The following is a 115343-nucleotide window of genomic DNA, read 5'->3' as shown; positions in this document are numbered from 1 at the left end:
TACATCCTCATTTTCTAAAGCAAAATAGCTATACAACAACGGGAAGTAAACAAGCCCAATAAGATCTATCTCTGATTGTTGAAAGTGCTGAACAATCCTTTTACCAATATCACTAAAAATAAGTTTTTCTTGTGTGCCTGGCAGCATTTTGCTTAATGCCCAAGCTAAATTTTTCCAATCTCTTCGTGTGAGGTGTTCAAAACCAGAGCTTTCTAATTTAGAAATTGACCTAAAAATTTTTTCATCTAAAGGAAGGCTATTCTCTAAATCATCAAACCTCTGTTCAAGTACAGAAAGTGTTTTGAGCAGTCGTTGAGGCTTTACGAATTTAGTATTAGTAACATCTAAAATTGAATTACCACCTACTTTCTCTTCCAAACGACGTTTCAAATTCGCTATGGTCATTGATATCACCTCGTCAATTGGCATGTTTCAATGGGTGATGAAACAAAATGAGGTTGAGGATCAGCACTGTCTTTTTCTTTAAGGCCATAAAACTGCATTCTTAATTCAACACGGCGGGATGCTTCTTTACTATCTTTAGCCGAGTTAAAAGATACTCCTCCAGCCAAGAATAGCTGCTTAACCTGGTTTTTTTGCTGTTCAGTTAAAGAAAGACCAGAACTAAATTTGGGATCAAGTAAACTACACATGACCCATTCGGAACGGCGCAAACTTAAATTTAAGTTATACAAATATGAGCCATCTGTATCTGTAAAACCTTCAATCACTATTTGCTTAAACCATTTTTCGCCTTGCGGATTATTTGCCTCTTCAAGAATAATCGGGACAATGCTATTTAGTCGGTTTCGACCTACCTCATTCAATCGATAATCATTGTGTGAAAATCGCCCAGCTTCACCAAAGTTTATACGATTGTTTTTACAATCGACTTCAATACCTGCATCTTTTAACTTCGCACTATGCTTGATGCTTTGACAAATATTTAAAATTTCTGCACTTCTTTGATCTTCAGCCTGAGTCGCCTCATTAATCTTTTTTGTTACGATCATCAGTGATACTGCCATAACAACAAGAAATAAAGTCATTAACGCAGTCATTAAATCTGCAAAAGAAATCCAGAACGGCTTTTCACCTTCATCTTTAGGACGTGGCTTTTTAGAGTACCGATTACCCAACATTAGTCATGTACTCCAGACTTAGTTTTTCTTTTGTCTAACGATTTCTTCAAGATCTTCAACAAAGCTACCTAAGCCTTCTACACCACTTGAGAGACGTTTAACTGCTTGGTCAAGCGTATTATCATATATCCCCAATGAATGATTTAGGCTTGTTTCAACTGAAGCTCCGAAACTATCAAAACTTTTTACTAGCACATCACTCACTTGCTCAAGATAATCCTGCATCTCTTTCTTCACTTGATTCAATGCTGTGGTCATTTGCCCCATATCCTCAAGTATTTTAGTACTCATACCGGTTTCAGATTGCGCTTGCTTAATCAGTCCCTCAAGCGTGCTGATCGCCTTATTAACGCTATCCTGAGAGTTTTTATAATCACTCAACAACGAAATAAGATTACTGCTTGCACTAGTCAAATGAGTAGATGTAGTAGTTACTTCTGAAATCAATTGTGATGTTTTATCAGTGACGTTAATCAGCGATGTACCCGCCATATTAAATTGTTCTGAGGCTAGACGCATTTTTTCTGCGCCGTCGTTCATTCCGGTAATACTATCTGTTGTCACCTGACTGAGCTTTTGAATATTGTTTTTATAAGCTTCAACTGCATTTTGACTTTGAACAATTAACTCTTTGATTTCTCCCCCAAGGCTATCAATTAGGGTTGAAGATTGTTCATGTAATTTATGCTGATTATCTGCAATTTTACGATCTTGCTCTATACGCTGTTGAGCAATATCAGCCATCATGCCTGACATTGTTCCACTCATATGCTCAATCAGCTCAGAAACCTTTCCATTTAATTGTTCAATCGCATATTGTCCCTGCTCTCCAATTTTTTCTGCACCTTTTGACAAGTGCTCCACCATAGAGTTCATTTGATCGGACATCGCATTTTGCTTTTGATGGATATCTTCAATCATTTTAGACATTTGGATTTCTAAGCTCTTTGTCGAAGTTTCACTATTGACCTTCATATCAGTAATTAATTGGGTGAATCCTAATTGCATTTCTTTCATTGCAGAAACTGATTGAGTCATCATCTCACTCATACCATTCATTTGAGTACCAAACGTTGATTCTAATTTGGTCATAAATGCAGTAAGCACATCTGTCATTAACTCTTGGACAACAGAGCTTTGATCACCACTAACCTGCTGTACACTTGATGCAATTTTCTCTAGAGGAACCTGTAAAGTATCAGAGATAGACTGCCCTATTTGATCAGCCATATCTTTGCTTGTCTTGGCATAGCTATCGGTAAGCTGTGATGCAAAAGCAATTTGATTCTTTTTATTTTCATCAACTAAGTTAGTCATCATTGTCTTTAGATCATTGACTAAACTATCTTTTAATTGTCTTGCGTTTGTTTCATTTGCCTGTGATGATTTTAGTAATCTAGCTAAGTATTCCTCACCTGTATCATCAGGTTCAAAGAAGTCATCAATCTCTGTTGTTAACATTTCTAATTGTGCATAACACTGTCTTAACCATGACTTCTCACGCCATGTAATTAACATTGCTGTAGCAATAGCCAATGCAGACGCCATAAAGGCTTCACTCACACCGCCTAACAGCAATCCAAGACTATCTTGAACTTTTTCAGGATCCCCAGCCGGATCAAAAGCTAATAATCCGAATAGTAAACCTGCAAATGTAGCAATAATACCAACACCAGTAATAATACCAGGTAGATGCTTATAAAATTCAACTCTTAACGGTGTATCGACGATAACTGATTGCGAGAAAAAAACATCGCTAGATACAGTGGCACGAGATGAACTCAAGACATCTGTACCATCAATGACTTCATAGTGATCATGAAAAGAATGTTTATAATTCAGCCAAGCATGTTTTAGTGGAATACTGTTATCAAATACATGATCTAAAACATTTTTACTCCGATTTGATTCTTGTTTAACTTGTTTTAAAGCTTTAATCGCATCAGATAATTGAGTATCAAGCTGTTTTGCTGGCTTAATATATTTTATGTAAAATTTATAGCTAATCACTGCAACAAATATTCCCATAAGTACCGGAATAATAAAATAACTTTGCAAAAATGCTGCAATAGCTAAAAAACTCACAACTACACCCCTTCAACTATTCTAAAGTTGATTTTTATTAAATAATTATGTGCAATATATCACAAAATATAAATCTATCTAAAATCAAACAATAAATGCCTTGTTTTTCATAATCAAAGAAGATATTTAAAATTTTCTTGAAAAATTATCAGCTATTCACGTCACACTTTAAAATAAATTTTAAATCATTACCTGTTAAGTAATCAAAATTATACTTAATGGGTATATATGTTGAGTTCAGCACAAAATATTGCACCTAATCCCAAGCAAAGTAACTACAAAATTTTAAAATTTTCTGGCTCATCCAAATTAAAAGGCACTACCCTAAGCTTTGCACCATTTGTATCTCTAAAACTAAAATGATCTAATGGCTGATCAAACTTTCTTGCTCGATACGGATACACCAAAATCACTTCACTTTTATGTTTCAGATAGTAGTGGCTATAAGCGAACATCTGCTGAATATCACTATCCTTTAAGCCATAACGTCCACCACGATCATTTTGATCTATCAGTTTCCACTTGGTATCCAACACAATATTTTTTGCATTAGATTGAGAACGATCAATGAAAATATCAGGTTTTAGCTTAAATATCTTACTCTGACGGTGCTCACAAATATGCTCTGTCGCATGCTGTGTTTCAATCTGATATTCAGGTAAATTTCGGCGCAAATGATAAGTTACAAAGTGTTCGAACAGCTTTTCCATCGGGAAAAGCAAACTCATACCCCGCCATTCACCTTGTGTAGATACAGGCATGTACTCACCTAAGATCAGTTCCGTCCAAGGTTTGATCTCAGTATATGGCGCAAGTAATCGCCCAGATTGCCATTGCCTAAAATCCTGTTTAATCTTTTGACTTCGTGGTATTTCACTTGTCATCAAACGTAGCTCTTGAGCAAGCTTCCAATTGCTCGCATCTTTGGTCTTTTTACAGACGATTTCTAATGCTGTGCGAATCAGACGGTTCTCAGGTCGATTGACCTCGTAGACATCATGTTCAATCGGGAAAATATGCTTCTTTGTAGGTGGCTGACGCATGTATTTCACATGCTGTAATTGCCCACGTAAAAACTTTTGCTCTTCTTGTACACGGTTATAGTCAAAACGTAGTCCACGTTGCACTAAACGCTCAAATGATGCGAGAAACTGCGTCATGATCCATTCATGCAAAGGCTGTTTAAAGCGGTTTAGATTTGCATTCCCTGCCTCTCTATAGGGTAAGTGCAAAGATACACTCAGCATTTTTTGAAGAAGTTCCCGCTCGTCTTGGATCACTTTTTTATCATCTACGCCATTAAACTCTACATGCTTCGGTAATATTTCTATGCGTGTCCCACATGGCGTTTCAATCACACCCACATATTGATCCAGCTTTAGCTTTTTACGCCCAGCAAGTTCAAATACTTTTGCGCCGTGCTTGGAGAAAGAAGCTGAGAGCTCACAGAGATGCTCAAATGCTTTTTCAGGAATATAGGCATGGTCTAAGCTTGAGGTAGGACAACCTTCATAAGCAACGCTGATGAAGGCATATTCTCGGATGGGAAAATCAGCCATAAGAACTTAGCCCTGTGAACCAAGTATGGAAACAAAAGCATCTATGCTTTCAAACGCTTTATTATCGATTTTCCAGATTTTCTTTTCATCTGAATAACCAAGTTCTTGTTCAAAATTTGACGGGAATAAGCTATTTATTTTTAATGTATCATCTTCAATCAACATCCCATTATTAAAGAACACCAAACTAATCTTTGCCCAATCATCGAAGAAGTATTCTTGGAGTTGAGGGATAATTTTTTGTTTAAAAATCCTAGCTAAATGCTCAAGTGTTGGCAGTTTCTTTAAACTCATAAAGTTGGCATGACCAATACAATGATCACGGTCTAACAACACTTCAATACGCTGATTAATTACCTTTAATAGTTCACCAATATTTAGACCTTCTACCTCTACATCATTTAATAGTTCTGGCTTTGGTGGCATTTCGATAAAAATAAAACGACGGCGCAAAGCAACATCCAGACCAGTCAATGAACGGTCTGATGAATTCATTGTGCCAATGATGTAGACATTGTTTGGTACAGAGAATTCTTTTTTCGAATATGGTAATGTCACAGATAACTCTTCTTCAGCACCTTGACGTTTTGAATCTTCAATCAAAGTAATGAGCTCACCAAAGATACGGGAAATGTTGCCACGGTTGATTTCATCAATAATTAATACAAAGTTTTTTAATTTAGCATCAGTAATATCTGAATTTTTTTCATCTAATTTTGATTTAATGTAGCGAGCGACAGCCCAAGCATAGGCCTGATTACTACGTATATTTTCGCTAGGGTCTATTAAGTAATTTTTAATTGCTTTTTTTGAAAGCACAATTTCATTTTGTGTTGTAGTTCTAACAGAGATTCCTCCTTTCCCTGAGCTGTTAAACACTGTGAACTCCACACCTGTTTTGGTTTCCAAAACCTTTTCATTTTGTGAGATTTCTTTAACAAACTCATCTATTGTTCTATCTATATCAACTTCCGATGCTTGTTTAAAAACTGCTCTCTTACAAATTTCTTTAAATACGCCCGCTTGAACATCATATGTTAGCTTTCCTGTATCATCCGTTTCAGCACGAATCCCTTCTACAAAATCTTCATAGCTAAAACTTTGATGGAAAGTGACAAACTTAATTTGACCTTGTTCTTTGTACTGATCAAAACGCACTTTTAATGCCGTGCGATCTTCTTGCTCTAAAACTTCAAGAGTCTTATTTTCAATGATGGATAAGGCATGGTTAATACTGTGAAAGGTTTTACCTGTACCTGCTGCACCAAATAAAATACGGTTTAAAGGTTGTTGAGTCATGACATCATCCACTAATTCTTCGATTTGCTGTTTCTTTTGTTTGTTATCCAGGTAACCTTTTCTAATCATGGCAAAAAGCTTTTCAACGTATGGGAAAAACTCTTGATCCCCCTGATCTTCCAATAAAATAAGCAAAAACTCTGGTAATGGCATTTTTACATAGGATTCATAGCCAATCCTTTTTATGTTTGTTTCCCCTACTATGGGAATCACACAAGGATTACTAAAGTCTTGATATAAGAATGCAATCATCCATTTCAGTCCTTTAGTGAACTGAATCTGATCAATTGCATTTAAATCACGGCGCTGGACAGCATCTATGATATCGAGTATTTCCTGTTTGATTTTATGAAATGCCTGTTCAGGATTATCTCCAAGCCGTTTATTCCATGAATACGGTCTTTGATTATGATATTTATCATTGTCGCCTAAGCTGACTGGCTCCCAGATATCAAAATAGCAAGCAAAGGTGGGATCACCTTGGGTTGGATCAAAACTGTCAATTTGAGCGATAAAGCAATCTCTGTTTTTAGCTTGATGATATTCTTCAATAGTTAAATTCTTAAGGCGTTCAACAGGCCATAGTTCTAAAAATGCTTTGGCTTTTCGTTCAAGCACCGTGGTCTGATCAGCACTTTGTTCATACCAATCACACAATTTTTCTAACTCATCTAGATTACTAATAATTACAGAAAATGCTTTTTTTCCAACCTGTAATGTTTTGGCATGTGTTGATAGATGATGGTGACGTGTATCAGTTTCTGAGTATTCTTTTTTAACCGCTAGTTTAATTTCTTCTGGAGGTTGAGCATCGCAGAAAATAACTGGCGTTTTAGCTTTTGGATCTAAAGCTAATTCTCTTCCTAGAGGTGTTTTAAATGCCGCTATATGAACTGTTCCTGAATATGTATTAGGATACCTTTCTTTTAGATATTCTACAGCTTGGACTGCTGTCAAACTCTGATTTTTATAATCGACAGGCAACAAGCCTTGTCCATTCAAACTCATGCCAAATTCAAATGCGTATTTCTGCAACTCACATAACCAGTCCGTGAATTTATAATCAGCAGTATTCTTAGAAGAAAATTCCAAACAGAAATTTGGATCATTTTCATAGATAAAATCTGCCAGAGCTTGAATGACTCCCAATTTAAAAAAGAATTCACCATTCTCATTATTTCCTAAATGGCTCACTAATAGAAATTCTTTTACCCTACCTGTTAAAATAGGCTTAATACCAAAACCAAGATAGCCATATTTACCACTTCCCGCATGATAGATGTCTATATTAGGAAATATAGCCCGTATATCGTTGAGTGCTTGCCAAAACCACTCTATTTCAGCATCTTCTAATTTTTCTAAAAAAATTTGAATACGATCAACTTCAAATTTAGCCTTCAGTTCTTGCAAATCCACTATTAATACCTATTTTATAAAAATTTAATTTACTAAATCACTTTTATATCAATGAAAATATTAACCTTTCATTAACATTCCCTACTTTAACTCTTTCAACCAATTCAATTAATTCTACTTTTAAAATTTCTTCCCAAATCTATATTTAGTACCGTGTTTAACACTTAACTCCCCTCAATTTTTTGTATATACGACACAAATACACGTACAACTTTTCCATATTTCAACTTTAAATCATCAGCCTCTACACAAACTGACAAATGGATATCTGCATTAAATTATCCGCTATTTGAGCGGTATTAATCATTAAAATTGTTTTCTACATATACATAAAAATCATTACCCACACGATCATATTTAAAGGCCATGGTGTTACGCGCCATCCATCGCTTTAAAAGTTTTTCGTAGACATTGGCTTTTTTAGTTGAGGTCGCACTAAAGGACCAATAATGAATCCCATGCTTATAAATAAGTTCTTCAACTCTCTGACTAATCTCATGAAAAACTTTTAAGGCCGGTAACTTCAAGTTGAGATCTTCATATATGGGGTCATCTCTAAATAAGGCTAATTCGGGATGTTTACGGTAATTGATCTGGACTCTGGCACGTGGTGGTCTGTTTAAAGAGAAGGAAAAACTGTAATGATCAAATTTGAGTATGTAATGTAATCCATCAATCATTAAGTCTTCTTTCAAAATCATGCGAGGTCCTTCGTAAAATGATAACCAAGAACATTATTGTAGATCTCCATCAAGAGATCTTGATCTTCCAATGTTTGAAATGAGCTGCCGAAAAAATCACGATCAGTCGTATTAAATAATTGAATAAAATGTTTTGGATAAGGTATTAATTTTTTACGCTTACAATAGGCAAAATATTCACTAGCATCTTCGAATAAAATCCACCACTCCTGAGGACTACCAATTTGGTTTCCACCCATCGGATGTAATTTATCAAATAGAGCATTCAGTAAATATTGAAAATTAAACTGCATACAGCCGTATTCAAACTCTGGATATTCAGAATCCAGATCTAAAGTATTTATATGCTGATGAATTGCATAAGCCTCTTTTAGTATTTTCTGAACCTTTTGATATTGTTTATAGCGAATCAAATCTTTGGAAGATATTTTGAGAAGCCGCGATAAGTCCATATTGTCGCTCAAATCAGCGAGTTTAACTTCGCAAGCAATCGGATTTTTTACTGTTCTTTGCACTGCCTGAAAACGACTTTCACCATCTTGTTTTGTGACGGCTAAAACTGCATGAATAATTTTTTTATTAAACCCTAGTGATCTTAAATCAGTTACCGATGTTGCTGTATCTTCCAAAATATCATGCAAAACAGCTACAATTTTGGCATCAGGATGTTGTGTATTTTGCATGACACGCAAGGGGTGATGGATGTAGGGTTGCCCTGCTTTATCTATTTGACCCAAATGCCGTTCAGTTGCGAAGGAAATTGCTTTTTCTAAAGTAGCGATATGATATTTCCTCTATATTTAATCAAATTTTATTCAATTATATTAATCAATTACAGCAAATAAATAAAGTTCAATCATAGCTATAACGTCAACTCATGTCGTCTCATTAGGCAAACCTATTTGGGTTAAATCTAATTCTTTTACAAGCTGATCAGCTTTCAATTTCCTTACCATTCTGCCCATGTTGGTTTGTGGTCCAGCTACGGCTACATATTCATTTGCAGGAGTGATAATAAATGTTTCTAGAGATTCATTTTGAAATTTCTCCCAGAATAAAGTCATTAACCATTCTGCGGCATCTTTCACTTTAACGGTTGTTTGTGAAGGTTCTTCGTTGACGTAAAGTCTAATATTGGCGTCATCATCTTGAATGCTGACTAGACATTTCGATGTGATTTGAAAGTAGTGACAAATTTTTAGAATATTTTGATTAAAGACTGAATCCTCACACTCCCTGGGTTGTTTCACCCAAAAAAACAATTGCCCATTTTCTTTTTCATTAGCATTTGAATAATGCAGACTCAGCTGTTCAATCGTACATTTTAAGCCAAATAAAGCAGCTGCAATTTCGACTTTATGAGTGAAGACTGGAAGTATATAGATTCCTGCTTTTTCATTAGAGGTATCGTCCAATATCAGTTGATTGATAAGATCTAAATCTTGAACTGTTTTTTCAGTTTGATGTACACCCATATTTTCCTCACGATAAGCGAATTATAGTTATTTGGTTTATAAGGATTAATTTCATAACTTACTCTACGGTTTAGATATTGAATTAGCAAACCTATCGAGCATCTTTGCGACATTAATTGTCGTCTAACTATTGTTTATTGAACCGACTGCCCTTCAGTTGAAATTATTCTGTGTTAGCATTTAATAGAAAATTAAACAAATCTTTTAAAACTTTACTTCACTTATTAGTTAGATATTTATGTACTTTTCAGATCTCGATTGGATTTGACTCATACATAGATATGCATTCTTCAACGAAACGTTTTTCAAGTAGGCATTTTATGATTTATCAGTATTTTCAAGAAATTAAAGACTATAACTTTTCCGAAGATCAAATCTTAGTATTTGGCTGTCATGAGTTAGGTAAGCATTACTCCGGATATGCACAAACGGCTCTACATCATTTTGGTGCAAAACTAGGTCAAGGTGAAGGAAGACAAGGCCAGTCTTATGGCATTCCAACCATTGCTAAAAATGGGGAAGTATTGGATTTAAATCTTATTCAAAACTATATCAATAACTTTAAGCAATATGCCAAAAGCAATCCTCATCTTGAGTTCTATCTCACTGAGATTGGCTGTGGGTTTGCCAATTTCAGCGTAAATCAAATTGGCCCTTTATTTAAAAACTCACCGACCAATATTTATTTTCCACGCAGCTTTGTTCCATTCTTAGAAGATTTAACGGTATTTTCTGTAGAAGATATTGAACACGTGTGGAAAGCGGATGATACACATATTGAGTTGCCTTTAAACACTGGAACAACTGTACGTTTGAAGCTAGATCACCATCAGCGCTTAAACATGCAGCCAAATGTTTGGGAAAGAATTAATACCAATCAAAATATTCAATATCTCACACTCAATGAACAGCAGTTTAATCAACTCGATCAAGCGATTGAAAATTTTAGAAAGGAAGAAGCTTTATTATTTTCTGAACTGATGTGATCACCAGGATTTTTTTAAGCCTTATTTTCTTTTTATAGATCATCGTTATTTGTGAACGGTGATCTATAAGCTAATCAAATGGGTAAATTAATTACACATAATTAAGCAAGGGCAGTTCATCAGGATAATGGAATAGCTAATTGTTTTAATCGCTAGCTAAATCATATCGCCATCGGGTCACAATTTTGCCATACCTTTGCCAATGTTATCCATGCCTTACTTTCTTTTGTCCAAATGCGACGACATAACTCCGTCAGATCATGAAATTGCCGGTCTGCTGCTCTTGATCCACCATATTCCCAATGTCCTTCATAAACCCGAGCATTGGCCAACTCTAGCATTCGATCTGCCAAAGCAATATGTTCTTCAACAAATTGTTGTTCTGTGATGCCATTATGTGCAAAATCTCGCAAACAATCTCCGGACTTTTGAAGTAAATGTTTTGTTTCCCTTATCCATAGAGAAAAACAACGATCTCCACTTAAACAATCAATAAATTGCTTAAAGTTTTCAAGTTTTGTCTTAAATGCAAGATTCGCTTTTATTACTGCATGAAAAGCAGGTGGTAGTTCTTCTAAATCTTTAAAGATAAGCAATTCTTTATATACATAATCCAAATATGCTGGTTTATATGTTTTTTTTAGTGGTTGCATTATATTTTCCCCTTATTTTAATCCAATATACGACAAAAAAACGTGCTCACTCATGAGCACGTTTCAATTTTTAAGATTCTTTTTTTGCCCGTGTTTTTTTCACAGGCTTACTCGCTTCCCGTTCCGCCTGAATTTTAGCAAGCAAACTTTCTGCACTATTGATGCCTGTAATTAACTCTTGATGCTGTTCACGCCACTCGGCAGTCAGTTCACCGCTAAATGCTTTGGCTAAAATAGATTGAGTCAGTAAATTCACTCGTTTTTGGGCTGATTGAACTGTTTGCTCTATCCCATCAGCTAAATTTAAAAAGTCATTGACCTTTTCCACAATGATCTTTTGCTCTTCTATACTTGGATATAGAAATGGTAATGTTTTAATCCTAGTCAAAGCTAATTTACCTTGAGCAGCTGACTTAGTTTCTAATTTAATAAGTTGTTGCAAATAATATGAGCGTAACCAAAAACCTAAAAATTGAGAGATTAATGGTTTTTTATAGTTAGTCAATTTAGCTGCATTTTCAGTTAAATTCGCACCATCATATTTTTCAGGCGTAATACCTGCATCACCAATTGAAGCACCAACAATAGTAATGTAAGCATCATATTTATGAATGACGTAATTCTTTATCAATTTTTGAGTTTCTGGTCGTAAATACATTTGTGTACTACGAGCCTCTTCAGTTGCAATGATAGTTCCATTTTTAAGCTGACCTGCTCTGATATAGGGATATCCCGTATTTTCAGAAACAAGTTCCTCACCTTTTGGTAATCTCTTACCACCTTTAACATCAGCGATATCTTGTATCTGTTTTAATTCCCAAGTATTTGGAATTTCCAAACCTGATTCATCAATTGTGTAATCATCACAACCACGCCACTCCTCCGTCAACCTCCCACTCACAGCATCTGCCAAAACCGACTGACGGAATTTTTTAAGAATGGCAGGAATCGCATCTAAACGCGTTTTAATCTGCTCCACTTGAGCAAGCATCACATCAAGCTGACGAACGATTTCTTGTTGTTCGGCAATTGGTGGTAATGGAATATTCAGGTCTTTAAATTGATCATTTCTTAAATGAACCTGCGTTGCTCCAACTTTCTCATTTTTAACCTGCAAACGATACAAAGGGCTATTTGAATACCACATTAGATAACGTCGATCCAATGCGTTATTTAATAGTAATTTATACATTCCCTGTGTAATTACTGCCTTTTGTGAACCTTTATAAAGGGCTACTAAACCAAGAAAATCAGCTTTTTGAGATAAATCACGTAAAGTCACTAATACATCATTTTTTTGAACAATTTTATCTGTATTAGAGCCAATAAAGTTATCAGATAAATAATTAGCAGAATTCTTAATTTTGAGGGTACCTGACTGTTTGATATCCCCTTTATTTAATGCTAAAACCCCTGATACTTGATAATCTGTCGTTTTAGGACTCAATCCACCAAACATATCATCTACAAGTTGACCAATATCTGTAGTTTTCCACTCAACAGGCAAATTCTCTAAACTCATACCTGTTCCTCAGCATTTAAACCTAAAGCATCTGCAAGCAATTGCTTTTGCGTATTCGCTTCATCGGTTTGACCTAAGGCTTTCATTAACGCATCTAATTCAACCAGAGCCTGAGTTAGTTCTGACATCGCCTCACTTGCCAATACATGCGGTTCAGGCAAATTCGCAGCATCCACGGCGTCATTGTCTTTTAACCATGAAATATCTAAAGAATCACCCTTCTGCTCTTTAATCCATTCACGACTAAACTTACGCCAACGGCTGTTCTCAAGTGTTTGCTCTTGGCTTTCTTCCGTGAGCGACCATTCACCTTCAGTACGTGGTGATAAACCTTTAGGATCAGTGCCGTAGACAACTTCAAAACCTTTTAAATGTGCTTCGGTAAATGGCGTACGCTTGCCAAAACTTGGCATATTGGTACGCAGGTCATACACCCAAGTATCTACAGTGCAATGTTCATCTTGCAGCGGGTTGGCTTCTGTTCCTTTGATAAAGAACAACACATTGGTTTTTACGCCTTGTGCGTAGAAAATCCCTGTCGGCAAACGCAGAATCGTATGCACATTACATTTGTTCATCAGATCTTGACGAATTGCTGTACCTTGCCCAGCTTCAAACAGCACGTTATCTGGTAAGACCACGGCAGCACGACCACCTGGTTTTAAGTTCTTATAAATGTGCTGCAAGAATGCCAATTGCTTGTTTGAGGTATTAAATGGCAAATCATCACGGGTAATACTTGCTTCACCACCTTTAGACGTACCAAATGGAGGATTGGCTAAAATCACATCAGCTTTTGGCAAAGCCTGCCCTACAGGACCAAGCGAGTTCCCGAGTTTAATTGCTCCTTGCTCACCACCAATATCATGCAACAAACAGTTCATTTGTGCTAAACGGCGCGTATTCGGTACAAGCTCTACACCAACAAATGCATCTAAAGTATAGAACTGAGTTTCTTGTTCAGTCAGTGCATATAAATCATGGTGCTGTCGTATATACGCATCCGCAGCAATCAAGAAGCCTGCTGTACCACATGCAGGGTCTTGAATCACTTCACTTGGCTTGGGTTGCATACAACGCACGATACTATTGATGAGTGGGCGTGGGGTAAAGTACTGACCTGCGCCTGACTTGGTTTCAGTAGCGTTCTTTTCCAATAAACCTTCGTATAGATCACCTAGACCATCCGCTTTAATGCTAAACCAGTCCAGTTTGTCAAACTCATTGATCAACTGCTGTAAATGCCGTGGTTCACGTAAACGTGTTTGAGCATTGGCATAAATTGATGCAATCAGCTCATTCTGATTTTGCGATAAATCAAGCAACATCTGCTTATAAAAATTCAGTAACTCAATACCGTTATGATCTTTAAAATGCGACCATTTATATTTTTCAGGATAAATCTTGGCAAGTGTAGAAAACTCATCATCTAACTCATCGACCATTTTCACGAAGAGCAGCATGACCAGTTCAGATACATAGTCACTATAGTTAATTCCATCATCTTTTAATACGTCGCAAAGATTCCAGAGCTTTTGGACAATGTCATTTTGTGTCATGTGCTGTACTTCATCAAAAAAGTGAAAAATATAGAAATTTTATTGCGCGAGGATTGTAGCAGTTAAGAGGCGTGCCACAACCCGTCATGAATATCATCGACCAGTTTTTCAACGTCACTATCAAGCAACTTGCTCAGGCGTTTCACTCCGCCGTCTTTAGCAAATTGATGGTGAATCATATTCTTGTCAACCACCACCTCTTTGGCAATAAACAGGGTTAAACGTGCCAACCATTGCTTCTGATCTTCCGTCCATGCACGCTGCTGTAAAATCCTGTTTAGACCCCGCTGATAACGCTCTTCGACAGAAGAGATTTCTTCACCCAATGTTGAACGGCGAATCATAGAGATGATCTGTGATGCATAAGTCTGATTGGACTCATTGCCACCTAGTGCCTGGGTTAGCTTGCTTTGGGTAAAGCCTTTGCTAGTCAACAAGTTTTCCAGTTCTCGCAACTGCTCGCGAGTCAGATCAGATGGTCGTGTTACGACTGCTTTAATCGCAGCATTGTCATTCACAGCTGTTTTAACGAAGCTATCAAAATATTCCAGATAATCTTCAGGCTGTTGATGTGCCGTATCTACGACACGTTCGATCAATTCATCTTTCTCATCCGAGATAATCGGTAAATCCAGTGTACCGAGTGCACTACGAACCTCAGCCAAACGTGCTTCTAAAATTGCACTGTTCTGCTGTAGCCAGATACCAAGATCATCCACACCTTTAGCACGCAGAATTTGTGGTAGCTTAAAGGAGTCAACCTTAAAGTTTTCTTTGATTTTTCCAAGTGCTTCACGCAGCTTAACCTGATCAGGATGATGCTTGAACTTCTCAGCCTTACCTAAAATACGGGTCACTTTCTGAATAAATTCATCGAGAACGATATCCGCTTGCGTACGTTTTACTTCATCAATACAAGGAACATTGATTGCTTTAGCTTTCTGCATCAACTCCGGATTACTTAACTCACGAATCAGCTGATCAATACTGATATTTGGACGCACAACAATCGGCTGCATGGTATTAACCGTTTGCAAGGTCGCAAAAATATCTACGGCGTCGTATATACGGAATTCTGTTTTACCGATATCAGGACATAACCGGGTTGCACGACCGAGCATCTGTTCAAACAGCACACGTGAACGGACTTTACGTATGAATACCAGATTGCAGATCTTCGGTACATCAATACCTGTAGTCAACAAATCTACAGTAACAGCAATATTCGGGAACTTATTCTTTTTATAGCTCTCAATCAGTTTTTCAGGTTGGTCTGAATTGCCTGTGATTTTGGCAATAGCATCGGTATTCCAATCCTTACCATATTTCTCTCTAAATACATCGTTTAAGAGCAAGACAACCTGATCTGCATGGCGATCTGTCACGCAGAAAATCATGGTTTTCTCATCACCTAACGGATTTAAATCATCACCTAACGCTTGGCAGATAACCTTGTTAAATTCAGGTGCAATCACACGTCGGTTAAAATCAGCCACATCAAATGCCATGTCATCCTGTAACAGCGCCGTAGACTTTTGGCCTGTAGCATTCGTCATCACTTGGACAGATGTGCCTTGAGGAATATCTATACCAGCTTGGCTCAGCTTAGTGATGTAACGAATAGGTTTGTCATAATTGACCAGATAACCTTCCTCTACGGCGCGCGTAAAGCTATAAGTAAATACAGGCTTACCAAAAATCTCGGTAGTATGCAGTGCTGGAGTTGCAGTTAAACCAATCAGAGTCGCATCAAAGTATTCCAGTACCCGTTTATACGTAGATAAATATTGCGCTTCATCACGAATGCTTTCTTCACCTTCGGTCATTTCTTTATCTAAGTTATAACCACGATGTGCTTCATCAATGATAATGCAGTCATAGAAATCAATCGGCAGAGGCGAATCACTATTAAAGAGTCTGTGCACTAAACTTTGTACAGTTGCAACTTGCACATCTACGTTCGTATCACCATCCACACCTAAGTCAGCAATAGTGTAAATCTGTGCGAGGGTCTTACCTTGCTCAATCACTTCAGCTTCAAAGGCCTTAAATGCTTGTGTACCTAAAGAAGATCGGTCTACCAAAAATAGTACCCGATTAAACCGCTTACTTTTTAGTAGACGATACATCAGCCCAGTGGCAAGACGTGTTTTACCTGTACCAGTTGCCATGGCTAGCAATGTGCGTTCACAATACTTCGCAATCGCGCGCTCAACCGCTTTAATGCCTTCACGCTGATAGGGACGGTCATTAAATGGTAAAATATCTGTATTTTCCAGATATGCATCTGCGATTGAAATATTCTGTTCCAGCCTTTGTTTCAAGCCTTCTGGAGAATGGAAACCATGCAGCGCTTTACTTATATTGGATGGATGTCGCACATCACGGAACCAGATACCACTCTCATCTATCAAACGACTGGAATATTTCTTGCCATTGCATGAATACACGAATGGAATATGAAAAGTTTTTTCTTCAGATGTCCACGGCGCGCTGTCGTATGGCTTCTGCATATCTGCTTCAAATTGGAAACCTTGTGAATAACGTTCAGCCTGGCGAATGTAGTGACTGACCGCTTTGTTCTTTTTCTTTGCTTCAACAATTGCGACCGGAATTAAGCCATGAAACAAAACGTAGTCTGCAAAACCCTCTTCCCCATCCAATAATGTCGGATATTCTGCAATTGCAAGGTTTAAACCTTTTTGAGGACGAACGCCGTTACTATACTTTAAAAGCTGTGTATCTACCTGCCAGCCTGCGAGCTGAAGCTGATGGTCAATGAGCTCTCGTGTTTCAGCCTCGGACAATTCAAATGAAGCATTGGCTATATCCAATTGCCCATCTTCGATAGGTATCTCAATGCTAGATTGAGGCGCGTGCTGTTCCAGCTCTTTCACTTTTGCTTCATAGAAAGCGAGTTGAGCCTGTAGTAATTGTGCTTCAACTTGCTGCTGTTGCTTAAGCTGTAAATTCTCAGCTTCCAGTGCTGCCAATTTATGTTGAATATCTAAATGAACAGCCTGCTTGTCCTGTGCCGTACGCAACTCCTGCTGTAATTCCATCAACTCAAAACGCATGCGCCGCGCTTCAAGTGTTGGGTCGACAGGTGCTTTAAACTCAGGAAACAATTTGGTTTTTTGAGTGGTCAGAATATAGAGCCACTGTGCCATTCGATATGATAACCGCAGAGACGTTAAAGCATCACTATGATCGGTTTCGGCATCATGCGCCCCCTTGTTACCATTAACACGCAAGGTATGTAAAACAGAGATAAAATCAGCTTTCAGCTTGAGTCTATTCTCAAGTAAACGAATACGGGAGAGAAAATCTGCCTGCTCAGGGATTTCAAGTTGATTGGATTGGGCTACTTTATTAACCAGAATCTCAGCAAATTTTCGGGTTTGTACAAGTGTATGCGCTGGTGCTGTGTAGTATGCTGCTTCCGCACTCACCAATAATGCATGCATCAGAGGATCTACGTCCTTTAAAAAATCAAACTGAGACTCAGCTAAATTCATCATATTATTTGCAACTATCTGTACTTTATTATGCTTTTATACAAAGCTCCCCTTCAAACAAGCATATCAGTTCACGTTATTTTTATTAAGAAAAATCTTTTGTACATAAGTCTAATTCAGGATTAAGAAATTACCCGAATATTTAAAAATTAGTCTAGCCATCTTCATCGAAGTTTTATGGGGCTTAGCTGCCTTGTATCAAATCATAAAGCCGAGGTCCTCAAAACTTTCCTGTTAAGTTTCAAAGACAGAGTTAATTCTCTAACCAATGCGTCATTTTGTCGCATAAATTCCCTTCTAAAAATGATCGATTTTGATATGAACGCACCCTGCTTTTACAAATTAACAAACAACCATGCGCTTAAAATTTGATCAAAAATGTACAATCCTAACCACCTTCAACCTAAAGTCACCCAGAAAAGACCTTAGACTTGATTATTTTTTATACATTCCTACCGTTACACTATAAAAAAAGGTGCGTTACACTATAATTTGACTATACGTTACACTATAAAAAACCCATTTTTTGGGGTGCGTTACACTATAAAAATCCCATTTTTTGGGGTGCGTTACACTATAAAATAGGTGCATTACACTATATTTGGCATTTCATTACACTATAAAAATCAGGCTCAAAAAGTTAATTATTAAAAAAAAAATTCTCTATTTCCATTGTGCAATTTTGGCAGTGAATTACCACAAAATGGTTATGCATTTCCACCCTATTGGCAGTAAAAAATACCCGCTTGGATCTGTCAGAACACCCTATGACACCAAAGTAACAAAGAATGTAAGAGAAATAACATCAAATACCTGTCTATTCCACTTAATGGATAGGTTTTGCTATGAATTGTCTGTTAGAACCACTTATTGGTATTTAAGTGTAAATAACTGACAATAAAATCCAAATCCTGGCAATTTAATCAAACCTAATGGCATAGTTAAAGCAACCCACCAGTAAAACTGCGAGGAAACGGCAACAGCTTTCACGATTGATTAAATAGTTCTGGCTGGAATCTGGCGGAGTCTAAGCCTATCGCAAGGAAAGGAATAAGTGAGAACAATCGGCTAAAGATCGTATGTTGGCGACTGAAAAAATGTTGGATGATATTAAACTTAAGATTAATGCATTGAAACGAGAATCACGCCAAGCCAATGATATTGAACAAGAGTGAAATATCTAAGAGCAAATCAAAAAGGCTGAAAAAGAAAAACGCCGTATGCGACAACAATTTTTTGATGTTGAAGATGAGATTACTGAAAAGCGAGATACTTTGATTGAGGCTTTGGAAAAGAGATTACACAGGAAGAGTAAAACAGATCATTTATTTACGATTTTCTGGAAAATTATGTATAAAATATAATCATTTATGTGAATCTTTAGTGTTATCTTAGAGTGGGTTTAAGGCAGAGTATATTAAAATCTAATTATTAACTGCTTTTACGCACCCAGCATATATGTTGTAAATTTTCAAAAATTCAACCACAACATATTGTGGTGAAAGTACCAAAAAATACACTTACTGCGTAACATCAGTTATTAATATTGGATCAATTCTTAGTAGTGATAGAGGTAGTATGCTATTCAAAATTCGCTCCACTTTAGCCAATTTTTTTGGCACAATTGCTGGAATTTCTTGGATATTATTAATTTTATGCTTCCTTATGCTGGATTATGTAGGGGTTAAAATCCAGTATGTATTAGTTCCCATAGCACTTGTATCAACATCTCTATGGTGGTTCGTTCATCCTGATAAGAAAAATGCTTTAAATGATGAATAACCGTTTAATTTCTCCATCTAAAGATCAATGGGATAAATTACGCCAGCCTTTAGAGGCTGGTGAAATTCAATTTATTGAATACTTAGATCAGTATTTACCGCAAGGTTGGGAGATTTATATTCAACCTCATTTGAATGGTTTATGTCCTGATATCGTCATTTTGCATCCTAAGATTGGCATTGGTGTTTTTGAAGTTAAAAATTGGGATTTCAAAGCCATGCAATATGGCATTGAAGAGTTTAGTAACGGGAAAAAACACCTTTATGCAGTAAACTCCCAAGGCGAAAAAATTTCGTATGTTAAGAAAAACCCTGTTGATCAATTATTACTATATCGAAAAGAAATTTTAGACCTTTATTGTCCTATTCTAAGTCGCCGTGAATACGGAGTGGTGGTGTCTTGCGGACTTGTTTTGCCATCGGCATCTGAAAAGGAGATTGAACAATTATTCTATCCATTATTCCAAAGTCGGAATCGTAAGATATTTAAACCGACTGAAGATGATAAACATAATAGTTACGTTGTTTTTGGAAGAGATAATTTTCAAAAAGGATTAATTGAAAATTTTCCAACGGGTATTGCCCGAATATCATCTAAGTATATGAATAACATCATTGCTGAGCAATTGAGAGTATGGCTTCGAGAACCAGAATCAAGTAAAGAGCAACGAGAACCATTAAATTATAATCCCCAACAACTTAAATTTATTAAAGAAAGAACTGATTCAGGCTTTAGGCGTTTGAAAGGTCCAGCGGGATCAGGTAAGTCTGTGGTTGTTGCAGGGCGAGCTGCAACACTTCTGAAAGAGCAAAAGTCGGTTTTGATTGTCACTTTTAATATCACACTACTAAATTACCTTCAGGATTTAGCAGTACGTGAATATCCACATATACGTAAAGCGGCGACTTGGATTAATTTTCATTATTTATGTCGACGATTGTGTTATGACGCTGGATTAGAGCGTGAGTATGCTGAGGTTTTCATAAATGCAAAAAAAACTGCGGAAGAAGCATTAAAAAAAGATCCAAATGCTAAAGTCTCTGATTTCCCATCGTCAGCTGCATTGTGCAGTATAGTACAAGATGCTTTAGATATAAGTGAACCAGAAAAATATGATGCAATCTTGGTGGATGAAGGGCAAGACTTTAATCCTCAGTGGTGGGATATTCTTAAGAAATTATTAGCCGATGGCGGTGAAATGTTGTTATGTGCTGATACAACACAGGATATCTATGCATCTGCTGATTTGTGGACAGATGATGTCATGAAAAATGCTGGTTTTCGTGGAGCCTGGGCAGAACTAAAACAGACGTATCGTTTACCTGATAATTTGATTCCCTTAGCCAACCGATATGCAGAGCTCTTCTTACCAGTAGAAAAAGTGATTAAGTCAGAGTCTAAAAATGAGCTACAAGGTGCTTTAGATTTTGGTGTCATCGAAGAGGCTACATTAGTATGGCGCAATTTACCTGAAATCACAGAAACTGCGTTTCTAGATGAATTTAAGAGTTTTAAGAATGAAGTCATTCAGTTAGAGTTAAGTCATTCGGATATGACCATTCTTGTACAGACACATGATATTGGATTGTTGGTCTGCAAAGTATTAGAGTGTCTGGGTTTAAAATATATTGATATTTTTTCTAAAGATCCGATTGAATCTCGCCAAAAAAAGATGTGGTTTTTTAAAGGCGATACCCGTATTAAAGTCTGTACGGTACACAGTTTTAAAGGTTGGGAAGCTAAGGCGCTATTGGTGGTTTGGGATAAAATCTATCAACTCAAAGACCATGCCTTGTTCTATACCGCAATTACACGTCTTAAAACAGGGAAGAGCAGTATTTTGTATGTGGCAAATGCAGAACCGTCTTTGGCAGATTATGGGAAAGAATGGAATTAGTAGTTTGAACTATCAAAATATTATTTTCGTGATATAGCTAAACTCTAAAAAGATCAGCACATAAAAATACCTGTAAAATGCGTCGGTAACCTTTTCAGCACATCACTGAGATAGGCATACGGATCCAGCCCTTTCAGTTTTGCTGACTGGCTTAATATGAACAGGATTCTACATACACCATCATGATGAATGTTCATGATTCAACGACTGACGAGGTTGCCATTAAGACTATGCTTCAGTGCAACCGAGGCATGAGGATCTTTGCAGGAATTTACAATGCTGAGTTTGAATTCTTTGCTGTATATTCTACGTTTTTTTAGCAACCATATGTCTTGTAAAATATATATCCATACTCATGGACTAAGTCCCCACTTGTTTTTTAAGTGGGAACCAAATTAAGACTTATAAGATCGGTTGGTAATATGAGTTAGCCTGATGCTCACGTTACTTTTGCAAAGACAAGATAAATTTCTGAATCATCTCTCTCTCCAACTCAGGTAACTCTTGAATTGATTTAGCAATTAGATCGTTACCTACATCTGAACTACGTGCTGTGCGCCCTAGTAGATAGTCAGCAGACACATTTAAGACAACCACGAGCTTATAAAAATTTTCTAAAGAGGGCTTACGAGAGCCAGCTTCAATATGTGAAATCGACGTAGATGGAATACCAGACTTTTCAGCAAGTTCTTGCTGAGTCAATTTTCTTTGTTTTCTTATTTCTTTGAGCCGAGCACAAAACAACTCAGAATCCATTTCAGCCAGCATAAAACACCATAAATCGACAATAAAAATTGACTATATCGACAATTTTCAATATATATATTGTCAGTATTTTATTGTCTATTTCGACAAAAAGACATCATCAAAAGAAATTAAAAGAGGAAATTTAATATGAAGAATAGTGTATGTGCATGAGTGCCTTATCTCGACAATAAAGCACTCATGCTTTTCATCTCAAATCACTGAAATGAAAGATGTAAAATTTCGACGTTTTACCTTTGCATTCTTTCATAACAGACCATTTAAGTAAAATTATCTTGGAATCTATTATGAGCAGTTCACCGAGTCATATCCCTTTTTCGATCCATCCAGTAATTCGAAATTTAAATGTCCGTCAAATTTCTAAAATTATTGCGACAAAAATCATTGAAGCTACGGCGCTACAACTTCAGTTCAATCCGATATTTTGCAACAAGTTAGATGTAGCACAACACCTCAATACTTTTGAAGCAGTTGCTTACTTTACGGACAACCAGTACTTTGAAAAATATGGCTTTAACAAGCAAGGGATTATCAATTATCAAGAACTCTCTAATGAGTTATTATCAATTTTTTATATGGTTATACAGTCTGAATAAATCATAGTTTTTAGAATAGAGAGCATCCTTAATTCCTTTCACTAATAAGAATGCTCTTTAAATTTCATATTATAAATTAACCTGAATCATGGTTAAGCCTATGAGTCATTACTAGGATGTGACATTCTGCAGCTCATGCATTTGATCTTGCAACCTGAGTTGCAGATACGGTTTACTAAGATTGGAAATACTCTCATCAGATTGCAGATGCTATGAAAAAGCAGTTTCAGGACTTAGTGTCTCAATTGATTTGGATGGAGATTAGAATAAGTTTAAAGATGGACCATATTTTGAATTAACATGGTCTAAGTATCCTGAGTGACAAAACTGGCCTTAGCCTTAACAGGCTAAGGGCTTTAATTTAAATTGATTGGCTTAAAAGTAGAACTTTGTCTTTTGCTCATCCAGTAACTCATGCAACCACATCGGCAAAGAGGACTGATAAAGCAATATCCGCTCTTCAGATGTAAGCATCTTCTCAAGCTTTTTAACCATATTCAAATCAACAATCTCTTTTCCCAAAAAGAGTAATGCTGATATAGCTACTCCTACACGGCTGTCAAATGGATGTTGGAAAAATTTGCTGTTTTTAGTATGCAGCAATCTTACCCGAGTGCCGCCAATCTTAAATTCACGAGAATTACCTGAGGTATAAAACACATCCATCACTGGAACCTGAGTGCTTAATTCAAGACGATTCGCGGCCATACCCCCATGAACTTGGATGAGTTCACCATTTTTTTCAGCAATCACTTTGACCACTTCATAAACATCAGGACTCAAGTATCGCCCCTTCAACATATGATTTGGTTCAGGTCTATAATAAACACCGTGCTGAATGCGATTAATCACACCTTGCTTAGCTAAACGATAGAGCTCCTGATAAACTACCTCAGTCTTGCCAAGCTGTGTAAATTCGTCCACAGAAAAGACATGTCCAAGGTGAAATCCTTTCACTCGTTCTTGAACCGCTTTTGCAATATTAAACATAGCTTAACCCCCAAACAGACTATAAAAGGTGGTTGAAACCATAAGGGAATTACCGCACAACCTATGTCTTCAACGACCAGGATCGATTTTACACATTTCTTCTACATGATTGGATTAAGAAGGATTCAGGTTAAATTAATATATTTAATATCCCTTACCAGCCCAAATCTTTTTCATCTACTTTTTTCATCGCCGTTGATTTTGAAGCTTTCCGCCTCACCTTTCCTTTTAGTTTTAAAAGCTGTATTGGTGATAAAGGTGGCTCTGGCAAAAAACTATCCAAATCGTCTAAGGCATTTAGTGTATAGAGAATTTGAATAAGATTTTCGAGCGTAACATTTCCAATTTCGGCATTCAGAATTATTTTACGAGATAAACCCGAATGTGCAGCCACATCAATTTGACGCAAATTTTTATTCAATCTTAATCTTTTGAGTCTTCTTCCAAACTCTTCTGCAATATATCGAGGAGAATCTGACTTACTTAACATGCACCCTCCCTGAGTCCCTAAAAAGGTACTTAATAATTTATTTTTAAGCTTTAAGTCCCATATTGGGAACTTTGTAGAAGTTAGTAAAAAGGCATAGAATTCCTATGCCTTAGTCATTCCCAACTCAAGAATACCTTATTTTGAGTAACTCTTCTTTCTCTTCTTCAGTTAACTCTCGTTTTCCATAGAGTTGCTGAAGTATCTCATCCATTCCGACGTATTTGAGATGCACGTACACGCAAAGCGCCGTATTACCAATAAAGATATAAGTCTTTCTCTCTACTTTCAGCCAAAAACCATCCCCCAATATCAATGCTTTCTTATCAATATTGAAAATAATATCTTCTATATCGACTTGGTTTACTTCCATATTGATATACGGCTGATATAGCTTGGTTACTAATGCATATTTCTTATTAATGAAACCTTTTCCAGATTTTTGTGCCATGTTTAAAATCCTTTTTAGTTTTTTAAATTTTCTCATTTTGACCTCGGCATCTTTCTTTAAACCCTTGATACCAAGCTTCAATTTCTTCCCGATCAAAATAGACAGCTGCTTGACGTGATAATCCCATTTTTAATGGTTTCGGAAATCGATCATCTTTCTTCATTAATCTTCGCAATGCGTTTCTTTCTATACCTAGAAGCTTACATACCGTGTTGTAACTCAATAAGAAAGGCTTTATCTGAACAATGTTTAATACTTCAGTCTGTTCAGTGTTTTCAATTAAATTTGATTCGTTTCTATCAATCACACAATCCATTTCTAATCTCAAATAAAGATATTAAATAGAGCGTATCAGAGACCAAAATTTTAAAATTATTTTGATATAAAACTGGAAAAAAAAGTCACCCCATGGGGTGACTCTTAAATTTTCTCAGGGATTGATTAACTCAGTGAATAGACATAGTCTGCCCACCACTGCATTAGATCAACTCGTTCTTGGAAATGCTCTGCTTTGTCGTATATACCTTTTGTACCCTGTTTAACGTGAGATAGTGCAGATTCAATAATTTGATATTTTTCACTAAATTTATTATTAAGCGTTGTTGATGCTAAATGCCTAAAACCATGTGGATGCTGTTTATTCTCATAGCCTAAAGATATTAACGCTTCATTGAAGGTATCCACACTCATTGCCATCATTGGATCATTTCGTAAGGGAAATAAATATGGGGATGGTGTCTGTATCTCTTTTAATCTTTTTAACAATATAATTGCTTGGTCTGGCAAAGGCACACGATGTTCTTTTTTATTTTTCATCATCTCTGCAGGTTTAATCCAAATCTTCCGATGAAAGTCGAATTGTTCCCACTTCGCCTGTTGTAACTCACCAGGGCGTGGGAAGAGTAAAAGCAATAATTCTAAACCTATTGCTGTACTACGACTAGAATATGAACGAATTGCAGACAGAAGGTCTGGCAATTCAATTAAATCGACAAATTTGAAATTTCCACTTTTATGACGTTCAAAAAATCCCTGTACCTCTCGCACAGGATTTTCTTTATATTCACAATATATACAAGCCCAATCGTACGCCTCTCTTGCAAAGCTAAGTAGTTTGCGCATTTGTGCTGGGATTTTTAAATCATATTCTAATCTCGCAAAAAATTCGTACCATTCCATGGTTTTAATCGTTCTTAAATCACGATTTCCAAATTCAGGATAAATATGTTTTTTAATCGATAATTGCATCTTAGAAAAATTTTTAGGGCTCCATTTTTTTTGTTTTTTATCAAGTAAGCTTTCTATAAGTGAAGATAACTTGTACTTATCAACTTCTAAAAATGTACCTGCTTCTATTTCTTTCAGATAGCCGCTCGCAATTACCCTTGCCTCTTTAGCTTTAATAGTCGGGTAAGCTCCTACCCCTTTCCACCCCCATTTTCCATTTCTTTTTTTATACCTAAACTGCCAACTTTTGCTGCCATTTGCTTTTACAAAAAAATATAAATTTGGACTGTCCCATAATCGATAGTCTTGCATTTCCACTTCTAGTGCAGTAAGAACTGTATCTGCCAAATAACCTTTTTTCTTTAACTCGGTACGTCTCATTACTATGTCTGAAAAATTACGTTAAGAGCAGTTGATCACAGCTCTTAAAATCTCCAGAGATTTTTTATTCTAAGTTCAAGAAAAAGGTTTACTTTTTAATTGACCAATTCATCTAAATAATCAGCCCACCACTGCATCAACACACGGCGTTCATCTAAATGCTGTGATTTATCATAAACACCCTTGACACCTTTTTTCTTATGCGCCAAACATACTTCTATCACTTGTTCTTGATTACTGAATGCGTCATTCAAAATGGTACTTGCAAGATGTCTAAAACCGTGAGGATTCTGTTTTCCTTTATACCCCAAGCGATTCAGAGCTAGATTGAATGTCATATCACTAATCGTTTTATTGACAGAAAGACGGCTCGGAAACAAGAACTCAGACTCTGGCTGAATGGATCTTAACTCTGTGAGTAATGTAATGACTTGCTTAGATAGTGGGACTTGATGTTCCTGACGTGTTTTGGTCATTTCTGCAGGTTTGGTCCATAAGGCTTTTTTAAAATCGAATTGCTCCCACTTTGCTATCCTTAACTCACCTGGACGTGGGAATAGCATCATGAGCAGCTCAAGACCAATGCCGATGGCGCGCTTTTTATTATTACGAATTTTCTTAAGTAAAGCTGGTAATTCATCAACAGTCACGAAATCCATGTTCCCTGACTCGTAGGCATCTAGATGTTTGCTCATGCCTTCTATTGGATTTGAATTTATCTTGCCTTTAAACTTTGCCCAGTCATAGCAACCACGTACGTATGAAACCAATTTCTCAATCTGAGTATGAATGCCTAAAGTACGTTGTAGTCCTTGGAAAAAATCAAACCACTCTTTTGGCGTAATCTCTTTGTAATTACCTTGACCAAATACTGGAATAATGTGCTTCTCAATAGATTTTTGAGCTTTCGTGTATGTTGCCTCACCCCACTTACTTGATTTAGTGTCCAACCACTCTCTCATTAGGTTTTCAAAGTAAAAGCTTTCAAGCTCTTTTCGTTCCTCGAGCAGTACTTTCTTCGACTTCAGGCTTTCACCTTTAGAAAGAGCTGAAGTAAATTCTCGTGCTTTTTGACGAGCAAGTTGAGCACTCACTTGAGGGTAAGAACCAAGACCCATCCAAGCCCATTTACCTTCAGAATTCTTGTAACGATACTGCCAATTTTTAACACCTGATTTTTTGACTAAAAAATATAAGCCAGCGCCGTCGAGTTCTCTATAGTCTTTTTCCTCAGGTACTAAAGAAGATAATGTTTTTTCACTGAGTGGTCGTTTCTTTATATCTTTCCGTAACATGCCCTATACCTTGTATCACCGAGTTAGATTATTAAACAGTGATACACGTGGTGATACAAATAGGGCTGTATTATATAGATCCATATAAATGCATAGAATATAAAAAAAGCCCCTAAATTATTGAATTTAGGGGCTTTTAGTGACTATATAAGTACATATAAATACATCTATAATCTAATCTTGGTAGGTATATCCAGACTCGAACTGGAGACCTCTACGATGTCAACGTAGCGCTCTAACCAACTGAGCTATACACCTAGAATGTTACGCATATTATAAATTTTTGAATCTTAAGACAAGTTTTTTCCTTTATTTTTCAGTGTATATGCACATTTTTTAAGCAAGTATCTGAATTTATTAATATCCTTTTGGTCAGGCTTATAAGCTGAAAATTGATTTCTCTCATAGATTTGTATAGCTTCATAAAAAGACGTAACCTGATCTGAGCTTAAGGAAGCTGATATTCGAAGCATCCACTGTTTAAATGTTTCAGCCGGCTGCTTACGCATCTGAATAAGCAGGGAACGATTAAGCTGCTCTATGGCTAGCTCGAATGGTGAATTCTGTCTTCGCTTTTGAATATAAATCCATAAGAAATAAGATGCGATCAAAGATGCAATACCTATTATAAGTATCCACACAGCTGCATAAGCAGAGTTCAAGCCAAGTTTAGACATCCAGCTGCGTTGTGAATCTGCATTATAACCTACCACCTTACTTTGCCACTGATAACTGGCATAGTCACTCCATATCCTCAACTTGGTCATAAACTGATATTGCTGTGTTGTCCATGTTCTACCCTCACCTAAAACTGCTGAATTTTCAGACATCAAGTTTTGCATACCATTATCAATACGTTGTGGAGCAATAATGGCAGTAGGATCAATTCGCTGCCAGTGCTGGTTCACCCAGACTTCAGTCCAGGCATGCGCATCCATCTGGCGCACTTCCCAACTCTTGCCATCAGGTGCGAGTGAACCACCTTGATACCCCGTGACCACACGTGCTGGTATTCCTGCATAACGCATCAGCATGACAAAACTGGAGGCATAATGTTCACAGAAACCACGGCGCGCATTAAACAGAAATTCATCCACCCGGTTTTGGCCTAATGTTCCTGGGGTTAAGGTATATACAAAATTATTCTCTCGATACCAGTTCAACACATTTTGGATATAGCGCTGTTGACTACCCTCGCTCTGTTTAACTAAATTTGCTGCCAGTGCCTGAGTTTGAGAATCATATTGAGCAGGGGTTCGGGTATTCATATATTGCAGATAGTTAGTATTTAAATTAGGCTGCTCTACTTCTGTTCCTACCCAGCGTAGCTGAACAGGTTCCACGCGCTGAGTTAAACGACGCGGTACAATTCCCCAATCATAACGGTTATAATAACGACGCTCTAAAGGGACTGATTTATCCAATCCCATCACCCAGAGTACGGACGGATCTGAAGCCAGATACTGATAATCCCAGCCCGATGCCAATGAGGCAGAATCATTCTGTTGGCGGATTTGTGGCTGCTGATTGATTGCACTACTGGTCCAGGTTTGACCATCATATTCATCTAATACCAAGGCACGCCAGTATAATTCTGCACGCGGAGGTAGCTTGCTTACATCCCCTATAATTCGGAACGCTAATGCACTTGACTGAGATAACTGGGCAATATCTCCCGGAGACATCCTGTCACTGATTCCGGTGACCCCTTTATTTTCAGGAATGGGGATATGCCACATCGGTGGCAAACGTGGAAAAAAGATAAAGAGTAAAATAAAAAATGGCAGTGCATAGAGTACAAATTTGCCGACATGTTTAACATCTTGTTTTAATGCGTTCTCCTGAGCCTGTAAATCCTGCTTAAATTCACCTACCTGAATACGATATAAGCCAATGAAACAGCTTAGTAAGCAAAGCAGAATCCCAAAAGCCATGATAAAAGACTGGCTATACAGGAAAGTACTCGCCGCCACAAACAGGGCAAAGTTAAATAAAATAATCAGGTCACGTTTAGTACGGGTTTCAAAAGCCTTGGCAAATAAGAAAGTGGAAAGCACGGCAACACCCGCATCTACACCCAAAAAGCTTTGATGTGTAAAATAAATAACTGCAAGTGCTATGACTGTCAGCAACAGGGTCCATTTTTTAGGAAAAGTTTTTTGCTTTCTCAGATTCAACCAGAGTAATACCAGCATCAGGGCAAAGATGATGCTGAGTCCTGCAGGCAAATAACTCACCTGTACAACCAGAATTAAACTGAGACTGAGCAAAATGGCTGTGCGGATATTTGCATTCATCATGTCTATCCTCTTAAGCCTGTGCCAATAAGAGTTTGGCCTGATGCATCTGTTCAGCGCCATAACCTGAAGCCAGTTCTGCATGGGGCAAATGCAGGCTATAGGCCAATTGCTGTTGTTCACATTGTTCGACCAGCCCCATCATCCATTCCAGCTTTTCTTCATGCGATGGGCTTGGCATATGTGCATAATGAATCTCTATACTGTGCTGGTTCTGATATTGTTCAAAAACCTTAATATATAAACCCTGCCCACGCGCTACCTGTTTCCAGGAAACAGCCTGCAATGATTCCCCTGCCTGATAACTTCGTAGTTCTCGAAACTCATCCATTTCTGGCTCAAAACTTGGCAAATGTTGCTTATTTTCAGCAGTCGAATACTGGGCTTTCGGTGCTACCCAGGCAAAGCGCTGGTGATAAAGATAGGTCCAAGCTCTTACCAGTCCAAAAGGATAGACTGAATATATTTGAATGGCCGGATAGACAAATTTTCCACGCTGTTCAACATAAAAGGAAAGGCTAAATTTTTGCCTGGTCTGATTGACCAATACCTTATAAAGCTGTTCACCTGCCTGAATATACAAATATCGTGATTGTGCAACCGGTTGCTGAAAATGGAAATGCAGATTCAGGTCGTGTCCCACCTGCCCGATTTCATCCGTAAGCAGTTCGATACTCAATCCATGCAGCTGTTTAAAAGTCAGATAAAAACTGATACACAGTACGGCACTGATCAGAAAGCAAAAACCTAGAATCAGGTTATTGGCATAATTTACACCTGCAATAAAGGTGATGAAAATAAGTACCAGATACAGATAGCCCTGCTGATAGATAAAGACTAGCACATCACGTTGTGAGAGCTGTTTTTGCTGTACAAACTGAAAACGTTTACTTAACCAGTTCTGCCAAAACTTTCCCAAGATCTGGCTCCTAGCTTATCGCCACTTGCTGCATGAGATTTAAGGTTTCTGCCTCACTCAACCCTAAACGATGCGAAGCCACTGCCACAAACACAGCTTGTACATCATCCGGTGTGACGAAAGCACGATTCTCAATCAAAGCATGTGCCTGAGCTGCCCGTTTTAATGCCAATAAGCCACGTGTTGATAATCCATAACGGTTTTTTCGGGTTTCTTCAGCCAGATCTAGCAAATATTCCTGTATGGGTTCGCTGATATAGATCTGATTAACCAGTCGCTGCAGCTCTAAAATTTGCTCCTCACGGAACACATGCGCCAAGGTGGCAATCAGGGCAAAGCGGGATTCTTGCTGCAATAACAGTTTTTCTGCATGTCGGGATGGATAACCTAAAGATAAACGCATCAAGAACCGATCTAGCTGGGATTCTGGCAAAGCATACGTTCCGCTCTGGAATAATGGATTCTGTGTTGCAATCACCCAAAATGGTTTAGGCAAGGCATAACGTACTCCATCGACTGTCGCATAACCTTCTTCCATCGCTTCCAGCAAAGCACTTTGGGTTTTGGGGCTGCAACGGTTAATTTCATCTGCCAGAAGAATCTGGGTAAAGATTGGACCCTGCTTAAACTCAAATTGATGTTCTTTCTGATTAAACATGTTGATGCCAATTACATCGCTGGCCAGCATGTCATTGGTAAACTGAATCCGTTGAAACTTTAAGCCGGCAAGATGAGATAGACTGCTTGCCAATGTGGTTTTACCTAAACCCGGCAAATCTTCAAACAGAACGTGTCCACCAGCAATCAGGCAACACAATGCCAGCCGGGTTTGTGCCTGTTTATCCAGCACAATTGCATTAATTTCTTTAAGGAATTTTTCAATGCTGGGAGCATAGCTGGCAATTTGCTGTTCAAGCTGAGTATTTATGTGCGCTATATCATGATTTGCTTTTTGCTTTACGCCCCACATCACAAATTTTCTCATTAAAATAGATACTTGTGATTAACATACACTGAATTTAAACCACACTAAAGACCAATAATATATCTTTACACTGAGTCATTTACCTAATCATCAGAAATATCCAATAAAAACGGTTTATTTAAATATTTTAATCTTGCCTATTAACTTCTCTAAAGTTAGAAGCTGCTTAAAATATATTCCAATCCTTCAGTAAAGATAAATTGCCTCAAATTATCTAATTGGGTTTCTCTACATTTCCAAAGTCACGAAACGAATTTATCATTCTCATTTTTACAGGTATAAAAGCCATATCTTAAAAGTATATTTTTAAGTTATTTGTATAAAGTTTAAACTTGATGATAAATATAAATCAGCGCATAGACTTGTATAACCATCTAATATTTAATCTCTCTAGCTTTCGTAAAATGTAAAAAGTGCCCCGAAAGGCACTTTTTTTATTGATTCATTAACATGGACATTTTTTCATGCCACCGCCAGCAGAGGGATAACGTGCATCCACACAATGACGATAGAAAGTTTTAGCATCCATCGCTTCCAAATCTGGATGATGTTTTTTCATATGTTCCAGATAGGTCTGATAATCAGGCACTCCGACCATCAAACGGAAACTCTGCTGCAAACGTTGCCACAGGGTCGCAATACGTGACCAGTTTTTCGGGTTCAGGATTAAATCCTTTTGCGACATGATGGTCATTTTAATGATCTTGTAGATCACCGCTTTTCCGCCTTTGGCAAATTTCAGATTCATACCAGTCTCCTTAGTGATGTGCTGTAGGTTTGATCTCAGTAGGATCGCGATAAATCGCTTCAGCTTCATGTACAGTTGGTTCCGGATTTGCCAAAGCACGGCGAATCACACCAATTGCAGCAAACAGCATGACGAAAGCAACAATCATAAAGAAAGCACATAGACCCGCATTGATCTGATTCGACAATGCCACTGTGTGCATCTCAGCCACGGTTTTTGCTGGTGCCAGAATTTCATTATTGGCAATTGCCGTGTTAAAGCGGTCAGCTTGAGCAAGGAAACCGATCTTCGGATTTTCGTGGAAAATCTTTTGCCAGCCTGCAGTCATTGAGGTAATGAACAGGAATACAGTTGGAATAATCGTCACCCAAACGTATTTCTGTTTTTTCATTTTGAACAGAATCACAGTACCCAGAATGAGTGCCATTGCAGCTAGAATCTGGTTACCGATACCAAACAGTGGCCATAAACTGTTAATCCCACCGAGTGGATCGACCACGCCTTGATAAACGAAGAAGCCCCAACCAGCGACAGCGACAGCTGTACCTAATAAATTACCAAAGAAATTATGTGACTGTTTTACTGCAGGAATCACGATACCTACGGTATCTTGAACCATAAAGCGACAGGCACGAGTACCGGCGTCAACAGCAGTCAGGATGAATAATGCTTCAAACAGAATCGCAAAGTGATACCAGAATGCCATCATTTCACGGCTATTGAAGATTTCGGTAATGATATGCGCCATACCAATCGCGAAAGTCGGTGCACCACCAGTACGCGACAGAATCGAGTTTTCACCGACTTCCTGCGCCAGCAAAGTCAAGGCTTCAGGGGTTACTACGAAACCAAGGGTTCGTACTGCTTCTGCTGCACTTTCTGCCGTAGTACCAAGTAATGCGACTGGCGAGTTAATCGCGAAGTAAATGCCTGGATCCAGAATCGCAGCACAGATCAAGGCCATGATCGCCACAAAAGATTCCATTAACATACCGCCATAACCGATCATACGGATATCGCGTTCGTTGTTGACCAGCTTTGGTGTGGTTCCTGATGAAACCAGTGCATGGAAACCGGAAATCGCACCACAGGCAATAGTAATAAACAGGAATGGGAACATTGAACCTGCAAATACAGGACCAGTACCATCAATAAATTTGGTAATTGCTGGCAGTTTCATTTCTGGCATCGCGAATAGAATACCAATCGCCAGACCCGCAATCACGCCAATTTTCAGGAAGGTAGATAAGTAATCACGCGGTGCAAGTAACAACCATACCGGCAATACAGAAGCAATGAAACCGTAGATAATCAATGCCCAAGTCAGTTCAGTACCTGACAAGGTAAAGAATGGACCCCAGTATGGATGTTGAGCAATATTTTCACCGTAGATAATGCCGAGCATCATCAATACGAAACCAATAATGGAGACTTCTGCGATTCGTCCTGGTCGGATAAAGCGCATGTAAATACCCATAAATATTGCAATCGGAATCGTGGCGGCAATACTGAATACACCCCATGGGCTGTTGGTTAAGGCTTTGACAACGACTAGCGCCAATACCGCCAGAATGATGATCATCACGCCTAAGGCACCGAGCATGACAATAATACCGGCAAAAGTACCCAGTTCCTGTTTGGCCATTTCACCGAGAGAACGACCGTCACGACGGGTAGAAATAAACAGGACCAGAAAATCCTGAACTGCACCGGCAAGTACCACACCGACTAATAACCAAATGGTCCCAGGCAAATAACCCATCTGTGCTGCTAGAATTGGCCCCACCAGTGGGCCTGCACCGGCAATCGCGGCAAAGTGATGACCGAAAAGCACCCCTTTATTGGTGGGTACATAGTCCAGACCATCAGCCAGACGATGGGCAGGCGTTAAACGGCGTTCATTCAGTTCAAAAACTTTATTGGCAATAAATAAACTATAAAAACGGTAAGCAATGTTATATACACAGGCAGCTGCCAGCACCAGCCAGACCGCATTGACATGCTCTCCACGGCTAAGTGCAAGAATCCCAAAGGATACTGCCCCGACAATGGCTACAAGGAGCCACATAATTTTCGAAGTCATGCTCGACTTCTGTTGTAAAGTTTCCATTCAATCCCTCATATCTGTTGCATTTAAATCAGCGTGATTCTTTTTGTTCGAGGTACTGCTGTTTTCCCTTGCGACTTTACGCCTGTTCTTTTTTGTTGCCTCTAAGACTTTGGCATAAAAAAGGGGATGATTTTCATCATCCCCTTTGATAATAGTCTATTTTCAGACCATTATGCACGTTCTAGGTATTCACCTGTACGCGTATCAACACGAACTTTATCTTCTTGCTGAACAAATAATGGAACACGTACTACCGCACCTGTTTCCAGTTTCGCTGGCTTACCGCCACCGCCAGAAGTATCACCACGTACACCTGGATCAGTCTCAACGATTTGCAATACCACAAAGTTTGGTGCATTCACTGTTAAAGGAACGCCATTCCAAAGCATGATGGTACATTTTTCATTAGAGTCGTCTTTTAACCATTTTGCTGCATCGCCCATTGCGATTTTGTCTGCTGCAATCTGTTCAAAAGATACTGGATCCATGAAGTTCCACATTTCGCCATCGTTGTACAAGTATTCCATTTCTACTTCTACGATGTCAGCAGCTTCTAGTGAGTCACCAGACTTAAATGTTTTTTCTAACACTTTACCTGATTTAAGGTTACGTAATTTTACGCGGTTGAAGGCTTGGCCTTTACCTGGTTTTACGTATTCGTTTTCCATGATTGAACATGGGTTACCATCAAGCATAACCTTAAGGCCTGACTTGAAATCATTCGTAGAATAATAGGCCATGACTGGCGCACTCCAAACTTACTAACTTTAATCTATTGATGCTATGGGCTGTTGCAATGTCATTTAGCAAGTCTGACACGAACATGTAGTTGCCACATGCACATTCATTTAATGTTGCGTATTCTAAATGACCAATACACCAGGCCGCAACGAAAAATTCCTATTTAACAGACCTTCACTGACTAAGTTACAGTCAGACATACCATTGAACAAATTATTCAGTCCCTACCATCTGCTGATCATTAAGACAAAGCTTTATATAATCTGCTCAACTAATACGTCAAACTTTATCCAATACAGGCACATTCATACTATATATAAACTGTTAAACTAATCGCTTCAGCTTCATCGCTTCCACTTTTACTTTATTCTTCCCACATGACAGACTTTTTCTATCAGGAACAAAACTGGCAGTCACAACTGAGTGACTTGATCACAAATCCGCAGGAATTATTACAACAACTGAAACTCTCACCTGAGCAGCTACTTTCTGGCGCAATTCTGGCATCAGAACAATTCAAGTTACGGGTACCACGTGCTTTTGTTGGCAAAATGCAGATTGGCAATCCACTTGACCCCCTGTTACTGCAAGTCCTGCCACATCATCTGGAACTGGAAGAGCATCCGGGTTTTGTTACTGATCCTTTGGGTGAAGAACAGGCTAACCAGCAGCCAGGCGTCCTACATAAATATAAGTCACGTTTTCTGCTGACCCTGACCGGAGCCTGTGCCGTACATTGCCGATATTGCTTTAGACGTCACTTTCCTTATCAAGAAAATTTACCTAAAAATGAAGACTGGGAAAATATTAAAAGCTATCTGCTAAGCCAGCCAGATATTAATGAAGTGATCCTGAGTGGTGGTGATCCACTCACTCTTTCTAACCGGAAATTAAAACTCTGGATTGAACGTCTGGAAACTTTAACTCAACTTAAATTCTTAAGAATACATTCACGAGTTCCGATTGTAATCCCAAGCCGAATCGATGACGAGCTGACAAGCATGTTAAAAAACAGTAGGCTACGTATTATTCTGGTGGTACACTCAAATCATGCATCTGAGCTGGATGATTACACCTGTAGCAAACTGAATCAGTTGGTTCAGCAGCAGATTACAGTACTTAATCAGGCAGTGTTACTCAAAGGAGTAAATGATACTGCACCAGTTTTGGTCGATTTAAGTTATCGCTTGTTTGAAGCTGGAGTGATGCCGTATTATTTACATGTACTTGATAAAGTAAAAGGGGCGCATCATTTTGATTTGTCACCTAAGCATATAAACGAGATTTATACAGAAGTTTTAGCGAACTTACCCGGGTATTTGGTACCTAAACTTGTTCGGGAAATTGCGGGCGAAAAAAATAAGACACCGCTTTTTGGGGTTTCAACATTTTGAGTTAAATAATAAATGAGTAAACATAATTCAGATATTTTTCAAACGCCGACGGAACTTAAACTGGATCAACTGAGCTTTTGTCCAGCCAATGTAAAAGCCTTGCAGGAATGGGTGGCAGGAATTTCGATCCTGCAACTGGGGACATCCTCCAAGTCACTGTTCAGTGCCCTACTGGAAATCTCTGAACTGAAGTGTTCTGAAACCCTGCGTTTTGACCTGATTCAGGTACTGCATCCGACTCTTGAAAATGTACTGACTAGCCTGGAAAAACACTTTGTCAATCAAGGCCTGATTACTACTGACCGTAATGACCAGATTATTGAACTGGCGATGCTGTTGCGTAGTCATTTTGCCAAGGCCTATATTGATATTGCCAAGCGCTGTAATCATGAGCTGAATCACAGCAGTTTTTCTTTATTTAAACTGGGAAAAAAGAAAAGTCTGACCACGGCACGTATGGTTTCGATTTACTATGCTTTGCAACAGCTCAGCCTGCTGCTGTATCAACAGCATATGCTGTATGGCAAGCCAGTGATGGGCCAATGGCTTGCAGCTCATCAGCTGCTTGAAATTGCAATGCAAAATAATTTCCATCAGAGCAATATCAATCAGGTCTTGGGTACTCAGCATGAGCTACAGAATATTTCGAATGCGTATGCACAGCTGATCCTGCTGGAAATCTTCAATACTCATCAAATCCGACCGGCAGAAATTCAGGGATTGTATCTTTGCAGTTTTGACTGGGCCAAACTGGTTCAGGTTTTACCTAAAGAGACTACCCTGTCCCGCTATGCAGTCGATAGCAGCAAAGACTTGCCACCGGTATATAACTCGCGTCTGAATGATCATTTCAAGCCGAGCATATTTATTGCCACTCAGAACCTGATGGAACATCTGGCGGGTACACAAACCAAAAATGCCCAGTATCTGTCGCGTAATGAGAAATTGTTCCTCACCCCAGCGCTGCATTTTCATATTTATAACCTGTTGACCACAACCATGGAACGTCGTCATGAGCGTTATGAATACTCAGCGCATATCAATATCTGTTTTGGTTTGTCTGCTGCACATTTCTATCTGTCTCAGGGCAAAAACTTCCATGAAACCCTAGATGTTGAAGGCGGCTATAACTTCCAGAGTGAAAGTAGCTTTATCAGTGCATCAGAAAATGCCGTACCAGGTTCATTTAGTCATATCAAAGCCTTAGATCGTGAAGCCAAGCAGATTCACCATGCCGAAGTGCTGGACATCAGCGTCAATGGTTACCGGATTAAGTGGACCGGCTTTACCCCATCGAATCTGAAAACCGGCGAATTTATTCTGGTTCAGGAAAATGCCCAAAGCCAATGGCGTGGTGGTGTGATCCGCTGGATCAAACAGTCAACAGAAAAAAGTCTGGAACTAGGCTTGGAAATTCTGGCGCAAGACCTGTTCCCATGTGCAGTTTATGCACGGACCGACCGTCATCTGAAAAATTATCAGCCAGCTTTACTGGTACAGATAACCCAACTAGATCAGATTTCGAATAGTGTTATTGTGTCAGGTGTACAGATGTTTAGGGAAAAACAGACGATTCACCTGCGTGTTGATGGTCGTGAAATAAAAATCTATCTGACCAAAGCACAGCTGATCACACAAAGCTTTATTCGATTTGACTATGAATTATTGAATGATCAGGAAGAACAGATCATTAAAGGCTTTATTCACAAGCAAATGAATGAAATCAATAATCACGACTTATGGGAAGCATTGAAGTGAGAAATCCATTATTGTCTAAAAAGTTAAAACGTACAGAAACACGTTTACTGATTATTGATGATAATCAAATTAGATTTAACCAGATTCGTGATCTGTTGACCGCCAATGAATATCAGGTGGATGCAGTTCTGCTGGATGACCTGCAAAACTTTGAAAAGCAGTTGAATTTCAACTGGGACCTGATCATCTTTGGCCGTGCGTATGACCTGAAATATGAACAGGCACTCAGTCTGGTACGCTTATCGAAACAGCCAAACTTACCGATTCTGCTGCTTAAACCTGATGACTATCAGGCTAATCAATATACCGGTTATATCCAGAAGGGTGTGTATGACATTTTGAATCTGGAATATCCAGAACGTTTTTACCTCGGTCTGGTACGTGCCCTGTCTTTCAGCCGTCTGACCCAGTCGCAGCAACATTTAATAGAAGAGCTGGAAACAGCACAAACTCAGGCACAATTACTGGTTGAGGACAGTAACAAAGCGGTAGCCACCATTCAGGAAGGCATTCACATTCAGGCCAATGAAGATTACCTGAAACTGTTTGGCCTGAATTCTGAAGATGACATTATCGGTTTGCCTTTACTCGATCTGTTACAGCCACAAGATCTAAACGAATTTAAGACCCGTTTTAAGAAAATTTCCCAAGGTCAGTTCGAGCTGGGTGGTTTTGAAATTCATTCAACCAATCCAAAGATTGCTGCAGTCAACCCCCTCAAGCTTGAGTTCCTGGCTTCTACCAGTGAAGAAGATGCTTTACAGCTAACGATTGATACTGCGAAAACTCAATCTGCTACAACAACTGAAAAAGCAGCAGTCAAGCCAAGTACGTTACAATTACTAAAACGCGAGCTGAACCGCGAGCCTGCCAATGCCAATGCATTGATCACCTTCTCTTTTGCTGCTTATGAGTCTCAAATTCTCAATGCAGATTGGGCGATCTACACAGGCTACTTCCATGAAGTTAAGAACTTCCTGAAAGAACAGGTTCGTGTATCGCTGTTTAAACTGGAACATGATGTCCTGGTCGGTGTCATTCAGGCCGATTCTCAGGAAATTCTGGAATCTAAACTGATTGGGTTAGCTGCATTAACCAAACCGCAGTTGATTACAGTCAATCAGCAGACCTGCTCTCTGAACTTACGCATCGGTTATACCAAACTCGACGGTGAACTACATGATGAGGCACAGCTGGATCAGCATATTGCTCGTGCCTTCTCTACACCATTACCTCAAGCACAACAGTCTTCCGAATTTGTGCTGGATATTCCATCGGATATGCTTGCACCTGCAGAAACTGTTCCAAGTCTGGAGTTCAGTATTGCCGAACCAGCTGCAGCCCAGTCAGCCTCTAGTCCAGTATCTGCACCAGTTCCAACGCCTGTAACACCAGCCACGGCGGCAGCACCTGTAGCGATGCCAGGTTCAATCCTGCATGCACTGCGTCAATGCCTGGAGCGTGGCGAAATCCATCTGAAATATCAGCAGCTGTATGACAAGGAAGATAGCAACCTGTATACCTATGAGGTTACCAGCGGTTTTATTTTTGAAAATAAATGGCAGGATATTTCCAAGCTGCTGGAACTGCGTGAAGATGATGAACTTTCAATCAAGCTAGATCGCTGGATTCTGGTCGAGTCTTGCAAGCAACTGCATAACTTTATCACCCAATATCCTGAAGCCCGCTTGATCGTAAACCTGAATCGTGCCGTGCTCTTCAAAGACCGTAGTTTTCCTGAGTTTATCTCCAAGCTGATTACGATTATTCGCAGTAAATTAAAGCATCCTCTCACTTTACAATTTGCTGAAGAGGATCTGATTCTGAACCGCGAGGATGCGCAGAAATATATCCGTATTCTGCGTGACCATGGCGCAGAGATTGCGATTCGTGAATTCGGCAATTCGATATATAGTGAAACCTTGCTCCGTGAAATGGATGTAAATGCCTTAACGATCCATCCACAGCTCACTGCGCAATTGAATTACAATACCGAGGAACTGCAGGAAAAAATTACTGGCTATCTGGAAGTCAAACCAGTTTATATTCTTTTACGTGAACTGAATGACATGACTTCCTTTGCCAATGCCTGGAATGTCGATGCACGCTTCATTCAAGGGGATTACTTCCAGAAAAAACTGGATCATCTGATTGACGTACAGGAGCGCTAAGCGCCTGTACCAAGCCTGAATATTGTGAATTCACAAATTTCAGGCACAAAAAAACGGGCAAATTGCCCGTTTTTTTCATTTTGGGTATTAACGTTTAACAGAACGTGACATACCAGCAAAACGTTGTTTGAACTTGTCGATACGACCGCCAGTGTCAACGTTCTTTTGCTTACCAGTGTAGAATGGGTGGCAAGCTGAACATACGTCTAGGTAAAGCGTTTCTTTACCAACAGCTGAACGAGTTTCGATTACGTTACCACATGAACAAGTAGCAACTAGTTTTTCATATTTTGGGTGAATATCGGCGCGCATGGTCGATTCTCCATAAAGATCAAGAAGGTTTTGCTGTCATCGCAATTGATCACTCTCAGAAACTGAGGAAAGGCCAGAATCAAATTCAGGCAGATCAACACCACAACAGACCATTCTTTTGGCCCACCGAGACGGATACCGTCAGAGCTAAGCACAACAAGTTGGGCAATATTATACGTGAAACAGATTTAATATGCGAATTATTCTTCAGTTTTAACTTCAACCTGTTTGGACCACATATTGGCAACAATGCCGCAAACCATCAGCTGAATCTGATGGAAAATCATGATTGGCAATACAATCATGCCAATTGGCTGACCAATAAACAGAATTTGTGCCATCGGCACGCCGCTGGCTAAAGTTTTCTTGGAACCACAGAAAAAAATAGTTTTTTGATCCGCTTTATCAAAACCAATCCAGCGCGGCACAAACAGGGCCAGCAGCATCACCACAGTCAGCAAGACTGAACAGGCAATAATGAGCAGTAATAAGGTCGTTAAGCTTACCTGATGCCACAGCCCTGCCACAACGGCACTACTGAATGCGCCGTAAACCACCATGAGAATCGAACCCTGATCAAAAAACTTAACGATTTCTGGCATTTTCTTCATTTGTGGAAATACCCAAGGACGCAGAATTTGTCCAAGGATAAATGGCACCAGAAGCAGTAAAGTGATCTGCATAATAGATGAGGTGGGATCAAAACCATGTTGTGACTGACCCAAAATAAAAAAGGCTACTAATATTGGGGTAATAAACATACCAACAATATTGGAAAATGAGGCACTACACACTGCACCGGCGACATTACCCTGTGCCACTGAAGTAAAGGCAATCGAAGACTGTACTGTTGATGGCAGGAAGCACATAAACAGGAAGCCCCAGTACAGTTCCTGACCCAATAACGGAACCAGGACCGGCTTGGCCAACAGACCAATTATAGGAAACAGTGCAAAAGTAAATGCGAACACCGAGGTATGCAGCTTCCAGTGCATCAATCCTTCAACTACGGCCTCACGTGATAACTTGGCACCATGCAGAAAGAATAAGATAGCAATCGCAATCGTGGTAATAGATGAAAAGATTTCAGCCGCCTGTCCTGATACCGGAACAAAACTGGCAAGTATCACCATTATAAAAAGCAGTATAGTAAAACGGTCCAATGCCAATAACTTAAGCATATCCCTTCATCCCTTAAATTTTATTGTTTGATATAAAAATGCCCGGCTATCTTAACAGATACCGGGCCCAGGCTATGCACTCAGATTGATGTAATCTTTTCATCTCTACATGAATACATTTCACATATCATGCTATCTAATTAACACTTAGTTGTTACGTGCGTTATGGTCCTGCTGAATCAGTTCAATTTTATAACCATCTGGATCTTCAACAAAGGCAATTACAGTCACGCCACCTTTCATGGGGCCAGCTTCACGAACTACCCTGCCGCCACGTGCCTTGATTTCTTCACAGGCTTTATAAGCATCATCGACTGCAATCGCGATATGACCATAAGCATTGCCAAGTTCATAACTGTCTGTATCCCAGTTATGTGTCAGCTCGAGCACGGTATGGTTTTCTTCATCACCATAACCTACAAATGCCAGAGTGAAACGACCTTCTTCATAATCACGCTTACGAAGTAAAGTCATACCAAGCACTTCAGTATAGAACTTTAATGACTGTTCCAGATTGCCTACACGTAACATGGTATGCAGCATGCGCATATTATTCATCCTTATTGCCAGATTGTTTTTGGTGTTCACCGAGTAATTTTCCAACCCAGACCACTAAAATGAGAATCGGAATCCCGATCAATGTGGTCATCAGGAAGAAGTTCGGATAACCGATATTGGTGACTATAGTACCTGAATATCCCCCTAAAATCTTAGGGGTTAGCGTCATAAGTGAGCTAAAAATCGCATATTGGACTGCAGTAAAAGATACGCTGGTCAAGCTGGATAAGAAGGCAATAAATGCTGCACCTGCCAGACCGGCAGCCAGGTTATCGACGATAATCGCAAAATACAGCCAGGCATCGCTATATGGCTTGATCACCTTGCCTGTCACTTCAATATCAGTATTACGATTCACATCCACAGGAACCAGTGGCTGGATATCGACATCAAGCATCTTGGTATTTTTAGCATCAGTGCTCGTCTGATAGACATGTGTCACTTGCTGAACAGCTCGCCCATCCTCCATTAGTACCGCACTGATTAAATGCGCTGGCGCAGATTTCAGTTTTTCTGCTGGAATAGCTGTACTAAACACCCCCTGTTCTTCCAGCTTGGCTTCAAAACGCTCATCATTCAGTTCATAAATGATCTTCTGATTATCTTGTAAAGCTTCACCGACATATTGACCACGAACCACAATACTTCCCTGTTCATTAGCATGAAGGGTATTGTCGCTGGTAATTGGTAAAACCTGCAGCTGTGCATTACCTGAAGTCTGCAGCAAATATGGCATGGACAGGCTAACTGTACTATTAGTCGAATTAGCATTGGCATAAGCCGCCTGAACCTGAATCTGCTTGGCATCAGCGAGTACCTGTACTGGTACTTTCACTTTCCAGTAACCAACTTCATCCGTGTCTGCCTGATAGCGTTGCTGTCCAACCTGAATATCTACCGGATTTAGCTGTTGCCCGGATTTAACCAAACCAATAAAGATCAGATTGGTAGAACAGGCCAGAATGGCACCGACAAACATCAGCTTCATGATATTCATCTTCTGGGCCAATAATCCTCCCAGGAAACCACCCAAAAGGGAAAAGATCACCCCATAGACCTTCACTGCTTCAGCAATCTGCTCCTTGCTAAAGTTCATGTCCTGATAGAACACATTGGAAATCACACCAGCAATAATGTCTGAAACACGATAAAAACCAATCAGCAATAACAGGACCAAAGCCAGTTTTAGGCCATAGCGCTTGAAGAAATCCGCAACCGGATTGACCCAGGTTTCATAGGCCATTTCCCGGTTCACCGCACCCAGTTTCACCAAGGCGGCACCCACACCAAATGCGACTGCACCAGATCCGATAAAACGCAAAGATTCAAAAGTAAATAATGCAAAGGTATCCTGAATGGCAAACTGTTCAGTCAACATGCTCACCAGGTTACCTGAATATATATAGCTCAATACAAAGCCGATGACTGCAACAAAAAACACCCCGACCAGACGGAAATAATCACTGCGCACATAGGTTTTGCGCACCCGATCAACCTGCGGTTCACGGATTGATAACGTCGTGATAATCCCCACCAACATCACAGCCGCCATGGCCAAATAGGTCCATTTCCAGGCGTCATAAATATAGTTACCTTTTGCGGTACCTAGGTAAGCAGCAAGGAACAATGCGCCCGCACCAGCGACAATCATACCAATACGGTAGCCTGCGTTATAAGTTGCAGCCAGCACGGTCTGCATCTGGGTTTCTGCCAGTTCAATACGGTAGGCATCAATCACAATATCCTGAGTTGCTGCGGAAAAGCCAAGCAAGACTGCACCAAGCGCCATCTGCTGAAGATGTAGTTGTCCTAAAGCCGGATCTGAAAAAGCCATAATACAGATCGCGCAAACAATCAGAATTTGGGCGATCAGCAACCAGGCACGACGTCGACCTAAAGCCTTAGTCAGGAATGGCACTGGTAGTTCATCAATCAGTGGTGCCCAGACAAACTTAAAGGAATAACCCAAGGCAGCCCAGCTAAAGAAAGTTACTGCACTTTTACTAATACCCGCTTCACCGAGCCAGAGAGACAGACTTGAAAAGATCAGGAGAATCGGCACACCGGCTGAAAAACCCAGAAACAGCATGATCAGCGCACGCCGATCCAAGAAGGCTGTAAAGGCGGATTTCCAACCCGTCGTTTGTGTTGTCATTGCTTTATTATTTTCCGCAAAAAACCAGTAGTTGCTATTCAATCCTTTAATACAGGATCTTTCAACAAGATTTACCATTTTCTCTGCATAGATCATTTTATTTTTTTACGCCAAAAGCGACATGTTGGCTTGAATTTTCCGGCTAATTCTGTATACCTTAAATCATTAATGCACTATTTCGTTTTGGACATCAACAGTGACCCAGAGACTCGATCAAATTCATTCTTCAATAACCGCCAATACGATTAACACTACCCTAACTGCACAACAAAACCATGCTGAACTATTAAAGACAGCATTTGAACAAAGCGAAATACAACCTACTCTTGAAAAAACCCGCTTGCAGCCCACGCAACTGACACATATTCCAAAACTGGATAAAATTCCGGCGTCGACCAAGCGTATTAAACCACTCAATAATTTTCTTGGTCAGGATCGTGCACGTGCCTCAGTTGAAGCCGGGATTGCCCTGCCATATTCAGGCTATAACATTTTTGCTGTCGGAACCGCAGGTCTTGGCAAGCGCACCATGGTCAAACGTCTGCTACAGCAACATGCCAAAACAGTAGCAACACCAAATGACTGGGTGTATGTTAATAATTTCCAGAATTCTCGCCAACCGATTGCATTGCAGTTTCCTGCAGGTCAAGGTCCTAAATTCCAGGCAATGCTGCATCAAAGCTGGCAAACCATTCTTAAACAGCTGGAACGTCGTTTTACTGCGGAAACCTATTACAACCGTATTGAAATGATCCGTCAGCAAACCGGTGATGAACAGCAGCAGGCGCTGATTGAACTGACCCGTGAAGGTGAAGAATTCGATCTAAAGCTGATCTCTCGCAATGATGAGCACTGTTTTGTACCGGTTCATCTCAAAGATGACAAGTTACAGGAAATGACACAAGATGATCTGAATGCACTGAGCAATAAAGATCGCGCTGAAATTGCCTCCAACATGCGTTACATGGATAAAAAACTGGAACGCCTGGGCCTGCACCTCGGTGATCTGGAAGATGATGCCCGTGACCGTGTACAGGTACTCAACCGTGAGATTGCCAAACAAGTGGTTGTACCGCGTGTTGAACAGATGCTAGCTAAATTTAAAGATGTGGAAGGCCTGGATAAATATCTGAAATTCTATGCGGAAGACATCATTAATAATGTCGAGATTGTGCTGGAACAGGAAGAAGATGACTTTACTCCTGGCCTGTTCAGTCGTGTGCCGTCCCGTTATCAGGCCAATGTCATTGTGACATATAAGCCAAACAGCGGTGCGCCGGTGATCTTTGAAGATTTCCCAACCCATTATAACCTGCTCGGTCATGTAGAACAGTTAACCCAGAACGGTACGATTACCACTGACTTCACCTTGATCCGTCCAGGCTCAATGCATCGTGCCAATGGCGGCTTCCTGATGATTGAAGCCGAGCAACTCTTAGAACAACCGTATGCATGGCAAGGCCTAAAACGTGCATTGAAATCTGGTCAGCTGAAACTGTCTTCTTTAGAACATATGCTAACGTTAACTGGCAGTATTTCAATTGAGCCAGCGGCAATTCCACTTGATATCAAGATCGTGTTACTAGCTGAACCAGAGATCTATTATGAAATTCTGGAGCTCGAACCTGAGCTGGGCAGTATTTTTAAAATCCGTGCTGACTTTACAGATACATTACAACGTAATGACGAAAATGAGCAGGCTTATATGCAGCTCATTGCAGATTATGTTCAGGCAGACAAACTGTTGCCTTTTGACCGTTCTGCTTTGGCTGCCTTATTGACTGATTCAAGCCGTCAGGCTGAAGACCAAAGCTCCTTGTCATTACATGCGCTGACTTTGGGGGATTTGATTCGTGAAGCGCATCATCATGCCTTTAAAGCTGATGACAAAATGGTTTCAGAAAAACACATCAATACTGCCCTAGATCATCGCAAATATCGCTTAGGCTATTTACGTGAGCTATATTGGCAAGATCTGTCTCGTGGTACCCAGCTGATTGAGACACGTGGTCACCGTCTTGGTCAGATCAATGCCCTTTCTGTCATTCACTATGCGGACGTGGAATTTGGTTTACCTTCACGTTTAACTGCATCGGTCTATCAAGGTGGTGGTGACATTCTGGATATCGAGCGCAGCGTGGAACTTGGTGGTTCACTACATGCCAAAGGCGTATTACTGATGGCGTCTTTCCTGAAAGCACATTTCGGTCGTGAACAAACCCTGCACTTCTCTGCAGCTCTGGCGTTTGAACAAAGTTACGGTCAGGTGGATGGTGACAGTGCTACTGTGGCTGAACTTTCTGCATTGATCTCAGCCATTAGCCAGTTGCCAATTGACCAGTCTTGGGCAATTACCGGTTCCATGAACCAGCTTGGTCAGGTACAGCCAATTGGTGGGGTAAATGCCAAGATTGAAGGCTTCTTCGATGCCTGCAAATTGCAAGGCTTGACTGGCAAGCAAGGTGTGATTATTCCACGTCAAAACATGCAGCATCTGATGCTGCGTAAAGATGTAATTGCAGCAGTTGAAGCAGGTCAGTTCCATATCCATGCGATTGATACCATCGATCAAGCACTGGAAATTCTAATGGCACGTCCGGTTGGTACCTTGGACAAGAAAGGCCGTTACAGCAAGCATTCGATTTATGCTGCGGTGATGGAACAACTGGATTACTGGCAAGCTATTGAAGATGGTGCCGAGCTTGAGGAAGAAGAGCCAAAGAAAAAGAAAAAAAAGAAGAAAAAGAAAAAAGACAAAGCACCAGTAAAGGATATTCAGGCAGATCCAGATGCGCTTGCAGCAGCACTTGCGGCTGAATCAAAAGAACTGGAAAAATCTGAAACCTCTGAGAATAAGGCAGAAAACTAATCCTGCCCTTTTCCATTTTAAGTGTTAAATTTCAGTCATAAAAAAGCGCTTCTCTGGAAGCGCTTTTTAACATCTGCAAGTCTAATAAAACTATTAAGCTTCAGGTGCCGGGCTGTATTGTTCAACTAAAGACTTTAATTCACCTTTCTGGAACATATCGAGCATGATATCGCTACCACCGATCAATTCACCATTGATCCACAATTGTGGGAAAGTCGGCCAGTTCGCAATAACTGGAAGAGTTGCGCGAATGTCTGGGTTTTCCAGAATATTCACATAAGCAAATGGACGACCAATTTGACTGAGTGCTTCAACCGCACGAGCAGAGAAACCACATTGTGGGAATTGTGGTGTGCCTTTCATATAAAGAAGTACTGCGTGTTTGGCAATTTGGTCACGAATTAACGCTTCTGTATCGCGTGCTTGTTCAGTCATTGATATATCCTCAATAAATCTGCTTCGCATTATACTCAAAATGAACTAAAACAGTATGTCTAAAACAATATTTCATGTTTTATTTACAATTCAGCTTTTATTCTGTTTGAGATTTTGCTTATATAGGTCCTGTCGTTATGTCTATATATGGCATCTATGACTTCAATTTTCAATCCACCTAACAGATAAGAGTTAGTCATGAAGAATATTACCCTTGCTCCTGTGCAAACTGATCAACCTTCACACTTGATGCCGGTATTTGGCCGTCAGCCGATCAGTTTTGTCCGAGGACAAGGTGCTTATCTTTATACTGAAGATGGTACTGAGTATCTAGATGCTCTGACCGGAATTGCAGTATGTGGGCTGGGTCATGCCCACCCGGTACTTGCTGAAGCAATTGCTGAACAGGCCACCACCCTGATTCACACCAGCAACCTGTTTGAAGTACCATGGCAGACTGCTGCTGCACAAAAACTGGCTGAAGTTTCAGGCATGGAAGAAATTTTCTTCTCGAATAGCGGTGCAGAATCCAATGAAGGTGCAATCAAGATTGCACGTAAATTTGGCCATATGCAAGGCATCGCTACACCAAAAATCATTGTGGCTGACCACTCTTTCCACGGTCGTACTTTGGCTACCCTCTCAGCGACAGGTAACAAAAAAGTTCAGGAAGGTTTTGGACCGCTGGTTGAAGGCTTTATCCGCGTACCATTTGGTGATATCGAAGCGATTCAGGAAGCAGCAATTAATCACCCTGACATCGTAGCTGTTTTCGTTGAACCGATTCAAGGTGAAGGCGGTGTTAATACTGCACCACAAGGCTTCAGCTACCTGGAAGAAATCCGTCAACTGTGCAACCAGCATAACTGGCTGATGATGCTGGATGAAGTTCAGACAGGTAATGGCCGTACCGGTAAATACTTTGCGTATCAGCATACCAATATTGTTCCAGATGTACTGACCACTGCAAAAGGTCTGGGTAATGGTTTTCCGATTGGTGCGGTGATGACCCAAGGACGTGGTGTCGGTGTTTTAACTGCCGGGAACCATGGTTCAACTTACAGCGGTACAGCACTAGGTTCACGTATTGTTTATACCATCCTTGATATTATGCAAAAAGAAAATATCGTGGCGAATGCAGCTGAAAAAGGTGCTTATATCGTTGAGCAACTCCGTAGCCAGCTTAATGATCAGAATGTCACTGTTCGTGGTTTTGGCCTGATGATCGGTATTGAATTGCCAAAAGCATGTGGCGAACTGGTAGATATCGCGCGTGATGAATATAAAACTATTATCAACGTAACTGCAGGCAATGTGGTACGTCTGCTGCCTACCCTAAACATCACTCAGGAACAGGCTGATCAACTGATTGAACGTCTGGTTAAAATGATTAAAGCATATCTGGCTTAATTTCTTAAAAGCCAGAAACATAAAAAGCCGCTTGATGCGGCTTTTTTAATTCTTTGCAGTTTATGATGCGATTTGCAACAAACGTCCGCCAGACAACTGGCCAAAATATTGTTTCAAGGTATCAAGACAACGGAGAATTTTTATAGGTTGTTGTTCACGTTTTGGCATGACTGCATATAGCGTAAATGGTTGTAATTTCCACTCAGGCAGGACTTCAATCAAAGAGCCGTTTATTAAATCTTTTTGTACATCCAGATATGACATGCGGGCAATGGTATTGCCATGCAGACACATCGACTTCGCCACAATACTATTATTGGTGTTTAGTCGTGAGCTCAGTTCAAGTTCAACTTTTTGGGCTGTATTGACATGCTGGAAATAAAATTGTTGATGATTGTTCAAATGACTGAGTGACAAAATGTCATGTTGCTTCAGATCATCCGGCTGTGTAATTAAAACAGATTGATTGATGTAACTCGGAGCTGTTACCAGAATCTGTTCAATCTGAATAAGTGGAACGACTTCAACATTGCTATCGTCGATGACTTGATCAAGGCGCAGTTCAATATCAACACGACCATCCTTCAGGTCAAGCGGTTGATCTTGTGTTTCAAACTGCATTGTCAAACCACGGTGCGCAGCCATCCAGTGCGACAATGCCGGAATCACATGCATTGAACACAGTTCTGCAGTTGCAACGATACGCAGGTCACCAACCAGATCATCACGTAGCTCATTGATACGGACTTTGCCACGTTCAGCAGCGGATAACATTTCCTGGCAGCTATAGAAAAAAGCCTGGCCTGCTTCAGTCAAACTCAATTTTCGTGTGGAACGGTTCAGGAGAATCACTTCCATGTCCTGCTCCAGCGATCGAATCTGCTGGCTTACGGCACTGGTGGTAATACCCAGTTCACGTGCAGCACCGCTAAACGAGTTTTTCTCTACAACACAAGCAAATACGCCCATTGCTCGAAGTTGATCTAACATAAATTCCCCTCTAAACTTATGAGGTGCTTCATCCTTTGATAAAAGCAACTCATTGTATTATACGGTGAAATTTAGCATTTGCACCTTTTTATTCAACTATTCGGTAAAACGGATGCAGGATTCACCGGTTTTCCATCCAGACGTACCTGGAATTCAAGCATGGTACGGGTTGTACCACTTGAACCCATTTCTGCAATCTTCTGGCCTGCGGTTACATTTTGACCACTTTTCACGTTAAGTTTACTGTTATGTGCATACGCAGTGATGTAGCCATTAATATGTTTGACCAGCACCAGATTGCCGTATTCTTTTAGACCGTCAGCGGCATACACTACCTGACCATCAGCAGCAGCAAATACCGGATCACCAACATTACCTGCGTAACGTATGCCCTTAATATTTGAAGCCAGATTGTATTGCTGCAATACTGCACCATTCGATGGTTTTACCCAACGTAATCCGGATGACGGTACAGTTGTCACAGGAGCAGGTGTAGTGACTTTTGGTGTTACTGATGTTGTCATTTTAACAGTGGTCTGCGCTGGAGTTACCGGCGTTGGAGCCACGACAGTTTTACGCTGAATAGGTGCTGAAGTATCAACGACTTGAGTAGTCGTACTGCGTTTGGTATTTTTCAAACGGATCGATTGACCGACATAAATACGGTATGGCTCAGGAATGTCATTCATTTCCGCGACACTGATATAACTCAGACCATAGCGTGCTGCAATGCCACTTAGAGTGTCACCTGAACGAACCGTATAAAAATCAGGTGCTGCAGCATAACGTGCGGAATTATTAATATAAGGTTTGGTTGCACACCCAGTTACGATAACTGCTGAAACCACTGCTGTTGTGAGTACTAACGTTTTAATCAGGCCTGTAGGCAAAGCAATAAAGCGTTTCGGTGACACCAGGAACATTATCTTCCTCTCTAACATCTATACGGTTTAAAAAACTCGATTAGATTAGCAAAAAAACACAGCAAATAAGGTTGCAATGTCAATCTATTCACAAAGTTATAACATTAGTTAGATTTTATTTAAAATCTGACCCTGTAATTCGTGAAGTACGTCATAGTTTGTAGCATCCATCTGGATTGGCGTCACACTGACATAACCATTGGCGATGGCAAGAAAGTCTGATTCAATTTCAGTTCCTTGATGCTTTGGCATTGCAACTGCTTCACCAGATAGACCAATCCAGTAAACCTGACGGCCACGCGGATCCACATGACTGCTAATTGGTTTAGACTGGCTACGGCGACCTTGGAAGGTCACTTTGGTTCCTTTTAGCTCAGCGATATCCGGAATATTGACATTAAAGATCTGACGCTCAGGCAATGCTGGCAAACCTGCTGCAATAAAGTCATGAACCCATTGCGCTGCAACACGATAATCTTCTGGTGAGGTATAAGCACGCACATTTTGCCCACACAAAGAAATAGCCAGTGCAGGATGTTTTGCTAGACGACCTTCAAATGCTGCCCCCACTGTGCCTGAATACAATACATCATCCCCCAGATTGGCACCGCTATTAATGCCACTCACCACAAGATCGAATTCGACATCAAATAAGCCATTCATGGCCAGATAAACACAGTCTGCCGGAGTACCATTTACTGCCCAAACATCTGGAGCAATCTGAATCGGTCGCAGTGGACGGTCAAGGGTTAATGCACTGGAAAATCCGCTACGTTCGCTTTCAGGTGCAACAACCACTACACGGCCTAAGGCTTTTAAGCTCTGCGCTAGTGCCTGTATGCCCGGAGCAAATACGCCATCATCATTTGATATCAATATATTCACAGCAAAATCCCGTTCGTCCCAAAAAATGACTGGTTGGGACATTTGTTTGTATTAGCCACGGAATTATATATATTTATCGTTCAACATCCATCTTTAATATATGTGGTTCATGATGATTAAAAATACGGTTGCTGTAGCCGCATTGGCTTTTGCTCTGACTGCTGGCCTGAGCTCTCCTGCTTTTTCAGCTGAAAATTTATCTGCTGAGGTAGATTTGACTATTAAGGAAGACCTGGCTTCAGTCCAAGTGCTCACTGAAGTTTGTCCGGGGATTGTGGGTAAAAATGCCAAATTTGAGCAGAACACTCAACAGCTGATTAAACAATACTTATCCGATTATTCTGATAAATCGATGACTTATGACAAGATCCAGCAGGACAAGGAATATCAGTCAGCACTTCAAGAAGCACGCCAGGAAGCCAAGCAAACCGCTAAAGATGAACATCAGGCAGTGTGTAATGACCTGATCACTCAACAAATCTAATTCAGACTTTCTGACAGGATGATGCAGCGCCATCATCCTGTTTATATAACGATTTTCTCCATTATTTTACTGCTTCCTTACATTTTTAATCTTTTCATTCCTTCAAAATTAGTTAATCTAAACCCATCTTAATTTCTAATTTGAGCTTTTGATTTTCAATGAAAAATTTATTCATTAAAGCCTTTGGCATTTTTACTCTTTCAACTTTCAGCATTTTGACTACACAAAGTTTTGCAGCCGATACCAATATTGAAGTCACTCCAATTCAAGAAGTGACTCAGCATGAGCTTGCGGCCATTTATGTACTTTCAGAAATCTGTCCAGGTATGGTGAAAGACCAGAATAAATTTAAAGCGGGTTATAGCCAGCTGGTCAGTGAATATATGCCTGGTCAAAAGAACCCGGTAGAAGCCTTGAATCAGCTTAGCAAAAACACAAAATTCCAGCCGATCCTGAAAGAAGCACAACAGGATGCGCAGAAAGCAGGTCAGCAGAAAAATCAAGCGATTTGTACAGAACTCACTACTTATAGCAAATCCTGATTTTTTTCTGCCGCCATGCTTACAATACTTTTGAAATAAGCCGCTGCAAACCGTAGAAGTCCGCCTAGCTTTGTCCTAAAATGCTAGGCTCTTCGTGCTTACATCAAGATATTGGAACCTACTAGAAATGACCCAAAAAACTGCTCTTGCTGCATTATTATTAATTCCTAGTTTTAGCTTTGCAGCAACTGTCCTATCTGCACCACCAGAATTGAATAATAAATCTTATGTGCTAATGGACTACGAAACAGGGCAAATTCTCGCATCTAAAAATGAAAATGAAAAACTAGCCCCTGCTTCAATGACTAAAATGATGACCAGCTACATCATTGAACAAAAGTTATTAAGCGGTGAACTGACTGAAGATGAACAGGTTCGTATGAACGAATCGGCATGGTGTCGCGGTAGTAGTTCTGAATCATGTATGTATGTTCCGCTAAACGGCACGGCAACAGCACTTGAGATGCTGCGCGGTATCATCATCCAGTCAGGTAACGATGCTTCCAAAGCAATGGCAGAACATATTGCAGGTAACGAGGGTACCTTCGCACATATGATGAACCAGGAAGCAAAACGTATCGGCATGACCAATACCAGCTTTGTAAACTCAACCGGTATGCCTGCGGAAGGTCACTATTCGACTGCCAAAGATATGGCCATGCTGGCACAGCACATCATTAAAGACAGTTCAAAGTACTACCCGATTTATTCTGAAAAAGAATTTACTTTTAACGGAATCAAGCAAGGCAACCGTAATGCCCTGCTGTATACAGATCCAAGTGTGGATGGTTTGAAAACCGGTCATACCAATGAAGCGGGTTACTGCTTAACGACTTCTGCAAAACGTGGTCCAATGCGTTTGATCTCTGTGATCTTCGGTGCGCCATCTATGCAGGATCGTGCAACACATACACGTGAACTTTTGGCATGGGGTTTTGCAAACTACGAAACTAAAAATGTTCAGGCCGGCAGACAAGTCTTAGCCAAGTCTAAGGTGTGGTTTGGTAAGGAAAATGAAGTTCAAATCGGCCTTGCTGAAAACTTCAATGTGACCATGCCAAAAGGCAAAGCGAATGAGATTAAAACGCAAATCGTAGTTCAACCTAAATTGACTGCACCTTTAAAACAAGGTCAAGTGGTAGGTAAATACGTTGCTTCTCTTGATGGTAAAGTGATTGCTGAAAAACCGCTTGTTGCACTAAAAGCTGTAGAAGAAGCTGGTTTCTTTGCGCGTATGCTGGATCATATCAAACAGTTCTTCAGTAACTTATTTTAAGTTTAAACAGACTGTTTTAGCCTTAGACTAAGACCAAAGCACTCATTCAGATGGGTGCTTTTTATTTTATACTCTATACATGACGTTTAAACTTTTAATGAATAGACCACTATGAGCCAAAACATACGTTCTTATTTAGACATGATCCCACAGATTGATGAATCTTGTTATATCGATCCTATGGGGATTGTGGTTGGCGATGTGGTTTTGGCTGAGAATGTCTCGGTTTGGCCTTTTGCCGTAATTCGTGGTGATGTCAATCATATCCGGATTGGCAAGAATTCCAATGTGCAGGATCATGCCATGTTGCATGTCAGTCATAAGAAAGCCGATAAGCCAGAAGGTTCGCCACTGATCATTGGTGAAGATGTCACCATTGGTCATCATGTAAAATTACATGGCTGCACCATTGGCAATCGCGTTTTGGTCGGTATTGGCACGATTATTTTAGATGATGTGATTGTTGAAGATGATGTGATGATTGGTGCGGGTTCACTTGTTCCGCCAAATAAAGTTTTGGAAAGTGGTTACTTGTATGTAGGAAGCCCTGTGAAAAAAGTGCGTCCACTTACCGACAAAGAAAAAGCTTTTTTGCCGTATTCAGCACAGAATTATGTGAAGGTTTCAGTTAACTATAAATAAACTTTAGACAATTTCATTTGTCGAAAGCTTAAATCTTCTGTATGTTCATTTAAAAAATAATTCAAAGAATAAAAACCATGAAACATACAGAAGATCCTCATTGCCCGGATCGCAATGAACTATTAAATCAGACCAGAATTAATATTCGACAGTACGGCGTACAAATCATTTCGATCACTCATACTGACTATTCTCCACCTTTTAGCTATAGCATTGGTCTGTATGAAAGATTCCAGCATCCAGAAATTATCTGTTTTGGACTCACTGCTAAACTTAGTCAGACTATTCTGAATCATGTGACTGAGGTTGTTCAAAAAGGTCAACGCATCCAGCTCAGTAACACGTATCCGAATGTATTTTTTAAAGAAAGCCGCTGTAAGTTTCTAAAAGTTGATCGTCGAAATATCGGTGACTATTTTGGGATTGCGCAAAGTTATTACCAAGATGAAGCGTTTCCAGCCTTACAATTAGTCTGGACAGATCGGAATGATAAATTTCCTTGGGAAGATGGCTTCGAGGAAGTTTTTGAATTTGATCAGCCCCTGCTGGATCGCAATGCCGAGTTTAAATTCCGCGAACCACGGAATTTAGGCATTTATACGACTAGGCAATGGCTGGAACTGGAGCAGCCAATTGTTACCGTATTGCATGAACGCGATGGTGACTGGCAATTTTTGACAGCAGAACCCTTGGCTGAGGAGGATTATATACTGGTTGGATTAGAGCACATCCTCCAACGCGATCCAACATTAAATGAGGTATTCGACCTGCAATATGGACAGGCAGCTGACCGGAAATTTATCGGGGATGAATGGATGATTACAGAACTAGAGGATAATGATCAACTCGCTGGTTAAAGTAGTGAGTTTAAGATGATATTCAACTCTCTTTAAACACCTAATATTTCATTTAAAAAAATTAAATACCGGGAGTTTTATAGCAATATCACTTCATGAATATCAGAATGGCCACTTCATTTCGATTAGCCATTTTTTAAATTACGGAATAATCAGATAATCGTTCTTAAAGCTGTTCGCTTCAAATTCCCCTTCGATCAAATGTATAAACTTCTGATCAATCTGGTTCAATTCTAAACAGTCATCAATATCAATCACTGCATCGGTATGTGGTTTATACCAGCCTTTTTCAATTGCCAGTTTACCTTGGGCTTTAGCTTCTGTCTTGTTTTTGGCAGCCACAACCAGATATTTATGTACTTCCCCAAACTGGTCTGGAATATAAGCACCCAGATTAATCAAAAACAGTTTTAAACCGCTATTTACAGGCAAATCACTAATCTGGACCTGATAATTTACTCCTTGGTAACTCACTCCATTGATTTTCATCCAGCCATCGACATGCAGGCCTTTTTGCAAGCCAAACCATTGTTGTTTTAAATAAGGATACGCGGATTCAATATCTGAACTGATGACCGGAATTACATCATGTACTTCTACATTGGCTTTTTCATGTTTACCGCCCAGTAAGGTGATGTAGAAGTGTAGTTCAGGCATAGGAGATTCCTTTAAATAGTAAAATAATAAAGTAAAGATCCATAGCTTAAATTAATTCGATTTCATTAGTTAAGAAGTATTCTCTACCCCGACTTACGAATAAATGATATTTTCCCTTGTTTTATGAAGGTTTAGGTAAATATTTTTAGGAGATATCAATAAAGCTCTATTTCGTATAACAGCGATTATATTAAATGGATTCACTTTTGATGTTATACAATTACCTAGATTTGAAAATAAGTACTATAATATGTTGTAGTATTAGTTTAGATCCAAACATAGTATAAGACGTTATTGTATAACATCAGTTAAGTTGATAAATCTTTTAATGGACTCAGTTACCTCGATATGTCGAATAACCATACGGACTGAGTAATAAAGGAATATGGTAGTGATTTACCGAACCATCTGTTTGGAAAATCACAGGAACTTCGGGAAAGAAGGTTTTCTTATTATGTTTATTAAACCATTCACCCGTTTTGAAAGTCACTTTATAGGTGGTATTTTTAAATTTCTGATTCTCTGGAAATAATGCGGTTATACGTCCTTGTTCATTGGTTTTAGCTTGTGAAATTTGCACCCATTTTCCATTTTTTTGCTCTTCTAAGGTTACATTCACCTCAGGTGATGGTAAACCATTTTCCAGGTTAAGCACATGCACGCTTAAAGGATTTTGTGCCATGCTCCATGTTGAAAAGAATACTGAGCCTGCAAATAAGCATAATTTTTTCATAACAATTTTCCTCTATAAAATGATATTGTCTTAAAATAATTTAAGGGTGTTATCTATCCCTTGCTGCGCGCATTGGTCATCTTGTAATGACCCTCCTGCACCTGCCACACCAACTGAACCCAGCAACTGCTTTTTATAAAAGACTGGCACGCCTCCGCCCAAAAGCAACAATTCGGGTAAGCTGGTTAAATTCTGTGAATCGCTATTCTTCTGAGCATTACGCATAAATTCTAAGGTCGTAACCTTGGTTGAGTATGCGGTAAAAGCTTTCCTTTCTGCTGCGATGAGATTATGAATACCCACTGTTTCATGACGCTGACTTGCCAAAACATTGCCACCTTGGTCAAGGATGACCACCGCCGCAGGTTTTGCCATATCGGTACACGCTTGCATAATATTTGTCGCGAGTTGATTCGCAATTTTTAAGTCCATCACATAGCTGGTTGATGGAGCAGCATATGCGAGTGAGCTAAATAGAAGGGCCGGAACACATAGAAGTTTTTTCATGAGTTCTATTAAGCTAAATGAAGAGATGACTTAGCTTAGTCAAAATAAAGCCATTACTGCATGACAATGAAATTACAGATTTGTAATGTTGAGGCAGAGAAATTCATATAATATTTTTGAAATGCATATACTTATTGTTGAAGACGAAACTAAAATTGCTGAATTTTTAGCAAAGGGCTTAAATGAATCTGGTTATTTATCCAGTATTGCTCATGATGGATTAACAGCCCTTACATCCTTACAAGAAAAAAATTATGATTTAGTCATTTTGGATGTCATGTTGCCTGAAATTGACGGTTGGCAAGTATTAAAGACGTTAAGAACTTTCTCGCAGATCCCTGTACTCATGCTGACTGCAAGAGATCATGTTTTAGATCGAGTTAAAGGCTTAGAGTTAGGGGCAGATGATTACTTAATAAAACCCTTCTCCTATATTGAACTGTTAGCACGAGTCAAAAGCTTATTGAGACGTAGTGTAAAAACAGACGCCGAATACTATCAAGTAGCGGATCTGATTTTATATCGACTAGAACATACAGTTTATCGAAACCAACAAAAAATTGAGTTAAGCGCTAAAGAGTTTTCGCTCTTGCAATTCTTAATGCAGCATCAAGGGGAGTTGTTAACCCGAGCGCAAATTGCATCTAAAGTATGGAACATTAATTTTGATACGGACACCAATGTGGTCGATGTGGCTATTCGTCGATTACGCGCCAAAATTGACGACCATTTTCACCCTAAATTAATTCATACTGTTCGAGGTATGGGTTATCGCTTAAGTGCCAATCCATGAAAAGTCAGCTACAACACTTGAGTTTAACCACACGCTTAAGTATTTCCTTTAGTATTATTTGTTGTACTGTATTTTTGGGTATTGGTTTACTGTCGTATTACAACATGCAACAGTTGTTAGGGAAGCAACGTGATCAAAATTTAACGGCACGTGTGGAGCGTATTGAAATTTTTCTCAAAGACAAAGAAAGTTTTCAAATCCTCGTTCAGCACCCTCGTCTGTATGAAAATATGCTAGGAAAAGAAGATAATCTTTTAATCTTAAAAAACCAGCAACAGACCTTAATTGAGATTAATCCGCTTAATGTCCATATTCCTGCTATGGCGGAATCAACAAAAATTACCTTTTTAGATAATCAAGATGAGTTCGCTACAACTCGTTTAGCCTATAAAACGGTTGTTTTTAATCATCAATATTATCAACTCATTGCTGGTACACAATTCGATGAAGCCCAAGCGACTTTAGATCAATATTTATGGAAATTGATTCTCTATAGTCTACTGGGCATTATTATCGCCAGCTTGCTTGGACGTTGGGTCGGCTTATATTTACTGAAATCTTTAAATCATCTGATTGAGCAAACCCGTCAAATTCAAGGGACTCGACCACATCAACGAATCGAAGCTCAGAGTACTACAGTTGAAGTGGAGCAACTCCGTTCAGCAATGAATGCCATGTTAGAAAAAATTCAACTGAACTATGAACAATTGGCACGATTTTCTGAAGATATTGCACATGAACTAAGAACCCCCTTAAATAATTTAATGGGTCAGACACAAATCATGCTCATGCAATCTCGCTCGCAACAAGAACTGGAACAGCTTTTATATTCTCATCTTGAAGAATATGAGCGCCTTAGTAAGATGATCGATAATATGCTGTTCATCGCCCGTTCTGAACACAGTGATTATATTATCGACAAAGAAATCATTAATTTATCTACACTGATCTTAGAACTGGTGAATTACTTTGAATTCTTAGCTGAAGATAAAAAAATGACCTTTGGTCTAGAATTAGAACGAGAAATTCAAATATATGGGAATTCAGATTTACTCAAAAGAGCACTATCCAATCTGATCATCAATGCCATTGATTATGGTCTTGAAGGTCAAGACATCGTTATTTCAACAAAATTAATAGAGAATGTTTGTCATATTGAAGTATTAACCAAAAATATTTTTATAGATGAGCATCATTTGAAGCATTTATTTGAACGTTTTTATCAAATTGATAGTAGTCGACACTTCAAAGCAAAAACGGGTGGCTTAGGGCTATCAATCGTGAAATCGATTATGATGTTACATGATGGGGAAGCCTATGCGTATAACACCCAGCAAGGTATTGTATTTGGTTTAAGCTTAGATCTTAATGCTGTTTAAAGCTTATGCTTAATATTTCTCAATTAACATGATACACGCTATGAGAAAGTCTTTTTTATAAATCTTTTGTTATACACATAAAAGCTCAATGCTGTTGAATTGAGCTTTTTTAGTGATTTTCAGTATTTCACGCTTAGAATAGAGGCAATATTTCATAAAATTGCTTATTTATTTAAAACTAATAATTTTTTAGCAGCTAAAGAAATCCCCTCTCAACATAGCCACACACCACAAAATTTTATACAATAGTGCATCATTTTCCATGGTGCTGTTTCTATGACTGCTTGGACTGCTCACGTCACTGTCGCAACCGTTGTCGAAAAAGACGGAAAATTCCTTTTTGTAGAAGAACATACAGAAGGTGTGACACACACAGTATTTAATCAGCCAGCAGGTCATGTAGAATGCGGTGAAACCATTGTCGAGGCCGCAATTCGTGAAACCATGGAAGAAACCGGACATACGGTTGAAGTGACCCATCTTTTAGGCATGTATACCTATACCCCGCCGATGTTCCCAGACCGTACTTATTTTCGCTTCTGTTTTTTAGCCAAATCCATTGATTATGACCCACACGCCACTTTAGATACGGACATTGTCGGTGCAGTCTGGATGACTTTAGATGAACTGCAAGAGTCAGCTCGTGCGCGTAGTCCGCTGGTGATTAAAGCCGTACAGGATGCGCTTTCTGGTCAAAAATACCCTTTATCGCTCATTTACGAGCACCAAAACTCTCCCTTAATTTCAAATTTGGATGCCTAATCCTATGCAACAACGTGTCATCGTCGGAATGTCTGGTGGTGTAGATTCATCTGTGTCTGCAGCACTCCTACTTCAACAAGGTTATCAGGTTGAAGGTCTTTTCATGAAAAACTGGGAAGAAGATGACGGCACAGAATACTGCACGGCAATGGATGACCTTGCCGATGCTCAGGCCGTTTGTGACAAGATCGGAATTAAACTGCATACTGCCAACTTCGCAATGGAATACTGGGATCGCGTATTCGAGCATTTCCTGGCTGAATATGCGGCCGGCCGTACCCCAAACCCGGATATCTTATGTAATAAAGAAATTAAATTCCGTGCCTTCCTGGATCATGCGATTAACCTGGGTGCCGACTTTATTGCGACGGGTCACTATTGTCGTCGTGGTGAAGCCATGACCAATTCTAAAGGTGATCAATATGCACCTTTATTGCGTGGCGTAGACAATAATAAAGACCAGACTTACTTCCTGCATGCCGTTCATGGTCGTGAAATTAACAAGACCCTGTTTCCGGTTGGTGAAATTGAAAAGCCGCAAGTGCGTAAAATTGCAGAAGAATTAGGTCTTGCTACAGCGAAGAAGAAAGACTCGACGGGCATCTGTTTTATTGGTGAACGCCGCTTTAATGACTTCTTGAAGCAATATTTACCGGCTCAACCCGGAAAAATCGTACTAGAAGACGGTAAAGAGGTTGGTGAACATCACGGCTTAATGTACTATACGCTCGGTCAACGCGGCGGGATCGGCATTGGCGGTATGAAAGGCGCTGAAGAAGGTGCCTGGTTTGTACTGCACAAAGATATCGAGGGTAACCGTCTCGTGGTTGGTCAGGGCCATGAACATCCACTGATGCAAAGCACCATGCTTTGGAGTGAAGCGATTGACTGGGTAGCTGGTGAGCAGGAGATCTTTGAATCAGGTTTCCGCTGTACGGCAAAAACCCGCTATCGTCAGCCTGATCAGGCGTGTACCATTTATAAGGATCCAGCAACACCTCAAGGTGTTCGGGTAGAATTTGATGAACCACAACGAGCTGTGACCCCAGGTCAAAGCGTGGTGTTCTACTCAGGTGAAGTATGTTTGGGTGGCGGTGTGATTCATCATACCAATGCACCTAAACCTGATTTTATATAAGGATGAGGTCGGCATGACGAAATTACCTTTTCAACAGGCCACAGCGTTGAATGTTCGTCAAAACCGTGCTTTGGCGTTAGCGGGTGTGTTTCAGGCCACCCAGCTGACCCATATGACTGCTTTAACCGGTCAGCAAAGCATTGGGGAAAGTGGTAATTTCTATTTTGAACAGCTGATTAAAGCCAGTTTAAATATCCGACCAAGCGGCTCGCTCAATGTCCAGACCCTGGATTTGTTTAATCAGCTTGCTGATATTTCTCTCGGATTAAAGACCTTAGAAAGTTCCATTACTCAACCCTTCGATACCAGCCCAAAATCCAGACTTCCAAAACTCTCCTCTACCAAGCTGCCAATGTCCTATGCGATGGCACTTCTTCAGTTAGAAAAGAAGGTCTACAGCAATCCTAAATTTGTTGAAATTATTGAACAATCCCAGCAAAAAATTCTAAGACAGCTTTCCTTTTTCGATAATAACTATATGCACCCCAGCATCATTGCCAATCTCGCACAAACCTATGTGGATACTGCCGGACAGATTAATCCGCGCATTATGGTGCGTGGTAATGCTGAAGCCTTTAAAGATGCCGGTCACACCAACCGTATTCGTGCTTCATTGTTTACTGGCCTGCAGATGGCGCACCTATGGCGTCAACTCGGCGGCAGTTCCTGGGGTATGGTTTTTGGCAAGCGCAAGCTGCTACAGGATATCCAAAATCTCGCGCGCTTACAGTTTCAGGCAGTTTAACTGATGCTGTACGCGTATCTCGTTTTTCGTTTAATTCCAAAATTTAGGGAATCGATATGAACGCTTTAACTGCACTTTCTCCATTAGATGGACGCTACGCTAGCAAATGTGATGCGCTGCGCCCTTTTCTTTCTGAGTTTGGTCTGATCCATGCTCGTGTGACTGTTGAAGTGCGTTGGTTACAAGCGCTTGCCAACCGTCCTGAAATCACTGAAGTTCCTGCGTTCTCAAGCGAAACCAATGCCGCTTTAGATGCAATCGTGGCAAACTTCTCTGAAGAAGATGCAAACCGCATTAAAGACATCGAACGCACAACTAACCACGACGTTAAAGCGGTTGAGTATTTCCTGAAAGAAAAAATCGCCAATATCGATGAATTGAAAAATGCTGGTGAGTTCATTCACTTTGCATGTACGTCTGAAGATATTAACAACCTGTCTCATGCATTAATGCTGAAAAGCGGTCGTGATGTACTGGTTGAGTCTATGCAACAAATCATTGATTCAATTGTTGCATTGGCTGAGAAACATGCGGATCAACCAATGTTGTCTCGTACTCATGGTCAAACAGCAAGCCCAACCACTTTGGGTAAAGAAATGGCGAACGTGGCTTACCGTCTTGCGCGTCAAATCAAACAATTCAACAATGTTGAACTGCTAGGTAAAATCAACGGTGCAGTCGGTAACTACAACGCTCACCTTTCTGCTTACCCAGACATCAACTGGCCTGCACATTCACAAGCATTTGTTGAATCTTTAGGTTTAACTTTCAACCCGTACACCACGCAAATCGAGCCACATGACTACATGGCTGAACTGTTTGATGCGCTGCGTCGTTTCAACACAATTCTGATCGATTTCAACCGTGACGTTTGGGGTTATATTTCTCTTGGCTTCTTCAAACAAAAATTGAAAGAAGGTGAAGTCGGTTCTTCAACCATGCCACACAAAGTCAACCCGATTGACTTCGAAAACTCTGAAGGTAACCTGGGTATTGCCAATGCAGTTCTTGCGCATCTTGGTGAAAAACTGCCAATTTCTCGCTGGCAGCGCGACCTGACTGACTCTACTGTGCTTCGTAACATGGGTGTTGGTTTTGCACAAAGCTTGATCGCATTCGAAGCATGCTTAAAAGGCGTGGGTAAACTTGAACTGAATGCTGCGCGTATTGATGAAGACCTGGACAATGCTCAAGAAGTATTGGCTGAGCCTATTCAAACGGTTATGCGTCGCTACAACGTTGAAAAACCATACGAAAAATTAAAAGCCCTGACTCGTGGTCAAGCAATGACACGTGACATGATGGTTGATTTCGTCAATGGTAACGAGTTAGAAGCTGTTCCGGCTGCAGATCGTGCACGTTTGGCTGAAATGACACCTGCAACATATACAGGTAATGCATCTGAACAAGCAAAACAAATTAAAGACTTAATCTCTAAAATCTAATTTAGAGCATTAAGACCAAAAGCGAAGTTCCGGCTTCGCTTTTTTTATTTATAATCATGTCTAACTTTAAGAAAAATGATATAGAAATAGATGATGGATCATCGATTAAGCAGCAAACATTTTGTTAGTTTAGGGATTTTGGCAATTGCGATTATCTTTGCCAGTATTCAGCCTTTAGAAATGGAATCTTATCTGCTCCATCAAACAGGTACGGTTTTTATGATCGTTATGTTGATCTTGTGCCTGTATAAAATCGAATTGAGCTTCTTCAGTTTCAACCTTTATCTGGCTTTTCTGCTGATTCATGTGGTTGCTGCACATTATCTGTATTCTTATGTACCTTATAATGAATGGACTCAGACACTCTTTGGCTTTGACCTGAATGCTGCCATGGGCTGGTCACGCAACATGTTTGACCGTTTTGTACACCTGGCTTTTGGCCTTCTACTCTACCCGGTATTTTACCGGCTGTTTCAGGTCTGGCTACCGCTGCAAAAACCATTCACAATTTTCTTGTTAGTCATTCAATTTGTCATGGCAACCAGCCTGATTTATGAATGGATCGAATGGCTGATTGCGATTGGCTTATCCCCTGAACAGGCAGAAAGTTATAATGGTCAGCAAGGCGACATGTGGGATGCACATAAAGATATGTTTTTAGCAACAGTCGGGTCGATGTTTACGGGTGCACTGATGCTGATTTCACAAAATAAAAAAAAGCTCATTAAAGTGAGCTTTTTAGATCATCATGAATTAAAGTTTTGAATCATGGATTTAATTACCTTCATGTTTTTCAATTCTGGAAGTGGGCAATATCGCTTCCAATCATCTTTCATTTTTTGCAATTCACTCCCCGTCAATATCTCGCTGTAATAAATGAAATAGATTGCATCAGGATATTGAATTTCATGGCGGAACATCATGCCACGCAGTGACACAGATAACTCCTCAGGAAAATCATCCAAATTCAATTCTTCAAACTCATAATTAAAATAACAGTTTTGCGTTGCAAGATATGCTTCAGCGACAGCCATGTTTCTGCTCTAACAGTAAAATATGCTTTATTTTATCTGATGAGCTTCAGTGATGGTCGGCATTTCAGTGGGGTCAATCCATTTAACCAACTTGGATTTTGACAAGTGTGGGTATTTAAACTTATTTAAATACTCAAAACAGACCCTTTGCCCTTTCGGCATTTTCTCAGAATCCTTATTGAAATATAAATAACGACTATACTTGGCACCATTGAAGCGAATGATTACGCTTTCATGCTGAGTTCCACCTCGAGTTTTATATACCTGATAAGACTGCACCACACCACATTCTTTCGATGGAGTAACGGGTGGATTATTTGGCTTTAAAACACCATACAGCAGAAAAATACAAGCACCGGGTAGGAAGCTCAGCCAAAACAGAATCTTCTTCGAATCATTATTTATGAATTTGGCTTCAGCATAGAGCATACATAACATCGGAATAAACACGATGCTAAAGAATCCCAATAATAAAATGAACGTGAGCATATGAGCCTAGACTCAATTAAAGTACTTCACTTATATCATAATGATTTGATTTCAAAAATAAAAAAGCCCACCAAGTGAGCTTTCCATATCCTCTACAGAGAAATAAATTAAAGTTTCGGATCACGCATCTGAACCAGATTTGAATTGGCTTTCGTCAGCGTGTCGACTACTTTGTTCATTACAGTAGGAATTAGAGAGTCAGCAATTTGTGCTGCCTGCAAACCCAGTTTTTCACCTAAAGTTGGTTTCTTACGCGTATTGATCGTATATACATCATGCTGAGGCAATAAACCCAATACGTACTCATCCGATGTTTGCAGCTTATCCACCAGATTCAGATCCAGCGCATCCTGACCATACCAGTGCTCACCTGTTGCCACTTTTTCAACATTGAGTTGCGGACGATACTTTTCCACAAAATGCTTAAACAGCGCATGCGTTTGCTGAATTTCTTCTTCAAACTTGGCTTTACCTTCTTCAGTATTTTCACCGAACATGGTTACGGTACGTTTGTACTCACCTGCCGTAAACAGTTCAAAGTCAATCTTGTTGTCTTTTAACAGACGGTTAAAGTTCGGTACTTGAGCAACTACACCAATTGAACCCACAATCGCAAACGGGGCAGAAATAATTTCGCTGGCAATACATGCCATCATATAGCCACCGCTAGCAGCGACTTTATCGACGCAAATCGTCAAATGGAATCCTGCTTCACGTAATCGCACCAGTTGGGCAGCTGCCAGACCATAGCCATGTACCATACCACCGGGACTTTCCAAGCGTACGATTACACGGTCGCGTCCAGCTTTTGCTGTTGCCAGAATCAGGGTAATTTCTTCACGTAGCTGTTCAACTGCAGAAGCAGCAGTATCTCCTTTAAAATCGAGCACGTAGATTTTTTCATTAGTTTTTTTACGGGCACGTGCTTCTTTTGCCAGTTGCTGACTTAACTGCAACAGCTCCAGTTTAGAGGCAGTAGTTTGCGCAATTTTTTTTCGTTGTTCATTAATACGCGCATTCAGGTGACTGATACGGATTTCAGCCGGTAGTTTCGGAGTATGAAATAACATATAAAATCTATTCTCAGTTTAATTCGGGCTATAAACCTTAGATTAGGTCAATTTGGTATTTTTTCAACCATATTATTGACTGAATTCTCTCGCACTGCTCTTAGTTGCAAAATTCCATATTGTTCTTGTATTTTTGCAATTGATAACCACCGTAGCATTAACGGAAATTGTATATAGTAAAGCATCCCGATAATAACAGCATTAATCGGCCACCACGCGAGAATCCAGAAGCTCGATCCTCGGCTACTCGTGAATGGTGTGACCCAAATATACATTGCAATACAACCATAAATCACCACACCAATCAGTAAATATTGAAACCATAGATATTTCAAAAAATGCCGAGTCATTGAGTCGCTTAACTTTTGCTGACCAGACCTGTCATCATCTACACTTTCTACCACTTGTTTTAATTTAAACTGATACTGCGCATAAGCTCGAATGTATGCGTTCCATTTTCTTCGGAAAGCGACAGAGCCTTCGAGCTGCTTAAAACGCAGATAGATTAAAGGTACAATGAATATGGAAACCGTCACATAAACATCATACAACCAACGATGATAATTGCTCATACCTTGGCTTTGTGAAGTGGGAAACCACCCTTCATGCAGAACCAAAGTCGCCATAAAAAGACTAATACCAACCAGAAAGATGCTTAGATTTCTTGGAAAATTCACTGAACCGAATAATGCTCGATAGAGCGCTTGCTGTGTTTCAGCAACGACCTTGCCTTCTTTTTTGGTCAAATTATAATTACGCATCTCAATTTAATTTTATAATTTTAAAAAATTACATACAGCATAACAAAAAACAGAATCCTAAGATTCTGTTTTAAAATATTTTTTAAACGCGTATTAACCAAAACGACCAGTAATGTATGCTTCTGTCAACTGATGATCCGGCTGGCTAAAGACTTTTTCTGTCGAATTCACTTCAATTAGATCGCCTAAATGGAAGTATGCTGTTCGATCTGACACGCGTGCCGCCTGCTGCATTGAGTGAGTCACAATAGCAATCGTATATTGGGTAGAAAGTTCGGAGATCAGCTCTTCCACTTTTGCTGTCGCAATCGGATCCAGCGCTGAACATGGTTCATCCATCAGGATGACATCCGGGCTTACCGCAATGGTTCGCGCGATGCAGAGACGTTGCTGCTGACCACCAGATAAAGTTGTTCCCGGCTGATTCAGTCGGTCCTTTACTTCATTCCACAATCCGGCCTTACGTAAACTATTCTCGACAATTTCTTCCAGATCATATCTATCGCGAGCCAGACCATGCAGTTTTGGACCATAGGCCACATTGTCAAAAATAGATTTTGGAAATGGGTTTGGTTTCTGAAATACCATGCCAACCTGCGCACGTAGCAATACTACATCCAGATTAGGATCATAAATATCCTGATGATCCAGCAAAACTTTACCTGTCATACGGCAACCATCAATGGTGTCGTTCATCCGGTTAAGAGCGCGCAGGAAAGTCGATTTACCGCAACCCGATGGACCAATAAAGGCGATCACTTCATTTTCATAAATGTTCAGGTCAATACCTTTGATCGCTTCGAGTTCACCATAGTAAACATGTACATCCTGCGCGCTCAGCTTGACATTACCCGTCTTGTCTTTTTTCTTATTTTCAGCTTGGGTCTCGAACTGAGAATTATATGAAATCAGGGGCTTGGTTGCAGCGGCATCTGCAATAAATTTATTTTGCTGGAGGTTCATGGATAGATCCTTTTTTAAATAGTTTGAAATATTCATTGTTTTCATTATTTTCTCCTTACCAACGGACTTCAAACTTCTTGCGTAACCAGATGGCTAAGCTGTTTAAGCCAATCATCATGACAAGGAGAACAATAATGGCGGCAGCAGTACGACCTTCAAAGAAGTTACGCAATTCATTACCCTGCCACAGGAAAATCTGTACAGGCAAAGCAGTCGATTGATCTAGTGGCGTTGCCGGTACGCTAGCAACAAAGGCGCTCATCCCGATCAATAACAGTGGTGCGGTTTCGCCAAGTGCCTGTGCGACACCAATAATCGCTCCGGTCAAAATACCTGGTAGTGCGAGTGGTAAAATATGATGGAATACAGTCTGTAAACGTGAGGCACCCAAGCCTAAGGCTGCCTGACGAATTGATGGTGGCACAGCTTTTAGAGAAGCTCGTGTGGTAATAATCACGGTTGGCAAAGTCATCAGACTAAGTACCAGACCACCGACTAATGGCGCTGAAAGTGGTAAATGCATCCAGCCGATGAAGATCGCTGCACCAAGTAGACCGAAAACAATAGACGGAACGGCTGCCAAGTTATTGATGTTGACTTCAATGACATCGGTGATCCAGTTTTTTGGTGCAAACTCTTCCAGATAGATGGCTGAAGCTACACCGATTGGAATCGAGATAAAGATCACGATCAACATCATGAACAGCGAGCCCATGAATGCACCTGCCAAACCAGAGGTTGCAGGCGAACTACGAGAGTCCGGATTGGTAAAGATATTGGTATTGAAGCTGTTTTCGATCACGCCTGAAGCTTTCATGTCATCAGCAATCTGGCGGACTTCAGGACTTAGCTGTTGCTGCTCATCTGGCAGGTCACGGTCAATATTACCTGCAAGCCATACATCAACATTGGCGTCGGCCAAAATTTTAACTTCCTGGGTTTTCCCGACTAGACTTGGATTGTTCAGCACCATGTCACGCAGACGATAGGCTTCTGAACTGGTATATAAATAACCCAGTTCATCACGCTGGTTTTCCAGCTTGCTGTCTTTGGCAATCATACCGTTAATGATCAGGGCATCCCAGTCGACCATGCCAGCCTGCATCTGCCAATCCACCATACGCTGTTCAAACTGTGCAGGAGACTCGCCGGCAGTCTGTTTGGGTTGTGGACCAATATTGACAATTGCCGGATCGAAATGGATAGGCAGGCTCATACTGCTTTGCCAGAATGCCGGCAAGCCTTTGGCCAAGATACTACCGAACAGCAATACGACAAAGAACAGACCCGCCAATACTGCAGAAAAACCAAGCATACGAAAGGTTTTTTCTTTGCGATGGCGCCGTGCAAGAGAGCTTTGAATGGTCTTTTTACGCTCTTCACGCAGCTCAGCATTAACAGATGGATCAATACGCTGATCTAAAGGTGTGGTATTTGAAGTACTCATTAGTCGTATTGCTCACGATATTTACGCACGATGTACAGTGCGACAATGTTCAAACCTAAGGTAATAACAAAAAGAGTCAGACCCAATGCAAACGCAACCAGTGCTTGTGGACTGGCAAAGTCAGTATCGCCAGTTAACTGGTTCACAATGGTAATGGTTACAGTTGATACCGCTTCCAGTGGATTAGCATGTAACAGCGGGCTATTACCTGCTGCCAGTACTACAATCATGGTCTCACCAATCGCACGGGATGCTGCTAGCAAGAAGGCACCGATAATGCCCGGCAAAGCGGCTGGTAGTACCACCTGGCGGATCGTTTCAGATTTGGTTGCGCCTAGACCCAGTGAACCGTCTCGTAAGGCACGTGGTACCTGGGTAATAATGTCATCTGATAAAGAAGATACAAATGGAATGATCATGATGCCCATAACAAAGCCGGCAGTTAAGGCACTGGTCGCATTAATATCAATACCGACCATAGCACCGAGCGTTTTAATAAATGGGCCCAGAATCATCAAGGCAAACACACCGTAAACGATGGTTGGAATACCAGCCAGAACCTCAATAGTCGGTTTTGCCCATGAACGGAATTTTGGTGAGGCATATTCGGACAGATAGATCGCAATCATCAGACCCAATGGAACTGCTACCAACAGGGCGATTCCACTGACCATCAAGGTGCCCCACAATAAAGGCAACAGGCCATAACTTCCTTCAGCATTGCCTGAAGTGCTAAAACCAGGGTTCCATTGTGTGCCAAAGAAAAAATCAATTGGGCTGACGAAGCTAAAGAAGCGCATTGCTTCACCAAACATCGACATAACAATGCCGAGTGTGGTCAGGATGGCAACACCAGAACAGAGTGCCAAGCTGATATTGATAACTTTTTCAACCTGATAACGTGCACGCAACTGATTACTGATACGTTTTTTGGCCCAAACCAGTCCAGCAACAGCAACAGAGATCACCACCACCAGCTTGGCATAGCTGCTAATGCTCATGATACGTGCCACCTGCTCTGCTGCAGCCAGTTCATAGGCCTGTGGTGTATCACTGACGCCAAAACCGGAAGCTAGTGCCTGTACCCGATCCACGATCACACTCAGAGCTGCAGAATCCATGCCTGCGACCATCTGTTGTGGCAGGTGTTTCAGCACTAGCTGTTCCAGGAGCACAGGCTCAACCAGATTCCAGATCATGAAGATTAAAAATGCAGGAATACCACACCATAAAGCCACCATGGCGCCATAGTAGCCAGGACGCGAATTCAGCATTGCTGTGTTTTTGCCTTGGCCTGCCAATTTCTGGCTTCGACTTAATCCGATCTGATAGGCAACGGCGATAATCGCCAGTAACACACCCAGGAGTAGCAGATTCATGTATGCTCCACTGTTTTTTCAATCTTCATATTTTTAAAAAACCTATCTATGACTAAAAGCCGGTGACCGTTTCCAGCCACCAGCTATTTCATTATTTACTTACTTCACTACAACTACTTTAGCTGCCTTAAAGTTAGCAAGTACTGCTGCACGTTCCTTATCAGACATTGAAATCAAACCTGCTTTTTCCAGTTTTGATCCTTTACCAGATACTTTCTTGCTCAGGAAGTATTCAGTGAACTGTGGCAAACCTTTGATTGATTTCAGGTGTTCGCCTTTTACATAGAAGAACAATGGGCGAGATACCGGATAAGAACCATTCAGGATGGTCTGCTCAGATGGTGCAACATTGTTAACTGTTGCAACACGCAGCTTGTCACGGTTCTGGTCATAGAAACCTAGACCAAATACACCAACTGCACTTGGAGAGGTTTTCAGACGTGCCAGTGTTTCGGTGTAGTCACCTGAAATTTCAATAACACGACCATCTTTACGGAAAGTGGTACAGGCTTTCTTTTTGGCATCTTTATCTAAAGACTTAATTGCAGCATATGTTTCACAACCTGCATCCACCATCTTCTCCTGGAAGACTTCGCGTGTTCCATGATTCGAAGCAGGGATTACCAGTGTGATCGGCTCATTAGGAAGTGACTTGTCAATCTGGTTCCAGCGTGTATACGGGTTAGCTACCATTTTGCCGTTGGCTGGTAACTGTGCTGCCAAGGCTGCAAAAACATGTTGTGGACGAAGTTTATAAGCTGCTTTTTTGGCATTCGATGCAAAGACAATACCGTCATAACCGATTTTGATTTCTAGCACCTGGTTAACGCCATTCTTTTTACATTCTGCCAATTCGGAACTTTTGATCTGGCGAGATGCGTTTGCGATATCGATGGTATTATCACCCACACCATTACAGAATTGTTTCAAACCACCTGACGAACCGCCTGAGCCGACAACTGGAGTTTTAAACTGCGGGAAAGTGTTGCCAAATTCTTCAGCTACAATACTTGCATATGGAAGCACAGTTGAAGAACCTGCGATTTGAATTGTGTCGCGTGCTGCATTCGCTGCAGTCATGCCTAGCCCCATCACTGCAAGTGCAAGTGTAATTTTTGTAAAGCGCATTCTGTATCTCTCACAATCATTTAAATTTGGAGTACGCCACTTTTTTTGTCGTGTTGTACTTGTTTCGATACAAGTATTTTGATTTTTAAATATGACAGGCGGGTTACAGATTTATGAAGATTTTATGATAAGTCTTACAGCACCAAATAACTAAAAAATATTTATTATTTTCAATTTATTATAAATTATTTAAGAATTTTTTCGACATTTTTATAGCAAGAAAATATGTAAAAAATTTTGTATTTCTTACAAAGAATTTCTTTCTTTACCACAATTTTGATGCATGAATAACCACTATTTAAATTCGATCTAGAAACAAATGATCTTTGTTGAAATATAAAAAAAGGAGACCAATAGGTCTCCTTTTTCACACCATAATCACTTATGCAATTGGTGGTGTATAAGTACCGTCAGCGATGGAATCCTTGATTCGATCCGCTTCTGCAAGCACCAGTGCCAGCAGGTTCTTCACGTTTTCAAGTGTTGCCACCGGACTTAAAGTCGTCATTTTCAGAGATTGAACCTGACCGACTTTAGTTACACCAATGTTCGCTTCACCACGGGCAAACAGTTCATCTGCCACGTTCTGGTTCAGGGCATCCACAAACTCAGCTGGATAACCTGCTGGAACCACACGGAACAATACTGATGCAAACTGCGGCTCAACCAGAAGTTCCAGACCATCCGTTGCCTTGATGTAGTCTGCCACTTCACGTGTCAATTTCACGCCATGATCAATCATTGAACCGTAAAGCTCTTCACCCAAGGCTTCAACCGTCATCCACAACTTCAACGCATCGAAACGACGCGTGGTTTGCAGTGACTTCGATACCAAGTTCGGAACGCCGTGCTCTTCATCATAAGCAGAGTTTAAATACTCTGCTTCATAATGCATGAAACGATAGTTCGCTTCATCTTTTAGCAGGAATGCACCACATGAAATCGTTTGGAAATAATGCTTGTGGAAATCCAGTGTGATCGAATCAGATAACTCAATCCCATCCAGCATAGAACGATAGTCATTGGATAGAATCAGTGCGCCACCCCATGCCGCATCGATATGCATCCACGCGCCATATTTATTGGTGATTTCACGAATTGCTTTCAATGGATCAATCGCGCCCGCATCGGTTGTACCTGCGGTTGCTACCACACATGCGACGATTTTGCCTTCAGACTGAAGATGCGCCATGGTTTTTTCCAGAGCATCAACATCCATCTGTGCATTTTCATTTACAGGAACAGTAACTACTGACTGGAAGCCCATACCCATCATCGCCATGTTCTTTTGCACAGAGAAGTGCGCATTTTCAGAACAGATGACTTTGACGTTACGCATCGCGTCCGCAGGGATACCATCACGCTGAACCGACCACGGATTGCCGTTTTCGTCTTTCCAGTTTTTCGCGATGCAGGCATCACGCGCCAGCAATACACCCATCAGGTTCGACTGTGTACCACCTGAAGTGAATACACCCGCCTGACCTGAACCATAACCAACCTTTTGACGTAGCCACTCGATTAACTGCACTTCCATCAAAGAACCCGCTGGGCTTTGATCCCAAGAGTCCATTGACTGGTTAGTCGCATTGATCAGCACTTCCGCAACCTGGCTTGCCACCATGGTTGGACAGTGCAAATGCGCTAGAGAATGAGGGTGATGTACTTTCAAGCTTTTGTTAAGGAATAGCTCAACCATACGCTCTAAAGACTTTTGAAGACCCAAACCATCTTTAGAAGGGTTGAAAGCAATTGCGCTACGCAATTCCTTGATGCTGCCACCCGTGTACATTTTGTCATTTTGCAACCATGCTGCAACCGCTTCGGTCGCCTGGTCCATCGCTGACTCATAGTCAGCGATGGATGCAGCATCATTGCAGAGTAACGCTTTACGATGTTCTGCAAAATCTACCATAAATTAAGCGCCTCGAACTGCGACTAAAGCTTCAGCAACCGCTTTCTTGAAGCGAACCAGAACTTCTTCACATTCTGCCTGAGTAATAATCAACGGGCAAAGCAAACGGATCACCGTACCGTTACGACCACCTTTCTCAAGCAATAATTTATTGTTGAAACAAGCAGTCTGGATCGCTGCAGCCAATTGACCATCAGCAGGTAACGAACCCATATGATCAGCAGGTTTACGTTCGTCTACGATTTCAACACCGATCATTAAGCCACGACCACGCACGTTACCGATACATGGGAATTCAGCAGCTAGCTTTTTCAGTTCAGCTTGCAGGAAATCACCACGTTCTTGTGCGTTTTGCGCAAGGTTTTGCTCTTTAATGGTATTGATCGTTGCAAGACCTGTACCCATTGCCAGCTGGTTACCACGGAATGTACCGGTATGGCCAGCAGGTTGCCATGCGTCGAACTTACGTTTAATACCCAGTACCGCAAGTGGCAAGCTACCACCGACCGCTTTAGACATCACCACGACATCAGGTTCAATACCCGCGTGTTCAAATGCAAACATTTTGCCTGAACGTGCAAAGCCCGCTTGAACTTCATCAAGAATCAATACGATGTTGTGTTTTTCAGTCACTTCACGGATTTTCTGTAACCATTTTACTGGTGCTGTTACCACACCGCCTTCACCTTGAATCGCTTCAAGAATCACAGCTGCTGGCTTCGTTACACCGCTTTCAACATCTTCAATGAAGTTTTCAAAGAAGTAAGTTAAAGCGTCAACACCCGCTTCACCACCTAGACCCAATGGGCAACGGTATTCATGCGGATAAGGCATGAACTGAACGCCTGGCATTAAACCATTCACGGCATTCTTCGCAGACAGGTTACCTGTCATGGCCAATGCACCATGCGTCATACCGTGATAGCCACCAGAGAAGCTGATCACTGAACTACGGCCAGTAAAGGTTTTGGCAAGTTTAATCGCTGCTTCTGTTGCATCTGCACCAGATGGGCCACAGAACTGTAAGCAATATTCTTCTTTACCACCTGGAAGGTAGGAAAGAAGAGCTTCAGTGAAAGCATCTTTTAAAGGAGTGGTTAAATCCAGGGTATGTAGTGGGAGACCGCTTGCAAGCGTATCCTGGATACTTTGAATCACCGCAGGATGATTATGGCCCAAAGCCAATGTCCCTGCCCCAGCTAAACAATCAAGGTACTCAGTACCTTCAACATCGGTAACCCAGCAACCTTGTGCTTTCGCTATCGCTAACGGTAATTTACGTGGATAACTACGCACATTCGATTCCATCTGACTTTGGCGAGTCAAGTAGTATTCGTTTGTGGAATTGGTGGCAGGGTTTACAGAAGTAACGCTCATATCGAATTACCATCTCTGATATGGGTTGAAAGAAATAAGTCTGGTGACGTTTGGTCCTTTGACTCGGTGCTTTATAAGATTTTAGTTAGCCATAATCTTAGTTAACTAACTTAGGAGGCGGATGATACCGAATTTTTCAGGAAAATAAATAACTTTCAACTCAATTTACCTGAAAATTTATCGAAAAAAAATATCATGCCTGTCTAAGCTCTAAATTATCATCTTAACGTGTGACAAAGGAAAGAAAAGCAGCTTCTTTTATACTTTTTTGTAGCCTTTCAGAAAAGTTTGCAATTATTTTAATAATGCATTAATAAATATATAATTTTTAAAATAATTAAACTTTAAAACTACAGAAAAAATAATCAAAAACTTAACACTCTTACCACAAATATTTCGCAAAAAGAGCACAATTGAGATTTAATATCTGAGGATCAGCCAAGATGGCTAATTTTAAGAAAAACAGGAAGAAAATATGCGCCTCCTAGCATTGTCCAGCCTTATACTTGCAGGCACCTTGGCGAGTACTGCATTTGCAGACCAAAATGAGCCACTGAATTATAATATTATTAATATTTCAGCAGAGGCCAGCCGCGATATTTCCAATGACCTGATGCATGCCAATTTATATGTAGAAAAATCCAATAAACAGCCTGCTGAGCTTGCAGCGCAAATTAATCAACTCATGAACCAGGCCATCAATGCCGCAAAGAAATATCCGAGTGTGAAAATTGAAACCGGTTCACAACACACTTATCCAGTCTATGACAATGACAACCGTAAACTCAGAGAGTGGAGAGCTCGTGCTCAGGTACGTATTGAATCGACTGACTTCAAAGCGGCTTCACAGCTAATTGCCGAATTGCAGCAAAACTTCCAGACTGAATCAATTAACTTTACAGTATCTGAAGCAAAACGTAAGAAAGTTGAAAATGAGCTGATGCTGGAAGCATCCAAAAACTTCCAGCAACGTGCACAAAGCCTGGCTCAGGCTTGGAACAAAGCTGGATATCAACTGGTAAATATGAATATTAACACCAATAATTCAGGCTACCCACCGGTTCCACGTATGGCAATGGCCAAAGCGGCTTATGCAGAAGCAGCTATTCCAGATCAGGAAATGGCAGCGGGTGAGTCTAAAATGACTGTGAGTGCCAATGGTTCGATTCAGTTTAAATAAGTGTTAATAAAAGCACTCTGATTTTAAGAACCACCCTTTTGGGTGGTTTTTTATCACTTGAGTTTGCTTTAAAAAATCAATGCTACAAATTCATACATACTTCGGTATAAATACCACTTTAATCGGTTTAGAGTAACAGGCATTCATATTAATCCTCTCACTTTATGTCCCTTGATCAACTCAACTTATATCTGTTTCATCTTCTTAATGCACCTGATCACGCTTCAATATGGATGATCAACTATGCCTGTCTAATTGCACATGATCTGGTGTATTTATTCCTGCTGATCTTTGCCATAGCCTGGCTACGTGGCAATCGTGAAGTGAAAACCGGGATTATTAAAGCCTTTATCTTCACTGCCATTACCTTATCCATAAGTGAAGTTTTATCTGCTGTGTTGAATACGCCTCGTCCATTTGTCATGGAAATTGGTCATACCTTAATTGAGCATGAAGCCACAGGTTCTTTTCCCAGCAACCATATGAGTATTTTTAGCGGGATTGCTCTCGCCTATTATTTTTCACCACAACGGGACTTGGGGCGACTTCTGCTCTGGACAGCCTGGCTGGTAGCTTGGTCGCGGATCTATGTCGGTGTACATTTTCCAATTGATATGGCGGGAGCTTTCCTAATTGCACTTGTTGTAAATCTGGCTGGTTTATCACTCTGGTGGAAATATCAGGAAAAACTAATGGATTTTATTCTGAGCATTTATCAGTTCCTGTTTGCGCCTTTAATCCGGATGGGCTGGATTAAATAAATCTAATGAAAATGCCATAAAAAATCCCGCTCGAAAGCGGGATTTTTTACATTTCTTTAACTTAATAGATCGCCATATGATTGCGATGAATCATTTCTAGTGAACGTGCCTCACCTAACACCTGATGTACTTTATCTGATGCCAGACCACGAACGATATCTGCTGAACGTGAACTAAAGTTCACACGTCCGACCGCAATACGGTGACCTTGTGTATCGACACATTCCACCACATCACCACGCTCGAAATGACCTTCAACTGCTTTAACGCCTACCGGTAACAGACTGCGGTGATTTTCTTTAATGGCCTTAACAGCACCATCATCAATCACCAGACGACCTGCCGTTTGCAAATGCGCTGCCAGCCATTGCTGATGTGCAGTAACACGATCATCATCAGTGATGAATAAAGTGCCCAACATTTCACCCGTCATAAGACGCGATAAAACGCAGTCACTGTCACCACTGGCAATCAGCGTTGGACAACCCGACTTCGCAGCCAGACGTGCAGCGCGGACTTTGGTCAGCATGCCGCCACGACCAAATTTGCCACCACCACCAGCCATATCAAATAGACTCTCATCCATCGCACGTACGGTATGGAACAGTTTGGCATCCGGATTAGAACGTGGGTCCGAATCAAACATGCCTTCCTGATCGGTCAGGATAATCAGCAGATCCGCATGCACCTGACCTGCTACCATGGCAGCCAAGGTATCATTATCACCAAAGCGGATTTCATCGGTCGAAACAGTGTCATTTTCATTAATCACCGGAATCACACGCCATTCAATCAGGTGCTGCAAGGCATCACATGAATTGAGATAGCGGCGACGATCTGCCAGGTCATCATGGGTTAACAGTACCTGAGCAGTCCGGATCTGGTGTTTATCCAGCACGCTTGACCAGGTATGAATAAGCCCCATCTGACCAATGGCAGCGCAAGCCTGAAGACTGGGTAGATCGGTGGGTCGATTCTCTAGTTTCATTCGAACCATACCTTCAGCCACAGCACCTGATGACACCAGAATAATCTCGTGTCCTGCATTGTGTAGATCTGCGATTTGTCCCGCCCAGTGCGAGATAGCATCTAAATCTAAACCTTGCCCGTTTGCTGTGAGTAAAGATGATCCGATTTTAACAACGATTCGTTTACAACCCTTGAGCTGACGTTGCCCATCTACCACTTCTATCATCTTGTCCTCAGACTTATCTTTAAAAGATTAACGTACGTAATATACTTCTACGTCGCTGTCGTCATCATCTTCATCATCAAAGTCATCGCCACCCAGACGTTGAGCGCGACGCATTTCACGATAAGCTTCTTTCGCAGCAATCGTTTGTTCACGTGTTTCAGCTTCCAGCTGATCACGGAATGCTTTCATTTCTGCTGCATATTCTGGATCTTCAACTTCACGTTCGCGTTGCTGTTCGATTTGATCCATCAGGTAGTACACAACGTCTTTCGTCCCTTCTGCCGTTAAGCCAGAAGTTTTAAAGACAGGGCCTTCCCACTGTAATTCTTCAAGAATATGGTTACACCATTCGTCACGTGTTTCTTCTGCTAACTGGTCAACCTTGTTCAGAACCAATACCACAGGCAATTTAGAAAGCGTTGGCGAGAATTTCTCGAGCTCTGCAATAATTGCTTTGGCATTGTAAGCAGGATCTGAACCATCAATCGGTTGTACATCGACAATGTGTAGCAAAATGCGTGTACGTGCCAGGTGTTTCAGGAAGCGAATACCCAGACCCGCACCTTCAGCAGCACCTTCGATCAGACCTGGAATATCAGCCATCACAAATGAACGGTAACGATCCGCATCCACAACGCCCAGATTTGGCATCATTGTGGTAAATGGATAATCTGCCACTTTCGGTTTTGCAGCAGATACTGCACGGATAAAGGTTGATTTACCTGCATTAGGCATACCCAGTAAACCAACATCTGCAAGCACTTTTAGCTCCAGACGGATTTCACGGAATTCACCTTTAACACCATGGGTACACTTACGTGGAGAACGGTTAGTCGACGATTTGAAGTGGGTATTACCCAAGCCACCATCACCACCTTGAGCAACCAATACCTTTTGACCGTCTTCGATCAGGTCACCAATAATGTCGCCAGATTCACTATCTACAATAGTTGTTCCTACAGGAACTTTTAAAATAACTGATTCGCCACCACGACCAGCACAGTTTGCGCCAGCACCGTTTTTACCACGTTCAGCGCGAAATCTACGGGTATAACGATAATCTACAAGGGTACTCGTGTCGTCGTCAGCCTGAACATAAATGCTGCCGCCACGACCACCATCACCACCATCTGGACCACCAAATGGTACGAACTTTTCACGGCGAAAACTGGCTACGCCATTGCCACCGTCGCCAGCCTCTACGGTAATGACTGCTTCATCAACAAAGCGCATATTGCCAATCCTCTAAAAACTTTAAAACCGCCTATTCTGCCATATTTTAAAGCATTTCTCGACTACATTTATGCACTATTCCATGAAGATCGCTCATTTCAAGGGTAATTTCATTCAGCTTGTCTCAAAATACAAAACAGTCTGAAAAATATTCAGACCTATAAAAATTCAAAATATAGTTTTTAAAGCTTAATTGATCGTTTTTTATTATTTCTGATTTGGCATCGAGCTGCCTATAGTGCTCAACGTCGAAAAAAAGCCCATGGTATAGCTATGACCACAGAAAAGAATTCTGTCAGCCCATTGTCATCACAATTTGTATTACTTATGGCAATGGCATGTGGTCTCTGTGCCGGATCGGCTTATTTTAATCAGCCCTTGATCTATTCAATCGAGGAAAGTTTAGGAATTACAACCAGTCAGGCTGGCTTAACGGTAGTGATCGCCCAGATTGGATACGTACTGGGCTTAATGCTGTTAGTACCATTGGGAGATTTCCTGAATAAACGCAAGCTGATTCTCAGTCTGATGGTCTTTGCAGCCATTTCGCAGATTCTGCTTTCATTCAGCACGACTTTATCAACGCTTTATGTATTTACCTTATGTGCGACATTTGGCGCAATCTCGGCGCAGGTTTTAATTCCTTTTGCTTCTACGATTAGTCCACCTGAATCCAGTGCCGCCATTGTCGGCAAACTGATGAGTGGCTTGGTGATGGGAATTATCCTGTCACGTACTTTTGCCGGATTTGTTTCGACTTACTGGTCTTGGGAAGGTGTGTATCTATCAAGTGGCATTATTACCCTGCTGTTTGCAATCTTAATGTGGAAAAAGCTACCCAATACTCAACCGCAAGCAGGTTTAACCATTGGCGACATTTACCGCTCTCTATTCATTATCGCTAAACAGAATCCACATCTGATTCGTCGAGCTTGTGCCGGTGCCTTGGCTTTTGGCATTTTATCCATGATCTTTACTTCTATGACTTTCGTCTTAGGCAATGCCCCATATTACTTTACTGACTTTGAAATTGGATTGTTCGGCTTACTCGGTGTTATTGGGATTTACTCATCGAGCTGGTCAGGTCGAACTGTCGGTGCAGGTAGGGAAAATCTGGTCGCTATGCTTTGTATTAGCCTGATGCTGCTTTCTTGTATTCCGTTATATTTTGCTCAGCAAAATATCTTGGTGTATGCAGTTGGTGTATTGATGGCATATTTTGGTTTGACGGCATTTCACGTGCTCAATCAGAATTTGGTATATCGGATTGATCTGAAATCACGTTCTCGTATTAATGCGGTGTATATGACGATTTACTTCAGTGGTGCAGCTTTAGGCTCGTTAGGTGCAGTGTATGCCTGGGAGCACTTTGAATGGGTTGGTTGTGTGGTAATTAGCCTTGTTTTCTCGATTGGGATTTTGCTGATTGATCGGTGGGATTTTAGGAAGATGTTTGAGACAAAAATTTCATCTTAATTGACCTCTCCTTAACCCTCTCCTTTAAGGAGAGGGAAATTTATTAATTTTTTTTAATTCCTTTTTACCGCTTTCGTCACTTATCAGCTCTTTTAAAACCAAACACTCTTTTTTAGAAAAATACAATCATCGTCAAATAGATGAGTTGTCTTTTTTAAATGATCATAATTATTATCACCAACTAAAACTATATTTTTCAATATATTATATTTATTCTCCACCTTAATTAATTGCATCAATATACTTATATTGTTGAAATATAAGCTCTGTACTTTTTTGTTTTTTCAACTTGTATAAATTACAAACACCTCTATAGGTGCAAACATTGTCGCTGACCAAATCAAAAGATTTGTTACGGTAGACTTATCTTCTACAAAAATTTGTATCAGCTCATAAAGAGCAATACTGATCGCACATAAAATCCCATAGATCGCCAATTAAAGTAGCAACCAAATTTTATAACTTTTTCATTTATTGCTTCCCCAAAAGCAATTTAGCTTCTATTTTGCAACACGTTCTTTATTTTCTAAAATCTCCGGCAGACTACGCTCTAACCAGCCAATCAAATTCATTATTTTTTCAGCTGCTTGTGAGCCGGTAATGGTCAACTGATATTCCACTTTTGGTGGTACGACAGGATAGACCGTTCTTAAAATGAACCCGTCCTGCTCCAGCATTTTTAAAGTCTGGGCCAGCATCTTTTCACTCACCCCTTCAATGCGCTGTTTCAGCTCACTGAAACGATGTACGCCATCACTTAAGCAACGTAACACCAGAATCGACCATTTATTGGCTAAGTGTTCCAGTATTTCACGTGAAGGACATTCCGTTGATAAAACCTGACCCAGCAATTTACTGGTTTCATAAGCTGACATAATATTTCTCTTAATTTATAAACTTACTTTTCAGCATGTACTTTCATTTAGAAAGTTATCAGATCAAGAATTCATCAGCAAGGTAATATTCAAATTAATATTCCATTTCAATCCAAAAATTAAACCTAAAAAATATGCAATAAAAAAGAGCCTCAAATGAGGCCCTTTTTTCAGCTCAATACTAATTATGCATTAGTTTCAGCAGGAACTTTTGGATAGCTTACGCCGCCCATTTGTTCAGCAATACGTAATACCTGGCAGCTATAACCTACTTCGTTATCGTACCAAACATAAGCAGTTAAGCGGTTGCCTGAAGTGATAGTCGCTTGCGCGTCGAATACACCTGCAGTACGTGAACCGATAAAGTCAGAAGATACCACTTCAGTCGAGTTGGTATAACCAATTTGACCTTGAAGGTTAGAATTGATAGAGATTTGGCGAATATATTCATTCACTTCATCACGATCAACTTCTTGACCCAAAGTCAGGTTAAGAATCGCAAGAGATACGTTTGGTGTAGGTACACGTACAGAGTTACCTGTCAGTTTACCTTGAAGTACTGGAAGCGCTTTTGCAACGGCCTTAGCAGCACCAGTTTCAGTAATTACCATGTTCAGTGTAGCAGCACGGCCACGACGATCAGCTTTGTGGTAATTGTCGATCAGGTTCTGGTCATTCGTGAACGAGTGAACTGTTTCAACATGACCATTGATCACTGTGTACTTGTCGTTTAACACTTTCAGTGTTGGAGTGATCGCGTTCGTTGTACAGCTTGCTGCAGAGATGATTTTGTCTTCATCAAGGATGTCAGCCTGGTTTACGCCATATACAACGTTCTTCATGTCACCTTTACCAGGTGCAGTCAGAATGACACGCGCAGCGCCCGGGCATTTCAGGTGTTGAGCAAGACCTTCAGCATCACGCCATTTACCCGTGTTGTCGATTACTAGTGCATTTTCGATACCGTATGCAGTGTAATCCACTTCAGATGGATTAGATGCATAGATCACTTTGATGAACTGACCGTTTGCAATAATTGCTTCGTTTTCTTCATCTACAGAGATCGTGCCAGCGAATGGACCATGGATGGAGTCACGACGTAATAATGATGCACGTTTTTCCAGGTCACCGTCAGATGATTTACGAACCACGATTGCTTTCAGGTTCAAGCCACGGCCTAGACCTGACTGGCTGATCATCAAACGTGCAAGAATACGGCCGATACGACCAAAACCGTAAAGTACAACGTCCTTACCTTCAACTGAAGTTGCATTGCCTTCAAGAGATTTCACAGCGTCAGCAACGAATGCGTTAACATCACCACCTTTTGCTTTGAATTCAACAGCAAGTTTGCCTAGATCAATTTCAGCAGTACCGATGTTGTCAATGTTCGCCAATGCTTCAAGGATTGGGAAAGTGTCTACAACAGAAAGCTCAACGTCCAATACGCGAGTACGACGATGCGCTTTAAGGATCTGGATTACAGAACGGTTAATTAAAGAGCGACCGTAAACTGTAGCTACGATATTTTTTTCACGATATAACTGACCTACTAGGGCAATCATACGCTCCGCGAGTTCTTCACGGTTTTTCCAGCGACCTTGGTGCTCTGCATGGAGGGCAACGATAGTGTCTTTGCTCACAGATACGTCCTCTAATTAATTGTAAATCTAAGCATAAATTTCAAAACCCCATAATTGTAATGGAATTGGCAGCAAGTTTGAATCAAAAGCTGCCAAAGTCCTGAGGAAAAAGGCCTATATTCACTATAAATTTTAAAAATAGTTGTAATTAGTCAGATGATTTTGCATTTAAAAATCGAAAAATAACATTTTTCAAGCTCTAAACCAGATTTTTGTTAAATGTTGTTTATTCACACAAATCTAAATCTCGAAGTTGACTGCATTTTCATGATCCAGTTGCAGCCTGCTGCCTGCTGAAAAATTCATATCCAGACTCATAGAAGCATTAAAGTTTTCCACATCAAAATCATCATAAGTTTCTGGCAAATGAATCAGTAGAGGTAAACGGGTGAGACCATTATCCCCACAAGGAAAGGCATAGTGACGCTCAACTTTCTGGAAACTTTGCAAACTTTCAAATTCTAGAAATACACTGCTGTTTTCATGGGTTCTTGGCACCTGAATAATTTCCAGGAACATGCTACGTTTTAACTGCTGCAATTTATTCAGTGCTATTTCTATTGCCTCATCTGAATTATCTTTACGCCAAAGCTTTTTCAGCATGGATTTTTTTTCATATTCGGCTTTCTGACGGTTCAACGTATTGATATATTTTTTCAGATCCCGATATTGCTGCACATTATCGGCAATCGTGGTTTGAATATCTTTAATCGGCTGCTGGGAACGCTGATGCATTACCTGCCATTCATTCCGGTTCATCGGAATAAAGGTTTCACCCTTACGCTTTTCCAGCAAACGGATAAATGCCAATAACTTATATTCGAAATTCTGGATATAGGAATTAAACATAAATCCTGGCTGAGCTTTGAAGTCCCGGTAATAGGCTAAAATTTCAGTAAAGATTTTATGTACATGCAAATAGAGATAAGCAAACTCTTCAATATGCGATAAATGATCACGAATCGCATCCCGCATTGGCAGCAGCAATTCCCGCGTCAGAATTTCCTCCAACTGCTTCAAATGGCGTTGCGCCACAACATCGGCATTCTTTTCGACCACCTGAACCGGTTCGACCAGCAGAGGCAATAACTTTAGTTCAGAGACCTGCTCCAGATTATGTACAATGTCCCTGACGTCCAGATGGATCTGGCTTTGCAAGGTTACCATTCGCTGCAGCTGGGATTTCAGGGTCTCCACTACCTCCTCATTCATATCCTCTTTCAGATCCAGAACCAGAATATTCAGATAGACTTGACCTTCTAATGCACCTTTTTCTTCTATGAGGAAGCGACGAATAGAATACGGGTTTTGTTGTACATCCATCACAGGCGCAACGATAAATAAAAACTGTGAAGTGCGGACAATATCAAAATGACGGATTTGCTGTTCTTTAATCAGAAAATAACGGAATAGCGGATGTTGCATTTCCGCAGTCTGTTTTTTTAATAAAGGTTTATACCAGTAGCCCAACAACTGTTGCTTGATAAACACTTCAATAATGAAGCATTTAACCTGCTGTTCAGTGAGCTTACGTACGCCCTCAACCGGCTGTAATTGAAGACCACGAATAATTTCAGCAGCATTCAACAAAAAGTACGACGTAGCTCCAGCTTTTCACGCTGCATCTGGAAGTTTTCATTGACTTCAATTTTATCAATCTGCTCGAGTACGTTTTCCAGGTAGTCTGCAACTTGCAAGCTGTCATTTAACCCGAGCAGGCTTTTCAAAGAGAGACCGAACGTGCTGGCATAATAACGCATCCGGTCATTCAGAAATTTTTGGCTTAAAGCTTCTACCGAATGATAAGCCTGATAACGGTATTGATTGGTTTTCTGATCCCAGAGAATTCTTTTTGGCTTTAAAATCTGAAAATCGATACTTTCCTTGAGCTCAGGAGAGATATCTGCCAGAACGGCTTTAAGCTCCCGCTCCCATTCTAAATCGAGGCTCGGCTCCAGTTGGGATAAACGTGCACGTAACTGATATGGAATCGCAATCTGTGACATGTTTATCCCCTTTAAATATAACGAACATTCTTTTAAACAAAATGGTACATGAATTAGATAACATTTACGTCAAAATTATCTGACGAATATCACACTTATGCAAATAGCATTATTCATTATTTTTTTTGAGTTTTTCCATTTTTTCAGCTTTTTTTTCAAGTTCATCTTTTTTCAACTGCTGCTGTTTTAAATGCAATATTCCTTCCACAATTAGCACCATCACTGCCAACCAAATCGGGATATAGGTCAGCCATTCTCCAGATTCCACCCGTTCCCCGAGTGCCATCGAGGCAAAAGCCAGTAACACTGGTTCCAGATAGCTCAGCAGACCAAAAATCACGAAAGGCAGATAACGGCTTGCCAGAATATAGCTGCCCAAGCCTAAAGCACTTAAGAAACCTAAGCCCAAAACTGCCAAGATGAGATGAGGGAAACTGACCATCAGCTTGAGAGAATCGCTGTGTACAAAGCCCAGATAGAAAGCCACTGGCAGAATCAGACATAAGTCCCACCAGAATCCCCCCAAGTGATCCGTACCAAAGCGACGGCGCAGGAAGAAATACAGTGGATAAGCCAAAGCCACATAGACCGTTTCCCAGGCAATAAAACCAATCCGCCAGATTTCATGTCCCACGCCCAGTACCGCACAAACCACCGCCGTCATCTGCCAAGCAGACAGTTTTTCTTTATAGAGCGCACAGCCAACCAGAACCATCACCAAAGGCAACAGGAAATAACCCAGCGACACTTGCAGGCCGCGACCATTAATCGGCCCCCATAAAAATAACCAGAGTTGGGTTGTACAAAGTAAAGAGCTGATAATTAACCAGATCAAAAACGTCGGCTGCTGTAGAATTCGCTTAAAAATACTGCTGATATGATTGAGATCACCTGACCACCACATAAACGCCGTCAGAAACGGGAGGGTCGCCAACATACGCCATGCAAAGGTTTGCTCACTGTCTAGTGGCTGCAGAAAAGGCGTGAAAATATAAAGCACACCAAAAACCAGTGACGCCAGCACTGACAGCGCGATCCCTTTATACATTCACTACCCCAAAATCTCTTTGCGCGCATTATATCGGGATGTCTTCAAGAATACTTGTCTCTATTCTTTGATCGAATGATAAATTTTCAATGTGTAGCTTCTGATTGTATAAATATAAAAAAACCATGCCGAAGCATGGTTTGAGGATAAACTGAGTTTAGCGTGCAGTTTGTTTGGTATGAATCACATCACTTAGGTCATAACCGACTGACTGAGCATATTGTAAATATTCATTCACTACATTTTTATCCAACTGCGGATCACGTGAGAGTATCCACATATATTTACGTTTAGGCTCACCGACCAGAACGGTTTGATAGTTTTCATCCAGTTTCAAAACCCAATAATCACCACGCCCAACAGGAATCCAGCGAATGAAGTCTGGCAAGAAACTGACTTTTAATTTGGTATTTTGGGGTGGATTTTGCACAAATGCCTCACCCACTGACTGGGTTTGTTCACCATCTTTTTTAATACAGCGGTTATCAACCACGATATTGCCATTTTCATTCAAAGTATACGTTGCTGTGACATCACGGTCACACTTATTCTGAAAATATAAAGGCTTACGCGCCACTTCGTACCATGTACCCAAATAACGGTCCAGTTCAACTTTTTCCACGGTCGGTAATGACTCTTTTTGCGCATATGCCATGGTCGTAGCGCCCAAACCCAGAAGAACAGCACTACCAACCGCAATTTTGGCAATTTTTAGACTTGCCTGAGAAAAATTCTTAGTTGTCATAAAGTATCCTTTCATTCACACAGATGAGTGAACCACATGTTTTTGTAAAATTTTATCTGTAACAACAATAACGTCATTGTGTGAATGATTGTGTATCGATATGTAAGATTTATGATTAGTTTTGCACAACTAATCATAGGCAGATCAGATGCTTAACTCAGCATCTGAGCTTTCAAGCGCAGAATTTCATCACGCAAACGCGCTGCCTGTTCAAACTGCAGTTCTTTAGAAGCTTTCAGCATCTCTTTTTCAAGCTTAGTCATATGCTTTGCAAACAGTTTCGGATCTGCCAGCAGATGCCGCTCATCCGCACTTAAAGCTTTAGCCTGATTTGAAATACGTTCATCAATCTGATCATCATCGAGCACCTCACCAGTATCGATTTCCTTAATCACCTGACGTACGGCACTGCGTGGGACAATGCCATGCTCTTCATTAAACTGAATCTGTTTGGTACGACGACGATCCGTTTCATCAATTGCTTTTTGCATGGAGTCCGTAATCCGGTCCGCATAAAGAATTGCTTTACCTTTCAAGTTACGTGCAGCACGACCAATGGTCTGAATCAGGGAACGTTCGGAACGCAGGAAACCTTCTTTATCTGCATCCAGAATCGCTACCAAGGACACTTCTGGCATATCCAGACCTTCACGTAACAGGTTAATCCCGACCAGCACATCGTAAATACCGGTACGCAATTCATGAATAATTTTTACCCGCTCTACGGTGTCGATATCTGAGTGCAAGTAGGCTACCTTTACGCCATATTCTTTCAAATATGAAGTCAGGTCTTCTGCCATACGCTTGGTTAATGTCGTTACCAGTACACGTTCATTCAGATCTTTGCGGATATTGATTTCGGACAATACATCATCGACCTGGGTCAGCACTGGACGGATTTCAATTTCAGGATCCACCAATCCTGTCGGACGCACCACCTGCTCTACAATCTGTTCTGACTTTTCCAGTTCATATCGTGCTGGCGTTGCACTGACATAAACCGTGGTTGGAACAATACGCTCCCATTCCTCAAATTTCATTGGGCGGTTATCCAGTGCACTCGGTAAACGGAAACCATAATTCACCAGATTTTCCTTACGTGAGCGGTCACCCTTATACATCGCACCAATCTGTGGAACGGTTACATGTGATTCATCAATAATTAGCAAGGCATCATCAGGTACATAATCAAACAGTGTTGGCGGTGCTTCACCTGAGGGACGGCCAGATAAATGACGTGAATAGTTTTCGATCCCATTGGTATAGCCCAGTTGCTGCATCATTTCCAGATCATAACGGGTACGCTGTTCGATACGCTGTGCTTCCAATAATTTGTCATTTTCACGGAAAAACACCAGGCGCTCTTTCAGCTCTTCTCGGATGGTTTCAATGGCACGGGTCAGATTATCCTTTGGTGTGACATAATGGCTTTTTGGATAAATTGTCACACGCGGTACTTTGCGGATCATTTTGCCAGTCAATGGATCAAACCAGCGGATCGAATCTACCTCATCATCAAACAGCTCGATACGGATTGCATTCTGGTCCGATTCCGCAGGGAAAATATCAATAATTTCACCGCGAATACGATAGGTACCACGCAGGAACTCCAGTTCATTGCGGGTATATTGCATCTCGACCAGACGGCGAATAATATCATCCCGACCAATACGATCCCCTTCCACCACATGCAGTAACATACTCATGTAGGCATTCGGATCACCCAAACCGTAGATTGCAGAAACTGAAGCAACAATAATGGCATCACGGCGTTCCAATAAAGCTCGTGTTGCGGACAACCGCATCTGGTCAATATGATCATTAATTGCTGAATCTTTCTCGATAAAAGTATCGGAAGATGGCACATAGGCTTCAGGCTGATAATAATCATAGTAACTAACGAAATATTCCACCGCATTATTCGGGAAGAATGCCTTAAATTCGCCATAGAGCTGAGCTGCCAAGGTTTTGTTATGTGCCATGACAATGGTCGGGCGTTGTGTCCGCGCAATCACATTGGCCATAGTGTAAGTCTTACCCGACCCTGTTACGCCTAGCAATAGTTGATTCTTATAGCCCCGCTCAATTCCCTGAACCAGTTTTTCAATGGCTTGTGGCTGATCGCCAGCAGGTTGATAGCTGGTCACTAAATCGAAAGGGGTTTTATCAGACATAATTGGCGGCAATTCACTGGCAATATTTTGTTGCTCTAATTATGGGGTTAAATCTGAATTACTCAATGCCTAAACAGGTGTCTATTTGGTAAAAATTGAAGTCTATAAGTAACTTAATGGAATGATTACAAAACAGTTCCATCTCATCTTATCCGCCTTGAATATTTTATTAAATTTCAAGAATATTTATTTAAAAATTAGCTAATAATATTTAAGAACTCAAGCAAGTGGCACGTTAAACATCTCTATGAAGATAGCTAAAATTCAGTTACATAAAGTTCTAATTTCTCTTGAGACTTTTGCTTTCTTATAGACACAATTTGCCTTGACCCCTAGCAATTTCAAAGGCAACATGAAACCAATAAGGATATCGAATCAAAAGCCATGACTTACCAATACCATGATGAAAGCATCGTCAAATCCTTGCCAGAAAATACTGTATTTGTATTTGGCAGCAATATGGCAGGGCTGCATGCAGGCGGTGCCGCAAGAACAGCGCTTGAGCACTTTGGTGCTGTAGAAGGGGTTGGTCGTGGCTGGTCTGGTCAAAGCTATGCTATTCCTACAATGAATGAGCATTTGCAACAAATGCCATTGTCACAGATTCAGCATTATATCGATGACTTTAAAATTTATACCAAGAATCATCCGAAAAATAAGTATTTCCTGACCTCGGTCGGCTGCGGCATTGCAGGTTATAAAGTGGAAGAAATTGCACCTATGTTTAAAGGGATTTCACATAACGTGATTTTCCCGCAATCTTTTCGCCCGTTTGTAGAAAAACCGCTTCCGAAATTGAATGAAAAATTCCTTAAAACCATTTTCCGTGACTCTATCATTTTTGCTGACCCCACCGATGAACTGATCGAAGTGCTTGCAGTGACCGATAGTGAAAAAAGCCTGGCTAAAATTTTACTGAATACCCAAATGTATCCAACAGATAGTAATGGCCGTGATCGTGTTTTTGAGATTCAGGACATTCTGCATAATTTGAATGGTAAGGTTTTCGATTTCCAGAACAATTCTGAAGGTCCAATGGTCTTTGGTGGTGTGATTCTGGCACTGCTCGAACTGTATAATATTAATGAACAGGATTTTTCAGATGTTTGGCATGGTAAGCGTGAAATCGCGCCACCAAAACCTGAAAATAAAGCACGTAGAAACCCTCTTTAATTTCAGAATTATTGTCAATCAAAGCCAATTCCTGAATTGGCTTTTTTATTGTGAAATATAAAAGGTGATCTAATAAAAATAGCGTTCAATTTCAAGATAAATATTTAATTATCACATTATTCTAAAATCATTTTTTTGGTCTTATACTTGCCTCATTAAATTAAATAATAAAATTGAGCTGCTTGAATGAACATGCTGGATTCTCCAATTTTTGAACTATCTCCTATTGCCATGTGGCTTGAAGATTTTAGTGAGGTAAAAAAACAATTTGATCTCTGGCGTGCTCAAGGGGTGCAGGATTTACTCACTTTTTTGCAAGAAGACGAATCACGTATTTTAGAATGTGCGAAAAAAATTAAACTACTTAAGGTCAATCCTAAAACACTAGAACTTTATCAGGCAGATGACTTTAACCATCTCAGTCAAAATTTGGATCTCGTGTTCAAAAAGGATATGAGCAAATCCCACATCCAGGAACTCGTCGCTCTATGGAATGGAGACACTCAATTTTCCCATTCAGCAGTAAACTATACCTTGACTGGTCAACGTCTGGATATTCAGCTGAAAGGAATTGTCCTGCCACAACATGAGCATGATCTCTCCTTACTCTTGATTACTACTGAAGACATCACTGCTTATACACAAGCTCGTCGTTTAGAAGAACAAAATCGCCATCTGGCTGAAGCTCGTTTTATTTATTCACCGGCTTCATTATGGATCGAGGATTTTAGCCATATTAAAATTAAACTAGATCATTTACGTGATTTAGGAATTGAAGATTTTCAAACTTTTCTGGATGTACATCATGATTTTATTTATGAATGCATTAGAGAGATTAGAATCATTGATGTCAATCAGGCCACTCTCGATCTGTTCGGCGCCTCAACCAAAGATGCTCTATTAAAGAATGTACATAAAGTCTTTGCTAAAGAAATGGTACAGACCTTTAAAGAACAACTTATTGAGCTTTGGAATGGTAACCTGCATCATCAGCGTGAAGCCGTAAACTATGCACTGGATGGCAGTATCCGTCATGTCCTGCTTCAATTTACCGTATTTCCTGATTACCTCCATGACTGGAGTATTGTTCAAATTGCCCTGACAGATATTACCGCACGTAAAAAAGCTGAACATTATCTGGAATATCTAGGCAGACATGATGTCTTGACTCAGCTATGTAACCGTTCATTTTACATGCAGGAACTGAACCGTCTGGAGCGTAATTTACTGCGTCCAGTATCCTGTATTTTTATGGATCTCAACGGACTCAAAGAATTAAATGACTGCCTTGGACACGATGCTGGAGACAACCAGTTACGTCGCGTGGGTAATATCCTGAATCAACTTATTCAACATACGCCCTATTCTGCCTCTCGAATTGGTGGAGATGAATTTGTAGTCCTTTTACCTGGTGCGGATCAAACTGCTTTGCAAAATTGTCTCAATAGTTTGCATGAACTTTTAGTGGTTGATAACCAGTTTTACTCACATCAGCCAATCAGCCTATCGATCGGACATGCAACCAGCTATGCAGATGAGCGTCTTGAAGACATGCTAAAACGTGCCGATCAAGATATGTATCATCAGAAAAGAAGTCATTATCAAAATAATGACCGCAGAATGCCAGCTTCTCAGTAAGTTAAATGACTTAAATAGCAATAAATAAAAAAGCCATGGTCAAACCATGGCTTTTTTATTAGAAAACTTATCGTTTTCCCATTGAACGACGGGTGCCACGTGGTGGCATCCAGGTTCGATCAGCATAACGTTGTGGCTTGGGACGAAGATCCTCTAAGATCTCATCTGTTGCACCTTGATCAGCTTGCTTCAATGGAAACGGCAAATTAACTAAAGGCTTTTTCTTGGGAGTATTTGGGGAGCTCATCAGCTTGACTCAATAATAACTCAGTCTATTGTACAAAAAAAAAGAGCGAGATGTAAAAACAAGTCTTTTTATTGTGTTATCAAACGATGTTTCATTTAATGTTGCTACCATTTTTTGATTAAAAAAACAACGTCTCAAGTATTCCATTTATCTTAATTTAAGCAATTTTAGAGTAGAGTAAATACTCTATAATTATCTAAATTGAACTTATAATAATCCGTCATTTAAACTTCATGGAGTGAACTTTAAGATGAAAAAATCAACTTTTATATGTATGGCTACCGGACTTATTGGAATTACTTCCACCACTCAGGCGGCCGACTATTCAAAATATTTCAGTATGGAAGCCGAGGGCTTTAAACGTTTTTCAGTCTCAGTGGGGGCTTTACATGTCATGCCGCAAGGCAAAGCACAGCCGTTTAAAGTAAGTACAGCTGCTTATGAAGGTATTCAATCTGATGTTGGAGAGATCTCGTCCCAGGCAGTTATTGATAACCGTGCAGAAAACTCATCAGGTTTGGCTAATTGGCTAATTGATTTAATTAATGGTGTAAATCCAAATAGTACATTGCCCGCGTTCATGAGTGGTACGGCAAATATTTATGGTTTAGAAAACTGGAATAATCCGGGAACTGGGTTAGAGGCAGATGATGTCACCACCTTAGGCATCATGACCAATTATTTCTTTACTGATAATATTTCTTTTGAAATGAAAGCTGGGATTCCACCTAAAGTAGACTTACAAGGAAAGGGAAAAATATACGCTCCATTTAGTGCAATTGCTTCGCCAATCGTCGGTTCTATTGAGTTAGACAATGATATTTTTATTACAGATTTAGAGGCACATGGTCCTGCAGCTTCTGCCCGAGCATGGACACCAGCTTTTGAATTCCAGTATCACTTTGGTAAAACTGGCGTAAACAAGTTCCGTCCTTATATTGGCGTAGGCCTCATGTATGCTTATTTTAATGAACTTGAAATTAATCCACAGACAGAAAGAGACCTGATTGCTGCGGGTCATATGATTGCTAATATTTTGGATAATAAAGCTGGAGCATCATTAGATGGATCACCAAATGAAAACGCTAATCCAAAAGTTAAAGTTGAAGCAACAGATGCTTTTGCTCCAGTCGTCACTGCAGGTTTTACTTATGACTTCAATGATAAATGGTTTGCGGTAGGTTCAATCTCTTATGCTCACTTAAACAATGAAACTACGATCACAGTTACAGATAATAACTTCGGCAAACTAATTGAATCCAAGGCAGATATTGAGGTAAACCCGATCTTGGCCTATGCAGGTATTGGTATGCGATTCTAATTATATAGATTTCATTAGATACCCAAAGAGCAGAGTTAAACTCTGCTCTTTATCTTTAATTTAATAAATTACATAATTACTAAAATAAATTAACACATTGAAATAAAAATCATTATTTATTAACTTTTCACCCACTTAGCACTCTCGTTTTTTATACAGATTAATTGAACTAAGTTTAGTTTATTAACAATAACAAAAACAAAGATGAATAAATTGAACAAGGAGTTCAAATGAAAAAGATTTTAGGGACATTCATTGGATCAATGGCATTAATGCCTATTCTGGCTCATGCAGACTCTCCTTATTTCAGCTTGCAAGAAGGTGATGGCTTTAAGCGTTTTTCAGTCTCAGTAGGGGCTTTACATGTCATGCCACAAGGTAAAGCACAGCCCGTTCGTGTAAATACTGCAATTAATGAAGGTTATCAATCCAAAGTTGGAGATATTCAAGCACAAACCGTCATAGATAACCTTGATCCCGACCGTAGACCAAATCGTGTTGTTGAAGGATTAGTAAGATTAATTGGTGCATTTGGGGGTCAGGTATCTAGTGGCCTTTCTGGAGATTCTTATGTATATGGTCTTTCAGAATGGGATAACCCGGGAACAGGTCTTGAAGCAGATGATGTCACTACGCTTGGCATCATGACCAATTATTTCTTCACTGATAATGTTTCATTTGAAATGAAGGCTGGTATTCCCCCCAAAGTAGATATCAAAGGTAAAGGTACAATTTATGCCCCATTTGCTGCTGTGGCAACGCCTTTGGGTGGGATTGCAGGCAATTTAAATCTTGCCAATGACATTAGAATTACAGACCTGGCGCAGTCTAGCAAAGCTGCCGAAGCTCGTGCATGGACGCCTGCTTTTGAATTCCAATATCATTTTGGTAAGACAGGAGTAAATAAATTCCGCCCCTATGTAGGAGTAGGGTTAATGTATGCCTACTTCAATGAACTTGAAATGGATAAAGGCATTGAAGCTGATCTGGTTGCTGCAGGTCATATGATCCAGAATATTATTAATCAAAATGCTGGTGCTTCTCTTGAAATGAAGGACAGTAATGGCAGAATGAAAGTGGATCTCGAAGCCACCGATGCTTTTGCTCCTGTAGTGACTGCCGGCTTTACTTATGATTTCAATGAGAAATGGTTTGCAGTTGGCTCAGTGTCTTATGCCCATTTGCAAAACGAATCCAAAATTACTGTAATCAATGAAAATACCGGGCAAACGTTAATCAATTCTAAAGCCGATGTAGAAATTAATCCGATCCTAGCTTATGCAGGTATTGGTATGCGATTCTAAGACAGTTCAATTTTAAAAGCAGAGCTTAGCTCTGCTTTTTTAAGTTCCGAATTCACCAAATCAGCCAAGACTTTACGCAATATCTAGATTCTAATCTGGACCTGTCTATCTCTATAAACATCGAATCTATAAAAAAAATTTATCTTTTAAGTAATTATTATTCTATCGCGACGACAAGTCGAATCGACTAACATAGGTTGCGATACTCACAGTACAGACTCTTTATGACCAACAGCCAGTTTTCCAAACCACTTATTTATATGCTCATTGGTTCAGCAGTGATTCTGGCATTGTCTTTAGGTGTCCGTCATGCCTTTGGCCTATATCTGGTACCGATGAGTGAAGAATTTGGTTGGGGACATAATGTATTTAGTTTGGCCATTGCCACGCAAAACCTGATCTGGGGTGCAGTACAACCGATTACCGGGGCATTTGCCGATAAATATGGCAGCAAAATTGTCGTAGCGATTGGTGGTGCTTTATATGCCATTGGCCTACTCTTGATGGCATTCAGTTCGACCGGTCTGCTACTCAATCTCAGTGTGGGCTTAATTCTGGGTCTAGCACTATCTGCAACTTCTTTTCCGGTGTTATTGTCTGCAGTCGGACGTGCAGCACCACCAGAAAAACGCAGTCTGGCCATGGGCATTGCCAGTGCAGCCGGATCTTTTGGTCAGTTTATCATGCTGCCCTCGACCCTGCTGCTGTTACAGAATGTCGGATGGTCAGCCGCACTGATGGTCAGTGCCATTTTAATCGCACTGATTGTACCCCTCGCCTGGATGCTGAAAGCACCGATGTATGTTGCTGCTAATGCCATTCCTACACCCAATAAAGCATCGCTCAGTTTTAAACAGATTCTAGTGGTGGTTAAAAACCATAAACCTTTCTGGTTTCTTGCACTGGGCTTCTTTGTCTGCGGGTTCCAGGTAGTCTTTATCGGAATTCATCTGCCTGGCTATCTGATTGATCACGGGTTTAATGCCACTACTGGAACAATTTTCCTGGCACTGGTCGGTTTGTTTAATGTGGTCGGCACCTATACCGCCGGCTGGCTCGGTGGGAAATACTCTAAACCGCACTTATTGATGGGCCTGTATGGTCTACGCGGCATTGCTATTATTGCATTTTTACTGCTGCCCCTAAGCACATGGACAGTTTATGCCTTTGGTGTCATCATGGGTTTATTATGGTTGTCTACCGTACCACTGACCAATGGTATTGTCGCCAATATGTTCGGGGTTAAGTATCTGACCATGTTGAGTGGTATTGTATTTTTCACCCATCAGGTTGGCTCATTCTTTGGTGGATGGCTCGGTGGTGTTAACCATGATATAGCAGGCAATTACAATGCCGTATGGATGCTGTCGATTGCATTAAGTGTGTTTGGTGTACTGGTACATTTCTGGGTCAATGAGGAGCAAATTGTGCATGACTGATTCTCTGCTAAAACTCAAAATCTCGATTGCTGTGGCAATCCTGCTTTTACTCACATTCTCGATTGCACTATGGCTGCAAACCCCTGAACTGTTTGAATATTTTAATCAGGCTTTCTGCGCGCATTAAACTGCTGAAATAGCATCAGTAAATTTCACTATGTTTCAGCACAAAAACTAAAAGTAGTAAAACCCAACAATTACTATATTTCTTTATTATTCCAAAATTTTAGAATTCATAATAATTTTGCGCTGTCTGGGTTTAAGTTTTTTCATATGTTTTGATTATCAGACATAAAGTTGAGGCCTCGTAATAACAAATTTATCCCAGTGATTACGAGCAAATTATTAGTTAGAATTGTATTCCGAGACAATCAGGTCATTCCATCTTCCCGGCACTCTTTCCAACTGGTCATTGCCCTTTCTTGGAACGCTATAGCCTGGCGGGTTTCCGTCCATTTTAATAAAAAATGAGAATAACGAGAAAGGCAACCTAAACCTTTGATAAGAATGACTCTGCATATAAATTTTCTACCATCAATACTGCGACCGCACCAAAAATGTTTCATTTCCAAACAAAAAGTTAACTCTGAATATTAGGTTTGATCTAATCGATCTTTAACAAAATAAGGTAACTGTTTACTTTTCCTCACCTAATCTGCCTAGTGTATTTTCCTTTTTCTGCTTAGCGTATTAGAAAATCAGGATTCAGCATATGAATAGAGGAAAAGACCATGAATGAGCTTCAATTTTCAGATTGTGTTCGGGCCTGTATGAGCTGTTCACTCGCATGTGCCAACTGTGCTAGCGCCTGTCTTAAAGAAGAAGATCTGGAGATGATGCGGGAATGTATTCAACGCTGTCTGGATTGTGCAGATATTTGCCAGCTTTGCGCCCGTATAGAACAGAAACAGTCTCCTTTCATGCATGAGATGTGTGAACTCTGCGCCAAAGCGTGTGACTACTGTGCAGAAGAATGTGGTCAACATCAAGACGATCATTGCCAGCAGTGTGCCGAAGCGTGTCGTCGTTGTGCTGAAGAATGCCGAAAAATGGCGGCTTAAAAAATTAATTTTATAATCCTGTTCTTCATTTCAAATGGCATAGGTCAATAGTTGTATGTTCTAACCAACTCAAACCATTCCAATAAAAAAAAAACCCGCAAGCAAATACTTACGGGTTTTTGATCTAACTTGAATTAATCAAATTAGAATAAACGGTTCATGCCATTCAACGTTGCTACACGATACGCTTCTGCCATCGTCGGATAGTTAAAGGTGGTTTCCACGAAATACTTGATGGTATTGTTCGGGCTGTTCATTACCGCCTGACCAATGTGGATAATTTCAGAAGCATTGTTACCAAAACAATGAACGCCTAAAACTTCTAATGTTTCACGATGGAACAGGATCTTCAATTCACCTACCGTATCACCGGTAATCTGGGCACGTGCCAGATGACGGAATGAAGCTTGGCCAACTTCATACGGAATTTTTTCTTCAGTCAACTGCTGTTCAGTCTTACCAATTGAAGAAATTTCCGGAATGGTATAAATACCAGTCGGGATATCCGTCACTGGTGCAACATCTTTTTCTCCGCTCATGTTTGCACCTGCACAACGACCTTGGTCATAGGCAGCAGAAGCAAGAGATGGCCAGCCGATTACATCACCCGCTGCGTAGATATTTTCGACTTCGGTTTGATATTGATCATTTACAGTCAATTGACCACGGTTGTTCGGTTTCAGGCCAACGTTTTCCAGACCTAAACCATCAGTGTTCCCTGAACGACCATTACACCAAAGGATGGCATCTGCTTTAATTTTCTTGCCACTTTGTGTATGTAGAACCACATAATCATCAGATGTTTCAAGGTAATCAATCTGCTCATTGTGACGGATCAACACGCCCTGCTCACGCAAGTGATAAGACAAGGCATCGGAAATTTCATCATCCAGATAGCTAAGTAGCTTCGGTTGCGTATTGATCAGGTCAACTTTATGGCCCAGACCAATAAAGATCGATGCGTATTCACAGCCAATTACACCTGCACCGTAAATAATGATTTTTTGGATTGAATAATCCAAATCCAGAATTTTGTCTGAATCAAATACACGTGGGTGATTAAAGTCTAGAATTTCCGGACGATAAGGACGAGAACCGGTAGCAATCACTAATTGTTTAAACTGAATCGTTTCCTTGATGCCATCTGGAGTAAATACAAAAATGGTATTTTCATCCTGAACATAGGCACGGCCATGGAAGATATCAATTTTATTACGGTCGTAAAAACGTGAATGTGTTTCAACCTGCTGTTGAATCACTTTATGCGCATTACGAAGTACCTGTTTCATGGTGAACTGTTTCCATTCACCGACTTTCTGGAACATTGGATCACGTTGATAACGGATGATGCTTGATACCGTTTGACGCAATGCTTTACTTGGAATCGTACCAACATGCGTACAGTTACCACCAAGTTGTTCACGCATATCAACGATTGCAACGCGCTTACCCGATTTGGCAAGTTTCATTGCCGCGCCTTCGCCCGCAGGGCCTGAACCTAGAACTACCGCATCGTACTTAACGAAAGTCCCACTAACGACCTCTTTCTTACGTGGCATTCAACGCTCCTTTATAAATTAAATTCATCTGCAATATCTGTTTGCCATATTATGACGTAAATCATGTCATTTTGGTGTATTTAACTGACATATATTGTGTGATGAGAACATTTTTTAAATGAATAGTCCTTTTTGCCCCATTTGTAGCTAAGTCCGTTATAATAAAAACGCTATCTTTGATTATCTCCTCCCTTCAAAAACAGTGGAAAAGTTAAATATGTCTGAAAACCGTAAACCTGAACAGGGTGTCAAACTTCGCGGCGCGGAAAAGGTCGCCCGTATTCCTGTAAAAGTTGTACCTACGGTTGAAACACCACGGAAGCCGGACTGGATTCGCGTCAAAATGGCCGCACCTGAAGAAGTACAACGTATTAAAACTACACTTCGTCAGCAAAAATTACATACCGTATGTGAAGAAGCCGCCTGTCCTAACCTGCCTGAATGTTTTGGCGGTGGTACAGCAACCTTTATGATTATGGGTGATATCTGTACCCGTCGCTGTCCGTTCTGTGATGTGGCACATGGCCGTCCAAATGCACTCGATGCAGATGAACCGCGCCATATGGCAGAAACGATTGCTAACTTAGGTTTGAAATATGCGGTAATCACTTCGGTAGACCGTGATGATTTACTGGATGGCGGTGCACAGCATTTTGTCGATTGTATTAAAGAAGCACGTGAACTGAGTCCAAAAACTTTATTAGAAATCCTGGTTCCTGACTTCCGCGGTCGTATGGATATTGCGCTACGTATCATGACTGAATGTCCACCAGACGTGTTTAACCACAATATTGAAACTGTGCCACGTCTGTATAAAGCGATGCGTCCGGGTTCTGATTATCAGCACTCTTTAAACCTGCTGAAAATGTTTAAAGAATACTGCCCGGATATTCCAACCAAATGTGGTTTGATGGTCGGCATTGGTGAAACTGAAGAAGAAGTTATTGCGCTGCTGGATGACCTGAAAGCACATGAGGTCGATTATGTAACGATTGGTCAGTACTTGCAGCCTTCTAAACAGCATGCGCCAATTGACCGCTTTGTAACACCAGAAGAATTCGAGCGCTACGCAGAACATGGCCGTAAGCTTGGCTTTAAGAATATATGGTCGGCTCCAATGGTACGTTCAAGCTACTTTGCCGATCGTCAATACTACGGCGAACCGGTTCCAGCAGTACGTCGTAAAGTTGATCCGGCAAAAAAAATCACTGTTCAGACGATTGAAGCTTAAAAATCGCTTCAGCCCAAGCCCTCTTAAATAGAGGGCTTTTTTATAGCTTATGAGTTTAAATTTAATTTAATCTTTAGTAATTTTTTTCTCGTCTTCATTCATTAAGTTATTACTTATCTTCACATTTCTTTGCGTGTTCTCACTTGAATACTGCTTACTTTTCAAACAATCTCAAAAATAGTTAAAACACTTTAATATGTCGTTGAAATATTTAATAACGATAGTTCTCACAAGAACAGCTGTGAACTTGCCAGTTGCTTAAGCGATGTAAAAAAATTGATCAAGTCTTATGAAGACACCTTAGGGAGATCGGCAGCATCACAATTGTATGACCCTGGAGAAATATAACAATGCTATTTATTTTCGCCGTACTTCTTCTCATTGCCAGTTTATGGGCGATTTTCTTTTTTCAACTCTCCCGTACCACTGGGGCAATTACCCTGATTGTCATGTCAGTGGTTTGTGCCTTTATCAGTCCTTGGTCACTGATTCTGGGTATTCCCCTGATCCTGATCAGTCTGGTCGTCATGATCGAACCTTTACGTATGTCTTTTATTTCCAAGCCAGCTTATAAGGCTTTAGCGGATGCCATGCCGAGCATTAGTCCGACAGAACGTGAGGCTCTTGATTCCGGCACTAGCTGGTGGGAAAAAGAGCTCTTTATGGGGGCGCCGAACTGGGAAACCTTTAATAGCTATCCCTATCCAAAACTTTCCGTTGAGGAACAGGCATTCTTGGATAACGAGGTCGAAACGCTGTGTAGCATGCTGGATGAATGGGAAATTCATGAGAAGAAAATGCTGCCTGAACATATCTGGCAATATATTAAAGATAACGGTTTCTTGGGACTAATTATTCCCAAAGAATACGGCGGTCGTGCTTTTAGTTCCTTTGCTCAAAGCCGGGTGATGAGCAAAATTTCTTCACGCTCTCTCACTGCTGCTGTGAGCTGTATGGTGCCTAACTCACTTGGGCCGGGTGAGTTGTTACTACATTATGGTACCGATGAACAAAAAGATCGTTATTTACCCGGTCTGGCCAAAGGTGAAGAAATCCCATGTTTTGGTTTGACCAGTCCTGAAGCCGGTTCAGATGCCGGTGCGATTCCAGATACCGGTGTGGTTTGCTATGGACAGTTTGAAGGTCAGGAAGTCTTGGGATTGAGAATGAATTTCTCCAAACGCTGGATTACCTTGGCACCGATTGCCACTGTCGTCGGTTTAGCTTTTAAAATGTATGATCCTGACCATCTACTCGGTGATAAAACGGATTATGGGATTACTTGTGCCTTGCTACCGGCCAATCATGAAGGGGTAAAAGTCGGTCCACGTCATAATCCTGGCTCCCCTTTTATGAATGGTACTGTTGAAGGTAAGGATGTATTTATTCCTTTAGACTGGATCATTGGTGGCGTGAAAAATGCCGGTAAAGGCTGGCGTATGCTGATGGAATGTCTAGCGGTTGGTCGTGGTATCTCCCTACCGGCTTTGTCTACCTCCAGTGCCGAAATGACTTACCTGAATGTCAGTGCATTTTCTCGAATCCGTCAGCAATTCAAGATTTCAGTGGGTAAATTTGAAGGCGTACAGGAAGCCAATAGCGAAATTGCCAGTGATGCCTATATGCTGGAAGCTTTCCGTTATTTAGTGACTTGTGGTCTGAACCAAGGTGGTAAACCGGCAGTCATGACGGCAATTGCTAAATACTATGCCACTGAGACCATGCGTAAAATTGTCAATCACGGTATGGATGTCGTGGGTGGCCGTGCGATTCAAATGGGACCTCGTAACTTCCTGGCTCTCAACTATCAGGCCATTCCAGTATCGATTACAGTCGAAGGCGCCAATATTCTGAGCCGTTCATTGATGATCTTTGGTCAAGGCTCAATGCGTTGCCATCCTTATCTATATGAAGAATTACAGCTTCTGCAAGCTGAAGACCCAAAAGCCGCTCTGAATCCATTCGATATTATGTTATTTAAGCATCTGGGTTATACCTTTAACCGGACTGCCCGCTCTTTTGCCTATGCTTTTAGCGGTGGTTCAAGTGCTGCGCCACAAAGTGCAGTTGATTTTACCCGTCCTTATTACAAGATTATTAACCGGCTCAGTGCCAACTTTGCCCTGACTGCAGATATGTGTCTGGGTTTACTTGCCGGTGATATTAAACGCAAGGAAATGCTTTCTGGCCGTCTGGCTGATATTCATGCCCATCTGTTTATTGCGACGGCAATCCTGAAATTCTTTGAACATAGCAAAAAAACTGAAGCTGAACGTCTGCATGCACAATTGGCAATTGAGAAATCTTTATATACGGCTCAGGAAGCGTTTTATGACCTGTTTGCAAATTTCCCGGTGGGTGTTGCTGCTGGCATGGTCAAACTTATCTGTTTCCCATTTGGCCGACCTGTCGCGAAGCCATCTGACCGACTTAAACAGGAAGTCGCAAATGTCATGATGGAAGATAACGCTTTCCGGAAAGTACTGAAAAAGCATGTTTTCTATAGCACAGCGGAAGATGATGTGAATGGTCGTATGGAATCAACCTTCACCATGTTATTGGAGATTGAGCAGCTTTGGGATCGCTTTAAAAAAGCCGAAAACAAAGGTCAATTTAAAGGACTCAGTTTTGCTGATCATGTGGCTGATGCGCATGAACAAGGCTTTATTAATGAAGAAGAAGCCAATAAGTTGCTGGACTATAATGCGCGTCGCTACGACAGCATGTTGACTGATGTCTTCGATCTGCATTTACAGGAAGTATTGGAACTTGAAAATCCTCATATTTCGAAAGCAGATGCAACAGGTACCGATACTTCAGTTCAAAGTGCACCTTCACATTCAACCAGTCCTTGATAGATCTCTTATCTCAATCGGATCTTGCTTTCCAAAGTGAAGTTATTTCTTGACTTCACTTTAGATATTTCAAGTGGCTATTCAGCCACTTTTTTACGACTATTGCACGATGGTATTTAAGAGATAAAACGTTAAGCTAGACTCATAATAAAATTGAGGGTCAATGATGTCACAACAAGATTATGAAAATGGCTTGAAAGTCCGTACTGAAGTGATGGGTGCAGGTTTTGTAAAACGTGCTCAGGACAATACAGTTCCTTTTACTCAGCCTTTGCAGGACTGGATTAATGAACATGCTTGGGGTTCAACCTGGCAACGTGAAGGGATTTTACCACGTAAATACCGTTCTTTAATTACCATCGCTTTTCTGACTGCGCAAAAAAGCCCAACTGAATTGAAAGGCCATGTTCGTGGCGCTTTGAATAATGGGGCAACAGTAGAAGAAATTCAGGAAGTACTGTTACATAGTCTGCCTTACTGCGGTGCCCCTGCCACTCAGGAAGCCTTCCGTGCAGCGCTTGAAGTGATTCAGGAATATCAAGTAAATCAGCAGAGTTAAGATTTACTTAGGCTATTGAGCTGCCTAATGAATAAATAAAGCCGGGAATTAAAATTCCCGGCTTTTTAAATTTTAAACTGATATATCTATAGCTATAACGTCTTTAACACTGTCTTTAATATTGTTTGAAAAGATTATCCTCTTAATTCAATTTGAGTCCGCTGTTCCAGTCCTTGCACCGCAGCGGAGAAATCCAGCTGACTGGCCTGTGGTTTGGCAATCTGCTGAAACTCTTGCTGAACCAAAGACATTACTGATAAATCCAGTTGCTGTTGCTGTACCAACTCCAAGGCAATGCCAATATCTTTCTGTAATAGATCCAGTGCAAAGGTCTTATTAAATTCACGGTTCAGTACACGCTGTGCCATGATATTTTCCGACATGCTGCTTTTACCACTGGAATGATTAATACAGTTTAGTGCACTGCTTAAATCAACACCCTGCCCTTTCAGCACAGTCAGCCCTTCAGCCAATGCCCATAAGTGAGTCGCCATTAAGGTATTATTCACAGCTTTTACCGCAAAGCCAGAACCGCTTTCTCCCACATATTCAATCAGGCCAGCAAAGGCATCAATAATCGGTTTGGCTTGTTCAAAGGCTTGTTCATTGCCACCCACCATCACAGTTAAAGTACCGCGTTCCGCTCCAATGGTTTGGCCAGAAACCGGTGCATCCAGATAAAAACACCCTTGTTGTTCCAATAACTTCGCCAGTTTCTGTGCAGATTCCGGTACACCACTGGTACAGTCAATCCAGATTGCACCTTGTTTGGGTGGATGAGCTTCAATTAATGCTTCCACATCCTGACTGGTCGGCAAACAGGAAAAAATAAAATCCGCCTGAACTGCCTGCTCAATACTCACTGCCTGCGTTGCAAAAGTTTCAGCATGCGCTACAGCTTTCTGTTCAGTCCTGTTCCAGACCCACACCTGATGTCCGAGTTTTGGCAAATGGGAGGCCATATGCCAGCCCATTGCCCCGAGTCCTAAAAATGCAATTGAATGACTCAAAAAATGCTCCTCATATTAAGCGACTGGCTTAGCCTCAACCTCAGTTACGGTTTCAGTTGGTTCAGATGCTGGTAATTCTTTATCTTCACCACGGTTCAGGAATAGATTCAATAGAATTGCGGCTAAGGTTGCGGTACCAATACCACCCAGATCAAAACCACCGATCTGCAAGCTATAGTTCCCTGTACCCATGATCAGGCACACGGCACCAATGATCAGCGTACTGTTCTTGGTGAAATCAACACGGTTATCTACCCAAATTTTCGCACCAGCCACCGTAATCAGACCAAATACGACAATCGATGCACCACCCAATAAAGCGACTGGAATAGTACTGATTACTGCACCGAATTTAGGTGAAAGTCCGAGTAAAATGGCGAAGATACCAGCAAAGACAAATACAGTGGTTGCATAAACTTTGGTGACTGCCATCACACCGATATTTTCAGCATAAGTAGTCATGCCCGTACCACCGACAGAAGCTGACAACGAAGTACACACACCATCAGCAAAGAAACCACGACCCATATATGGAGACAGGTTTTTACCGGTCATCGCAGAGACTGCCTTAAAGTGCCCTAGATTTTCTGCAACCAAGATAATTGCTACTGGTGCAATCATCAGCATGGCATTCATTTCAAATACCGGGCTCTGGAAATTTGGTAAACCAAACCATGCGGCTTCGCTAACCTTGGTAAAATCAATCGCAGGTCCGAAGCCCATCACGTTGGTGAAAAGGAAGTAAATCAGATAAGAAGATAATAAGCCCAATAACAACAACAGACGGCGTACCATTCCTCGGGTAAATACAGCAATCACACTGATACAGATAATGGTGATTAATGCCATCCAGGAATCAAACTGGTTCGCTGAAACACTCTTAATCGCCACGGGCGCCAGGTTCAAACCGATGATCATCACGATCACGCCTGTCACTACAGGTGGCATCAGTTTTTCAATCCAGTTGGTACCAGTTTTCATCACCAGTAGCCCAATCAAGGCATAGACAATACCGCAAGCAATCGTACCGCCAAGGGCTAATCCTATATTTGGATTGGCTCCAACCCCTGAATAACCCGTCACTGCGACGACCGCACCAATAAAGGCAAAGCTTGATCCCAGATAACTAGGCAATCGACCGCCCGTGATCAGGAAAAATAAAATGGTCCCAATCCCAGTAATGAAAATCGTGAGATTGGGATCAAACCCCATTAATAAGGGTGCCAGCACGGTTGCGCCAAACATGGCAAACACATGCTGCAACCCGAGAATAATACTTTTTCCAGCAGGCAGATATTCATCTGTTTGCACGGGTGTGGTATCTAGATTGCCTTGGTAAGGCTTAAATTTTGGAAACCACGTTTCTTTTTCTTGCATCGGCTTCCCCTCCTTGATTAGGATTGAATTGAATTAGCACATTTTGTGTGGCTCACAGTAAGAACGGTTGAAGTACATCAGCGCATTGCCTTGACTCTGGCACATCGCTTTCACCTCACAGAACAGCACGTCATGACTGCCTACGGATAAACATTGGACCACCTCGCAGTCAAAACTGACTAAGGCATCCTCAAGTACAGGTGACTGGGTCACCAAAGTTTTCCAGTTCCCCTGACTGAAACGCTCTGCCATTGGTGTTTTTCCACCAAACAGATTGGAAAGATGTTGTTGATGTGATGCCAGGGTATTCACACACAACACCTGATTCTTTTTAAAGGTTTCATAAACTGAAGCAGAACGGTTCAGACACACCAGCAACGTTGGTGGTGTATCCGTCACGCTACATACGGCTGAGGCAGTAAATCCTGCCTGTCCTGCCTCACCTTGCGTGGTAATGACATTGACTGCAGCCCCGAGATTGGACATGCCTTGACGGAAAATCTGCTGATCAACTTGGGTAAAGATGTCATCTGATGCGTTAGTCGCCAAAACCTTATTTAATGCGTTATTTTCTGCAACTGTTTCTGTGATGATTTTAGATAGTTTGGCATTCATGCTGTTCTCCCGCCCCCAAGTCAATATTCAGTTTCAGACCTGGGGCATCTAGTAATGAGATTGAATCAGGTGGATCGGCTTATACATGGGCAATCGAAGCAATTTCGACCAGCGCATCAGGTTTGACCAAACCTGTCTGTACGCAATACCGTGCCGGCTTATCTCCCGGGAAATACTCTGCATAAACTGCATTAATCGCAGCATAATCTGCCCAGTCTTTGACAAAGACATGGTTAAAGGTCACGTCATCCATACTGCCGCCTGCTTCTTCAATCACACGCTTGATAGTTTCCAGAATATGACGGGTCTGTGCTGCGGCATCAGCGACATGCACCACATTATTATTTTCATCAAAAGCTAATGTACCGGATACATACACGATATTGTCTGCCTTGGTTGCCGGTACATACGGTGCTAATGGTTTCGATGTTCCTGCTGGAATAATGATTTCTTTAGGCATACTATTTTTTCCTTAATTCTGTTCTTTAATTCTTTATGCGCTTACAGCTAATTTAGTTTCTTTTAGTGACTCACTTTCTTTTTGAAAGGTCTCGACAAAATTTTTGGTATCTGATACCCAGCCAAAGAAAGTCTTGATGTTATACAGACTGACTTCATGCGCTTCGACTGGACCGGCCTGATGGCAGGCATCAGCAAGTGCGACACCGAAATACTCCAGGAAGAAGCCATCACGTAGCGTCGACTCCACACACACGTTGGTGGCAATCCCGACAAAGACCAGATTGCGAATACCTCGGACACGTAACATGCTGTCCAGCGCAGTATTAAAGAAACCGCTATAACGTGGCTTTTCGATCACCAGGTCTTGTGGCAGTGGCTTTAACTCATCAATCAGCTCAAAATCCCAGCCACCTTTTGCTAACAATTGCCCCTGTAATTCAGGACGTTTACGCATGGTCTTTAAGGCATTGGATTTATGGAAATTTGGAGAGTCCTTACCACCCGCTTCCTTATATTCTGCATCCCAGCCATTTTTGAAATAAATCACCTGAATACCGGCTGCATGTGCGGCATCAACGGCCTTTTTAATATTTTCAACCACGGGCTTGGTTTTCGAGACATCAAAGCCCGCCAGATCCAGATAGCCACCCTGAGAGGTATAGGCATTTTGCATATCAATCACAATCAAGGCTGTCTGTTCTGGTGCAAGACAAATCGCTTCGGGTTCCGCTTTAAGCGTTTTTCCTGTGCCGAGTTTTTCCGTAAAACCGGCTGTTACGACTGATTCACTCATGCGCTTTTCTCCAAAACTGGCGCTTCATCTTCAATGACAATATGATCACGGCATTTCATTAGCGGCTGGATTTTTTGACCAAAGTCTTCAACCCCCTGAATAAAATCATCAAAAGTCAGCAGCACACCTTCTGTACCCTTGATTTCGCCAATTTCATCCAACATTCGTGCCACATTTTTATAAGAACCTACCAGAGTCCCCATATTGATATTTACAGGAGATACACTAGACGCCATTTGACGGATATTGGTATCTGTACCAGAAGTCGTATCTTTCCCACCCTGATTCATCAACCAGTTAATCGCTTCCATGTCGGCACCATCGTTATAGTGCTGCCATTTGGCTTGAGCTTCTTCATCAGTTTCTGCAGCAATCACCATAAACAGCACATAAGTCTGTACATCACGGCCAGTCACGTCCGTTTTTTCTTTCAGGCGGTTATTAATTTCTGCATAAGCTGTTGGAGTATTCAGGCCTTTACCAAATACGAAGTTATAGTCGGCATATTGTGCAGAAAACTCTAAACCTGCATCAGACTGACCTGCACAGATAATTTTCATATCCGCTTGTGGACGTGGGCTGACACGGCAGTCTTCCATCTGGAAATGTTCGCCCTTAAAGTCTGATTTACCAGTAGCCCAAAGTTCACGCAGAATTTGTACATATTCAGACAGATATTCATAGCGTTTACCAAAATAGTCATTGCCTGGCCACATACCCATTTGGGTATATTCAGGTGGCTGCCAGCCGGTCACCACATTCAAACCAAAACGGCCATTTGAAATCGAATCAATGGTTGATGCCATTCGCGCGACAATTGCCGGTGGCATGACTAGAGTTGCAGCTGTTGCATAAATTTGAATTTTGCTGGTCACGGCTGCAAGGCCGGCCATCAGGGTGAAAGTTTCCAGATTATGCTCCCAGAATTCGGTCTTGCCACCAAAGCCACGTAGCTTGATCATGGAGAGTGCGAAATCGAAACCATAGTGTTCAGCGCGCTGCACGATTTGTTTATTTAACTCAAAAGTCGGCATATATTGCGGTGCATTTTCAGAGAGTAACCAGCCGTTATTTCCAATTGGACAGAAGACACCTATTTTCATTTTCACACCTCATTATTTTTTAACACTTATTCAAAATCTGGATTCCACTTCGGGAATTTTATTTACAAGATAAACATTGCAATCCGTGTGCCAATTATATTTATTTAATTTATTTCAATAACTTAATATTTATTTTTTTGAATTTTTAGTAAAATATCTATTTTTACCTATGAGTCAATTTTGAACATACTGTTTCATTCAAGTGCACTCGTAGCAATTTGTGCATTTGCAGTTCATGCATCAATTCGAAGTAAAAACCATGCTGATGCTACAAAATGATTGATTAGAAAAAATGAAAAACCAGACACGAGGTCTGGCTTTTAAAAAATCTTCAAGCTAAGGGGGAAATCAGGAAGGAAAGGATCCGTTGATTGACCTGATCTGTCTCGGTCACAGTGGAGGCATGCGCACCTGTAGCAAGCAAACTGAGGTAACTATGCGGCAGGCATTGCTGTAATTGCTGTGACCGTTGATAAGGCACCAGAAAATCATCCTGATTGGCAAGCAGATGCACACGAACATCTTTGAGTGCTTGCTGATGCTCTTCGTTCAGTTTAAAGGCCTGTACAGCTTGTAAGCGTGCTAGAACATTTGAAATTGGAGGAAAATCTAAAAGCTGCTTATTTTCTGCTTCAGTTAACTGATCAATATGAGTCGAGATCCATTGCGGAGGATAAAGAAATAAAGCCTGTGCTCTCACATAAGCCTCTGCCCCGCTATTCACCAATAAGGAAGTTCGTGCCTCGAAACATTTCTGAGTATGAGCATCCAGCTCTCCCCAAGCATTTAACATGGTCAGACTGAGCAGCTTAAACTTTCTTTCAGCCTGATAGGTCGCCAGTTGCATGCCGATATGTCCGCCCAATGCATGCCCGATAAAATGAAACTCTCGAATACCATCATTGATCAATAAATCCAGAATCTGGCAGGCCATATGGTCGATCGAATAAGACATGGGCAAGAGTTCAGAATCTGAATGACAGCCTTCCTGATCATAAGTGACTACATGAAAATGCTGCTGTAAAACTCTAATTTGAGGATTCCAGAAACTGGCATGCCCGCCCAGTCCGGGTGAAAGCACCACATAAGGTGCATCTGCCCGTGCTGCAAGATGAATAGATAAAGACATATCACTCTCATATTTTAACTATGAGTTGAATGCAGCAAGATATATGCCTGAACAGGATTTTTTTTGAACAATTGATAAAATTATAGCCAGTAGACATTAAAGCTATAATAAAATTCCTGCACCTCAAAGCGCACGTTATAGCCCAGTTCAGTCAATTCTGCCGAAAGACCACGGATCTCTTCTAAAGGCAAATGTTTTGGAAATACCGTTAATACAGCAGTATTGCCTTGTCGGGCATTGTCCTCAATTAATTGAGCCAAACGGGGCTTATACATTTCAATATTCAAGTTGGCTACATTCGATAAAACTTTGGCCTGATCAGCAGTCATAAAACTCATTGTTTTTACTCTTTTTTGATTTTATTCAATGAAATTAAATGATTTAAATCACATAAAATATTCGTGTTTTGTAAACCAAAAATAAAAATTGGTCATAAAAAAATCCCTCACCAGGAGAGATTTTTTAAGCGATTTAAATTTTATTCTGGTAAAGGAATATATTGCGATGATGTATTTTGCTGCTGTTTACGTTCACCCACCACAACCTCCAGATCCTGTTTTTTACCTTCACGTTCCACTTCAATCCTAATTTTACTACCTGGAGCTTGCAGAGCTACGTAGTTAATCAGATGTGAGGCTGAAGTAATCTGTTCGTCATTGACCATGATTATCTTATCACCGCGCTGAATACCTGCTTGGGCGGAAGGACCATTTGGCAATACTTCTGCCACAGTCACGCCCTGTTCGGATGGTTTCATTACATCATTTCGTTGTGGAGGCAACAAGCTAATACCTAACCAGCCACGCACTACACGGCCATCTTTCAAAATGGCATTCATGATCTGCTGACAGACTTTGGCTGGAATTGCAAAACCAATGCCTAATGAACCGCCAGACTGAGAGAAAATTGCCGTATTCACCCCAATCAGATTCCCTGAGACATCAATCAGGGCACCACCTGAGTTTCCTGGATTAATTGCTGCATCCGTCTGGATAAAGTCTTCATAGGTATTGATACCCAGATCAGAACGACCCGTCGCAGAAATAATCCCCTGCGTCACGGTTTGACCCACACCGAACGGATTACCAATCGCCAGAACGACATCACCAACTTCATTACCACTCAATTTAAATGGCAATACCGGTAATTTATCCAGCTCAATCTTGATCACTGCCAGGTCAGTATCCGGGTCAGTCCCAATCACTTCTGCTTCAGCACGGCGGCCATCATTTAAGGCGACAATGATCTGGTCAGCCTGTGCAATCACATGATTATTCGTCAGAATATAACCATCTGCACGCACAATTACGCCTGAACCCAGGCTATTTTCATTTGGCCCCTGAGAGAACTGTTCTGGTAACTGATCACCGAAAAACTCACGGAACACAGGATCATTCAGTAAAGGATTATCCTGTCTCTTCACTTTTTGTGTGGTAAAGATATTCACTACAGCCGGTGCAGCCACTTTCACCGCAGCGCTGTAAGAAACCACCCCACCAGCACGTGAAGTATCCAGTAATGGTTCAACTTTTTCAGCAGGCATTTTGACGCCATCTGGCGCAACAGGTGCTTTTGGCTTTTGCAACTGTTGCCAACCTAGAAAGACGATGATCACTAAGATCAGCAACACCCAAGGTAACCATGTAAAGGTCCGACGCACGTTATTATCCTCTGACAATATTTTTAATTTATTGATGACTAAGCAATTTGTGCTCTATTGTAAAGCTAAACACAAAACTAAACATAAAAAAAGCAAAAGAGATTTGTGCTGCTTTAGTTACAATTCAAAATATGTTTTGATGATGACAATTGAAAGGTTTAGAGAGAAATTTATGGCCAGATTGCAGGACATTATTCAATGGTGCGACCAAACGCTGATTGCACATGAATTCAAGGACTATGCCCCAAATGGTTTGCAAATTGAAGGTAAGTCTGAGGTCAATAAAATTCTGTGTGCTGTGACTGCTTCTCAAGGAGCCATTGAAGCCGCAATTGCTCAGGGTGCGGATCTCCTACTGGTACATCATGGCTATTTCTGGAAGGGTGAACCCTACCCAATTACTGGCATGCGCGGTAAACGGATTAAGACGCTAATTCAACATGATATCTCACTGGTTGGCTATCACCTGCCTTTAGACAGTCATCCGACTTTGGGAAATAATGCGGCAATTGCCGACCTGCTGGAACTGGAAAATCTGGAACAATTAGATCCAAATGAACGTCGTCCAATTGGCAATATTGGCTATTTAAAACAGGCCATGACACCAGAACAATTTAAGGCTTATGTTTCTGAAAAATTGGGCTTTGATGCGATTCATTTACCAGCAGACAAAACTGAAATTCGTAAAGTTGGTTTCTGTACTGGAGGTGCGCAGGATTATATTCAAAAAGCTGCAGCACAGAACTGTGATGCCTATATTTCTGGTGAAGTGTCTGAACGGACCTTCTATGAAGCTCAGGAACTGGATGTGCATTATTATGCCTGTGGTCACCATGCAACCGAGAAATATGGTGTTCAACGCCTTGCAAAAGCTATTTCCCAGCAGTTCAATATTGAGTATAGTTATTTCGAATTAAACAATCCGATTTAATTTCACCTGACGGTATTTGACAGCGGCTTTATACGTATAATTTCAGGCTTTATTCTGTATTCTTATTTATCTACAATGCGCATTTCTGCCTGTTTTTCTATTACAATAAAGCCACTTATTGTCAAAACCCAGCAAAATGCAAGGAATTGAAAACATGACAACCATTACTTTACCAGCATTACCTTACGGCTACGAAGATCTTGCTCCACACATCAGCAAAGAAACTTTAGAATACCATCACGACAAACACCACAATACTTACGTGGTTAACCTGAACAACCTGATCGCTGGTACTGAGCTTGAAGGCAAAACTTTAGAAGAAATCATCCTGGCTTCTGCTGGCGATTCATCTAAAGCAGGTATCTTCAATAACGCGGCTCAAGTTTGGAACCACACGTTCTACTGGAACTGTATGGCGAAAAATGGCGGTGGTGCTGCAACTGGCCCATTGGCTGCGAAAATTGATGAAGCTTTCGGCTCTTACGAAAAATTCGCTGAAGAATTTGCCAATGCTGCTGCAACTCAATTCGGTTCAGGTTGGGCTTGGTTAGTTGCTGACCAAGTTAACGGCAACCTTTCTATTCTTAAAACGTCTAATGCTGATACTCCAATGGCACACGGTAAAATTGCTGTGTTGACAATTGACGTTTGGGAACACGCTTACTACATCGACTACCGCAATGCTCGTCCTAAATATATCTCTACTTTCCTAGAAAGCCTGGTGAACTGGGACTACGCAAACGCGAAATATGCAGGCCAGCCTGCAGGTGTTGAGAAATAATTCTTTATTTCTTTACTAAAAAAATCACCCATTTTGGGTGATTTTTTTATTTTTAGGCTCTAAATGAATATTTATAAAGCAAACAATTCATTTCTTTACATTAATTGATTGACGACCTGCCGATTCCTCCCTAAAATGCCGATCAGATTCTCCAATAGCTCAGTCGGTAGAGCGACGGACTGTTAATCCGCAGGTCCCTGGTTCGAGCCCAGGTTGGAGAGCCAATCTATTCTCCCATAGCTCAGTCGGTAGAGCGACGGACTGTTAATCCGCAGGTCCCTGGTTCGAGCCCAGGTGGGAGAGCCAAGATTCCAGAAAGCCCTCTCATTGCGAAGTGGGCTTTTTTTATACCTATATTTTTAGATTGAAATCGTGTTGATCTGTATGCACTGTGCCATATTATTTCCGACATTTCAGATCATTTACAAGAATTAAGGCTTATTAAAATCTGACCACTGGCCTGTTTTAACTAAAGATAACAGTTTGAACTAAAAACCTTTTCGACTATTTTTAAAACACTTGATTCAATTTCTGCAGCTTTTTGCTAAAAGTGCCTTGACCCCTTTTCAAATCTCTCTATAATCGCTTTCAGATTCTCCAATAGCTCAG

100 protein-coding genes, 3 tRNA genes and 3 pseudogenes (1 of these 106 only partly in view) are annotated in these 115343 nt (G+C 40.8%); 37 read left to right on the top strand and 69 right to left on the bottom strand.

Translation table 11 applies throughout. From position 1 onward, the window contains the following. From B3D47_RS07380 to B3D47_RS07345, 8 genes and pseudogenes are all read right to left on the bottom strand, one after another. Nucleotides 1-405 carry the 5' portion of an EH signature domain-containing protein gene (locus tag B3D47_RS07380; protein ID WP_286861009.1) on the bottom strand. The gene continues 969 nt to the left of window position 1, outside the view, so 405 of the gene's 1374 nt are visible here — the first part of the coding sequence; it begins with the start codon at nucleotides 403-405; the stop codon falls past the left edge of the window. Nucleotides 406-410: 5 nt separating this feature from the next. Next, nucleotides 411-1142 carry a type I Zorya anti-phage system protein ZorB1 gene (gene zorB1 / locus B3D47_RS07375; protein WP_286861004.1) on the bottom strand — a complete coding sequence of 244 codons (732 nt, stop codon included), beginning with the start codon at nucleotides 1140-1142 and terminating at the stop codon, nucleotides 411-413. Nucleotides 1143-1160: 18 nt separating this feature from the next. Next, on the bottom strand, nucleotides 1161-3227 hold the full coding sequence (gene zorA, locus B3D47_RS07370) for an anti-phage ZorAB system protein ZorA (RefSeq protein ID WP_286861000.1): 2067 nt from the start codon (nucleotides 3225-3227) through the stop codon (nucleotides 1161-1163). Nucleotides 3228-3502: 275 nt separating this feature from the next. Beyond that, nucleotides 3503-4786 carry an McrC family protein gene (locus B3D47_RS07365; RefSeq protein WP_286860994.1) on the bottom strand — a complete coding sequence of 428 codons (1284 nt, stop codon included), beginning with the start codon at nucleotides 4784-4786 and terminating at the stop codon, nucleotides 3503-3505. 6 nt (nucleotides 4787-4792) lie between these two features. Further along, complete coding sequence (locus B3D47_RS07360) at nucleotides 4793-7093, bottom strand: McrB family protein (RefSeq protein WP_376747611.1); 2301 nt, start codon at nucleotides 7091-7093, stop codon at nucleotides 4793-4795. Between the two features lie 707 nt (nucleotides 7094-7800). Further along, the gene (locus B3D47_RS07355) at nucleotides 7801-8202 is read right to left on the bottom strand and encodes a hypothetical protein (RefSeq protein WP_286860988.1); all 402 of its coding nucleotides are present in this window, start codon (nucleotides 8200-8202) and stop codon (nucleotides 7801-7803) included. A gap of 371 nt (nucleotides 8203-8573) precedes the next feature. Continuing rightward, nucleotides 8574-8984: pseudogene (locus B3D47_RS07350) on the bottom strand (guanosine-3',5'-bis(diphosphate) 3'-pyrophosphohydrolase); the annotation flags it as partial. A gap of 93 nt (nucleotides 8985-9077) precedes the next feature. Next, nucleotides 9078-9677, bottom strand: a complete 600-nt coding sequence (locus B3D47_RS07345; protein ID WP_286860986.1) for a hypothetical protein — start codon at nucleotides 9675-9677, stop codon at nucleotides 9078-9080. A 281-nt stretch (nucleotides 9678-9958) separates the two neighbouring features. Here B3D47_RS07345 and B3D47_RS07340 point away from each other — a divergent pair, with 281 nt between their 5' ends. Continuing rightward, nucleotides 9959-10663, top strand: coding sequence for an A1S_2505 family phage non-structural protein (locus B3D47_RS07340; protein ID WP_286860983.1), 705 nt, complete (start codon nucleotides 9959-9961; stop codon nucleotides 10661-10663). Nucleotides 10664-10824: 161 nt separating this feature from the next. Here the strand turns inward: B3D47_RS07340 and B3D47_RS07335 are convergent, their stop codons facing one another. The 4 genes from B3D47_RS07335 to hsdR form a co-directional block, all read right to left on the bottom strand. Next, nucleotides 10825-11316 (bottom strand): hypothetical protein, encoded by a 492-nt coding sequence (locus tag B3D47_RS07335; RefSeq protein WP_286860981.1) that lies wholly within the window; start codon nucleotides 11314-11316, stop codon nucleotides 10825-10827. 70 nt (nucleotides 11317-11386) lie between these two features. Then, complete coding sequence (locus B3D47_RS07330) at nucleotides 11387-12838, bottom strand: restriction endonuclease subunit S (RefSeq protein WP_286860978.1); 1452 nt, start codon at nucleotides 12836-12838, stop codon at nucleotides 11387-11389. Further along, nucleotides 12835-14397, bottom strand: a complete 1563-nt coding sequence (locus tag B3D47_RS07325; RefSeq protein ID WP_286860976.1) for a type I restriction-modification system subunit M — start codon at nucleotides 14395-14397, stop codon at nucleotides 12835-12837. The genes B3D47_RS07330 and B3D47_RS07325 overlap by 4 nt, the downstream gene beginning before the upstream one ends. Nucleotides 14398-14459: 62 nt before the next feature. Next, on the bottom strand, nucleotides 14460-17918 hold the full coding sequence (hsdR, locus tag B3D47_RS07320; RefSeq protein WP_286860973.1) for a type I restriction-modification system endonuclease: 3459 nt from the start codon (nucleotides 17916-17918) through the stop codon (nucleotides 14460-14462). 1768 nt (nucleotides 17919-19686) lie between these two features. Here hsdR and B3D47_RS07315 point away from each other — a divergent pair. Continuing rightward, entirely contained in the window at nucleotides 19687-21594 is a 1908-nt protein-coding gene (locus B3D47_RS07315) for a nuclease-related domain-containing DEAD/DEAH box helicase (RefSeq protein ID WP_286860971.1), read from the top strand. Between the two features lie 53 nt (nucleotides 21595-21647). Here B3D47_RS07315 and B3D47_RS07310 read toward each other — a convergent pair. The 3 genes and pseudogenes from B3D47_RS07310 to B3D47_RS07305 all read right to left on the bottom strand — a co-directional run. Continuing rightward, a pseudogene (locus tag B3D47_RS07310) lies at nucleotides 21648-21758 on the bottom strand (transposase domain-containing protein); the annotation flags it as partial. Nucleotides 21759-21797: 39 nt separating this feature from the next. Further along, nucleotides 21798-21951 (bottom strand): annotated as a pseudogene (locus tag B3D47_RS14770) (IS66 family insertion sequence element accessory protein TnpB); the annotation flags it as partial. 87 nt (nucleotides 21952-22038) lie between these two features. Continuing rightward, a complete protein-coding gene (locus B3D47_RS07305; RefSeq protein WP_286860968.1) occupies nucleotides 22039-22362 on the bottom strand; it encodes a helix-turn-helix domain-containing protein in 324 nt (107 codons plus the stop codon). A 284-nt stretch (nucleotides 22363-22646) separates the two neighbouring features. On the opposite strand from B3D47_RS07305, the gene B3D47_RS07300 reads away from it, so the two are divergent. Then, nucleotides 22647-22955 carry a hypothetical protein gene (locus B3D47_RS07300; RefSeq protein ID WP_004782586.1) on the top strand — a complete coding sequence of 103 codons (309 nt, stop codon included), beginning with the start codon at nucleotides 22647-22649 and terminating at the stop codon, nucleotides 22953-22955. 375 nt (nucleotides 22956-23330) lie between these two features. On the opposite strand, the gene B3D47_RS07295 is transcribed toward B3D47_RS07300, so the two are convergent. The 13 genes from B3D47_RS07295 to efp form a co-directional block, all read right to left on the bottom strand. Continuing rightward, a complete protein-coding gene (locus B3D47_RS07295; protein WP_286860964.1) occupies nucleotides 23331-23945 on the bottom strand; it encodes a DUF6088 family protein in 615 nt (204 codons plus the stop codon). A 154-nt stretch (nucleotides 23946-24099) separates the two neighbouring features. Then, the gene (locus tag B3D47_RS07290) at nucleotides 24100-24435 is read right to left on the bottom strand and encodes a helix-turn-helix domain-containing protein (protein ID WP_045126489.1); all 336 of its coding nucleotides are present in this window, start codon (nucleotides 24433-24435) and stop codon (nucleotides 24100-24102) included. Between the two features lie 124 nt (nucleotides 24436-24559). Beyond that, nucleotides 24560-24883 (bottom strand): hypothetical protein, encoded by a 324-nt coding sequence (locus B3D47_RS07285; protein WP_005104557.1) that lies wholly within the window; start codon nucleotides 24881-24883, stop codon nucleotides 24560-24562. A gap of 22 nt (nucleotides 24884-24905) precedes the next feature. Further along, nucleotides 24906-25199 carry a helix-turn-helix transcriptional regulator gene (locus tag B3D47_RS07280; protein WP_086043923.1) on the bottom strand — a complete coding sequence of 98 codons (294 nt, stop codon included), beginning with the start codon at nucleotides 25197-25199 and terminating at the stop codon, nucleotides 24906-24908. Between the two features lie 125 nt (nucleotides 25200-25324). Beyond that, nucleotides 25325-26491, bottom strand: a complete 1167-nt coding sequence (locus B3D47_RS07275; RefSeq protein WP_086043924.1) for a tyrosine-type recombinase/integrase — start codon at nucleotides 26489-26491, stop codon at nucleotides 25325-25327. Between the two features lie 95 nt (nucleotides 26492-26586). Next, nucleotides 26587-27786: a tyrosine-type recombinase/integrase gene (locus tag B3D47_RS07270; RefSeq protein ID WP_086043925.1), complete on the bottom strand. Its 1200-nt coding sequence runs from the start codon at nucleotides 27784-27786 to the stop codon at nucleotides 26587-26589. 181 nt (nucleotides 27787-27967) lie between these two features. Then, nucleotides 27968-28044 (bottom strand) — tRNA-Val (locus tag B3D47_RS07265). 32 nt (nucleotides 28045-28076) lie between these two features. Then, entirely contained in the window at nucleotides 28077-30086 is a 2010-nt protein-coding gene (locus tag B3D47_RS07260; protein ID WP_286860954.1) for a DUF3488 and transglutaminase-like domain-containing protein, read from the bottom strand. A 10-nt stretch (nucleotides 30087-30096) separates the two neighbouring features. Then, nucleotides 30097-31002: a DUF58 domain-containing protein gene (locus B3D47_RS07255; protein WP_286860951.1), complete on the bottom strand. Its 906-nt coding sequence runs from the start codon at nucleotides 31000-31002 to the stop codon at nucleotides 30097-30099. A gap of 10 nt (nucleotides 31003-31012) precedes the next feature. Beyond that, nucleotides 31013-31972, bottom strand: a complete 960-nt coding sequence (locus tag B3D47_RS07250) for an AAA family ATPase (RefSeq protein ID WP_004894105.1) — start codon at nucleotides 31970-31972, stop codon at nucleotides 31013-31015. A 460-nt stretch (nucleotides 31973-32432) separates the two neighbouring features. Beyond that, a complete protein-coding gene (locus tag B3D47_RS07245; RefSeq protein WP_286860947.1) occupies nucleotides 32433-32735 on the bottom strand; it encodes a YbdD/YjiX family protein in 303 nt (100 codons plus the stop codon). 10 nt (nucleotides 32736-32745) lie between these two features. Continuing rightward, complete coding sequence (locus B3D47_RS07240; protein WP_286860944.1) at nucleotides 32746-34845, bottom strand: carbon starvation CstA family protein; 2100 nt, start codon at nucleotides 34843-34845, stop codon at nucleotides 32746-32748. Between the two features lie 170 nt (nucleotides 34846-35015). After that, nucleotides 35016-35585: an elongation factor P gene (gene efp, locus B3D47_RS07235; RefSeq protein ID WP_004810438.1), complete on the bottom strand. Its 570-nt coding sequence runs from the start codon at nucleotides 35583-35585 to the stop codon at nucleotides 35016-35018. A 378-nt stretch (nucleotides 35586-35963) separates the two neighbouring features. Between efp and epmB the strand changes: the two genes are divergently transcribed. From epmB to B3D47_RS07220, 3 genes are read left to right on the top strand one after another with little or no spacing between them, the layout of a single operon-like run. Beyond that, nucleotides 35964-36980, top strand: a complete 1017-nt coding sequence (gene epmB / locus B3D47_RS07230) for an EF-P beta-lysylation protein EpmB (RefSeq protein ID WP_004894097.1) — start codon at nucleotides 35964-35966, stop codon at nucleotides 36978-36980. Nucleotides 36981-36992: 12 nt separating this feature from the next. Continuing rightward, nucleotides 36993-38738: a hypothetical protein gene (locus B3D47_RS07225; protein ID WP_005221534.1), complete on the top strand. Its 1746-nt coding sequence runs from the start codon at nucleotides 36993-36995 to the stop codon at nucleotides 38736-38738. After that, nucleotides 38720-40909, top strand: coding sequence for an EAL domain-containing protein (locus B3D47_RS07220; RefSeq protein WP_286860940.1), 2190 nt, complete (start codon nucleotides 38720-38722; stop codon nucleotides 40907-40909). Before B3D47_RS07225 ends, B3D47_RS07220 begins: the two co-directional genes overlap by 19 nt. 87 nt (nucleotides 40910-40996) lie before the next feature. On the opposite strand, the gene rpmE is transcribed toward B3D47_RS07220, so the two are convergent. The 4 genes from rpmE to B3D47_RS07200 all read right to left on the bottom strand — a co-directional run bounded on the left by rpmE (nucleotide 40997) and on the right by B3D47_RS07200 (nucleotide 45115). Further along, the gene (rpmE, locus tag B3D47_RS07215) at nucleotides 40997-41221 is read right to left on the bottom strand and encodes a 50S ribosomal protein L31 (protein WP_004782616.1); all 225 of its coding nucleotides are present in this window, start codon (nucleotides 41219-41221) and stop codon (nucleotides 40997-40999) included. A 200-nt stretch (nucleotides 41222-41421) separates the two neighbouring features. Beyond that, nucleotides 41422-42402, bottom strand: a complete 981-nt coding sequence (locus tag B3D47_RS07210; protein WP_286860937.1) for a bile acid:sodium symporter family protein — start codon at nucleotides 42400-42402, stop codon at nucleotides 41422-41424. 147 nt (nucleotides 42403-42549) lie between these two features. Continuing rightward, nucleotides 42550-42951: a lactoylglutathione lyase gene (gene gloA / locus B3D47_RS07205; protein ID WP_163166581.1), complete on the bottom strand. Its 402-nt coding sequence runs from the start codon at nucleotides 42949-42951 to the stop codon at nucleotides 42550-42552. A 1-nt stretch (nucleotide 42952) separates the two neighbouring features. Further along, nucleotides 42953-45115: an AmpG family muropeptide MFS transporter gene (locus B3D47_RS07200; protein ID WP_286860933.1), complete on the bottom strand. Its 2163-nt coding sequence runs from the start codon at nucleotides 45113-45115 to the stop codon at nucleotides 42953-42955. Between the two features lie 196 nt (nucleotides 45116-45311). Between B3D47_RS07200 and B3D47_RS07195 the strand changes: the two genes are divergently transcribed. After that, nucleotides 45312-47984, top strand: coding sequence for a Lon protease family protein (locus B3D47_RS07195; RefSeq protein ID WP_163168363.1), 2673 nt, complete (start codon nucleotides 45312-45314; stop codon nucleotides 47982-47984). 93 nt (nucleotides 47985-48077) lie between these two features. Here the strand turns inward: B3D47_RS07195 and grxD are convergent, their stop codons facing one another. Next, nucleotides 48078-48419, bottom strand: a complete 342-nt coding sequence (gene grxD / locus B3D47_RS07190) for a Grx4 family monothiol glutaredoxin (protein ID WP_004810457.1) — start codon at nucleotides 48417-48419, stop codon at nucleotides 48078-48080. 198 nt (nucleotides 48420-48617) lie between these two features. Here grxD and B3D47_RS07185 point away from each other — a divergent pair, with 198 nt between their 5' ends. Continuing rightward, entirely contained in the window at nucleotides 48618-49829 is a 1212-nt protein-coding gene (locus tag B3D47_RS07185; RefSeq protein WP_286860930.1) for an aspartate aminotransferase family protein, read from the top strand. Between the two features lie 60 nt (nucleotides 49830-49889). Here B3D47_RS07185 and B3D47_RS07180 read toward each other — a convergent pair whose 3' ends face one another. The 3 genes from B3D47_RS07180 to surE all read right to left on the bottom strand — a co-directional run bounded on the left by B3D47_RS07180 (nucleotide 49890) and on the right by surE (nucleotide 52627). After that, entirely contained in the window at nucleotides 49890-50819 is a 930-nt protein-coding gene (locus tag B3D47_RS07180) for a LysR family transcriptional regulator (protein WP_008306598.1), read from the bottom strand. 92 nt (nucleotides 50820-50911) lie between these two features. Further along, nucleotides 50912-51742: a peptidoglycan DD-metalloendopeptidase family protein gene (locus B3D47_RS07175; RefSeq protein WP_286860926.1), complete on the bottom strand. Its 831-nt coding sequence runs from the start codon at nucleotides 51740-51742 to the stop codon at nucleotides 50912-50914. A 108-nt stretch (nucleotides 51743-51850) separates the two neighbouring features. After that, a complete protein-coding gene (surE, locus tag B3D47_RS07170) occupies nucleotides 51851-52627 on the bottom strand; it encodes a 5'/3'-nucleotidase SurE (protein ID WP_163171580.1) in 777 nt (258 codons plus the stop codon). 109 nt (nucleotides 52628-52736) lie between these two features. Between surE and B3D47_RS07165 the strand changes: the two genes are divergently transcribed. The 5 genes from B3D47_RS07165 (at nucleotide 52737) to B3D47_RS07145 (ending at nucleotide 56428) form a co-directional block, all read left to right on the top strand. Next, nucleotides 52737-53111: an MCR_0457 family protein gene (locus B3D47_RS07165; RefSeq protein ID WP_004894072.1), complete on the top strand. Its 375-nt coding sequence runs from the start codon at nucleotides 52737-52739 to the stop codon at nucleotides 53109-53111. Nucleotides 53112-53269: 158 nt separating this feature from the next. Further along, a complete protein-coding gene (locus B3D47_RS07160) occupies nucleotides 53270-53653 on the top strand; it encodes an MCR_0457 family protein (RefSeq protein WP_004810468.1) in 384 nt (127 codons plus the stop codon). 127 nt (nucleotides 53654-53780) lie between these two features. Continuing rightward, entirely contained in the window at nucleotides 53781-54929 is a 1149-nt protein-coding gene (dacC, locus tag B3D47_RS07155) for a D-alanyl-D-alanine carboxypeptidase PBP5/6 (RefSeq protein WP_004810469.1), read from the top strand. 111 nt (nucleotides 54930-55040) lie between these two features. Next, a complete protein-coding gene (locus B3D47_RS07150) occupies nucleotides 55041-55571 on the top strand; it encodes a gamma carbonic anhydrase family protein (protein ID WP_005221508.1) in 531 nt (176 codons plus the stop codon). A 77-nt stretch (nucleotides 55572-55648) separates the two neighbouring features. Then, nucleotides 55649-56428 (top strand): DUF4262 domain-containing protein, encoded by a 780-nt coding sequence (locus tag B3D47_RS07145; protein ID WP_286860920.1) that lies wholly within the window; start codon nucleotides 55649-55651, stop codon nucleotides 56426-56428. 141 nt (nucleotides 56429-56569) lie between these two features. On the opposite strand, the gene B3D47_RS07140 is transcribed toward B3D47_RS07145, so the two are convergent. The 3 genes from B3D47_RS07140 to B3D47_RS07130 form a co-directional block, all read right to left on the bottom strand. Further along, entirely contained in the window at nucleotides 56570-57085 is a 516-nt protein-coding gene (locus B3D47_RS07140) for a DUF1543 domain-containing protein (RefSeq protein WP_286860917.1), read from the bottom strand. A gap of 334 nt (nucleotides 57086-57419) precedes the next feature. Further along, entirely contained in the window at nucleotides 57420-57818 is a 399-nt protein-coding gene (gene uraH, locus B3D47_RS07135) for a hydroxyisourate hydrolase (RefSeq protein ID WP_286860914.1), read from the bottom strand. Between the two features lie 30 nt (nucleotides 57819-57848). Next, on the bottom strand, nucleotides 57849-58325 hold the full coding sequence (locus B3D47_RS07130; protein WP_286860911.1) for a heme-binding protein: 477 nt from the start codon (nucleotides 58323-58325) through the stop codon (nucleotides 57849-57851). A 121-nt stretch (nucleotides 58326-58446) separates the two neighbouring features. Here B3D47_RS07130 and B3D47_RS07125 point away from each other — a divergent pair, with 121 nt between their 5' ends. From B3D47_RS07125 to B3D47_RS07095, 7 genes are all read left to right on the top strand, one after another. Next, the gene (locus B3D47_RS07125) at nucleotides 58447-59118 is read left to right on the top strand and encodes a heavy metal response regulator transcription factor (protein WP_286860908.1); all 672 of its coding nucleotides are present in this window, start codon (nucleotides 58447-58449) and stop codon (nucleotides 59116-59118) included. Beyond that, complete coding sequence (locus tag B3D47_RS07120; RefSeq protein ID WP_286860905.1) at nucleotides 59115-60497, top strand: heavy metal sensor histidine kinase; 1383 nt, start codon at nucleotides 59115-59117, stop codon at nucleotides 60495-60497. The genes B3D47_RS07125 and B3D47_RS07120 overlap by 4 nt, the downstream gene beginning before the upstream one ends. A gap of 276 nt (nucleotides 60498-60773) precedes the next feature. Continuing rightward, nucleotides 60774-61259, top strand: a complete 486-nt coding sequence (locus B3D47_RS07115) for an NUDIX hydrolase (protein ID WP_005221494.1) — start codon at nucleotides 60774-60776, stop codon at nucleotides 61257-61259. A 4-nt stretch (nucleotides 61260-61263) separates the two neighbouring features. After that, nucleotides 61264-62397, top strand: a complete 1134-nt coding sequence (gene mnmA, locus B3D47_RS07110) for a tRNA 2-thiouridine(34) synthase MnmA (protein ID WP_286860901.1) — start codon at nucleotides 61264-61266, stop codon at nucleotides 62395-62397. A 13-nt stretch (nucleotides 62398-62410) separates the two neighbouring features. Beyond that, nucleotides 62411-63142, top strand: coding sequence for a high frequency lysogenization protein HflD (gene hflD, locus B3D47_RS07105; RefSeq protein ID WP_004894049.1), 732 nt, complete (start codon nucleotides 62411-62413; stop codon nucleotides 63140-63142). Between the two features lie 56 nt (nucleotides 63143-63198). Continuing rightward, complete coding sequence (gene purB, locus B3D47_RS07100) at nucleotides 63199-64587, top strand: adenylosuccinate lyase (protein ID WP_286860896.1); 1389 nt, start codon at nucleotides 63199-63201, stop codon at nucleotides 64585-64587. Nucleotides 64588-64677: 90 nt separating this feature from the next. Beyond that, the gene (locus B3D47_RS07095) at nucleotides 64678-65352 is read left to right on the top strand and encodes a DUF2238 domain-containing protein (protein ID WP_286860893.1); all 675 of its coding nucleotides are present in this window, start codon (nucleotides 64678-64680) and stop codon (nucleotides 65350-65352) included. Here B3D47_RS07095 and B3D47_RS07090 read toward each other — a convergent pair. The 10 genes from B3D47_RS07090 to B3D47_RS07045 form a co-directional block, all read right to left on the bottom strand. After that, nucleotides 65334-65621, bottom strand: coding sequence for a hypothetical protein (locus B3D47_RS07090; protein WP_180184305.1), 288 nt, complete (start codon nucleotides 65619-65621; stop codon nucleotides 65334-65336). The two genes, B3D47_RS07095 and B3D47_RS07090, sit on opposite strands and share 19 nt — an antisense overlap. 27 nt (nucleotides 65622-65648) lie before the next feature. Next, complete coding sequence (locus tag B3D47_RS07085) at nucleotides 65649-66110, bottom strand: hypothetical protein (RefSeq protein WP_286860889.1); 462 nt, start codon at nucleotides 66108-66110, stop codon at nucleotides 65649-65651. Nucleotides 66111-66217: 107 nt separating this feature from the next. Further along, complete coding sequence (gene sohB, locus B3D47_RS07080; RefSeq protein ID WP_286860886.1) at nucleotides 66218-67180, bottom strand: protease SohB; 963 nt, start codon at nucleotides 67178-67180, stop codon at nucleotides 66218-66220. Nucleotides 67181-67227: 47 nt separating this feature from the next. After that, a complete protein-coding gene (locus tag B3D47_RS07075) occupies nucleotides 67228-67941 on the bottom strand; it encodes a hypothetical protein (protein WP_286860883.1) in 714 nt (237 codons plus the stop codon). Nucleotides 67942-68034: 93 nt separating this feature from the next. Continuing rightward, complete coding sequence (pstB, locus tag B3D47_RS07070; protein ID WP_004810494.1) at nucleotides 68035-68949, bottom strand: phosphate ABC transporter ATP-binding protein PstB; 915 nt, start codon at nucleotides 68947-68949, stop codon at nucleotides 68035-68037. Nucleotides 68950-68959: 10 nt separating this feature from the next. After that, nucleotides 68960-70351, bottom strand: a complete 1392-nt coding sequence (gene pstA, locus B3D47_RS07065) for a phosphate ABC transporter permease PstA (protein WP_163166610.1) — start codon at nucleotides 70349-70351, stop codon at nucleotides 68960-68962. Next, nucleotides 70351-71730, bottom strand: coding sequence for a phosphate ABC transporter permease subunit PstC (gene pstC, locus B3D47_RS07060; protein ID WP_286860878.1), 1380 nt, complete (start codon nucleotides 71728-71730; stop codon nucleotides 70351-70353). Before pstC ends, pstA begins: the two co-directional genes overlap by 1 nt. Before the next feature lie 99 nt (nucleotides 71731-71829). After that, nucleotides 71830-72858, bottom strand: coding sequence for a substrate-binding domain-containing protein (locus B3D47_RS07055; protein ID WP_004810501.1), 1029 nt, complete (start codon nucleotides 72856-72858; stop codon nucleotides 71830-71832). 382 nt (nucleotides 72859-73240) lie between these two features. Next, nucleotides 73241-74773 (bottom strand): pyridoxal phosphate-dependent decarboxylase family protein, encoded by a 1533-nt coding sequence (locus tag B3D47_RS07050; RefSeq protein WP_286860875.1) that lies wholly within the window; start codon nucleotides 74771-74773, stop codon nucleotides 73241-73243. A 3-nt stretch (nucleotides 74774-74776) separates the two neighbouring features. After that, on the bottom strand, nucleotides 74777-76150 hold the full coding sequence (locus B3D47_RS07045; RefSeq protein WP_004894020.1) for a diaminobutyrate--2-oxoglutarate transaminase: 1374 nt from the start codon (nucleotides 76148-76150) through the stop codon (nucleotides 74777-74779). 475 nt (nucleotides 76151-76625) lie between these two features. Between B3D47_RS07045 and B3D47_RS07040 the strand changes: the two genes are divergently transcribed. Together B3D47_RS07040 and B3D47_RS07035 are read left to right on the top strand one after the other, a co-directional pair. Continuing rightward, nucleotides 76626-77330, top strand: coding sequence for an SIMPL domain-containing protein (locus B3D47_RS07040; protein WP_004810506.1), 705 nt, complete (start codon nucleotides 76626-76628; stop codon nucleotides 77328-77330). Nucleotides 77331-77494: 164 nt separating this feature from the next. Then, nucleotides 77495-78091: a phosphatase PAP2 family protein gene (locus B3D47_RS07035; RefSeq protein ID WP_286860870.1), complete on the top strand. Its 597-nt coding sequence runs from the start codon at nucleotides 77495-77497 to the stop codon at nucleotides 78089-78091. Between the two features lie 61 nt (nucleotides 78092-78152). On the opposite strand, the gene proB is transcribed toward B3D47_RS07035, so the two are convergent. Next, complete coding sequence (proB, locus tag B3D47_RS07030) at nucleotides 78153-79286, bottom strand: glutamate 5-kinase (protein WP_286860868.1); 1134 nt, start codon at nucleotides 79284-79286, stop codon at nucleotides 78153-78155. A 27-nt stretch (nucleotides 79287-79313) separates the two neighbouring features. After that, nucleotides 79314-80519 (bottom strand): Obg family GTPase CgtA, encoded by a 1206-nt coding sequence (cgtA, locus tag B3D47_RS07025; RefSeq protein WP_004894010.1) that lies wholly within the window; start codon nucleotides 80517-80519, stop codon nucleotides 79314-79316. A gap of 273 nt (nucleotides 80520-80792) precedes the next feature. Here cgtA and B3D47_RS07020 point away from each other — a divergent pair, with 273 nt between their 5' ends. Further along, nucleotides 80793-81995, top strand: a complete 1203-nt coding sequence (locus B3D47_RS07020; protein WP_004894007.1) for an MFS transporter — start codon at nucleotides 80793-80795, stop codon at nucleotides 81993-81995. A gap of 500 nt (nucleotides 81996-82495) precedes the next feature. On the opposite strand, the gene B3D47_RS07015 is transcribed toward B3D47_RS07020, so the two are convergent. The 7 genes from B3D47_RS07015 to uvrB form a co-directional block, all read right to left on the bottom strand. After that, the gene (locus tag B3D47_RS07015) at nucleotides 82496-82870 is read right to left on the bottom strand and encodes a winged helix-turn-helix transcriptional regulator (protein WP_286860863.1); all 375 of its coding nucleotides are present in this window, start codon (nucleotides 82868-82870) and stop codon (nucleotides 82496-82498) included. 185 nt (nucleotides 82871-83055) lie between these two features. Further along, complete coding sequence (locus tag B3D47_RS07010) at nucleotides 83056-84513, bottom strand: glyceraldehyde-3-phosphate dehydrogenase (RefSeq protein ID WP_004893999.1); 1458 nt, start codon at nucleotides 84511-84513, stop codon at nucleotides 83056-83058. A 240-nt stretch (nucleotides 84514-84753) separates the two neighbouring features. After that, nucleotides 84754-86103 carry a hypothetical protein gene (locus tag B3D47_RS07005; RefSeq protein WP_286860859.1) on the bottom strand — a complete coding sequence of 450 codons (1350 nt, stop codon included), beginning with the start codon at nucleotides 86101-86103 and terminating at the stop codon, nucleotides 84754-84756. Next, nucleotides 86097-86519, bottom strand: a complete 423-nt coding sequence (locus B3D47_RS07000) for a hypothetical protein (RefSeq protein ID WP_286860856.1) — start codon at nucleotides 86517-86519, stop codon at nucleotides 86097-86099. The genes B3D47_RS07005 and B3D47_RS07000 overlap by 7 nt, the downstream gene beginning before the upstream one ends. Before the next feature lie 109 nt (nucleotides 86520-86628). After that, nucleotides 86629-87567: an EamA family transporter RarD gene (gene rarD, locus B3D47_RS06995; protein ID WP_286860853.1), complete on the bottom strand. Its 939-nt coding sequence runs from the start codon at nucleotides 87565-87567 to the stop codon at nucleotides 86629-86631. A gap of 157 nt (nucleotides 87568-87724) precedes the next feature. Next, nucleotides 87725-88312: a lipocalin family protein gene (locus B3D47_RS06990; protein WP_004893989.1), complete on the bottom strand. Its 588-nt coding sequence runs from the start codon at nucleotides 88310-88312 to the stop codon at nucleotides 87725-87727. A gap of 152 nt (nucleotides 88313-88464) precedes the next feature. Further along, the gene (uvrB, locus tag B3D47_RS06985; RefSeq protein ID WP_111810823.1) at nucleotides 88465-90486 is read right to left on the bottom strand and encodes an excinuclease ABC subunit UvrB; all 2022 of its coding nucleotides are present in this window, start codon (nucleotides 90484-90486) and stop codon (nucleotides 88465-88467) included. Between the two features lie 384 nt (nucleotides 90487-90870). Here uvrB and B3D47_RS06980 point away from each other — a divergent pair, with 384 nt between their 5' ends. Then, complete coding sequence (locus tag B3D47_RS06980) at nucleotides 90871-91659, top strand: A1S_2505 family phage non-structural protein (protein WP_048881538.1); 789 nt, start codon at nucleotides 90871-90873, stop codon at nucleotides 91657-91659. A gap of 186 nt (nucleotides 91660-91845) precedes the next feature. Continuing rightward, nucleotides 91846-93297: a sensor domain-containing diguanylate cyclase gene (locus tag B3D47_RS06975; RefSeq protein WP_071321103.1), complete on the top strand. Its 1452-nt coding sequence runs from the start codon at nucleotides 91846-91848 to the stop codon at nucleotides 93295-93297. Between the two features lie 67 nt (nucleotides 93298-93364). Here B3D47_RS06975 and B3D47_RS06970 read toward each other — a convergent pair whose 3' ends face one another. After that, entirely contained in the window at nucleotides 93365-93544 is a 180-nt protein-coding gene (locus B3D47_RS06970; protein WP_004810533.1) for a hypothetical protein, read from the bottom strand. A gap of 250 nt (nucleotides 93545-93794) precedes the next feature. Between B3D47_RS06970 and B3D47_RS06965 the strand changes: the two genes are divergently transcribed. The 5 genes from B3D47_RS06965 (at nucleotide 93795) to B3D47_RS06945 (ending at nucleotide 98669) form a co-directional block, all read left to right on the top strand. Then, on the top strand, nucleotides 93795-94865 hold the full coding sequence (locus B3D47_RS06965) for an OmpW/AlkL family protein (RefSeq protein WP_004893975.1): 1071 nt from the start codon (nucleotides 93795-93797) through the stop codon (nucleotides 94863-94865). Nucleotides 94866-95095: 230 nt separating this feature from the next. After that, nucleotides 95096-96169, top strand: coding sequence for an OmpW/AlkL family protein (locus B3D47_RS06960; RefSeq protein ID WP_071321102.1), 1074 nt, complete (start codon nucleotides 95096-95098; stop codon nucleotides 96167-96169). Nucleotides 96170-96393: 224 nt separating this feature from the next. Next, the gene (locus B3D47_RS06955; protein ID WP_286860845.1) at nucleotides 96394-97608 is read left to right on the top strand and encodes an MFS transporter; all 1215 of its coding nucleotides are present in this window, start codon (nucleotides 96394-96396) and stop codon (nucleotides 97606-97608) included. After that, entirely contained in the window at nucleotides 97601-97735 is a 135-nt protein-coding gene (locus B3D47_RS06950; protein WP_286860842.1) for a hypothetical protein, read from the top strand. Before B3D47_RS06955 ends, B3D47_RS06950 begins: the two co-directional genes overlap by 8 nt. A gap of 604 nt (nucleotides 97736-98339) precedes the next feature. Next, nucleotides 98340-98669 (top strand): four-helix bundle copper-binding protein, encoded by a 330-nt coding sequence (locus tag B3D47_RS06945; protein ID WP_071321101.1) that lies wholly within the window; start codon nucleotides 98340-98342, stop codon nucleotides 98667-98669. 143 nt (nucleotides 98670-98812) lie between these two features. Here the strand turns inward: B3D47_RS06945 and sthA are convergent, their stop codons facing one another. After that, entirely contained in the window at nucleotides 98813-100228 is a 1416-nt protein-coding gene (gene sthA / locus B3D47_RS06940; RefSeq protein WP_286860839.1) for a Si-specific NAD(P)(+) transhydrogenase, read from the bottom strand. Between the two features lie 217 nt (nucleotides 100229-100445). Here sthA and lipA point away from each other — a divergent pair, with 217 nt between their 5' ends. The 3 genes from lipA (at nucleotide 100446) to B3D47_RS06925 (ending at nucleotide 104873) form a co-directional block, all read left to right on the top strand. Continuing rightward, nucleotides 100446-101459: a lipoyl synthase gene (gene lipA, locus B3D47_RS06935; RefSeq protein ID WP_286860836.1), complete on the top strand. Its 1014-nt coding sequence runs from the start codon at nucleotides 100446-100448 to the stop codon at nucleotides 101457-101459. Between the two features lie 350 nt (nucleotides 101460-101809). Beyond that, nucleotides 101810-104314: an acyl-CoA dehydrogenase gene (locus tag B3D47_RS06930; protein WP_286860833.1), complete on the top strand. Its 2505-nt coding sequence runs from the start codon at nucleotides 101810-101812 to the stop codon at nucleotides 104312-104314. Between the two features lie 166 nt (nucleotides 104315-104480). Next, entirely contained in the window at nucleotides 104481-104873 is a 393-nt protein-coding gene (locus B3D47_RS06925; RefSeq protein ID WP_286861041.1) for a carboxymuconolactone decarboxylase family protein, read from the top strand. A 134-nt stretch (nucleotides 104874-105007) separates the two neighbouring features. Here B3D47_RS06925 and B3D47_RS06920 read toward each other — a convergent pair whose 3' ends face one another. The 9 genes from B3D47_RS06920 to B3D47_RS06880 all read right to left on the bottom strand — a co-directional run bounded on the left by B3D47_RS06920 (nucleotide 105008) and on the right by B3D47_RS06880 (nucleotide 113022). Next, complete coding sequence (locus B3D47_RS06920) at nucleotides 105008-105883, bottom strand: NAD(P)-dependent oxidoreductase (RefSeq protein WP_286860830.1); 876 nt, start codon at nucleotides 105881-105883, stop codon at nucleotides 105008-105010. Between the two features lie 15 nt (nucleotides 105884-105898). Beyond that, nucleotides 105899-107260 carry a pyrimidine utilization transport protein G gene (gene rutG, locus B3D47_RS06915; RefSeq protein WP_286860827.1) on the bottom strand — a complete coding sequence of 454 codons (1362 nt, stop codon included), beginning with the start codon at nucleotides 107258-107260 and terminating at the stop codon, nucleotides 105899-105901. A gap of 33 nt (nucleotides 107261-107293) precedes the next feature. Further along, nucleotides 107294-107809 (bottom strand): NADH-dependent FMN reductase RutF, encoded by a 516-nt coding sequence (gene rutF, locus B3D47_RS06910; RefSeq protein WP_373683632.1) that lies wholly within the window; start codon nucleotides 107807-107809, stop codon nucleotides 107294-107296. 145 nt (nucleotides 107810-107954) lie between these two features. Next, nucleotides 107955-108335: a pyrimidine utilization protein C gene (gene rutC / locus B3D47_RS06905; protein WP_286860822.1), complete on the bottom strand. Its 381-nt coding sequence runs from the start codon at nucleotides 108333-108335 to the stop codon at nucleotides 107955-107957. 33 nt (nucleotides 108336-108368) lie between these two features. Further along, complete coding sequence (rutB, locus tag B3D47_RS06900) at nucleotides 108369-109130, bottom strand: pyrimidine utilization protein B (RefSeq protein ID WP_286860820.1); 762 nt, start codon at nucleotides 109128-109130, stop codon at nucleotides 108369-108371. Beyond that, nucleotides 109127-110233, bottom strand: a complete 1107-nt coding sequence (gene rutA / locus B3D47_RS06895) for a pyrimidine utilization protein A (protein ID WP_286860818.1) — start codon at nucleotides 110231-110233, stop codon at nucleotides 109127-109129. Before rutA ends, rutB begins: the two co-directional genes overlap by 4 nt. A 331-nt stretch (nucleotides 110234-110564) precedes the next feature. Next, nucleotides 110565-111362, bottom strand: a complete 798-nt coding sequence (gene rutD, locus B3D47_RS06890; protein WP_005221441.1) for a pyrimidine utilization protein D — start codon at nucleotides 111360-111362, stop codon at nucleotides 110565-110567. A gap of 80 nt (nucleotides 111363-111442) precedes the next feature. Continuing rightward, nucleotides 111443-111700 carry a hypothetical protein gene (locus B3D47_RS06885; RefSeq protein ID WP_004810565.1) on the bottom strand — a complete coding sequence of 86 codons (258 nt, stop codon included), beginning with the start codon at nucleotides 111698-111700 and terminating at the stop codon, nucleotides 111443-111445. Nucleotides 111701-111840: 140 nt separating this feature from the next. Continuing rightward, nucleotides 111841-113022 (bottom strand): trypsin-like peptidase domain-containing protein, encoded by a 1182-nt coding sequence (locus B3D47_RS06880; RefSeq protein ID WP_004810569.1) that lies wholly within the window; start codon nucleotides 113020-113022, stop codon nucleotides 111841-111843. Nucleotides 113023-113194: 172 nt separating this feature from the next. Between B3D47_RS06880 and B3D47_RS06875 the strand changes: the two genes are divergently transcribed. The 4 genes from B3D47_RS06875 (at nucleotide 113195) to B3D47_RS06860 (ending at nucleotide 115040) form a co-directional block, all read left to right on the top strand. Further along, entirely contained in the window at nucleotides 113195-113953 is a 759-nt protein-coding gene (locus B3D47_RS06875) for a Nif3-like dinuclear metal center hexameric protein (protein WP_005221439.1), read from the top strand. 154 nt (nucleotides 113954-114107) lie between these two features. Beyond that, the gene (locus tag B3D47_RS06870) at nucleotides 114108-114734 is read left to right on the top strand and encodes a superoxide dismutase (RefSeq protein WP_005221437.1); all 627 of its coding nucleotides are present in this window, start codon (nucleotides 114108-114110) and stop codon (nucleotides 114732-114734) included. A gap of 148 nt (nucleotides 114735-114882) precedes the next feature. Continuing rightward, nucleotides 114883-114958, top strand: a tRNA-Asn gene (locus B3D47_RS06865). 6 nt (nucleotides 114959-114964) lie between these two features. Further along, a tRNA-Asn gene (locus tag B3D47_RS06860) sits at nucleotides 114965-115040 on the top strand. Nucleotides 115041-115343 lie beyond the last annotated feature (303 nt).

Source organism: Acinetobacter sp. UBA3461, assembly GCF_002381195.1.
GTDB classification, from domain to species: domain Bacteria; phylum Pseudomonadota; class Gammaproteobacteria; order Pseudomonadales; family Moraxellaceae; genus Acinetobacter; species Acinetobacter schindleri.
Note: the sequence above shows the minus strand (reverse complement) of the source record. Positions and strands in the feature narration are given on the sequence as shown.

Bases quoted from the DNA above. Each gene is read 5' to 3' on its own strand.
- rutC (WP_286860822.1), bottom strand. From the start codon at position 108,335: ATGCCTAAAGAAATCATTATTCCAGCAGGAACATCGAAACCATTAGCA.
- mnmA (WP_286860901.1), top strand. From the start codon at position 61,264: ATGCAACAACGTGTCATCGTCGGAATGTCTGGTGGTGTAGATTCATCT.
- B3D47_RS07290 (WP_045126489.1), bottom strand. From the start codon at position 24,435: ATGTTAAGTAAGTCAGATTCTCCTCGATATATTGCAGAAGAGTTTGGA.
- B3D47_RS07120 (WP_286860905.1), top strand. From the start codon at position 59,115: ATGAAAAGTCAGCTACAACACTTGAGTTTAACCACACGCTTAAGTATT.
- B3D47_RS07050 (WP_286860875.1), bottom strand. From the start codon at position 74,773: ATGGTAGATTTTGCAGAACATCGTAAAGCGTTACTCTGCAATGATGCT.
- rutD (WP_005221441.1), bottom strand. From the start codon at position 111,362: ATGTCTTTATCTATTCATCTTGCAGCACGGGCAGATGCACCTTATGTG.
- rutA (WP_286860818.1), bottom strand. From the start codon at position 110,233: ATGAAAATAGGTGTCTTCTGTCCAATTGGAAATAACGGCTGGTTACTC.
- sthA (WP_286860839.1), bottom strand. From the start codon at position 100,228: ATGCCACGTAAGAAAGAGGTCGTTAGTGGGACTTTCGTTAAGTACGAT.
- B3D47_RS07095 (WP_286860893.1), top strand. From the start codon at position 64,678: ATGATGGATCATCGATTAAGCAGCAAACATTTTGTTAGTTTAGGGATT.
- pstC (WP_286860878.1), bottom strand. From the start codon at position 71,730: ATGAATCTGCTACTCCTGGGTGTGTTACTGGCGATTATCGCCGTTGCC.
- lipA (WP_286860836.1), top strand. From the start codon at position 100,446: ATGTCTGAAAACCGTAAACCTGAACAGGGTGTCAAACTTCGCGGCGCG.
- B3D47_RS06885 (WP_004810565.1), bottom strand. From the start codon at position 111,700: ATGAGTTTTATGACTGCTGATCAGGCCAAAGTTTTATCGAATGTAGCC.
- uvrB (WP_111810823.1), bottom strand. From the start codon at position 90,486: ATGTCTGATAAAACCCCTTTCGATTTAGTGACCAGCTATCAACCTGCT.
- B3D47_RS07345 (WP_286860986.1), bottom strand. From the start codon at position 9,677: ATGGGTGTACATCAAACTGAAAAAACAGTTCAAGATTTAGATCTTATC.
- B3D47_RS07250 (WP_004894105.1), bottom strand. From the start codon at position 31,972: ATGTGGGGCGTAAAGCAAAAAGCAAATCATGATATAGCGCACATAAAT.
- B3D47_RS07035 (WP_286860870.1), top strand. From the start codon at position 77,495: ATGTCCCTTGATCAACTCAACTTATATCTGTTTCATCTTCTTAATGCA.
- B3D47_RS07075 (WP_286860883.1), bottom strand. From the start codon at position 67,941: ATGCGTAATTATAATTTGACCAAAAAAGAAGGCAAGGTCGTTGCTGAA.
- purB (WP_286860896.1), top strand. From the start codon at position 63,199: ATGAACGCTTTAACTGCACTTTCTCCATTAGATGGACGCTACGCTAGC.
- B3D47_RS06925 (WP_286861041.1), top strand. From the start codon at position 104,481: ATGTCACAACAAGATTATGAAAATGGCTTGAAAGTCCGTACTGAAGTG.
- B3D47_RS06930 (WP_286860833.1), top strand. From the start codon at position 101,810: ATGCTATTTATTTTCGCCGTACTTCTTCTCATTGCCAGTTTATGGGCG.
- B3D47_RS07315 (WP_286860971.1), top strand. From the start codon at position 19,687: ATGATGAATAACCGTTTAATTTCTCCATCTAAAGATCAATGGGATAAA.
- B3D47_RS07360 (WP_376747611.1), bottom strand. From the start codon at position 7,093: ATGAGTTTGAATGGACAAGGCTTGTTGCCTGTCGATTATAAAAATCAG.
- B3D47_RS07090 (WP_180184305.1), bottom strand. From the start codon at position 65,621: ATGGCTGTCGCTGAAGCATATCTTGCAACGCAAAACTGTTATTTTAAT.
- B3D47_RS06980 (WP_048881538.1), top strand. From the start codon at position 90,871: ATGACTTACCAATACCATGATGAAAGCATCGTCAAATCCTTGCCAGAA.
- B3D47_RS07270 (WP_086043925.1), bottom strand. From the start codon at position 27,786: ATGTTACGGAAAGATATAAAGAAACGACCACTCAGTGAAAAAACATTA.
- B3D47_RS07210 (WP_286860937.1), bottom strand. From the start codon at position 42,402: ATGCTTAAGTTATTGGCATTGGACCGTTTTACTATACTGCTTTTTATA.
- B3D47_RS06975 (WP_071321103.1), top strand. From the start codon at position 91,846: ATGAACATGCTGGATTCTCCAATTTTTGAACTATCTCCTATTGCCATG.
- B3D47_RS07245 (WP_286860947.1), bottom strand. From the start codon at position 32,735: ATGAATCTGAAATTTGCCAAAGGCGGAAAAGCGGTGATCTACAAGATC.
- B3D47_RS07085 (WP_286860889.1), bottom strand. From the start codon at position 66,110: ATGCTCACGTTCATTTTATTATTGGGATTCTTTAGCATCGTGTTTATT.
- B3D47_RS07225 (WP_005221534.1), top strand. From the start codon at position 36,993: ATGAGTAAACATAATTCAGATATTTTTCAAACGCCGACGGAACTTAAA.
- B3D47_RS07175 (WP_286860926.1), bottom strand. From the start codon at position 51,742: ATGTTCCTGGTGTCACCGAAACGCTTTATTGCTTTGCCTACAGGCCTG.
- B3D47_RS07300 (WP_004782586.1), top strand. From the start codon at position 22,647: ATGAGCAGTTCACCGAGTCATATCCCTTTTTCGATCCATCCAGTAATT.
- rpmE (WP_004782616.1), bottom strand. From the start codon at position 41,221: ATGCGCGCCGATATTCACCCAAAATATGAAAAACTAGTTGCTACTTGT.
- B3D47_RS06990 (WP_004893989.1), bottom strand. From the start codon at position 88,312: ATGACAACTAAGAATTTTTCTCAGGCAAGTCTAAAAATTGCCAAAATT.
- B3D47_RS06945 (WP_071321101.1), top strand. From the start codon at position 98,340: ATGAATGAGCTTCAATTTTCAGATTGTGTTCGGGCCTGTATGAGCTGT.
- B3D47_RS07325 (WP_286860976.1), bottom strand. From the start codon at position 14,397: ATGACACAAAATGACATTGTCCAAAAGCTCTGGAATCTTTGCGACGTA.
- B3D47_RS07055 (WP_004810501.1), bottom strand. From the start codon at position 72,858: ATGCGCTTTACAAAAATTACACTTGCACTTGCAGTGATGGGGCTAGGC.
- B3D47_RS06950 (WP_286860842.1), top strand. From the start codon at position 97,601: ATGACTGATTCTCTGCTAAAACTCAAAATCTCGATTGCTGTGGCAATC.
- B3D47_RS06955 (WP_286860845.1), top strand. From the start codon at position 96,394: ATGACCAACAGCCAGTTTTCCAAACCACTTATTTATATGCTCATTGGT.
- pstA (WP_163166610.1), bottom strand. From the start codon at position 70,351: ATGAGTACTTCAAATACCACACCTTTAGATCAGCGTATTGATCCATCT.
- B3D47_RS07185 (WP_286860930.1), top strand. From the start codon at position 48,618: ATGAAGAATATTACCCTTGCTCCTGTGCAAACTGATCAACCTTCACAC.
- sohB (WP_286860886.1), bottom strand. From the start codon at position 67,180: ATGTTATTTCATACTCCGAAACTACCGGCTGAAATCCGTATCAGTCAC.
- rutB (WP_286860820.1), bottom strand. From the start codon at position 109,130: ATGAGTGAATCAGTCGTAACAGCCGGTTTTACGGAAAAACTCGGCACA.
- B3D47_RS07020 (WP_004894007.1), top strand. From the start codon at position 80,793: ATGACCACAGAAAAGAATTCTGTCAGCCCATTGTCATCACAATTTGTA.
- B3D47_RS07260 (WP_286860954.1), bottom strand. From the start codon at position 30,086: ATGATGAATGCAAATATCCGCACAGCCATTTTGCTCAGTCTCAGTTTA.
- B3D47_RS07040 (WP_004810506.1), top strand. From the start codon at position 76,626: ATGCGCCTCCTAGCATTGTCCAGCCTTATACTTGCAGGCACCTTGGCG.
- uraH (WP_286860914.1), bottom strand. From the start codon at position 57,818: ATGAAAAAATTATGCTTATTTGCAGGCTCAGTATTCTTTTCAACATGG.
- hflD (WP_004894049.1), top strand. From the start codon at position 62,411: ATGACGAAATTACCTTTTCAACAGGCCACAGCGTTGAATGTTCGTCAA.
- B3D47_RS07125 (WP_286860908.1), top strand. From the start codon at position 58,447: ATGCATATACTTATTGTTGAAGACGAAACTAAAATTGCTGAATTTTTA.
- B3D47_RS07285 (WP_005104557.1), bottom strand. From the start codon at position 24,883: ATGGCACAAAAATCTGGAAAAGGTTTCATTAATAAGAAATATGCATTA.
- B3D47_RS07275 (WP_086043924.1), bottom strand. From the start codon at position 26,491: ATGAGACGTACCGAGTTAAAGAAAAAAGGTTATTTGGCAGATACAGTT.
- B3D47_RS07000 (WP_286860856.1), bottom strand. From the start codon at position 86,519: ATGTCACAGATTGCGATTCCATATCAGTTACGTGCACGTTTATCCCAA.
- grxD (WP_004810457.1), bottom strand. From the start codon at position 48,419: ATGACTGAACAAGCACGCGATACAGAAGCGTTAATTCGTGACCAAATT.
- rarD (WP_286860853.1), bottom strand. From the start codon at position 87,567: ATGTATAAAGGGATCGCGCTGTCAGTGCTGGCGTCACTGGTTTTTGGT.
- zorB1 (WP_286861004.1), bottom strand. From the start codon at position 1,142: ATGTTGGGTAATCGGTACTCTAAAAAGCCACGTCCTAAAGATGAAGGT.
- B3D47_RS07200 (WP_286860933.1), bottom strand. From the start codon at position 45,115: ATGACAACACAAACGACGGGTTGGAAATCCGCCTTTACAGCCTTCTTG.
- pstB (WP_004810494.1), bottom strand. From the start codon at position 68,949: ATGAAAACAATGAATATTTCAAACTATTTAAAAAAGGATCTATCCATG.
- epmB (WP_004894097.1), top strand. From the start codon at position 35,964: ATGACAGACTTTTTCTATCAGGAACAAAACTGGCAGTCACAACTGAGT.
- rutG (WP_286860827.1), bottom strand. From the start codon at position 107,260: ATGCAAGAAAAAGAAACGTGGTTTCCAAAATTTAAGCCTTACCAAGGC.
- B3D47_RS07280 (WP_086043923.1), bottom strand. From the start codon at position 25,199: ATGGATTGTGTGATTGATAGAAACGAATCAAATTTAATTGAAAACACT.
- B3D47_RS07180 (WP_008306598.1), bottom strand. From the start codon at position 50,819: ATGTTAGATCAACTTCGAGCAATGGGCGTATTTGCTTGTGTTGTAGAG.
- B3D47_RS07165 (WP_004894072.1), top strand. From the start codon at position 52,737: ATGATGATTAAAAATACGGTTGCTGTAGCCGCATTGGCTTTTGCTCTG.
- B3D47_RS07355 (WP_286860988.1), bottom strand. From the start codon at position 8,202: ATGATTTTGAAAGAAGACTTAATGATTGATGGATTACATTACATACTC.
- B3D47_RS07365 (WP_286860994.1), bottom strand. From the start codon at position 4,786: ATGGCTGATTTTCCCATCCGAGAATATGCCTTCATCAGCGTTGCTTAT.
- dacC (WP_004810469.1), top strand. From the start codon at position 53,781: ATGACCCAAAAAACTGCTCTTGCTGCATTATTATTAATTCCTAGTTTT.
- proB (WP_286860868.1), bottom strand. From the start codon at position 79,286: ATGATAGAAGTGGTAGATGGGCAACGTCAGCTCAAGGGTTGTAAACGA.
- B3D47_RS06965 (WP_004893975.1), top strand. From the start codon at position 93,795: ATGAAAAAATCAACTTTTATATGTATGGCTACCGGACTTATTGGAATT.
- B3D47_RS07015 (WP_286860863.1), bottom strand. From the start codon at position 82,870: ATGTCAGCTTATGAAACCAGTAAATTGCTGGGTCAGGTTTTATCAACG.
- efp (WP_004810438.1), bottom strand. From the start codon at position 35,585: ATGGCCTATTATTCTACGAATGATTTCAAGTCAGGCCTTAAGGTTATG.
- B3D47_RS07150 (WP_005221508.1), top strand. From the start codon at position 55,041: ATGAGCCAAAACATACGTTCTTATTTAGACATGATCCCACAGATTGAT.
- B3D47_RS07160 (WP_004810468.1), top strand. From the start codon at position 53,270: ATGAAAAATTTATTCATTAAAGCCTTTGGCATTTTTACTCTTTCAACT.
- B3D47_RS07240 (WP_286860944.1), bottom strand. From the start codon at position 34,845: ATGGAAACTTTACAACAGAAGTCGAGCATGACTTCGAAAATTATGTGG.
- B3D47_RS07220 (WP_286860940.1), top strand. From the start codon at position 38,720: ATGGGAAGCATTGAAGTGAGAAATCCATTATTGTCTAAAAAGTTAAAA.
- B3D47_RS07140 (WP_286860917.1), bottom strand. From the start codon at position 57,085: ATGCCTGAACTACACTTCTACATCACCTTACTGGGCGGTAAACATGAA.
- B3D47_RS06875 (WP_005221439.1), top strand. From the start codon at position 113,195: ATGGCCAGATTGCAGGACATTATTCAATGGTGCGACCAAACGCTGATT.
- B3D47_RS07295 (WP_286860964.1), bottom strand. From the start codon at position 23,945: ATGTTTAATATTGCAAAAGCGGTTCAAGAACGAGTGAAAGGATTTCAC.
- B3D47_RS07335 (WP_286860981.1), bottom strand. From the start codon at position 11,316: ATGCAACCACTAAAAAAAACATATAAACCAGCATATTTGGATTATGTA.
- B3D47_RS07130 (WP_286860911.1), bottom strand. From the start codon at position 58,325: ATGAAAAAACTTCTATGTGTTCCGGCCCTTCTATTTAGCTCACTCGCA.
- B3D47_RS07340 (WP_286860983.1), top strand. From the start codon at position 9,959: ATGCATTCTTCAACGAAACGTTTTTCAAGTAGGCATTTTATGATTTAT.
- B3D47_RS06960 (WP_071321102.1), top strand. From the start codon at position 95,096: ATGAAAAAGATTTTAGGGACATTCATTGGATCAATGGCATTAATGCCT.
- B3D47_RS07115 (WP_005221494.1), top strand. From the start codon at position 60,774: ATGACTGCTTGGACTGCTCACGTCACTGTCGCAACCGTTGTCGAAAAA.
- B3D47_RS06970 (WP_004810533.1), bottom strand. From the start codon at position 93,544: ATGAGCTCCCCAAATACTCCCAAGAAAAAGCCTTTAGTTAATTTGCCG.
- hsdR (WP_286860973.1), bottom strand. From the start codon at position 17,918: ATGATGAATTTAGCTGAGTCTCAGTTTGATTTTTTAAAGGACGTAGAT.
- cgtA (WP_004894010.1), bottom strand. From the start codon at position 80,519: ATGCGCTTTGTTGATGAAGCAGTCATTACCGTAGAGGCTGGCGACGGT.
- gloA (WP_163166581.1), bottom strand. From the start codon at position 42,951: ATGCGCATGCTGCATACCATGTTACGTGTAGGCAATCTGGAACAGTCA.
- B3D47_RS07330 (WP_286860978.1), bottom strand. From the start codon at position 12,838: ATGAGTTTAGAGAATTTGCCTGTTGAGTGGAAAACTACAGATATTGGT.
- B3D47_RS07045 (WP_004894020.1), bottom strand. From the start codon at position 76,150: ATGAGCGTTACTTCTGTAAACCCTGCCACCAATTCCACAAACGAATAC.
- B3D47_RS07305 (WP_286860968.1), bottom strand. From the start codon at position 22,362: ATGCTGGCTGAAATGGATTCTGAGTTGTTTTGTGCTCGGCTCAAAGAA.
- B3D47_RS06870 (WP_005221437.1), top strand. From the start codon at position 114,108: ATGACAACCATTACTTTACCAGCATTACCTTACGGCTACGAAGATCTT.
- B3D47_RS07145 (WP_286860920.1), top strand. From the start codon at position 55,649: ATGAAACATACAGAAGATCCTCATTGCCCGGATCGCAATGAACTATTA.